Annotated in this window: 84 protein-coding genes (1 of these 84 cut by a window edge); 46 read left to right on the top strand and 38 right to left on the bottom strand. The window is 39.0% G+C overall.

Annotated features, from left to right (window positions below; all coding sequences use genetic code 11):
* Positions 1–326 precede the first annotated feature (326 nt).
* The gene (locus tag AAC026_RS09770; protein ID WP_339697414.1) at positions 327–1,481 is read left to right on the top strand and encodes a sigma-54 dependent transcriptional regulator; all 1,155 of its coding nucleotides are present in this window, start codon (positions 327–329) and stop codon (positions 1,479–1,481) included.
* 3 nt (positions 1,482–1,484) lie between these two features.
* Here the strand turns inward: AAC026_RS09770 and AAC026_RS09765 are convergent, their stop codons facing one another.
* Both AAC026_RS09765 and AAC026_RS09760 read right to left on the bottom strand, forming a co-directional pair.
* Positions 1,485–1,622 carry a hypothetical protein gene (locus AAC026_RS09765; protein ID WP_339697412.1) on the bottom strand — a complete coding sequence of 46 codons (138 nt, stop codon included), beginning with the start codon at positions 1,620–1,622 and terminating at the stop codon, positions 1,485–1,487.
* A gap of 93 nt (positions 1,623–1,715) precedes the next feature.
* Positions 1,716–2,705, bottom strand: a complete 990-nt coding sequence (locus tag AAC026_RS09760; RefSeq protein ID WP_339697410.1) for an acyl transferase — start codon at positions 2,703–2,705, stop codon at positions 1,716–1,718.
* Between the two features lie 72 nt (positions 2,706–2,777).
* Here AAC026_RS09760 and AAC026_RS09755 point away from each other — a divergent pair, with 72 nt between their 5' ends.
* Positions 2,778–3,560 carry a hypothetical protein gene (locus AAC026_RS09755; RefSeq protein ID WP_339697408.1) on the top strand — a complete coding sequence of 261 codons (783 nt, stop codon included), beginning with the start codon at positions 2,778–2,780 and terminating at the stop codon, positions 3,558–3,560.
* Between the two features lie 16 nt (positions 3,561–3,576).
* Here the strand turns inward: AAC026_RS09755 and AAC026_RS09750 are convergent, their stop codons facing one another.
* The gene (locus tag AAC026_RS09750; RefSeq protein WP_339697406.1) at positions 3,577–4,659 is read right to left on the bottom strand and encodes a hypothetical protein; all 1,083 of its coding nucleotides are present in this window, start codon (positions 4,657–4,659) and stop codon (positions 3,577–3,579) included.
* A gap of 146 nt (positions 4,660–4,805) precedes the next feature.
* Entirely contained in the window at positions 4,806–5,678 is an 873-nt protein-coding gene (locus AAC026_RS09745) for an AraC family transcriptional regulator (RefSeq protein WP_339697404.1), read from the bottom strand.
* A 103-nt stretch (positions 5,679–5,781) separates the two neighbouring features.
* Between AAC026_RS09745 and AAC026_RS09740 the strand changes: the two genes are divergently transcribed.
* From AAC026_RS09740 to AAC026_RS09720, 5 genes are all read left to right on the top strand, one after another.
* The gene (locus AAC026_RS09740) at positions 5,782–6,177 is read left to right on the top strand and encodes a DUF983 domain-containing protein (RefSeq protein ID WP_339697402.1); all 396 of its coding nucleotides are present in this window, start codon (positions 5,782–5,784) and stop codon (positions 6,175–6,177) included.
* A gap of 73 nt (positions 6,178–6,250) precedes the next feature.
* Entirely contained in the window at positions 6,251–6,970 is a 720-nt protein-coding gene (locus AAC026_RS09735; RefSeq protein WP_339697400.1) for a pseudouridine synthase, read from the top strand.
* A gap of 97 nt (positions 6,971–7,067) precedes the next feature.
* Entirely contained in the window at positions 7,068–7,775 is a 708-nt protein-coding gene (locus AAC026_RS09730; protein WP_339605855.1) for an HNH endonuclease signature motif containing protein, read from the top strand.
* Between the two features lie 16 nt (positions 7,776–7,791).
* Positions 7,792–8,385 (top strand): hypothetical protein, encoded by a 594-nt coding sequence (locus tag AAC026_RS09725; RefSeq protein ID WP_339697398.1) that lies wholly within the window; start codon positions 7,792–7,794, stop codon positions 8,383–8,385.
* A 688-nt stretch (positions 8,386–9,073) separates the two neighbouring features.
* Positions 9,074–9,829 carry a hypothetical protein gene (locus tag AAC026_RS09720; RefSeq protein WP_339697396.1) on the top strand — a complete coding sequence of 252 codons (756 nt, stop codon included), beginning with the start codon at positions 9,074–9,076 and terminating at the stop codon, positions 9,827–9,829.
* 158 nt (positions 9,830–9,987) lie between these two features.
* Here AAC026_RS09720 and AAC026_RS09715 read toward each other — a convergent pair whose 3' ends face one another.
* Entirely contained in the window at positions 9,988–12,189 is a 2,202-nt protein-coding gene (locus AAC026_RS09715) for a B12-binding domain-containing radical SAM protein (protein ID WP_339697394.1), read from the bottom strand.
* Positions 12,190–12,424: 235 nt separating this feature from the next.
* Between AAC026_RS09715 and AAC026_RS09710 the strand changes: the two genes are divergently transcribed.
* From AAC026_RS09710 to arsB, 5 genes are all read left to right on the top strand, one after another.
* On the top strand, positions 12,425–13,429 hold the full coding sequence (locus AAC026_RS09710) for an NAD-dependent epimerase/dehydratase family protein (protein ID WP_339697392.1): 1,005 nt from the start codon (positions 12,425–12,427) through the stop codon (positions 13,427–13,429).
* Between the two features lie 133 nt (positions 13,430–13,562).
* Complete coding sequence (locus AAC026_RS09705) at positions 13,563–13,895, top strand: metalloregulator ArsR/SmtB family transcription factor (protein ID WP_339697390.1); 333 nt, start codon at positions 13,563–13,565, stop codon at positions 13,893–13,895.
* 42 nt (positions 13,896–13,937) lie between these two features.
* Positions 13,938–14,405, top strand: coding sequence for a DUF6428 family protein (locus tag AAC026_RS09700; protein WP_339697388.1), 468 nt, complete (start codon positions 13,938–13,940; stop codon positions 14,403–14,405).
* 19 nt (positions 14,406–14,424) lie between these two features.
* On the top strand, positions 14,425–15,057 hold the full coding sequence (locus tag AAC026_RS09695) for a protein-tyrosine-phosphatase (protein WP_339697386.1): 633 nt from the start codon (positions 14,425–14,427) through the stop codon (positions 15,055–15,057).
* Positions 15,054–16,103, top strand: a complete 1,050-nt coding sequence (gene arsB / locus AAC026_RS09690) for an ACR3 family arsenite efflux transporter (protein ID WP_339697384.1) — start codon at positions 15,054–15,056, stop codon at positions 16,101–16,103. The genes AAC026_RS09695 and arsB overlap by 4 nt, the downstream gene beginning before the upstream one ends.
* Before the next feature lie 95 nt (positions 16,104–16,198).
* Here the strand turns inward: arsB and AAC026_RS09685 are convergent, their stop codons facing one another.
* From AAC026_RS09685 to AAC026_RS09670, 4 genes are all read right to left on the bottom strand, one after another.
* Positions 16,199–16,627, bottom strand: a complete 429-nt coding sequence (locus tag AAC026_RS09685) for a hypothetical protein (protein ID WP_339697382.1) — start codon at positions 16,625–16,627, stop codon at positions 16,199–16,201.
* 5 nt (positions 16,628–16,632) lie between these two features.
* On the bottom strand, positions 16,633–24,732 hold the full coding sequence (locus tag AAC026_RS09680; RefSeq protein WP_339697380.1) for an Ig-like domain-containing protein: 8,100 nt from the start codon (positions 24,730–24,732) through the stop codon (positions 16,633–16,635).
* Positions 24,733–25,033: 301 nt separating this feature from the next.
* The gene (locus AAC026_RS09675) at positions 25,034–25,807 is read right to left on the bottom strand and encodes a LytTR family transcriptional regulator DNA-binding domain-containing protein (RefSeq protein ID WP_062593426.1); all 774 of its coding nucleotides are present in this window, start codon (positions 25,805–25,807) and stop codon (positions 25,034–25,036) included.
* On the bottom strand, positions 25,807–27,744 hold the full coding sequence (locus AAC026_RS09670) for a histidine kinase dimerization/phosphoacceptor domain -containing protein (RefSeq protein WP_339697376.1): 1,938 nt from the start codon (positions 27,742–27,744) through the stop codon (positions 25,807–25,809). Before AAC026_RS09670 ends, AAC026_RS09675 begins: the two co-directional genes overlap by 1 nt.
* A gap of 302 nt (positions 27,745–28,046) precedes the next feature.
* Here AAC026_RS09670 and AAC026_RS09665 point away from each other — a divergent pair, with 302 nt between their 5' ends.
* On the top strand, positions 28,047–28,676 hold the full coding sequence (locus AAC026_RS09665) for a hypothetical protein (protein WP_339697374.1): 630 nt from the start codon (positions 28,047–28,049) through the stop codon (positions 28,674–28,676).
* A gap of 82 nt (positions 28,677–28,758) precedes the next feature.
* On the opposite strand, the gene AAC026_RS09660 is transcribed toward AAC026_RS09665, so the two are convergent.
* From AAC026_RS09660 to AAC026_RS09645, 4 genes are all read right to left on the bottom strand, one after another.
* Complete coding sequence (locus AAC026_RS09660; RefSeq protein WP_339605842.1) at positions 28,759–29,235, bottom strand: Dps family protein; 477 nt, start codon at positions 29,233–29,235, stop codon at positions 28,759–28,761.
* Positions 29,236–29,256: 21 nt separating this feature from the next.
* Complete coding sequence (locus AAC026_RS09655; RefSeq protein ID WP_339697372.1) at positions 29,257–29,571, bottom strand: rhodanese-like domain-containing protein; 315 nt, start codon at positions 29,569–29,571, stop codon at positions 29,257–29,259.
* A 5-nt stretch (positions 29,572–29,576) separates the two neighbouring features.
* A complete protein-coding gene (locus AAC026_RS09650) occupies positions 29,577–29,861 on the bottom strand; it encodes a rhodanese-like domain-containing protein (RefSeq protein WP_339697370.1) in 285 nt (94 codons plus the stop codon).
* A gap of 156 nt (positions 29,862–30,017) precedes the next feature.
* Positions 30,018–30,647, bottom strand: a complete 630-nt coding sequence (locus AAC026_RS09645; RefSeq protein ID WP_339697369.1) for a Crp/Fnr family transcriptional regulator — start codon at positions 30,645–30,647, stop codon at positions 30,018–30,020.
* Positions 30,648–30,878: 231 nt separating this feature from the next.
* Between AAC026_RS09645 and AAC026_RS09640 the strand changes: the two genes are divergently transcribed.
* On the top strand, positions 30,879–31,346 hold the full coding sequence (locus AAC026_RS09640) for a hypothetical protein (RefSeq protein WP_339697367.1): 468 nt from the start codon (positions 30,879–30,881) through the stop codon (positions 31,344–31,346).
* A gap of 125 nt (positions 31,347–31,471) precedes the next feature.
* Here the strand turns inward: AAC026_RS09640 and AAC026_RS09635 are convergent, their stop codons facing one another.
* From AAC026_RS09635 to AAC026_RS09600, 8 genes are all read right to left on the bottom strand, one after another.
* A complete protein-coding gene (locus AAC026_RS09635) occupies positions 31,472–32,416 on the bottom strand; it encodes a YARHG domain-containing protein (RefSeq protein ID WP_339697365.1) in 945 nt (314 codons plus the stop codon).
* A 56-nt stretch (positions 32,417–32,472) separates the two neighbouring features.
* Positions 32,473–33,582: a serine hydrolase domain-containing protein gene (locus AAC026_RS09630; protein ID WP_339697363.1), complete on the bottom strand. Its 1,110-nt coding sequence runs from the start codon at positions 33,580–33,582 to the stop codon at positions 32,473–32,475.
* A 282-nt stretch (positions 33,583–33,864) separates the two neighbouring features.
* Entirely contained in the window at positions 33,865–35,262 is a 1,398-nt protein-coding gene (locus AAC026_RS09625) for a hypothetical protein (protein WP_339697361.1), read from the bottom strand.
* A 210-nt stretch (positions 35,263–35,472) separates the two neighbouring features.
* A complete protein-coding gene (locus tag AAC026_RS09620; RefSeq protein ID WP_339697359.1) occupies positions 35,473–35,940 on the bottom strand; it encodes a hypothetical protein in 468 nt (155 codons plus the stop codon).
* A 173-nt stretch (positions 35,941–36,113) separates the two neighbouring features.
* Positions 36,114–36,860, bottom strand: a complete 747-nt coding sequence (locus tag AAC026_RS09615; protein WP_339697357.1) for a response regulator — start codon at positions 36,858–36,860, stop codon at positions 36,114–36,116.
* A complete protein-coding gene (locus AAC026_RS09610) occupies positions 36,847–38,745 on the bottom strand; it encodes a histidine kinase dimerization/phosphoacceptor domain -containing protein (RefSeq protein ID WP_339697355.1) in 1,899 nt (632 codons plus the stop codon). Before AAC026_RS09610 ends, AAC026_RS09615 begins: the two co-directional genes overlap by 14 nt.
* Positions 38,746–38,772: 27 nt before the next feature.
* Positions 38,773–39,195, bottom strand: a complete 423-nt coding sequence (locus AAC026_RS09605) for a hypothetical protein (protein WP_339697353.1) — start codon at positions 39,193–39,195, stop codon at positions 38,773–38,775.
* A 567-nt stretch (positions 39,196–39,762) separates the two neighbouring features.
* Complete coding sequence (locus AAC026_RS09600; RefSeq protein WP_339697351.1) at positions 39,763–41,337, bottom strand: D-aminoacylase; 1,575 nt, start codon at positions 41,335–41,337, stop codon at positions 39,763–39,765.
* 293 nt (positions 41,338–41,630) lie between these two features.
* Here AAC026_RS09600 and AAC026_RS09595 point away from each other — a divergent pair, with 293 nt between their 5' ends.
* The 20 genes from AAC026_RS09595 to AAC026_RS09500 all read left to right on the top strand — a co-directional run bounded on the left by AAC026_RS09595 (position 41,631) and on the right by AAC026_RS09500 (position 62,047).
* A complete protein-coding gene (locus tag AAC026_RS09595; RefSeq protein ID WP_339697349.1) occupies positions 41,631–42,626 on the top strand; it encodes an amidohydrolase family protein in 996 nt (331 codons plus the stop codon).
* A gap of 155 nt (positions 42,627–42,781) precedes the next feature.
* Entirely contained in the window at positions 42,782–43,675 is an 894-nt protein-coding gene (locus tag AAC026_RS09590) for a hypothetical protein (RefSeq protein WP_339697347.1), read from the top strand.
* Positions 43,676–43,712: 37 nt separating this feature from the next.
* Positions 43,713–44,084 (top strand): VOC family protein, encoded by a 372-nt coding sequence (locus AAC026_RS09585; RefSeq protein WP_339605828.1) that lies wholly within the window; start codon positions 43,713–43,715, stop codon positions 44,082–44,084.
* 324 nt (positions 44,085–44,408) lie between these two features.
* On the top strand, positions 44,409–44,810 hold the full coding sequence (locus tag AAC026_RS09580; protein ID WP_339605827.1) for a response regulator: 402 nt from the start codon (positions 44,409–44,411) through the stop codon (positions 44,808–44,810).
* A gap of 223 nt (positions 44,811–45,033) precedes the next feature.
* A complete protein-coding gene (locus AAC026_RS09575) occupies positions 45,034–46,359 on the top strand; it encodes an OmpA family protein (protein WP_339697345.1) in 1,326 nt (441 codons plus the stop codon).
* A 137-nt stretch (positions 46,360–46,496) separates the two neighbouring features.
* Entirely contained in the window at positions 46,497–46,916 is a 420-nt protein-coding gene (locus AAC026_RS09570; protein ID WP_339605825.1) for a response regulator, read from the top strand.
* Between the two features lie 2 nt (positions 46,917–46,918).
* Positions 46,919–47,461, top strand: coding sequence for a heme NO-binding domain-containing protein (locus AAC026_RS09565; protein WP_339697343.1), 543 nt, complete (start codon positions 46,919–46,921; stop codon positions 47,459–47,461).
* Entirely contained in the window at positions 47,454–49,427 is a 1,974-nt protein-coding gene (locus AAC026_RS09560; RefSeq protein WP_339697341.1) for a PAS domain S-box protein, read from the top strand. The genes AAC026_RS09565 and AAC026_RS09560 overlap by 8 nt, the downstream gene beginning before the upstream one ends.
* Before the next feature lie 66 nt (positions 49,428–49,493).
* On the top strand, positions 49,494–49,811 hold the full coding sequence (locus AAC026_RS09555; RefSeq protein ID WP_339697339.1) for an Hpt domain-containing protein: 318 nt from the start codon (positions 49,494–49,496) through the stop codon (positions 49,809–49,811).
* Positions 49,812–49,822: 11 nt separating this feature from the next.
* A complete protein-coding gene (locus AAC026_RS09550) occupies positions 49,823–50,551 on the top strand; it encodes a LytTR family DNA-binding domain-containing protein (protein ID WP_339697337.1) in 729 nt (242 codons plus the stop codon).
* Between the two features lie 254 nt (positions 50,552–50,805).
* A complete protein-coding gene (locus AAC026_RS09545; RefSeq protein ID WP_339697335.1) occupies positions 50,806–51,444 on the top strand; it encodes a hypothetical protein in 639 nt (212 codons plus the stop codon).
* Between the two features lie 342 nt (positions 51,445–51,786).
* The gene (locus AAC026_RS09540) at positions 51,787–52,440 is read left to right on the top strand and encodes a hypothetical protein (protein ID WP_339697333.1); all 654 of its coding nucleotides are present in this window, start codon (positions 51,787–51,789) and stop codon (positions 52,438–52,440) included.
* Positions 52,441–52,631: 191 nt separating this feature from the next.
* Positions 52,632–54,272, top strand: a complete 1,641-nt coding sequence (locus AAC026_RS09535; RefSeq protein WP_339697331.1) for a PAS domain-containing protein — start codon at positions 52,632–52,634, stop codon at positions 54,270–54,272.
* 21 nt (positions 54,273–54,293) lie between these two features.
* On the top strand, positions 54,294–54,695 hold the full coding sequence (locus AAC026_RS09530; RefSeq protein WP_339697329.1) for a response regulator: 402 nt from the start codon (positions 54,294–54,296) through the stop codon (positions 54,693–54,695).
* Positions 54,696–54,942: 247 nt separating this feature from the next.
* On the top strand, positions 54,943–55,731 hold the full coding sequence (locus AAC026_RS09525) for a hypothetical protein (protein ID WP_339605814.1): 789 nt from the start codon (positions 54,943–54,945) through the stop codon (positions 55,729–55,731).
* A 69-nt stretch (positions 55,732–55,800) separates the two neighbouring features.
* Positions 55,801–58,557, top strand: a complete 2,757-nt coding sequence (locus AAC026_RS09520; RefSeq protein WP_339697327.1) for a hypothetical protein — start codon at positions 55,801–55,803, stop codon at positions 58,555–58,557.
* 2 nt (positions 58,558–58,559) lie between these two features.
* The gene (locus tag AAC026_RS09515) at positions 58,560–59,126 is read left to right on the top strand and encodes a hypothetical protein (RefSeq protein ID WP_339697325.1); all 567 of its coding nucleotides are present in this window, start codon (positions 58,560–58,562) and stop codon (positions 59,124–59,126) included.
* A gap of 11 nt (positions 59,127–59,137) precedes the next feature.
* Positions 59,138–59,737 carry a hypothetical protein gene (locus AAC026_RS09510; RefSeq protein WP_339697323.1) on the top strand — a complete coding sequence of 200 codons (600 nt, stop codon included), beginning with the start codon at positions 59,138–59,140 and terminating at the stop codon, positions 59,735–59,737.
* Between the two features lie 19 nt (positions 59,738–59,756).
* Positions 59,757–60,053 carry a DNA-directed RNA polymerase subunit alpha C-terminal domain-containing protein gene (locus tag AAC026_RS09505; protein ID WP_339697321.1) on the top strand — a complete coding sequence of 99 codons (297 nt, stop codon included), beginning with the start codon at positions 59,757–59,759 and terminating at the stop codon, positions 60,051–60,053.
* 80 nt (positions 60,054–60,133) lie between these two features.
* A complete protein-coding gene (locus tag AAC026_RS09500; protein ID WP_339697319.1) occupies positions 60,134–62,047 on the top strand; it encodes a M14 family metallopeptidase in 1,914 nt (637 codons plus the stop codon).
* 203 nt (positions 62,048–62,250) lie between these two features.
* On the opposite strand, the gene AAC026_RS09495 is transcribed toward AAC026_RS09500, so the two are convergent.
* Positions 62,251–62,727, bottom strand: coding sequence for a DUF456 domain-containing protein (locus tag AAC026_RS09495; protein ID WP_339605808.1), 477 nt, complete (start codon positions 62,725–62,727; stop codon positions 62,251–62,253).
* A gap of 51 nt (positions 62,728–62,778) precedes the next feature.
* On the opposite strand from AAC026_RS09495, the gene AAC026_RS09490 reads away from it, so the two are divergent.
* Together AAC026_RS09490 and AAC026_RS09485 are read left to right on the top strand one after the other, a co-directional pair.
* Complete coding sequence (locus AAC026_RS09490) at positions 62,779–63,303, top strand: hypothetical protein (protein WP_339697318.1); 525 nt, start codon at positions 62,779–62,781, stop codon at positions 63,301–63,303.
* Positions 63,304–63,806: 503 nt separating this feature from the next.
* Entirely contained in the window at positions 63,807–66,260 is a 2,454-nt protein-coding gene (locus AAC026_RS09485; RefSeq protein ID WP_339697316.1) for an FtsX-like permease family protein, read from the top strand.
* Positions 66,261–66,445: 185 nt separating this feature from the next.
* On the opposite strand, the gene AAC026_RS09480 is transcribed toward AAC026_RS09485, so the two are convergent.
* The 4 genes from AAC026_RS09480 to AAC026_RS09465 all read right to left on the bottom strand — a co-directional run bounded on the left by AAC026_RS09480 (position 66,446) and on the right by AAC026_RS09465 (position 74,229).
* On the bottom strand, positions 66,446–66,724 hold the full coding sequence (locus AAC026_RS09480) for a SemiSWEET family transporter (protein ID WP_339697314.1): 279 nt from the start codon (positions 66,722–66,724) through the stop codon (positions 66,446–66,448).
* A 157-nt stretch (positions 66,725–66,881) separates the two neighbouring features.
* A complete protein-coding gene (locus AAC026_RS09475) occupies positions 66,882–69,323 on the bottom strand; it encodes an ABC transporter permease (RefSeq protein ID WP_339697312.1) in 2,442 nt (813 codons plus the stop codon).
* A gap of 35 nt (positions 69,324–69,358) precedes the next feature.
* Positions 69,359–71,809 carry an FtsX-like permease family protein gene (locus AAC026_RS09470; RefSeq protein ID WP_339697310.1) on the bottom strand — a complete coding sequence of 817 codons (2,451 nt, stop codon included), beginning with the start codon at positions 71,807–71,809 and terminating at the stop codon, positions 69,359–69,361.
* Between the two features lie 11 nt (positions 71,810–71,820).
* On the bottom strand, positions 71,821–74,229 hold the full coding sequence (locus AAC026_RS09465) for an FtsX-like permease family protein (RefSeq protein ID WP_339697308.1): 2,409 nt from the start codon (positions 74,227–74,229) through the stop codon (positions 71,821–71,823).
* A gap of 220 nt (positions 74,230–74,449) precedes the next feature.
* Here AAC026_RS09465 and AAC026_RS09460 point away from each other — a divergent pair, with 220 nt between their 5' ends.
* From AAC026_RS09460 to AAC026_RS09450, 3 genes are all read left to right on the top strand, one after another.
* Positions 74,450–75,823, top strand: a complete 1,374-nt coding sequence (locus AAC026_RS09460) for a sigma-54 dependent transcriptional regulator (protein ID WP_339697306.1) — start codon at positions 74,450–74,452, stop codon at positions 75,821–75,823.
* A 165-nt stretch (positions 75,824–75,988) separates the two neighbouring features.
* Positions 75,989–76,459, top strand: a complete 471-nt coding sequence (locus AAC026_RS09455) for a hypothetical protein (protein WP_339697304.1) — start codon at positions 75,989–75,991, stop codon at positions 76,457–76,459.
* Positions 76,456–77,787, top strand: a complete 1,332-nt coding sequence (locus AAC026_RS09450; RefSeq protein WP_339697302.1) for an ATP-binding protein — start codon at positions 76,456–76,458, stop codon at positions 77,785–77,787. Before AAC026_RS09455 ends, AAC026_RS09450 begins: the two co-directional genes overlap by 4 nt.
* A gap of 223 nt (positions 77,788–78,010) precedes the next feature.
* Here AAC026_RS09450 and AAC026_RS09445 read toward each other — a convergent pair whose 3' ends face one another.
* Positions 78,011–79,324, bottom strand: coding sequence for a dipeptidase (locus tag AAC026_RS09445; RefSeq protein WP_339697300.1), 1,314 nt, complete (start codon positions 79,322–79,324; stop codon positions 78,011–78,013).
* 282 nt (positions 79,325–79,606) lie between these two features.
* Here AAC026_RS09445 and AAC026_RS09440 point away from each other — a divergent pair, with 282 nt between their 5' ends.
* Both AAC026_RS09440 and AAC026_RS09435 read left to right on the top strand, forming a co-directional pair.
* Positions 79,607–80,002, top strand: coding sequence for a hypothetical protein (locus AAC026_RS09440; protein ID WP_339697298.1), 396 nt, complete (start codon positions 79,607–79,609; stop codon positions 80,000–80,002).
* Between the two features lie 41 nt (positions 80,003–80,043).
* A complete protein-coding gene (locus tag AAC026_RS09435) occupies positions 80,044–80,460 on the top strand; it encodes an energy transducer TonB (RefSeq protein WP_339697296.1) in 417 nt (138 codons plus the stop codon).
* Between the two features lie 7 nt (positions 80,461–80,467).
* Here AAC026_RS09435 and AAC026_RS09430 read toward each other — a convergent pair whose 3' ends face one another.
* The 7 genes from AAC026_RS09430 to alaS form a co-directional block, all read right to left on the bottom strand.
* The gene (locus tag AAC026_RS09430; protein ID WP_339697294.1) at positions 80,468–80,608 is read right to left on the bottom strand and encodes a hypothetical protein; all 141 of its coding nucleotides are present in this window, start codon (positions 80,606–80,608) and stop codon (positions 80,468–80,470) included.
* A 6-nt stretch (positions 80,609–80,614) separates the two neighbouring features.
* The gene (locus AAC026_RS09425; RefSeq protein ID WP_339697292.1) at positions 80,615–80,959 is read right to left on the bottom strand and encodes a type II toxin-antitoxin system RelE/ParE family toxin; all 345 of its coding nucleotides are present in this window, start codon (positions 80,957–80,959) and stop codon (positions 80,615–80,617) included.
* The gene (locus AAC026_RS09420) at positions 80,926–81,153 is read right to left on the bottom strand and encodes a hypothetical protein (protein WP_339697290.1); all 228 of its coding nucleotides are present in this window, start codon (positions 81,151–81,153) and stop codon (positions 80,926–80,928) included. The genes AAC026_RS09425 and AAC026_RS09420 overlap by 34 nt, the downstream gene beginning before the upstream one ends.
* 85 nt (positions 81,154–81,238) lie before the next feature.
* Positions 81,239–81,442: a hypothetical protein gene (locus tag AAC026_RS09415; protein ID WP_339697288.1), complete on the bottom strand. Its 204-nt coding sequence runs from the start codon at positions 81,440–81,442 to the stop codon at positions 81,239–81,241.
* A 173-nt stretch (positions 81,443–81,615) separates the two neighbouring features.
* The gene (locus AAC026_RS09410; RefSeq protein WP_339697286.1) at positions 81,616–82,734 is read right to left on the bottom strand and encodes a TlpA disulfide reductase family protein; all 1,119 of its coding nucleotides are present in this window, start codon (positions 82,732–82,734) and stop codon (positions 81,616–81,618) included.
* A 2-nt stretch (positions 82,735–82,736) separates the two neighbouring features.
* A complete protein-coding gene (gatB, locus tag AAC026_RS09405; protein WP_339697284.1) occupies positions 82,737–84,197 on the bottom strand; it encodes an Asp-tRNA(Asn)/Glu-tRNA(Gln) amidotransferase subunit GatB in 1,461 nt (486 codons plus the stop codon).
* Positions 84,190–86,823, bottom strand: coding sequence for an alanine--tRNA ligase (gene alaS / locus AAC026_RS09400; RefSeq protein ID WP_339697282.1), 2,634 nt, complete (start codon positions 86,821–86,823; stop codon positions 84,190–84,192). Before alaS ends, gatB begins: the two co-directional genes overlap by 8 nt.
* A gap of 114 nt (positions 86,824–86,937) precedes the next feature.
* Between alaS and AAC026_RS09395 the strand changes: the two genes are divergently transcribed.
* The 3 genes from AAC026_RS09395 to dprA all read left to right on the top strand — a co-directional run bounded on the left by AAC026_RS09395 (position 86,938) and on the right by dprA (position 89,495).
* A complete protein-coding gene (locus tag AAC026_RS09395; protein WP_339609363.1) occupies positions 86,938–87,930 on the top strand; it encodes a M23 family metallopeptidase in 993 nt (330 codons plus the stop codon).
* Positions 87,931–88,053: 123 nt separating this feature from the next.
* Positions 88,054–88,392: a MerR family transcriptional regulator gene (locus AAC026_RS09390; protein ID WP_339609361.1), complete on the top strand. Its 339-nt coding sequence runs from the start codon at positions 88,054–88,056 to the stop codon at positions 88,390–88,392.
* Positions 88,389–89,495 (top strand): DNA-processing protein DprA, encoded by a 1,107-nt coding sequence (gene dprA / locus AAC026_RS09385; RefSeq protein WP_339697280.1) that lies wholly within the window; start codon positions 88,389–88,391, stop codon positions 89,493–89,495. The genes AAC026_RS09390 and dprA overlap by 4 nt, the downstream gene beginning before the upstream one ends.
* A gap of 571 nt (positions 89,496–90,066) precedes the next feature.
* On the opposite strand, the gene AAC026_RS09380 is transcribed toward dprA, so the two are convergent.
* The 3 genes from AAC026_RS09380 to AAC026_RS09370 all read right to left on the bottom strand — a co-directional run bounded on the left by AAC026_RS09380 (position 90,067) and on the right by AAC026_RS09370 (position 93,246).
* Positions 90,067–91,434, bottom strand: coding sequence for a serine hydrolase (locus tag AAC026_RS09380; RefSeq protein ID WP_339697278.1), 1,368 nt, complete (start codon positions 91,432–91,434; stop codon positions 90,067–90,069).
* 51 nt (positions 91,435–91,485) lie between these two features.
* Positions 91,486–92,334, bottom strand: a complete 849-nt coding sequence (locus AAC026_RS09375; protein ID WP_339697276.1) for a hydroxymethylglutaryl-CoA lyase — start codon at positions 92,332–92,334, stop codon at positions 91,486–91,488.
* A gap of 111 nt (positions 92,335–92,445) precedes the next feature.
* On the bottom strand, positions 92,446–93,246 hold the full coding sequence (locus tag AAC026_RS09370; protein WP_339697274.1) for an anti-sigma factor: 801 nt from the start codon (positions 93,244–93,246) through the stop codon (positions 92,446–92,448).
* A gap of 185 nt (positions 93,247–93,431) precedes the next feature.
* Here AAC026_RS09370 and AAC026_RS09365 point away from each other — a divergent pair, with 185 nt between their 5' ends.
* Entirely contained in the window at positions 93,432–96,335 is a 2,904-nt protein-coding gene (locus AAC026_RS09365) for an FAD-linked oxidase C-terminal domain-containing protein (RefSeq protein WP_339697272.1), read from the top strand.
* A gap of 424 nt (positions 96,336–96,759) precedes the next feature.
* Entirely contained in the window at positions 96,760–97,326 is a 567-nt protein-coding gene (locus AAC026_RS09360; protein WP_339697270.1) for a DsrE family protein, read from the top strand.
* Positions 97,327–97,384: 58 nt separating this feature from the next.
* On the opposite strand, the gene AAC026_RS09355 is transcribed toward AAC026_RS09360, so the two are convergent.
* Positions 97,385–97,814, bottom strand: partial view of a hypothetical protein gene (locus AAC026_RS09355; protein ID WP_339697268.1) — the final stretch only. The gene runs 494 nt beyond the window's last position; 430 of the gene's 924 nt are visible here — the last part of the coding sequence; its start codon lies off the right edge, out of view — the gene reads right to left on this strand; its stop codon occupies positions 97,385–97,387.

Below are 97,814 nucleotides of genomic sequence, written 5' to 3'. Positions count from 1 at the left end.
ATGTACAGGTAATGCTGTAGTGAAACCAGGTAAACTCTATGCGGTGAAATGTCACATATACCTGCTTTTGAGGGTTCCCGCCCAATGCAGGAGGGTAGGCAGATTGACCCCGCCAGTAATGACGGGGCTAGATAAATGATAAGGGCCTTGACCTAGTTGAGGAACAGAACCCGGCTTATCGGCTTGTATCTTTTTTCTTCTTTGAGTTTATATCAGCAATCCGCGTATAATTCCATTTGAGTTCTAAGCAGAAACATTAATTTCGCTTATTGTTGGCACAAAGGAAGTCCAATGACTATTTTTCCAAAACACTAATCCATCAGAAAATGGCAAAGATTCTAATCATCGATGACGAACAAAGTATCCGCAGCACACTGCGCGAAATTCTTGAATACGAAAAATACACCATTGATGAAGCCAAAGACGGCCAAGAGGGTTTAGAAAAGCTGATTGCCGACAAATACGACATTGCGCTTTGCGATGTTAAAATGCCAAAAATGGACGGAATTGAGCTTTTGGAGCGTGTTCAAATGGCAGGTATCGACACTCAATTCATTATGATTTCGGCACATGGCACTATTGAAACGGCCGTGGACGCTACCAAAATGGGTGCATTTGACTTTGTACCAAAGCCGCCAGATTTGAACCGACTTTTGCTTACGGTGAAAAATGCGTTAGAGAAATCATCTTTGGTAACGGAAACCAAAACCCTCAAAAAGCGACTTTCTAAAAAGTATGAAATGGTGGGTGAGTCTGCCGCTCTGAAAGACATTATTGAAATGATGGACAAGGTAGGCCCTACCGATGCCCGCGTTTTGATTACTGGTCCAAATGGAACAGGTAAAGAATTGGTTGCTCATGGAGTTCATGAAAGAAGTAACCGTGCAAAAGCACCTTTTGTGGAAGTTAACTGCGCTGCCATTCCTTCTGAACTTATTGAAAGTGAATTATTTGGCCACGAAAAAGGGTCATTTACTTCTGCCATCAAACAGCGCATTGGTAAATTTGAACAGGCCAATGACGGAACACTTTTCTTGGATGAAATTGGGGATATGAGCCTTTCGGCACAAGCCAAAGTATTGCGTGCCTTGCAAGAACACAAGATCAACCGTGTGGGTGGCGACAAAGACATCAACGTGAATGTTCGTGTATTGGCTGCCACCAATAAAGACTTAAAAAAGGAAATTGCAGAAAACCGCTTTCGAGAAGATTTATACCACAGACTTGGAGTAATTTTGATTCAAGTACCTGCCTTGAAAGACAGAAAGGAAGATATTCCCTTATTGGTAGATAAATTTCTGCAAGACATTGCCAATGAATATGGCAACAAAAAGAAAGCGATTGATGACAAGGCGATTGAAGAACTTCAAAAATACGACTGGTCAGGAAACATTAGAGAATTACGAAATGTAACCGAGCGATTGGTAATTATGTCGGGAGAGAGTATAACAAAAGAGGATGTGAATAAATATCTGGTCTAACGATCAGAAACGTCCTTTTTTGACGTCTTTTTTGTACTCCATATCAGCTTTGGTATAAGCAGGGCATGGACGTTGAGCACAAGAGGAAATTCCTAAAATAAAGACGGCCAACAGAAGGGCTAATAACTTGAATCTTTTCATCACACTATTTTGAAAAACAAATTTATAAATTTTCAAGGCTTTCAATAGAAAAACCTCAACTTTCAATCAAAACGGGTTGAGATAGATATTATTTCAACCCACCATCAAGTTACAACCTCTTACATCTGAGTTATCGATTCGCCCCAGTACTTCAAAAGTTCCGTCTGAATATACTTTACCCAAATCTTTGGTTTCAATAAAAGCGCAGCTATGAACATTGGCCAAATCAATGATATTAATCCCACCGTTGCGCACTTGATTTGTCACTGTAAGTGGGTCGTTAATATCTCTTGTAAGTACTTTCATTGTGTAACCGCAACGAAAAATTCCATTTCCTTGAGAATAACCCTGTGATAATAATTCTGTCATTCCATACTCTGAATGAATATTCTTAACTCCAAATCCTCTTTTCAAAATCTCATGCACTTCCTCCCTTATCAGCTCTTCCCTCCTGCCTTTCATTCCTCCAGTTTCCATCACAATGAGATCTGGGAAGTCTATTTGAAATTCATCAACAAAATCGAGCAAGCCAAAAGTAACTCCCAATAGAATCGTCTTCTTCTCTTCTTTCTTGCACTGCAACAGTGTATTGTAAAGTTGCTTTGCATTATTAAGAAAAAAGCCTGAAGATGGATCTTCTGAAACTTGAGTAAAGCGGTTGGTCATAGCCACAAGGCTAGAATTGCTCCTTTCTAAATAAGAAGGAAGTAAAGCCAAAACTGTATAATCCTTTACTTCACCATAAACATTAGTGAAAATCTGCTCTGCTATTTTCAAATAGAAATCCTCATCCTTCACCCAATGTTTGCTTGTAATTTGGCCAGTAGTTCCACTACTTTCGTAACAAAGGTTTGCGCCCCAGTCTCCTGATTTAATAATGTGGGTTTTGAAAAGCTCAATGGGCAAAAACGGAATCTGCTCCATCTTTCTTATAGATTCAACGGCAACTCCTAAATGGTTAACAAAATCACGATATACAGGGTTGTTTTGATGTTGATATCTAAAAACATCTAAGGCCAGCGCCTCAAATGAACTTTCATCAACAGAAAAAACTCGCTCGTATAAACTTTTCACAAAATCCATTCGTTAATCAATCGGCCCTTCATAGAGCATTAGGGCAAATATGCCTATAATTGTATTGAGTTATAAAAGCTGATGGAGTTAAGTTTTCAAAAACATTCTAAAATCATTTTTTCAATTGCGCTTTTTAGCCTTGTAATGGCGTGCAATCGACCACCAGATTTACCCATTGAGCCTAATATTGGCTTTAATAAGGTTGAATTTAAGGAGGAAGTTGAAGTGATAGGTTCAACAGGTGTTGAAATTAGGACTGGTGTACTCAGTTTGTCTTTCAATATTTCTGATGGCGATGGAGACATTGGTATTGACGGAGGAGATACTGGGGCCGATTATGACTTTATCACCTACCCTAATGGAGAAATCGTAAAGTTTGGAGAAAGACCTGAAGACCCTCCTTTTACTTGTGTAGACTACATTAGAGAGGCTAACGAAGGGGATAATGGTATTGATTTAAACGGTAATGGAAACGCTACCGATACTTTAAGGATTGAGTTGAATGAAGATCGTTTCAATTTCTTTATCGACTTTTTTGTGAAGAAAAACGGCACATTTCAAGAGTTAGATTTTCGAAGAATTCCTGAATCGGCAAATGGCATTACTTTATGCGGTGAAATTCCTTTTGATAGTCGAATCCCCTGTCTTTCAAATGAAAACGACCCATGCTCGGCTATATCTAAAAACCCCGGGCCTATTGAGGGAGTGATTAAATACGATATGAAATCAGGGCTTTTTCTCCCTGTTTTTAGAACCGATACTATTAAAGTGGTTTTCCAAATTCAAGATCGAGCAAGACACCGCAGTAATATTGTGGAAAGTCCAGAGTTTACATTACAGAGTGCAGGCGTTGACCAACCTTAACTAACTCAGGGGAACTTTACTTTACACCTTCAATAGAGGTAGCAACAGTTACTTTGCCCAATTTATCTTGTTTCAATTCGGTGAAGTAAATGTTTCCGTCTTTCCCCTCTTTTATTCTGTGCATTACCGTTTTACTTGTAGGCACTTTATAATAAGTAATTTCAACATTGGTCAAATCACCAGCTGGTGCTCTCAAAATAGCTTTATCAAATTTGATGATATAGTCATTTCCTTCTGGATTTGGGTTGTTCTGATCTACATAGCTTTGTACCCATAGATTACCTTGGCTATCAAAAGTTAAACCTGCGAGAATTTGATTCTTTTGTGTGGCTGGTACTGAAAACTCATCAATGTTTCCTTTCATATCAATACGCCCCACCTTATTTCCCGCTTCTTCGGTAAACCACATATAATCACCCACAGGGTCGGGTTTAATGGCAATTGGCCTACTGTTGCTTGTTGGAATAATGAACTCCACAACTTCGCCTTTGGGATTAACTTGCAATATCTTACTTGATAATAACTCCGTTCCCCATACATTTCCGTCAAGGCCAGCATGAAGATATATTGGAACTGCTCCTAATGCAGGCAATTCAAAATGCTCTACCGAACGATCAGGGTTAATTTTGCCTACAGTGCTAGTTCGTTTTCCTGTAAACCAAATCGTTTCACCATCTGCATCTAAGCCAATTCCATGTGGGCTTGTGTTTATTGGTGTAGAAATTCCCTTTCCAGAAATATGACAATCAATTTCTTCAACAATCTCCCCCTTCTCATTTAGCCTTACCACCACTCCTTTGAATTCCAAAGAAACCCAAAGTTGGTCATGCTTATCAAAGAGAATTCCATGGGGACCACTGCCATCTGGCATTTTATAGTATTCAATTTTACCATCATATCCCATCTTTGCAACACGGTCCATATTCTGTCCGGTAATGTAGATATAGTCGCCATTCATGGCCAATTCATGTGTAGACCCTTTTATATCACTAGGCCAATTTAAACTGGTATCGCTAATGGTATTTTGGGCCATCATTGCGCATGAAGAAAAAAACAGAAAACAGATTACAAAAAGGGTGATTGTTGAAGCTTTGGTCATGGTTCATTGAGGTTAATACCGAAACAGATCAATTGATCATTTCAAATTATTCAGAATAAATATATTACTTAAATGCGATACAGTATATTTATTTAGTCTATATTTTAGTAAATCTGAGAAGTCAGCTCAAAACCACACCCTCTAACTTAAACCATATACCCTTTCCTAAATTCATGAGGAGTTTGGCATGTATGCTTTTTGAATAATCTAGAAAAATAAGAATAGTCGGTATAACCGAGTTCATTTGCGATCTCTGCTATGCTCAAATCCTTACTCATCAATAAGCGTTTCGACTCTAGCAATACGCGACCAGTGATCACATTACTTACTGAAACACCTAAAACTTGGTTGCAAATCCGGTTCAAGTGTTTCAAAGAAACATTGAGTAATTCAGCATATTCTGCTGGTGACTTACGATAATGAAACTGAGCTTCAACCAATTGTTCAAAAGTCTTGATTGTGCTGCCATATCTAGAAATCCCTTCTACCTTATTGCTAGAAGGACTATAAGCACGTGTTAAAGCCACATAAACTAATGTAATCAATGCATGAATCCTCAACGATTTGTGGTCTTTCTCATCATGATACTCTTCTAACATACTTTGGCAAATTTTGACCAAATAGGTGAGTGTTTCGGCTTCTAACTTAACTTCAGGTGTATTCTGATTTGAATAGAAAAAGGGAAATCTGTCCAACTCAAATTGGTTATCCCTAAGCAAATAAAATTCCTTTGAATGGGAAAAAACGTATCCTTGAACATCATCGGAAAGTTTCCAATGGTGCATTTGGCCTGGCGTTAATACGAAAAAGCTACCTGGCCCCACGCTATAACTATTAAAGTCAATTTCATGTATTCCCGACCCTTTTGTAAATAATACATTCAAATAAAAATCGTGTTTGTGTGGAAGGGAAATCATATTATGATGATCATGCAGGTGTTGCCTCAAGTCATTTACATAAACCCCGTTACCCTTACTGAGCAAAAACTGATCGAGGTGTAGTACTGGTATGTTTTCCATAGTGCAATTAGTCAAAAATGTCTTGATTGTCCTATCAATAGCGTGCTTTGTAACAGGCAATTTGAATGGTTAATAATACCTTTGTGGTATAACAGATGAACCTATGAGGAGATTCAACTCATTACGTAAAGGCAAATGTCCGAAATGTGAAACGGGTAAAATATTTGCATCCAACGGAAACATTTTGAAGCTAAAGGGGCCAGTAATGCACGACAACTGTCCTCACTGTAACTACAAGTTTGAACGTGAGCCAGGTTATTTTTATGGCGCTATGTTTATGAGTTATGGAATTACTATGGCCGAAGCGATCGCGGCTTTTGTAGCTATAAGAGTGCTAAATTTAGATTTATCAGTAGATGCTATAATGGCAATAATTACAGCTGTAATGCTCATTTTTCTCTTTCCAAATTTTAAGTTTTCCAGAATACTTTGGCTATACACCTTCACAAAAAAAGAAGGGACTGAACCTGCTGACAAAATTGAAAGACTCAAAATTTGAATTTAAATAGGCTTTAGAATACCTTTCCGTAATTCAGCTTGAAACCAATTTACTATCTAATTCAAGCTTCTGTATGGAAGAAATTACTCAAGACCCTCGTTATTCAATACCACTTGAAATCCTTTATCAAGATGAAGTGATGGTGGCCATTAATAAGCCTAATGGTTTACTGGTACATCGGTCACCCATTGCTACCAATACCAACATTTATGCTGTGCAGGAGCTTCGAAACCAGATTGGACAAAAGGTTTCTCCTGCTCATAGACTCGATAGAAAAACGTCAGGTATTCTTCTATTTGGGCTGAACCTTGAGAGCCTCTCCCACTTACAATCTCAGTTTGAAAACAGAACGGTTCACAAAACATACTACGCCATTGTTCGGGGTTATACCGAAGATGAAGGGCTTATTGATTACCCACTGACCAACGATAAAGGCAAAACGCAAGAGGCCATTACGCGCTACAAAACCCTAGAGCACACGGAGATACCAGTACCTTTTGGAAAGCATGCCACCTCACGTTATTCTTTGGTAGAGGTATATCCAGAAACAGGCCGAATGCACCAAATCAGAAAGCATTTTGCGCACATCCTTCACCCAATTATTGGCGACCGCCCTCACGGCTGCAACAAGCAAAACAAGCTTTTCCTAGAAAAATGGGGATTAACCGAAATGCTGCTTCATGCTATTGAAATAGAGTTTGAACACCCAGTTTCTGGCGAAAAAATTAAACTCAAAGCCGATTATCAAAGTGAGTTTAAAAGGATGTTGGGGATTTTAGGGTTTTATGCTTAAGCCGGTTTTCTCTATCCTACTATTTGAGTAGGTTATTATCAAAGTTTTGGGCAATTTTCTGGTATAGTAGAGTGTTTTCCATTAAAAACAAACAGTATTGGATAAGTTAAACCAAAGAGCGATAAAGGATGTTTTAGAGACTGAGCCAAAAATCAGAGCGGAAGTTTTATTCAAGTTTTTGGTTGAAGGAAAGAGCCATAGGAAAATAGAAAAAGAGAAGTCTGAATTAGTAACAAATGACGGTTGGAGTTCTTGGAAAATCATTTACTTTTTTGGCTTCAGTAATAACGACAAAGGACAGTTTTCAAGTTTAGATTTTAAAAGTCTTTATACTCAGATTGAAGGAGCTCAACTAGCAGATTTAGTTGAATATCATACTGAAAACAAAACCGAAATAAAATATAATTATAATAACTCAGGTAAAGATATTCTCAGGAATATAAAGGTACGAGTCGGCCAGTCTAAATTAAAAAAGAGGTTGCTTAATAATTATCAGAGTCAATGCGCTCTATGCTCAATCACTTCACCGGACTTACTAATTGCCAGCCACATTAAACCTTGGTCTGAATCAAACGATGCAGAAAAGGTGAATCCAGAAAATTCAATTTTACTTTGTAGTCTTCATGATGGGCTTTTTGATAAAGGCTACATATCGATAAGCGATGATTACAAGGTTATTTTCCGAGACAAAGCCAATTTGGAAAAGCAAAACATTAAAACTGATTTAATATTTAGACAGCCAAATAAGGAAGCTCCAAAAACCGATTATTTAAATTACCATCAAACAAAACATAAACTGAAATAATGAAGAATACTGCTCTATGAATCATAAAAAACGCATACGAAGCTCATTGTTCATTTGTATACTACTGTTAGTATTAATCTTCAATACTTATTATTTACAGCAGATTCATGAATTAGCATCCCCCATTCTTTTGTTAACGGGCCTAATACTTTTGGTACTTATATTGATCAAGTTTATTTCAACTTCTATTACAGCATTCAGGAACAGAAAAGCGCTTGATCGTGACCTGATGTTACCAAGCATTATATATTTCTTCACGCTTTCCTTAGTTGCTGTTAATCCAGTTTTTCTGAATGCCGAATTCTTTCAGAGTAAAGTCAAGTACCGTGGTTGTTATGAAGGCACTATGAACACTGGAATTATCTTGTTTCGTGAATCAGGTAAATTCGAATATCGACATACAGGTTTTTTCGGTATTACATCATTCTATAATGGTACCTGGGCACAGAGCGGAGACACTTTAACTATCGATTATAGAAGTGAAGTACCTGAGTTTGTAGGAGAAAAGATGCTTCTAACTGAAGACTGGTTTGTTAAAATGGCCCCCGATAATCCTTCCGATATCGACAGATTGTTTTTTTATCGCGGATTCTGTAGAGGAGCTAACTAACCTCATTCGCAGGATCTCCGATTTATCTGTCCTTTGGCAGGACCTGTGACAACCTATTAATCAAGGACTCTGTCAGCCAAAATGGTTAAAACTATTGTACAAATAAATTTACACAACTAACCCACGGTTTAAACCTTGGGCTATAAAACCACTTCTTTGCGTTGCTCCGTGCTCTTTGCGGTTAAAAGAATATGTTACACAAATCAATGCCCACTGTGTTACTGAAAAACCCCGAACTTCTCGGGGCCTACAGGGGTGACTGAGAAGCAAGCTATTCAAACTCTCCTTATCCTGAACACAGCGAAAGAACTAACTCTATACAACTAGCCAAAGTAAAGCCTTCTCACTTTTTCAAAGCAGGGCGCATAAAAATATTAAGTCCTTTAGGTCTTTCACACTTCAAGGGAATGTGATTTCTTGATATTAGATTAATAATTACATTATTTATTATACAAATTAAATGCATGAGTATTTTACAATTTGATTTATTACATACTCATTGTATAACAATATATGATATAGAAAATAATTTAATCAACACAAAATAGGTAGACACACTATACCTCTTTTGTAGGATTAAATGATACAGATATTAACCCACTTTTGAAGTATAGTACACTAGATCGATCACGCACTATTAATAATCAAGAGTATTAATTCAATTAAGTATAAACTAAAATCAAAAAAAATGAAAGTTACAATCAATAAAATCTCAGGAAATGTCAGTGGCGGCTTTGTTTGTCTCACAAATCAGAATGACATTAAGTATGTTGACAATTTCAGCACAGGTTACATTAAGGATTTACCAACAGCCCCGTTTAAAAATGTACAAGGAATAGCTGGAAACACACAAAATGGCCCACTTATTTATAGTGACAAGAGTGTAGCCTACCTCGATGACTTTAGTAAGCCAAAATGGCTAACAATTTCAAAAGAAGCACCATTTACCATTCAGGGTATAGCTGGAGATAACGCTCATGGAGCCATAGTGTATAATGGCCGAACAGTAGCTTATTTGAATAATTATAGCTCACCAGAGTGGGTTACTATTTCTAAAGAAGCGCCATTCGACATTGAGGGTATTGCAGGAAATAACGCAAATGGCCCTGTTATCTACAATGGCGACCAAGTGGCTTATTTAAATAACTACGATGCTCCAGAATGGACGGTGATTAAAAATAATTGTCCTTACAGCATTCAAGGAATGGCGGGGGATAATAGTAACGGCTGTCTTGTTTTTAATAAAATTCAATTTTCTTACTTACAGAATTACGCCAACCCAACTTGGTATGACAAACAAAGTACTCCAAACAACATAACATCAATAGCAGGTAATATTCAAACTGGGGCTATTGCATTGTTGTCAAACAACGATGTCTATATTATGGATAATTACAATAATAATAATTGGGTAAAGCTAGATTTGTTTGTGCCTAATTCTTAGTTATTGATAACTCAGTTTCAATCATTAAATTAATTTCCTGGAGGCTGTACATGAGACTGCCTTCAGGAATTAATCCGTTTTTATGCCTTAGTTCCCTAAGAAAATAGGCTATTACGAATTTGCATCCCTGCAGGATTTCATGCCTTTATGAGTTAAAACTACAACATTAACAAACCCTGTTCTCTTAACGTGTTGATAGGTTTTGAAATCCAAAAGAGTTCAAAATCTTCGAAATGAGTTTCGTAATCGGCTTTGATTTGAGCGTAAGTAAGCAGAGGTTCTACCCCAATTTTCAGCTGCTCTAGGATGTGAATAAGCCATTCTGCCTTTTCACCCTCTGTGGTGATATCGAAACTTTCGCGTTTGGTGTAAAAAGTCAGTTGTGCCCTTTCTCGAGTTACTCCTTTTTTCGTTTTGGCCTGAAAAGAAACCAAAGGCGTTCCGCCTAACCATACAATTTTGGCTGTTGGACGGGTCACTATCATGGGTTCGTTTTCCAAACTATTGATGATGAAGTCCCGTTTGATTTTCGTTTTTGGAATTTTAAATTCAAACCACTCTTGTAGCGGCATATCGAAACCAATGCCATGCATAAAGTTAAACAGCGACTTCTTTAAGCCAAAGCTAAATTGCTCATGGTCTATTCCTGTTTTATCCACGAACATCACATCATTATTCGCAAAAGAAATCGATTTATAGTTGGGTGTAATTCCATACTCCGAAGGATTAAGCCCAACAGGACTATGGGCAGTCAGCGCAAACTGATGCCAAAAACCCGACTGAATAATCCCTAATTCAAACATCTGACGCACCATTTCAAGACTATCGATGGTTTCTTGCACAGTTTGACTTGGGTAACCATACATTAAATAGGAATGCACCATAATGCCTGATTCTGTGAAATTTCGGGTAACGGCCGCTACTTGTTCCACCGTAACCCCTTTATCAATCAGCGCTAAAAGTCGGTCGGAAGCGACTTCTAAACCACCAGAAACAGCAATGCACCCCGAAGCTTTGAGCAAAGCGCAAAGATCGGCTGTAAAGCTCTTTTCGAAGCGGATGTTCGTCCACCAAGTAATGGTAAGCTTACGTCTTATGATTTCAATGGCCATTTCGCGCATTAGCGCAGGTGGTGCTGCTTCATCTACAAAATGAAATCCCCTCTCTCCTGTTTGCGCTATCAATTCTTCTACCCTGTTCACCAAAAGCTTAGCGGTAAGTGGTTCATAACGCTTTATATAATCGAGGGAGATATCGCAGAAAGTGCATTTCCCCCAATAGCAACCATGCGCCATGGTGAGCTTATTCCATCTACCATCGCTCCACAAGCTGTGCATTGGGTTGGCAATTTCAATTACCGAAATGTACTGATCGAGCAAAAGGTCTGAATAATCTGGCGTACCCAATTGACTCTGCGGAAAATCATTTTGAAGTGAGTTGTTAACATAAACTACTTCTCCATTTTCCTTCAGAAAAGTTCTTTTAAAGATATTTAAATCAGGATTTTCAGGCTTCGGATTTAATACATTCGATGCCAAAAGTAAAATTGGTAGTTCGCCATCGTCTAGCGTAATGTAATCGAAGAAGTCAAAAACGCGCACATCCTTCACCGTTCTTAATTCGGTATTGGGAAAACCACCACCCATCGACACTTTAATGCCTGAATAATTGGCTTTGATGAACTGCGCACAGCGGAAAGCACTGTACAGGTTACCAGGAAAAGGAACAGATATACAAACCAATTTAGGTTGATGTTTCTTCAGTCTTTCTTCGAGAATTCTGATCGTGATTTCATCGATATAAGTGAGCGGAGCCTGCAATTGCGCATAAAGTTCATCAAAGGCATTCGCGCTTTGCCCCAGCCTTTCCGCATATCGACTGAACCCAAAATTTTCATCAATACATTCGATAATGAAGTCAGATAAATCTTCGAGGTACAAGGTTGCTAAATGCTTGGCGCGGTCCTGCATCCCCATGGCGCCAAAGGCCCAATCCAGATCGTCTACTTGCTCGAACCTAGCCGCTTCTGGCAAAAAGGATTCAGAGCAAATCTGACGAGCAAAAGTTTGATTCTTCCCTTGCAGAAAGGATATTACACCTTCTATTGTATTCAGGTACTCTTCACGTAAAGCGTAAATTCGTTCCGAGTTTTCAGTATTGATTCGGTCGTTCTCTTCCGCAAAAGAGAATAAATATTGAAGGCTTTCTTCTGAGAATAACTCCAAAATCACTTCAATTCCTAAGTCCATTTGAAAAGAAGAAATCGACTTGGTGTTTAGAAAACCCTTGAGGTAAGCCGTTGCCGGATAAGGCGTATTCAGCTGGGTAAATGGAGGCGTAAGAAGTAGAAGATCTTTCAAGCAATTGACTTAATGCATGCCATCAACCTGAAAGCATTGTGCAAAACTCGATAAAAATATTGAGACTAGAAGCGCTTTATAGTACAGAAAGCATGAGGCCTTGGTTAAAATGCATAGTTTTGCAGCCAGTTGGAAAACAGTTTTTCGACCTAAACAATTGATCTATTTTTTCGCTTTAGGTGGCTATGGTTGAAGAACAGCTTATTTCATTTCTAACTTTTCCAGACAGTAATTCATGAACAACGAACTTTCTCTCGTTACGGGAGCCAACGGTCATTTAGGATATAACTTAACCCGTCTTCTACTTTCGAAAGGGCATACCGTTCGGGCTACGCTGAGAAACCTAAAAAAAGCAGAAGCATTAAATCAACTGGGCTGCGAAGTGCAGCATGCGGATTTAATGGATAAAGCCTCATTAGTGAAAGCGTTTGAAGGCGTCACTCATCTTTATGCGGTAGGTGCCACTTTCGAAATGTGGTCGAAAAGCCCGCAAAAGGAAGTGTATGAAAACAACGTCACCGGTACTAGAAACCTATTTGAAGCAGCCGCTGAAGCAGGTATAAAGAATATTCTATACATCAGTTCAATTGCGGCATTGAACCATTCCATTCTTCCGGCACAAGAGAAAAACGGCTACAATGACGACCGCAATAGTTGGTACTACAAATCAAAAAACGACTCTGACCAACTGGCGCTTTCATTGGGAAAAGAATTTGGAATTAGAACGGTGTTGGTGCTTCCTTCTGCCATGATTGGTAGTGTGGCGCATCGACTGAATTACAGCAACCGCTTGGTCTGGCAAATTCTTCAAGGGGAAGTTCCGGTAGAAACCAATATTTCGCTCAATTGGATTGATGTGAAAGATGTAGCGCTCGGCAGCTACAATGCCATGCAAAAAGGCAGAGATGGCGAGCGTTATACGCTGGCCAATGAGAAGCATACTACCGTGAAGGAATCGGTGCAAATAGCAGCAAATCTATACCCCGAACTGAAACTCAGAACCCCCATAAAAGTACCGAAGTCCTTATTATACATGGTGGCAGGCGGAATGGAATTAGTCAGTAAAATCACTGGAAAAGAACCCTTGTTGCAACGTCACTACTTAGATATGTTCTACGGCTTAAAATTGGATTACGATGTTAGCAAAGCCAGAAATGAATTGGGCTTTGAGCCTACTCCAGCCAAAGAAGCTTTGGAAAATGCCTTTAGGTATTTGAAAGAGGAATGGGACGGTAGGTAGTTATTGGTTAAGAGTTAATGGGGATTTAGTCTATAGACCATGGACTACCGTAATTAAAATCACAAAAATAAAGCGAGAACCTATTGTATAATCAAAACTCTATCGTAATATTGCAATGAATAAATAATTAAGCATGGGCGTTACTAAGTCTGAAATATTTACGGAAGAGCAAAACAAGATTTCCATGATTGCGAAAGCCTTTGGTCATCCAGCCAGAGTCGCTATTCTTCAACACCTTTTTAAAATGAACACTTGCGTTTGTGGTGATTTGGTAGAAGAAATTGGTTTGGCACAACCTACCATTTCCCAACATTTGAAAGAGCTCAAAAATTTGGGTTTGATCAAAGGAAATGTAGAAGGAACTAGCGTTTGCTATTGTATCGATCAGGAAACTTGGGCAAACATGCAAGAGTTATTCAGTCAGTTTTTGAATCCAAACTTCAGTACTCCAGATGGGTGTTGTTAAAAAAATATCTTTTATTAATCGTAACATTGCAATAATAAAATTATGAAAATCTCAGAAATCAAAAATCATCTTAGCGGATTAAATCAAATCGCTTTTGAATTGCCTGAGGGCAGCTTAGTTCCGAGTCACTTTCACGTAACAGAAGTCGGACAAGTCCACAAACACTTTATCGATTGCGGTGGCATCGTAAGGACCGAAGTTGTAGCCAATTTTCAGCTTTGGGAAGCCAATGATTATGACCACAGACTTCATCCTGAAAAACTAGTTCACATTATTGAGCTATCGGAGAGAATTCTTGGTTTGAAGGATTTAGAAATTGAAGTAGAGTACCAAGGATCAACGATTGGCAAATATGGCTTAGACTTTAATGGTACTAACTTCCTTTTAACCTCAAAGCAAACTGCATGCTTGGCTATGGACAAATGTGGTATTCCTGCTGAAAAGCCAAAAGTCAAACTAAACGAAGTTCAAACTGCAGGAGCTTGCACGCCAGGCGGAGGATGCTGCTAAACCACAAATCAACCTAATCATGACAATGAATCTCATCACACAACTTCTACCGAATATTGAAGAATTCGTTTCTTCAATTTCGGTAGAATCCATTTCGAAGGAGCGCAAAGCTGTACTTCAGCCCCTGATTAACTACATTCAAAGTAAGCAAGACCAAGATGAAGTAACACAACTCAACTTCATTTGCACCCACAACTCACGCAGAAGTCAACTCACGCAAGCTTGGGCGAAGGTTCTGGCGGTTCACTTTGGAATTCAAATCGAAAGTTTCTCTGGTGGTGTAGAGGTAACTGCCTTTAATCAAAGTGCTATTAATGCACTAATCAATAATGGTTTTAAAGCCGAACTGGAAGGAGAAACCAACCCTAAAGTGAGTCTTACTTTCTCGGAAAACCATGCGCCATTAGTAATGTTCTCTAAAAGATTTGATGATGCTATTAATCCAGTTGAAGACTTCGCAGCGATTATGACTTGCTCAGATGCCGATACCAATTGCCCGTTTATTGCTGGAGCAGAAAGGCGCATTCCGGTGAAGTATGACGACCCAAAATTATTTGATGGCACTTCGGAAGAAGCCTCCAAATACGCACAACGCAGTCTTCAAATCGCTACTGAGATGTTCTATGTTTTCTCGCAAATCAAAAAATCATGAGTCAACCAAAAAAACTAGGCTTTCTGGATAGTTACCTTACGCTTTGGATTTTCATTGCGATGGGAATAGGCGTAGCACTGGGTTATTTCGTTCCTTCAATTCCCGAAGTTATCAATTCTTACAGCAGCGGGTCAACCAATATCCCAATTGCTATTGGACTGATTTTGATGATGTATCCGCCATTGGCGAAGGTGAATTACGGATTACTACCCAAGGTTTTTAAGAATGTAAAAATTCTTTCTATTTCCTTGATTTTGAACTGGATTATCGGGCCAGTCTTGATGTTCATTTTGGCCATTACCTTCCTTCAGGATTACCCTGAATACATGGTTGGTTTGATTTTGATTGGCTTGGCCAGATGTATTGCTATGGTATTGGTTTGGAACGATTTGGCCGAAGGAAGCAGCGAATATGGTGCTGGCTTGGTGGCTTTGAATAGTATCTTTCAAGTGTTTGGTTATAGCTTTTACGCATGGCTATTCATTACTGTACTTCCACCCTATTTCGGTTTTGAAGGCGCCATTGTGGATATTTCTATAGTTACCATTGCAGAAAGTGTTGCCATTTATTTGGGTATTCCCTTTTTAGCTGGAATGCTAAGCCGATTTATCTTGGTGAAGCTAAAAGGTGAGCATTGGTACACTACCAAGTTCATCCCAACCATTTCACCCATGACCTTAATCGCCTTGCTTTTCACCATTATGGTGATGTTCTCACTCAAAGGTGAATTGATTGTTGAGATTCCGATGGATGTTTTGGTGATTGCCGTTCCGTTACTAATCTACTTCGCACTTATGTTCATTATAGGCTTCTTTTTCAGTAAGGCTATGGGGGCAGAATATGATAAAAATGCGGCCATTTCATTTACGGCAGCTGGAAACAATTTCGAGTTGGCCATTGCAGTAGCTATTGCCGTCTTCGGACTTAATTCAGGACAAGCATTTGCGGGTGTTGTGGGGCCATTGGTAGAAGTACCTGCACTGATACTATTGGTTCGCGTAGCCTTTTGGTTAAAAAAGAAATACTACCCTGTTCAAGTTAAATAGCACAAAAAAAGAGAGCCCCGTTTGGGCTCTCTTAAATTAAGGTTTGTAAAAACGTCCTCTCCCACTACAAATAAGCATTTACCACTCACCTCAAATTATTTTTCTACGCTCACTACGTAATTACCCGAAGTACCCGCTGCAACCCCTCCACCTGTATGGGTGAAGCTAAACTTAAAACTCCCTGGCCCAAGTTCAAGAATATTCACTTCTTCGCCAGTGTCTAGGGTTATACTTCCTGCATTTTGATTGGCCCAAGTCCATGTTCCCGTAGCCCTAAAAAGGTCGCCACCATTGGTAGTAGCATATGTACCATCGGTAAAGGACAGGGCAAATCCCGGGTAATTCTGACTGACATCTTGGTTGTCTAACATTATCCCTCCATTTGTTCCGAAGGTCCAATCGCCTGCCAAAAGCTCAAAAGCTTCTTCTTGGGCTGTTGGCCCCGCAGGGTCATCGGACTTACAGCCGATGACCAATGCTACAAACATTATCAATACTCCGATTTTTAATTTATTGCTATTCATCTCTCTTATCTTTTGATCATTACTTTTTTCCTTACTACCGAAATTCCATCCGTAAACTGAACTATGTAAAGGCCATTGGTATAGTCCGAAACATTCAGTCTTAGGGATTTTTCGGTAACCTTAATCTTAGTGAAAACTGAAGTACCAGAAGCATTTATGATACTGATATCTAGCGCTCTACTTCCCAGTTCTGAAAGGTCGATATTCAGAATATCCTGTGCTGGATTTGGGAAAAGGTTGATTTCTTCGGCATCAATAAATCCATCATCTACGCCAGTAATAATCGCACCTTCCCCACTTACAGTCATTGAAACCGTTCCTGCATTGGTTATAAATGAGATAGTTCCAGTATAGACTTTTGCTTCTGTTGGCATAAAGCCAAGTGTCACCACTTTACTTTCTCCAGGGTTGATAAATAAACCTGTTACCAAGCCCACAAACCCATTAGGATAAAGTACACTGTTCACCATTAGGAGCGCATCACCGTCATTATGGATTGTTATGTCAAAATTAGAAGTAAGGCCAAGCGCAGTGGCTGGAATTTCATAATCTGATTCAATACGAACTTCTGGTTCTTCAATATTGGTGATAGAAATCGTGAATTGTTTCTCATAAGTCCCTCCTCTTCCATCGTCTGTTTTAATACGAATACTATAGCTCGTCTTTATTTCGAAGTCAAAAATCTCAGCTGCCTGAAGTTTATTTCCAACAACAGTAAAGCTAGCATTATCTGTTCCTCCAGTTCCTGACACTAGACTATAAGTATGTGTGTCGGTCGCATCTGCATCGGTGGTTGAAAGGTTACCGATCAATTGGCCGATGCTGTTATTCTCGCTAACCGAAGTGTTACTTAACATCAAATTGTTTGGTGCTAAATTAAATACTAGGCTTAAGCTATTTGAGGCCGTGTTATAATTACCAACCACATCAATTGCCACACCTTCCTCAATATTTACGGTTGCAGAGCTGTTTGTCGAAGTAACCGAGAACGTATAAGTATCTGCGTCAACAACCACGAAACTAGAAGCTGTTCCTCCCACCACAATAATGTCATCCAAACTAAATCCGATTACCCCTTCGCTAAACTGAGCGGTGATTGAATATAAACCTGCAACTGGATTTGAACTCCCTGCCGTTAGGCTTACACTTGGTTTAGTTTGGTCGTTTATAATACTGAATTGAGTAGCGGCCGTGTTTGTATTCGAAGCGGCATCTTGTGCAACTCCTGCAGCAACATTCAACGTTACAGCACCATCAGCTGAAGGTGTAATTGTAGCAGTATAAGTAGTTCCTGAACCAGTGAAATTAGAAGCTATTCCATTATCCACGGTCAAATCCCCATTCACGAAGCCAGTAACCGACTCACTAAAAGTAATAGTCACATTAAAGGCTCCGCTTGTTGGACTGGTTGAAGTACTTGTTATCGTTACCGATGGCTTTGTTTCATCATTTGTAATGCTGAATTGAGTAGCTGCGGTATTGGTATTCGAAGCGGCATCTTGTGCTACGCCTGCAGCAACATTCACAGTTACAGCACCATCAGCTGAAGGTGTAATTGTAGCAGTATAAGTAGTTCCTGTTCCAGTGAAATTAGAAGCTATTCCATTATCCACGGTCAAATCCCCAATCACGAAGCCAGTAACCGACTCACTAAAAGTAATAGTCACATTAAAGGCTCCGCTTGTTGGACTGGTTGAAGTACTTGTTATCGTTACCGATGGCTTTGTTTCATCATTTGTAATGCTGAACTGTGTTGCTGCGGTATTGGTATTCGAAGCAGCATCTTGTGCAACTCCTGCTGCAACATCTACTGTTACTACTCCATCAGCAGATGGTGTAATTGTAGCAGTATAAGTAGTTCCAGAGCCAGCAAAATTAGAAGCTGTTCCGTTGGCTACCGTCAAGTCGCCAATTACAAAACCTGTTACTGACTCACTAAAAGTTACTGTGATGTCAAAAGCACCTGAGTGAGGACTAGTTGAAGCACTTGTAATTGTTACTGTTGGCTTCGTTTCATCATTCGTGATGCTGAGCTGAGTAGCTGCGGTATTGGTATTCGAAGCAGCATCTTGCGCAACTCCTGCGGCAACATTCACAGTTACGAGTCCATCAGTTGAAGGTGTAATCGTTGCAGTATAAGTAGTTCCAGAACCAGCAAAATTAGAAGCTGTTCCGTTCGCTACTGTCAAGTCACCCACAACAAAACCTGTAACAGACTCACTGAAGGTTACAGTGATATCGAAAGCACCTGAGTGAGGACTAGTTGAAGCCGATGTAACCGTTACCGTTGGCTTTGTTTCATCATTCGTGATGCTGAACTGAGTAGCTGCGATATTCGTATTTGCAGCAGCATCTTGCGCAACTCCTGCGGCAACATTCACGGTTACGACTCCATCAGCAGATGGTGTAATCGTAGCGGTATAAGTAGTTCCTGAACCAGCAAAGTTAGAAGCTGTTCCATTGCCTACTGTCAAGTCACCCACAACAAAACCTGTAACAGATTCACTGAAAGTTACTGTGATGTCAAAAGCACCAGAATTTGGACTTGTTGATGCACTTGTTATCGTTACTGTTGGCTTCGTTTCATCATTCGTGATGCTGAACTGTGTTGCTGCGGTATTGGTATTCGAAGCAGCATCTTGCGCTACGCCTGCTGCAACATCTACTGTTACGAGTCCATCAGTTGAAGGTGTAATCGTAGCGGTGTAAGTAGTTCTTGAACCAGCAAAATTAGAAGCTGTTCCGTTGGCTACCGTCAAATCGCTTATCACAAAACCTGTAACAGACTCACTGAAGGTTACTGTGATGTCAAAAGCACCTGAGTGAGGGCTAGTTGAAGCCGATGTAACCGTTACTGTTGGTTTAATCTCATCAATATCTGTGACTGTGATAGTCACATTCTGGTTTACAGCATTTTTACCATCGCTCGCAATAACATTGATTACATAAGTATTATTGGCATCACCATCGGTTGGGTTCTCAAAATCTGGAGCAGATTTGAAGGTCACTACACCTGTGCTTCCAATAATGTTGAATAATGCTTCATCATTCGCATTACCTAAACTATAAGTAATGGTATTGGCATCTGTTGCCGTAACCGTATAAACAGTCCCAGTCCCATTTTCCTCAAAATTGGCCGTGGTCAAAGAAGTCAATACTGGATTTATGATATCATGGTATTCGTAAACGCCCAAGTCAATATTATCAGTGGCTGAGGGACCATCATAAAGGCGCGGATTGCCAGCAAAATCAACATCATTGGCAATGTCGCCACCAGCACTAGTATATAGGGCATTACTTCCCGCATCTACTGCAGGACTATTGTGCTTAAGGCTGTAATCTCCATTGGCATAGTCAGTAAAAATACTTGCATTCGTAACCCCTGTTGCATCGAGGTTTCCATAGTCAGTATCCGTCCGGCCTTTAATTAGACTATTTTGAGCTGTATAAATTCCGTGAACAACATCCCAAATAATACTATTATAAAGGGCTGAGATGGCATGGTTTGAATTATAGATTCCATCACCTCCGCCAGTATCTGTATTACCTACCACAGTAATATTTACAAATGTTGGGGTCGAACTGTCTACATTATAAATGGCACCACCATCGGCAGTCGCTTGATTTTGAATAAAGATGACATTGGTCAATATTGGTGATGAATTATCCTGATTGGCCATGGCGCCACCATCTTTCGCCTTATTGTTTCTAAAGATAGAATTGCGAACTTTTGGTGACGACTGGTAGCTGAACATACCTCCACCTGACTCCGTGTTATGATTGCCGTACAGTAAGAGATTTTCATATGTTGGAGATGATTTGGCGTTATAAATACCAGCACCTGAGCATTGATAAACCGGATTGCCATTTACTGTTATGTTGTTGTTATTTTCTCCATTAGCTCCCGTGATTGTAAAACCGTTTAATAAAGCTTTACCTACATCGCCACTACTGACGATTACTCTAATAGAGTTCTCGCTATTGTTAGCGAAATCACTTCCATCGTCATCGTTTACATCACCACTTAATATGGTACCTGTACTGCCTGTGCTTGGTAAAATTCTGCTGTCAGTAAGGTCATCGATACCATTATCTGGATCAAAACCTCCATAAATCTGAACGTTATTGACCATCAAGAAGGAGTTGTCACGGCCTTGGTCAGTACCAAACTTCACTCCATCTTCTGGGCTGTACAATGGTTTGTAAGTACCTTTAGCTACAAATATCTTTAAAGGTGTGGTTGCCCAGGCATTATCATAATTTTCTTTTGCCCAAACTAGTGCATCTGCAAGTTCGGTAACAGCATTTGCCCAAGAACCACCCCTGTTATTACCTCCACTTACATTTTTATTCACATACAAAATGTTGTTTGCATCAGGGGTTAATACACGCGACACATCCACTACATAAGACTGAATAGCGGTAGCACCATTTCCATCACTGGCAGAAAGTATAACATTATGCTTGCCAGCATGGCCTTCAGCCGAGCCAGAAAGAAGGTAATTGTTACTGATTTTTTTAATTCTATTCCTGCCGGTTGACGCATACATTACACCAGATGCATCCACGGCTATTCCTGTAGCATCAGCCACAAAAGCAACTGTTGTTACTTCACCATTTGGTGCTATCTTTCTGATTTTATTGTTACTCTTATCAGCCACATACACATTACCAGATGCATCCACGGTTATTCCAGAGGGGTAATTAAAACTGGCACTTAAGCCAGGGCCATCAGCACTACCTGAGACACCAGTACCAGCCAGTGTAGTCACAACACCATTAGAAGCAATTTTATGAACTAAATTATTATCTCTATCCGTCACATACAGATTACTCGCTGCATCAATGGCTATTCCAAACGGATTAGCCACACTAGCAAATGAACTCACATTGCCATTGGTATCAATTTTTCGAATCAGATTGTTATTACCATCAGTTACAAACAAGTTACCTGAGGCATCGACCGCCACACCATTAGGAGAATTGAAACGGGCATTACCGCTAGCGCCATTTGTGCTGCCCCAAGCTCCTGAGCCAGCGTAGGTAGTTACATCTCCACTAGGTGTTATTTTTCGTATTACATTGTTATCCCGATCGGCTACAAAGACATTACCTGTAGCATCTATAGCTAATCCTCTTGGGTGATTGAAACTAGCATTGAGACCATTGCCATTTGCGCTTCCGGTTACCCCTGAACCAGCTAAGGTAGTTACTACACCAATGGGGGTTATCTTTCGTATTTTATTGCTACCAAAGTCAGACACATACATATTACCCGAGGCATCTAAAACAATGTCATCAGGCATATAAAAGTTAGCGCCTAATCCTGTCCCATCAACACTGGCGTAATTATTAGTACCAGCCAAATTACTCACCTCGTTTTCAATAAGTTTCAATGTCAGCCAGTTTGGTTTTGTTGTTGCCGACACCGTTACCACATCATTGTCTAAATCACTAGTAGCTATTTTATAGCTATAAGTTTCATTGTCATTTACCGCAGTAACTGCTGTTGAGGTGATTGAAGGAGCTTCATTTACATTGGTGACAGTAATTGTCACGTCTTGGTTGACAGAGTTTCTACCATCACTAGCAATTACATTGATGATATAAGTATTGTTCGCGTCAGCATCTTTTGGGCTTTCAAAATTTGGAGAACTTTTGAAAGTAACTACTCCCGTTGCTCCAACGATATTGAATAGTGCTTCATCTTTTGCATTGCCTAAACTATAGGTAATTGTATTCGCATCAGTGGCAACTGCAGTATAAGCCGTACCTGTTCCGTTTTCTGCAAAGTTGGCTGTGGTAGCCGAAGTAAATACTGGATTAATTTCATCAATATCTGTAACAGTAATAGTTACATTTTGATTGACAGAGTTTCTGCCATCACTAGCAATCACATTGATCACATAGGCATTGTCAGTATTTCCATCTGCTGGGTTTTCATAGTCAGGAGCGTTCTTGAAGGTAACTACTCCTGTTGTCCCAACAATATTGAACAATGCTTCATCTTTTGCATTGCCTAAACTATATGTAACTGTATTCGCATCAGTGGCAACTACAGTATAAGCTGTGCCTGTTCCGTTTTCTGCAAAGTTGGCCGTGGTAACAGAAGTGAATACTGGGTTAATTTCATCAATATCTGTAACAGTAATAGTTACATTTTGATTGACAGAGTTTCTGCCATCACTAGCAATCACATTGATCACATAGGCATTGTCAGTATTTCCATCTGCTGGGTTTTCATAGTCAGGAGCGTTCTTGAAGGTAACTACTCCTGTTGTCCCAACAATATTGAACAATGCTTCATCTTTTGCATTGCCTAAACTATATGTAACAGTGTTGGCATCTGTAGCTACCACTGTATAAGCAGTACCTGTTCCGTTTTCTGCAAAGTTGGCTGTGGTAGCCGAAATAAATACTGGGTTAATTTCATCAATGTCTGTAACAGTAATAGTTACATTTTGATTGACAGAGTTTCTACCATCACTAGCAATCACATTGATCACATAGGCATTGTCAGTATTTCCATCTGCTGGGTTTTCATAGTCAGGAGCGTTCTTGAAGGTAACTACTCCTGTTGTCCCAACAATATTGAACAATGCTTCATCTTTTGCATTGCCTAAACTATATGTAACAGTGTTGGCATCTGTAGCTACAACTGTATAAGCAGTTCCTGTTCCGTTTTCTGCAAAGTTGGCCGTGGTAGCCGAAGTAAATACCGGATTAATTTCATCAATATCTGTAACGGTAATGGTTACATCCTGATTAACCGAATGGGTTCCGTCATTGGCAATAACATTGATCACATAAGCATTGTCGGTATTACCATCCGTTGGATTTTCAAAGTCCGGTGCATTTTTGAAGGTAACTACTCCCGTTGCTCCAACGATATTGAATAGTGCTTCATCTTTTGCATTGCCTAAACTATAAGTAACTGTATTGGCATCTGTAGCTACTGCGGTATAAGCAGTACCTGATCCATTTTCAGCGAAATTAGCTGTGGCAGCAGATGTGAAGACTGGATTAGTAAAGTCGGTGGTATGAGTTACCCCCCCAGTATAGGCTTGTACATATCCATTGTTGTTATTTCCGTTTCCAAGATCATCTATAATGTTGGTATTGCTTTTTAAGTCTAATCTTAAAGTACCATCTCCTGAAACTGAATTGACGATTACAATAACTGAAGTTCCTGATGAAGCACTTAGAGAGCTAACTATACCTTGCGCTGTTCCCGTTTTTGTTAACTGAAAATCATCGATACTTAAATTGTTAGCATTTTCATAAAAACTGACAGTATAGATGATAGATGTAGCACTGCCTGAAGGGGTGCCAGCTACCAAAATCTTCTTCACATCTGGAGGAGCCTGATCAGTTGGAGGAGCAAAGTTAAATGTATCCAAAATACCATTTGGGTTGCTCACCACCACGCTATCTACATTCGCAAAGCCTCCATCCAAAGCGCTAGGCGAAATTCTAGCACCATAAATGCTCGTTGCCGCTGAGGTGGTTGCTACAGACTTTGTGTTTCTATAACCTGAAATGCTAACCGTCTGATCATCAACCCCTACTGCATACAGACTCTGAAAATCAAACTCACTTCCGTCAGTCTTTTTGATTACTAGATACGCCTTATCAATACGGAGAGACCAATCTGGGTTAGTAAATGGAAAACCCTCACCGAATATGCTGGCATATATGGCAGCTGGAACCAAAGAAGAATTGTAATGACTAAATACAAAATCGGATCTTGTCAGCGATGCACCCAAGTTTTGACTATTTGACCATCCTTCACCAGTAAAATCAATCACTGTGACAGGCACTGGTACAGCATAGGGTGTAAAACTAGATATGTAGATATTCTCATCGACCTTTGGTGCACTATCATCCATTCCCGAATAGAAAAACGGAGTAGTTGATGCGTCTGAATTGCTAGTGCGCTTAATAATTAGAGAACCATCATTATCGGAATCAGAAAGGCTATTCGCAAGAGCGATTTGAGCTTCTGCCTTGCTAAAAATAAAAACTGACAGAAGGAGTACGAAAAACAGCTGAACTCCTCTGAGAGGAAATTTAAGGCTTAAGGATGGGTTACTTTCGGTATTCATAATCTAGTGGGTTGGTTCTAAATACGTTCTTTACTTGACCCAATTATCAGAAAGAGTCTATCGAATGTATTGCGAGATCATGGCTACATAAAAAATGATTGACCAAGCCACAGAGTTGGTGGGTGAAACTAGAAAAGTTGGGGATGAAAATTTTCGAGAATTAGGGAGCAGGAAGTCAGTTGATCAGGGAATCAGGACAACAGTATATCAGTGATCGGTGAATCAGAAATCAGGAGAACAGTTGATCAGGAAATCAGTGGCTAGAAAACAGGTATAGAAATGGAGGTAATCAACTGAATTTTCACCCTGGTAAATAGGCCAAGAGTGCATCCCTTCTTTCTTTCACAATTGGCAGTTCTTCATTATTGACTTTAATGCTATTGCCACCAATACTTTCAATCTTTTCTACATTTACCAAATACGACCGGTGGGTCTGAAAGAAGATATCAGCAGGTAATTTTGTCTCCATATTTTTAAGGGTTTCCTTGAGAACTTTCTTCTTCCCTTGGCTGTGGATTTCAATGTAATTCCCGTCTGATTTTATGTAGTCAATTTCGGAAAGAATAATTTTCACATACTGATATTCATCTTTGATAAAGAGTGCATCCTTAATGAGCAAGGATGGCTTTTCTTCCTCTTTTTCATCAAATGATTTACTCACAGAAAGTGTCGCTTCCTTTTGGGCTGGCGTTTTGTTTTCTTGGCTGAACCTTGCCAAGGCTGTTTCAATAGCAGCATACACGCTTTGCTGAGCCACAGGCTTTAATAAATACCCATAAGGCATGGTTGATGTAGCTTCTTCAATGGTCTTTTTATCGCCCAAAGAGGTTAAAAATACATAAGGAATATTGAGTTCTCTTTTCAACTCACCAGCCAGCCATATGCCCGTTTCTTCTCCTTTTAGATTAATATCTAACAATGCAATATCGGGCTTTAATGTTTTCGCTAGTTCTAGTCCTTTAGTAGCACGAATGGCTGTTCCTACACATTCATAGCCCATTTTCTCAATCATGCTGATGATGGACTGTGCGATGATTACTTCGTCTTCAACTACTAATACTCTTACCTTCTCCATTAAACTGCAAACTTGAGGTCAAAGGTAGTTCCATTACTATTGTCGAAGTTGTATTCTCCTTCCAACTGATCGCTCAACATTCGGGTGAGTTTCAAGCCTAAAGAAGATGACTGAGTCGCGTTCAATACTTCATCAGGAATTCCATGACCATTGTCTGAAACAGTCATACGGTATTCGCCTCCCTCTTTTTTTAACACCACTTTAAATACCCCGCCTCCCACTCGTTTTGCATAAGCATATTTGAAGGCATTGGTGCTCAACTCATTAATAATAAGCCCAAGCGGAACGGCTGTATCCACATCGAAGAATACATCTTTGGCTTCCACTTCTAACTCAATATTTTTAGCCATATCACCAAACGACAGCTTTATTTCTCCAATCAATTCTTTTAAATAATCATCGAAGGGAATATGCTTTAGATCATCATTCTCATAGAGCTTCTGATGAATAAGTGCCATTGAACGTACTCTGCCCTGCCCTTCTTCCAACAACCTTCTAACATCTTGATTTTCTGATTTATCTGATTGTAAATAGAGCAAACTTGCTATGATTTGAAGGTTGTTTTTTACCCTGTGATGAATCTCCTTCAACAGCGCTTCTCTCTCGGATAGAGATTTACTCAAAAGCTCATTTTTAGAAGTAATTTCCTTATTACTCTTTGTTTTGATTCGATAGATAAGGAAAGCAACAATACCTAACAAGGCAGCACCAGTTATGGCTCCATTTCTTAGTAAATGCTGTTGCTCTAACTCTAGTTGCTTTTCCGTTAGTTGTGCTGATTGAAGAGCGAGATCTTGATCCTTTTTTTCTGTTTCATACTTGGTTTGCATCTCACTTATGGCCCTAGTTGTTTCTTCGGTATATAGAGAATCATCCAAGTTTTTGTGTCGTCTAAGATAACTGTAAGCTTCTGCATATCTCCCTAAATGCTCAAGCGATAACGCAACATCATTAGCTCTAGCTGAAATATCACTTTTATAGCCAAGCTCCTCGAATAAGTCAAGTGCCTTAAGCGCAAGGTCTAAGGATTTTTCATATTTTTTTTCAACAAAGTTAATTGTGGACAAATTAGTATATGATCTTGCTATACCATCTTTATCGCCTATTTCACTTGCTATGGACAAACTCTTGTTTAAGTATACTAAGGCAGAATCATATGAAAAATGGGCATCTCTGGTGTAAAAGGTACCTACATTCATAAGAGTGGCCGCCATTACAATCTTATTACCCAACTGTTCGGCTATTCTATATGATTTTTTGGAATAGTACAAAGCAGAATCCGCATCATCTAATTTGGTAAATGCAGCGCCTAGGTTTTGATAGGATGTCATGATCCCATTGGTATCATCTGCTTGCAGTTTAAGTTTAAGCGACTTATGGTGGTACACAATGGCTTGATCGTATTGTTCCAGCCTATCGTAAACACTGGCCATATTGTTATACACGGTTTGCTCAGCTGCAGGATTAGGGTATCTTTTTAACATTTCCAGTCTGGCCAAAAATGACTCTAAGGCCATTTCATAATTACCGAGCAGTATATTCAAAGCACCTACACTTCCCAAGGATTGATTTGCCTGTATAGTATCTTGGGCGGCCAAAGCATCATCATAAGACTTCTGAAAGTAATATAAGGCCGAGTCTTTCACATTTTTCCTGAAATAAGAAACCCCTTTTGAATAGTAGGCTTTGTATTCCCCTACTACATAGTTGATTTTTTTCGAAAGCTTTATCTGTTTATCCGCAAAGTAAAGTGACGAATCCTGATTAACCCTATCGTATTTAATGGTCAATTCTCTGTAGATCTGCGCCTTTTCAATGTTATCCTGGTGATCTATTAACAATTGTTTAAGACTATCTACTTGGCTTTGCTGGGCATTTAGCGGTACAGAATAAACAAAGAGGAAAATCAAGAGGTTACGAAGAAGCATCCATTTCATGTTGCTCTAGTTATTTAGGTTGAAGCAATTTTGCACCAATACTGATCCTCTCACGAAAAGCAGTCAAAAGTAAGACTTGAATTAAGCACCTTTCGCACCTCTTTCCTAATTCACTTTTCCTTTTATTCGTTCTTTATCAATAGGGTTATTCAGAAGGTTATAAATCTTATACACGAACCCTTAAAAGGACAAAAAGGGTAAATATTTATGATTTGCTAATTTCCCTCTTCTCGTAAAATTTTGTTTTTAGATAAAACAAATGTAGATTCAACTATTAAAATAGTTAATCAACTAAACTTACCATGAAAAAGACACTTCCTCATCTCCTGCTCGTTGCCCTTCTGGTATTCCTAGTAGCTCAAAAATCAATTCCTTTAACTTTTAAACTAAATGATGTTTATAAGGAGAAATCAGTTGATGTATCTAAGGTTATCCAAAACTTTTCAGCTCAATTGGTGCAGAAGGGAATTCTAACAACAACTGATTTATCAAATCCTGATCTGATTTATGACAAGCTATCTGCTTTGGACAACGTTAACCCCAAAGATTTTGGAATTGATAGGTATGTGGATGGGAAAACAATGAAAGATTGGAAGGCACAGCAAAAAATACTGGATGCCTCCGTAGACGACCAAGCCAACATTGCCTTATTCACTTATTATCAAATTTTTTCTGAAGAGTACACCAAAATTAAGCTTCATGTAAAGGCAAACCGAACCATAGACTTTAAAGGAGAGCACTTACCTATGGCAAGCTTTGATGCGGTATTATTTGATGAGATCAATCAATTGAAAGACAAAGGTGTTGAGCGAAACCAAGTAACAATGGAGCTACAAGTTGACAAGGCAACTCAATTTGAATTTATGACTTTTATTCAGGATAAGTTGAGAAGGCTTGAAATCAGAAAGGTGACTTTTCTCGACAACAAGTAACACAACCTTTACAACACAAAAGAGGCTCCCTGAAAACATATGATTTCAGAGAGCCTCTTCATTTATCTACTCTAAATTTTACTTATCTATTCAAGAACGAAGAATACATCCAAACCAGTTTTTCTTGCTCGCGAATGTAATCGCTCATCAGAGCATTTGTTCCTTCATCTTCTGCATCAGCAGCCAAATCAAGGATTTCGCGCTGAAGGGTAATTACCGTTTTAAATGACTTCAAAATATTTTCAACCGCTTTAACCCCATTGGTTACTTCGCTACTTTCTTTAATGGAAGAGGTGGCAGCATATTTAGAGTAATTGTGCTCGGGAGTGTGTCCTAATGTTAAAATCCGTTCTGCTAACTCATCAATCTTCAGCACTAGATCATTATATAGTTCTTCAAACTTCACATGAAGTTCAAAGAACTTTTCGCCTTTAATATTCCAGTGAGCCCCACGCGTGTTTTGATAAAAAAATGAATAATTGGCCAAAAGCTCATTTAGCTTTGTAGCTAACTTTTCAACTTTGCCATTATCCAAACCTATTGCATTTGTGTTGTCCATAATTTATTGGTTTAATATCTGTTAAATTCTACGCTTAAGATTCGGCCAATCTCCTCCATTATACACTTGTGTATAACCATTTGCTTTCAAGATTCTTCTGGCCGAAGCACTCCTCATTCCCGAAGCACAACAGGTAATAATGGGTTTATCTTTATTCCTCAACTTATTTAAGTTCGAACCTAAAGTATCGACCGAAATATTCATTGCCCCATTAATATGCCCGCCTGCAAATTCGCTTTTGGAACGTACATCAAGAATAACAGCTCCCTGCCGAACAAGTTCCTTAAAATCGACTTTTGCCCCTAAACCAAGCATTCTTTTTAAGCTCTCTAACATATGACCTAAACGCTTTTAGACTGAACAGAATTTACATCGATCCAACTGCCACCATTATAACAAGCTATACCATAACTGGAAAGGAATTGCTCAGCCTGTCCGCTACGATTACCCGAAGCGCAACACAACACCAATGGCTCTTTCATGGCTTTAAGTTCTTCAATCCGCTGAGGAATTTCTGGCAATGGAATATTTACCGAATTGGCTGCATGGCCTCCCCTGAATTCTTCTGGTGAGCGCACATCTACTATACTCGCCTCACCTTGGTTTATTAGTTCTTCTATGTTCATTTTGATGTTTTTCTGGTTATCCAAATTAAGTATGGGCAAAGATAGAGCAGTTAATAATCACGCTCGGTTACATTTGTTACATTGAGTTTACCCAATAATCAACCATGCCAAACTGAACCTTGCTTCCTTTCAACAACACTAAGAAGTACCTGTTGTTTATAGAATTTCGATGCAATTTCTGTGGAGCTCAATTTTATCTTCTACTTCCAAAGCTTTCAGCAACCTTGAAATTACAACCCTAGATGTATTCAGTTCTTTGGCAATTTCTTGATGGGTTTTATGGATTTGAAATGAACCTGTTGCCTGTTGCGTATCCAATAAATACTTGAGCAATCGCTCACCCATATTCTGAAAAACTACGCTGTCGATAGCCATAAGTAGTTCATCAAATCGGGTTTGGTACGAACCAAAAACAAACTTTCTAAAACTTGAATACTTAGCCAACCAAGTATCGAGATGGGTAACAGGAACCATCCAGATGATTGAATCTTCTTCAGCCATCACTCTAAAGCTTGTCGCTCGTCCTTCCAAACAGCAGGTGATTGACATTGCGCAAGTCTCACCACCTTCTAAATAGTACAGGAAAACCTCATTCTGCTGATCACCATCACGCATTACTTTGAGCAACCCCTTCAATACGAAGGGCATTTCTCCAGCGCGCTCTTCAGGGTTCACAACCAGTTCTCCTGCCGTTACCTTTTTTAACCTGCCAACCTGTTCAATTTCATTAGCCAGTTCAGGCTCAATGCCAGAATTGGCCAACATTTTATCTAAAAGTTCATTCATTCAATACTATACTTAGTCGGCTTATAATCGATACCTAAATTAAGAAAGCCAACCATGTCTTCGTTAGAATTAGATAAAGGTTTTCTAAACTTGGTGACTTTTGTTACACAACCTTCTTCCAGTGAACTTACCAACAGATGCTAGGTTGTAAAAATTCATCTTGAAAAATTCAGCAGAATGAATTGATCAGATTATTGAATAAATTCATGGTCAAAATCAGAAAATTGACAAATGAGAGACGAAAAGCATATTGACCCAGCAAGTTTGCCGCTTTACAGAAAAGGAAAGGAAATTTTTGAGCTAGTGATGAAAATCGCTGACTTAATTCCTGATGAAGACCCAAGACTTCAGAACACCAAGCAGTTTATGATTCAAGATGCAATGATGCTCAGTGTAAAAGTAGCGGGCTCGTCTTCTGGAGTGGGACTTTACGATTTAAAAATGGAAGCCGCAACCATTATCCGTAAATCGGCCAGAGACTTAATGGTTCAAAACCATGCTTTGGAAATGTTCAATTTTAAGGAGGCTCACTATTTTGATATGGTGAGAAATTTGATCGAAGAGTATCGCCTACTATTTATAGATTGGGTAGCCGCCTTCGATCCTTGGGACTATATCATTGACCGATGGGGTTTATTCAACCCACCGGGCGTTGGCCCACACGACCATGACCCTGATGATGATATTCCGAGGGAATGATTCAGAAAGGATTATCGTATGGTTATTACGAATCAGCTAAATCAGCAGCCTTTGCCTTTGTTTATATCATTAAAAACATTTTTTGTCAAAAGCTATTTGTAAGTACCTCTTCTACCTACGGATTTTTATCGCTGATTAGATGCATTTAGTAATCTTTTCCTTTCCTCAACATTTAGAATCAGTTGTACATTAAGCTTTTCCAATTCAGTCAGTTTGTTTGTTACATCATCTGAATTTGGAATATACCAGTCTTTTAATTTAAAGAATGTTTGCAGGTCTTCACTCTTAAATTTATAACCGTACCGTGCAAATATCTCATTTCTGATCAGTCTGAGTTCTTCCAAATTATAAAGAAATAGAATATTGTCAATTAATGGAATTGTTGAGGCAAATGTATAGTCTCCTTTAAGTTCAGTGGCGACAACAGGATAATTTTCAAGTAAGGTCAGTTTCATTACTTCTTCACCTTTTTCAAATTCACCATACTCGGTCTTTTCTACTTTAAAAAGTCCTAAAGTTCGGTTTCCATTCTCATACCAGTAGGATACTGACTCCAAAGCAATAACATCAAGTGGAAAATCATATTCTGTTTCAAACTCGTAGTTTGTCCCCCCTTTCAACCCTGATACTGTCGGCTTATTCACGGTAAAGGATACAACTTCATCGCTGCCAATATGCCTGTATTTCCCAGAGAGTTGATGATTAATTTTATTGTTAACTACGATATCTCTGAACGATCCAGAATATTTTTGAAGAATGCTTTTGATCTTTCCGTTGGAATCGCTGAGAATTAGAAGCTCATAAATGCCAATCTTTTTATATTCAAGTTGATCATTCACATTGCCGTAACTTGGAGAATAACTATCTTCAGGTGTTCTACCTAAAATTCTAATTGTATTATCTGACACAATTTGACCATAGAACATCGAACCTCCCTCATGCAATGTTCCTCCTTCAAATTGAATCAAGCCATTTTCTGGTAAGAAGGGTCTAAAGTTTTGACCTCCATCAGTCCATAATCCATCAAAATTTGACTGACTAAATGCACTAAATAGACAATTAGATAACATGAATATTAGTAGAAACTTCATCGTTCTGTATTGTATCTAACTTAATATATAAACGTTTACTTCCCCTCTACAAACATTTCCATCAGTTCGAACTGTAAACCGTTGTAGTTAAGCGGATCCATATTGCCTGTAATGGCCAAAACGGTTTGGCTTTCCTTGTGAATCATAAAAAAGGTAATTCCACCTACTGAACCTCCACTGTGTCCATAGAATGTATTGCCGCTGTTACGTGCATAAGTTGACCAGCCAATTCCGTAATTAGTTAGCTTTCCATCGGAAGTTTTCTGCGAAGTCATAAACTCGTCAAGCACTTCTTGTTTTAAAAATCCATCTGTCATATGTGCCTGACCAAAAACACAAAGGTCTTCTGTTGTACCCACGAAACCTCCACCAGCCCATTTGTAGCTATTGTCTACATAAGGCGCGACCACAACCTTTCCATCTTTAAATTGATAAAATTTGGTAAGGTTGGCGGTTTTACGATCGGCATATTCAGCCACAGTATTGTCCATACCCAGTTTATCAAACACTTGCTGCTGCATAAACTGTAGAAAGTCAGAAGTTTGAAAAGAGAATTCGCCCGCATTGGCGGTTTCCATAGCAGCCGAAATCAAGTTCCATCCATAACTTGAATAGGAATAGGCAGTTCCTGGTTTGTTGATCAGTGGATCATTCATGAAAATAGCTAAGCCATCGGTAACGGAAGGGTAATTTTTTGCACTCAAAAATTCACTGCCTTTATAATGTCTAATTCCAGCCATATGGCCACCCAATTGCCTTAAGGTAATTTCATATTTCTTCTCTGGCCAAACAGGAACATACTTTTGAATGGGTACATCTAAATCTACTTTCCCTTCTTGATAGAGCAAAGCTAAACCAGCGGCTGTCAACGTTTTAGAAACACTCCCAATTCGGAACTTGGTTTTGGAAGGATCTACAGGGGTTTTATTCTCAAGATCGGAATAGCCATAGCCTTTCGAAAATACCAATTGGCCTTTTTGAGAAATGGAAATACTCAAGCCGGGAACTTGAGTTGCTTCCACAAAAGCCTTGAGTTTCTGGTCGGCTTTTTCTTGAAGGCTTTGGGCAGAAACACTTACCCAAAGAAAGAGCGATAAGAGCATCCAAGCTGATTTACGCCATACGGAAGTTTGAATTCGTTTCATAGGTTATAGGTTTTTTCTGAGTACTCGCCTGATCCTTTTTAGTCAGCTTGAGTTGTAATGATTTATTCTAAAGCTTATATATCAAAATAAAATTAGGCATAAGGTTTTCCCCAACTAAGCTAACGAATATCTACTCATGAGCAAACCAACAATAGACACGATTTCAATCAATCTACTGGTTTTAAAGGCATTGGAAAGAAGTGAAATGTAATGGAGATTGATTTTACAACATTAAAGGAGCCATAAGCTAGCTCCTTTAATGTTAGAATTGATATTTAATACTTACAGCACTTTACTATTTGCATGTGGACCATAAATAGCTACATAACTCGCTACATCTTTGACGAGCTCCACTACGATTTCCTTTACCTCGGCCATGGCTTCAGGTGAAAGGGTGAAAAGGTTTACATACTGTTGTAAAGCTTCAGCAAGTGGCCCTGGTATATTGAAACAATCTTGCCCATATACAGACGTATGTTGTACACCTGCTTCCATCATATAAGCCAGAAAATCCGCAACTGTTTCTTTAAGGTGATACTTTAATTTGAAACCTTCCATTCCAAAAGAGATGGAAGTGAAAGCTGCCTTGATATCGACATTCTTCAGCAATTCTTCTGCTGTAGATAAAAGGCTTTCTCGATCTTGAACATAGATACTCCCTTTGAATGGGATATCTCCTTGGATTCGGTTATATACATTTTTGCCTCGCTTACCCTTGGCCCAGAATATAAAACCATTAATGATTGTTGAAGCGGGAATGCCAATTACGGAGCTATTGTTTTCTTTCTGAACTTTCAAGTCGCTATATAAGTTAGGCAATTCGTCCATTGTACTCTCCTGCCAGCCATGAGGAACAACATCGTAATCGTTAATCCTAGAAACGTAATTACCATTTAATGTTGAGTAAACGTGCTTGGCAAAATCAGCATCTCCTGAAGTTGGTCCAGCAGTTGGGTATGCGGAAATAACTACATTTTTCTTATTGGCCACTGGCTGCAAATCTGCCAAAGCAGTTGCCACCAAAGGAGACAAAGCTCCACCTAGACTATGACCGCAGACCGCTACCTCAGCAGGTGAAGTTCCTGAAATTACACTCTCCAAAAATCCATACAAGGTCTGATTTGTATCAGGATCTTGTACAGTCCAAAGTAACTCAAGTCCATCGTTGCTACCTTGAGCAATTGCACCTACATTAGTAAGACCATTAATTTCAAGGTATTGTGGAGGCCAGGAAACGGGCGTGCCTTTAACATCAAAATCTTCTTGAAACCAACCTGCCTGTGACACTGGGTTTGTTCCAGAGACGGCTACCACATAAAGATCTCTTCCGGTTTGAGGATCTTTCCCTTTTGTTACATACATAGCATTGGTAGTGGTATAGCCCGTTACTTTAATTTTGCCTCCTGTTGGAAACTGATCGGCCAATTCTTTGGGAATAGCTTTGTAAACATCAATAGTTACTTCTCGTTGCTGATTAATTAAGGCGGGCCCCCAAACCACATTAAACTCATTTTTAAAGAAGTTTGAAATTTCGTTTTGTGTCGAAAAAATCTCCTTTAACTGCTGCGCATTCTCTTTCAAAAGGCGCTCTTCCTTTGCAAACAAACCTGCATTGAGGTTTGATAGATCAGATAATACCCATATCATCTGTTCTTTTAATGAAGGTGTACTTGTGTTCATTGCATATGTGTTTTAATGAAAAATGATTTCTATGCTTTGAAAATGCTTATAAGGACTTAAGTAGAGAAAAGAGCTGGACGAATAGCCAGTATTAATGAGCGAACGGATAAGACCATTGATCAAACAGAAATGTTGTATAGAGAAAGACCAAAAATAAAAAAGGCACCCTTTCAGGTACCTTCAAATCGCAAAGAGGTTAGCTCAATAGAATTATTCTGCTAGTACTTCGATGATAATCTCAACAATCTCTTTGTATTGATTAGCTCGATCCAGAATTTGCGCTGGAGTTAACAATGTTCCTGAGGCACTGCCATCAGAATCAGTGTAGTTAGAATTTTCAAAAGTGTCGATTCTTACTGTACCTCCACTTCCAGCCCCTAGTACATGAAGAGAAGCGGCTCCGTTGGCGGGTGTTTCACATTCTTTGAAAGGGAAAAGATCATTGGCCAGTATATACTGGTTATCATCTCCCTCGAACTGGATTAGCATAGTATACCAATCTGCTTCCCAAGTTTCTTGCTGAGCAAACTTGTTTTGGGACACAGCCCCAGGTTGCAAATTTGTAGCTACAAGTACTTCTTGCAGAGAGTCTGGACCCATATTACTCGCAGAGTGCCCTAAGGCAGCTCTTGTAATTACTTTTCCAGTGTTGTTCACGATTTGACAATTACATTCCATGATTTAAAAAATTAAGGTTTAACATATGATTTTGGTTAATCAGCTTCCTGTTTTGCTGATTGATGGAATGAAGGTGAAATATTAGAGTAGAAACCTGAAAACACTTGGACGAATCGCCCTCAAAAATGAGCCAGTGTATGGTAAGATTGATCGAATGAAATTTCGATTTACCTTTAAAGAGTTTGAAAACGGTTGAACACCATTTCTCGGTAATTTTTACTTACAGGCACCTCAAGGTCGTTATAAAAAATACGGTTACCCTCAAAAGCAGTAATGTGCAGTAAATTGAGCAAGTAGGAACGATGGCTCTGCACAAAATAAGGTTGAGTAAGCTTTTCAACAATCACCTTCAAAGTCTGACTCAAAAGATAGCTGTCCTTTTCTGTTTTAATTAAAGTATAATTGCGCTGAGCCTCTGCAAAAAGAATATCCTCTACCCTCACCTTTTCATACTTGAATTTCTTCTTGATGAAAAAGCTATCATTAATCATAAATGTAGCTGGAGCAGTTTTCCCTTCTGTGTCATTATTAGTAATAGCATCTCCATAATTCTGAATTGCTAGGTCAATAGCAATCTGAATTTCCTTTTCTCGAAACGGTTTTATCAAATAAGCGGAAGGCCCCGTTTGCTTGGCCCTTTCCACCACATCATTTTTAGAATGAGAAGTGAGAAAGATAAATGGGAAATTGTGATGTGATTTTATCTCTTGAGCAAGATCAATCCCTTTAAACTCACCATTCAACTCTATATCAATAATAAACAGGTCAATTGATGCAGCAGAGGTCTGAACAAAAGCTAGCGCCTCATCATAAGTTTGAAAATTACCTATTATATCATACCCCATATTTATTAAGCGATGACTCAAATCTCTAGCCACCAGAATTTCATCTTCCACTATCGCCAACTTAACCTTCGACATTAGATTCTTCTTCAATAAGTGGAAAATCAACACTGAACTTAGCCCCAGCTTGGCTGTCTATAGAAAGGGTTCCTTTTATTTGCTTTACCAAATCTCGAATCAATTCCATACCGAAGGAAGATTTACTGATATGAGATGAATCAGGTATGCCAGGTCCATTGTCAAATACCACTATACTGACTGTTCCTTTCTCTTCATTAATCTTTATAGAAACGGACAGCATTGGTCGGCTAACAGTTTCGAAAGCATGCTTGAATGAATTAGTGACTAATTCATTCACAATAATGCCTAAAGGAATAGCATATTTAACACTCAAGGGCTTATTATCCACCTCTACCAACACATCAATCTGTTCAGATTCATATTGAAAAGAGTAAGCTGTGTTTTCGATCATATGCTTTACATAGTCGCCCATTTCGATGGAGGTAATGTTTTCACTTTGATACAGTTCTCGATGAATCATAGACATTGCTTCTACCCTTGCCTGCCCAGATTTTATAGCTTGCGCGGCCTTAAGGTCTTCAGTATCATAATATTGAAGGTTCAACAAAGAAGACACAATTTGAAAGTTGTTCTTGACCCTATGATGCAACTCTCGGAGTAACAAAGCTTTTTCCTTTTCCCTTTTCTCCACCAGATATTTCTGCTCAGTCAGCAGTCGGTTAGATCTTTTCTTTCGGGCCAAAGCTCTATATATAATTAAGGAAATAATGATAAGGCCCGAAATGCCAGCAATGAGCAAATTGCGTTGAGCCGAACCTTTGACCAAGGCTATGTTTTGCAGAGCAATTTCTTTGTCCTTTTTCTCCGTTTCATATTGCACTTGCAACTCGGCAAGCTGAGCATTCTTCTCCTTGTTGGTCAACTCATAATCTATACTATCTGAAAGCTTGTAGTAGTAGAAGGATTTTTCAAAATCCTTTAACGCTTTATAGTTGCCGGAGAGATTATAGTAAAGGGAAGAAAGAAGCTTTTTTGCATCAATTTCCTTTGCTAAACCAATAACAGCCAAAGTAGTAGTAATCGCGCCCTTATAATCTCCCTGTTCATTTCTTAAAGCAGCTATATTATTATGAACAGCTATTTTACTGTAGACATCACCGCTCTTCTCATATTCCTTAACAGCTAGATCATAGAATAACATTGCTGAATCAAGATTCTGCTCCTGGAAATAAACTGCACCAAGGTTAGAATAAACTGCGCCTAAATTTGGAGATCGAACATCGGAGTTAATAAAATTTAGACTTTCTATATAATTCTGCTTTGCCTTATCGTACAAATTAACTGATGAATATAACGTCCCAAATAGGACATACGAATTAAACAAACCCATTGAGTCCTTTTGGTCCTTTCTAATATTGAGCGCATGATTATAATACATTTCTGTCTTTTCAATATCTCCAGTTTTACGGTAATGTGTGCCTAGACTACTATGTATTTTCGCTAGCGTATTAATGTCTTTAGTATCTTCTATGAATGATAATGCTTTAAAAAGGTATTCCAAAGTCAATACATCATCTCCTTGTCTCTGGGTCACCTCCGACAAATAATAATAAGCCTTACCAATCCATAAGTTGTTATTACTTTCAAGGGCTATATCTAGATTTTGTGTATACGAAACTTTGGCCTCTTCAAGCTTTCCATTTAGTAAATACATGAGGGCTAAATACCGATGAGACCTAGCTTCTTCTTCCTTTAAAAATTCTCTTTGAGCTATTCTGATTATCACATGAGCCAACGAATCTGCACTTTCTGTATCAGAGTAGATAAGTTTAGCTAGCTCTTGGTTTAAATCAGAAACTTGTTTTTCCCCAAAGCTTTGTGATTGTACCAAGTATGGTGACATCAAAACCACAATCAAAACATGAAATGTCGTCAGTTTCATCTTTTATACTCTTAGACACTAAAATACTCAATGTGGTGGTCTCTGATCAGGTTCTATGTCTATAGGGTCAATATAAACTATCTTAGGTTTTGGATCCGTATCCATATGGTTCACAGTAAACTCCAATACTCTTAATGAGGGCACATATTTGGTAATTTCAAATTGGTAGGCTACCCAATTCAAACTTCCTCCATTGCTGGCTCCCCCAATGGTAATATTGATGGATTGAATGATCTTAGTATGGTCTTCCTTTTTGTCACCATTGATAATGGGATAGGCAACCTCTTTTACTTCTTCGCCTTCCCGTAAACAAATAAAGAAATCTACCAGATAAGTAGGAAACTCTACTTCATGTTCCCCTTCCTTAATGTGGACTTCTCCGACCACATCATAAAGTGTCGTTTTAAGTCTTTTGACTACAGATTTGCCGGTTCTTAATTTTGTTGTCATGTTTAAATATTTTAAAAAGTCAATTCATATTTTATTAAACATTAATTAATTTTTTTTTAGTTAAAATAATCATTATGAAAAAGATCGTTTTCTGTTTATTGGTTGTGAGTTTGTGCTTCTAATGTACTCCGGATGAAGACTCCACTCCCGATTTATCGTTGAATAGCCCCAAAAATGATCCCAAACCAAAATTAATATATGAAGACCCTATTGAAATCGAACCTGGTTAATTCTCTCACTACTTAAGACTCACAATAAAACCTCCTCACAAAAGTAAATAAGATCAAAATCTCAATTCATTTTTTATAACACTCAGGTAAAATGGCCTTATTAATAGTGAAGTTAATCCTTTCATTTTAATTTGAGTATAATCAACTCACTAAAATATGAGCATCATTATTTAACAAAATTAATAGAAGAAATATTAACAATATTCAACCTAAATTCGATTTCATCAATAGATAAAGCAATGCAATAGCATCAATTAAACAACTATATGTCAACACTATACACTGTCGTATCTCTTATTGACCGTTGAGTAATTCAATAGAGACGAGCTAACTTAAACTATTTATTTTTTCTTAACACCTGACCTGCACGCTCTTTGGTCAGTTCGCCTTGATCAATCGTAAGTTTTCCGTTCACTATTACGTAGTCAATCCCTTCGGGGTAATGGTGCGGATCTTCAAAAGTACCCTTGTCGATTACCGTTTCAGGATTGAAAACAGTGATATCGGCTTTCATTCCCTCTTTGATATAACCGCGATCTGTTAGACCTAATCTATCGGCAGGCATTGAAGTCATTTTACGCAAAGCGGTTTGCAAGTCAATCACGCCTTCTTCTCGAACATAGTAGCCCAAAACACGTGGAAAGGTTCCATAACCTCTTGGGTGAGGATGGCCAACTCCGGGCTCTAACAAGGCACCATCTGAAGCTACCATTACCATAGGATGCTGCATAATTCGTTTTACATCTTCTTCATTAATGGCGTGGAAAACACAAGAGGCGCCACCGTTCAATTGTGCTTCAATTACCAGTTCGGCACCGTTCCTAAAAGAAGGTTCCAATCCTCGCTCAATCGCCCAATCCTTTAAGGTTTTACCATTGAGTTCTGGTTTGTAACCAAAAGAGGCAAACTGCACCACATCCAGTTGAGCTCCTCCTCTATCGAACTCAATATTGAACATAATCTCTTCAATGATTTTCTCTCGTAGCTTTTTGTCTTCCAGTCTTTTCTTAAGTTCCGAAGTTCCTCCTGCCATTGCCCAAGTAGGAATAAGCACGGAAATACCTGTTGAACTAGCTGTGTACGGATACTGATCGGCCATTATATCCAGCCCCAAGTTCCTGGCGGAATCAATCATGGCCAAGGTCTTTATGCTACCGCCCCACATTGGTCGGCCAATGGCTTTGTGATGGGTAAGAATCACAGGAATATCGGCTTCTCTGCTAATCATAATCGCTTCTTGCACTGCATCAAGCAGGCCCAAACCTTCTTCCCTCAAATGCGAAGTATAGATTCCTCCAGCTTCGCCTGCTACTTTAGACAGTGCTATTACTTCATCTACTTTAGAAAAAGAGCCTGGTACATATTTAAGTCCTGTGGAAATTCCAAAAGCCCCATTGTCCATTGCCTCCTGTACTTTAGCCTTCATTTCTTCCAATTCTTCTTGAGTTGGCTCACGGTTTTCGGTTTGCATCACCGCTCTTCGGATGGAATTATGTCCTACTAAATAAGCGGCATTTACCCCCAAATCATATCCTTCTAAACTATCTAAATAATCCTTCATGGGCGAAGGGCCTCGACCATCGGGGCCTCCCAAAACGGTAGTTACCCCTTGTTTGATGGCGCTTTCGGCTGTTGGCAAACGCATTATAGCTTCTACATGGGCATGCATATCGATAAAGCCAGGAGAAACTACCAATCCCGTTGCATCAATGCGTTTGGCGGCTTTGGCTTTGCTCAAATCACCAATCATCACGATTTGATCTCCATTAATACCCACATCCACCATTTGAGCTTGATTGGTGGTTCCGTCATAGACGGTTCCATTTTCAATAATGATATCATAAGAGGCTGATGAACCACAGGATACGACAAAGCAAAAAGTGAGTGCTGCAAAAAGTAGTTTTTTGATCATAGAGTTAAAGTTGAAAAAGGAAGATAGTCAACTTATGCGATATATGTCTAGCCCTTATATGTTGTATGGTGATTGAGAAGTTTGCTACCCAAATTCTTGGGAAAAATTGAACTCCTTTTTTGGAACAACGGCAAAGCCTTAGACGGTCTCTGTCCGAATATTGACTATATTTACAATGCTTATTAAAAGCCAACCATAAGTTGTATATGGTTGATTATCAATTTTTTCAGTAAAATTCAAAACGCATACAGGTGATAAACGCCTAACATTATGGAATATTAAAAATCACGGATATGAACAGATTATTTATCATTCTAAGTATCATACTTACATCCTGTGTAAATAAAAAAAACGACAGTTCGGTAACGCAAGGGTTTCTACCAACATTACACGATAATCACGTCCATATTATGAGCCCACAGTTAATCTCTTTATGGAAGAATATGGGTATCAAATTTTCTAAAATAGATTATTTCTATTCGGACATTGACTCAATTATTACAACTACTAAAGCACAGTCTCTATCCTTGGTTTCTATGGCTTATGTCTACTCGTCAAACGAATTTGGCGGCAATGCAAAAAACATAGAAGAAAAGGTCAGAAGCGAAAACAATTATCTGGCTGCAGCAAAGTCAAAATACCCAAAAACGATCAAGGCATTCTTCGGAATTGATCCACTCCAAAAATTTGCTCTTACAGAAATTAAAAGATGTCACGAAGAACTGAAATTGGATGGCCTAAAACTTCACTTTAATGCGTCTCAAGTTTATTTAACAGAGCCAGAACATTTAAAAAAGGTTAAAACTGTATTTGAGTATGCATCAGACAATCAACTGCCAATATTAATGCACTTTGATAATTCACACCCAAAATTCGGAAAGGCTGATGTAAAAAACCTTGCTGATTCGATCCTTTACGATCTGAAATATGTAAATCTACAAATCGCACATTTAGGTACTTCGGGTGGCTTCAATCAAAAAACAAAAGAAGTGCTTGAGACTTTTATTGAGCTGTTTGAATCAAATCATCCCATTTCAGAGCACAAGATCACTTTTGACATTTCAGCCGTTTGTCTTGACAAGGATGCAGAAGGAATTCCTAAACTAACCAACAGTGACTTTGATGAGCTGGCAAGCTATTCAAGAAAACTTGGTTTTGAACGAATAGTATTCGGGACAGACTATCCATTATATCAAAGTAAAGAATACCTCAATTTATTAGCAGCTAAACTAAGGCTAACAGAGAATGAAATTGCCAGTTTATTAAAGGATCAAAACAGGTATAAATAATTTTTTTGGACGCTTCTATTTTTAGCTGAATGTAACAACAAGAAAGTTATTATTTTCTTCACTTTATTTTCATACACTATTCGCTAAATCTATTAAATTTGATTACTAACGTCTTTGTTAACATCACCATTTTTTAACCTACCAATCGAAACAAAATGAAATCAGCTACAAAAATTACAGTCTTCAGCCTTTTGCTTTTCTTTTTTTCTTCAATAGTTGTGGCTCAAAACACTAAACTAACAGAAGAAGCTACAGGTTATGTAAATTTCAGTTTGGGAAAAACCACTCTACCCCATGCTAAAACTCAAAATCTATCACTCTTTGGGTGCAACACAAACATTACCATGGATAGTAAATATTGGAATGGCCCCGATGGCTTTCAATGGGAAAAGGCAAACCAAGTACTTTCAGACATACCCTTTGGGTATAAAAAAGATACAGTTACTGGCGGATTGTATTACGTTTCCAAGTATTACATAGCCTCTCCTCCAGTTTTCAAAGAGGGTGGACAAAATGACTCTACGACCCTTTATGACATAGGTATTGTAACGCCTGATCAGTTTACGCTTGAAGGGAAAAAGCCCGTTCAGATGGTCTATATGGATTATAATGTGCTTGAACCGATGTATATCAAATACATTGATATTGAATTCGATAGCTCATTCGATAAGTTAGGAGTTGATTTTGTACCATTTCAAGTAGAGTGTAGTGACTTCCCTTGGCGAGATATTAGCGGCATTAATGGTGCTCAAGGAGCCTCAGGAATTGGTTCGTTCACCAAGGACTCAACAAATATAGGCCGACTCTTTCTTCCTTACTATTATAACACCGATTCAGAAGGCAAAAAACCCACCGTTATTGTTCCAAAGTATTTAGATTGTGAGGTAACCCTGCTTAATGATATTCTATTCCATTATGAAGTGTTCTTTATGGTAAACGGAAAGCAGTATACCACCATCAACCTGAAAGATCATCAGAATGAAAAAATAAGCTTTCATGCAGTTTATCGTGAAGAACTGCCTTCAGGCTGTACCAAATCAAAAGAATAAAACCACTACCTTAATAGCTTAACAAACTAACCTAACTATGAAACTTGGCGCATTTTCCATCAGTCTTAGTGTAAAAGACCTTAAAGCTTCCAAAGATTTTTACGAGACTCTTGGCTTTACCGCATTTGCGGGAGATATGGAGAAAAATTACCTGATCATGAAAAATGGCAATGCCTTGATTGGGCTTTTTCAAGGCATGTTCCCTAACAATATCCTCACTTTTAACCCAGGCTGGGATGAAAACGCGCAGAAACTAGAGGCTTTCGATGATGTACGCGAAATACAGAAAGAGTTGAAAAGCAAGGGTGTTGAAATACAAAGTGCAGCAGATGAAAACACCTCTGGCCCAGGGAGCATGGTAGTTATTGACCCTGACGGAAATACTGTGTTAATTGATCAACATGTTTAGATTTAACAACAGGCTTTAAAGCTCTCATTATTATTTGCTAGAAACGAAAGTGGAAGTGAGAGCATTTCTCTTTTTAAATTTCTGCATAATCAACAAAACAATTACTCTGACTAGCGGTTTTTTAACTTAGAATAAGAAAAATTAAAAATAAGCAGAGTTAAACACTAAAATAACGTATTTTTGTAGCGTACGAAAGAGAGAATTACTTTCGTTAAGTCAACATCTAGAGCATAAAGACTATAAAAAAGCTCTGCTACCAAAAACACTTTGTGCCGTACTCTAAATTAGAATTTATCCTATTTCTAACATTTAGAAATGTTTACGATGCAGAACAACAACATATTTATCACGGTAGATGATGATCCCATCAACCAATTCCTTTCGAAAGTAATCATCACCAGAAATGTGGAGAACCCTAAAGTGTTTGCTTTTGGCAATGTTCAAGATGCTTTAGAGTTTATCACCAATGAGGATATTAAATCTCAGAAAATCATTCTACTCCTTGACATCAACATGCCTCAACTCGATGGTTGGGATTTTCTGGATAAGTTTGATCAGTTAGACAATGCTCTCAAACAGAGGTTTGACATCTATTTACTATCCTCATCTACCGATAAAAGTGATATTAATAAAGCAAAATTTTATCCTTCAGTAATTGACTTCATTGCAAAGCCTCTTTCGAGCAATTCTCTCGATATCGTTTTCAAACGATTAAAAGCTGCATGAATAACTAACATCAAAAGTAAAGTAGGTAGGTGAAAACGTGTGTGTTTATGTGGCATTCTACCTAAGCCCCGTTCGTAAAAGGCGGGGCTATTTTATACCATTTAACAAAATGGGCTTATCTATTCTTAAATCCCTTTCACCGTAACTTACACGTTACTCACCTTAGTTGAATTTCTGAGCCTTCTATATATCCTAAGTTTGAGAACATTATTATCTCAAAGCTATGAAAAGGATATTGCTTCTATTAACATTTTTATTGACCTCATTAGTAACCAAAGCCCAGTTTGAAAACGATAAAACTTGGCTGATAATTACGGCAGACAATAACCAGTATGGTTCGTTTTTTAACGAGTCATTTAAAAATGCTTCAAAAATCAAGAAACCATCCTTCAGTATTGGTATTGAAAACTACTTTTCAAAAAGCTTCAATTTTACAGGTAGAGTTGTAGTCGGAAAAATCACCGATTACCAAAGCGATTTTATGGATTTAAATAGCAGCAATAATGTACGCGTTAATTTAGCAGTTCTAGAAGCAACCGCCATATTTAAGCTCAATAACGGTTTTATTATTCCAGCTCATTCCCGACTAAGCCCTTACATTGAAGCAGGTTTTGGCGTTGCTAATTTTAATGAGGCAGTGATTGAAAGTGAATCAGGTCCTGGAGTTGTATTCCCTGTAGCTCTAGGCTTAAAATATCGCCTTACAAAAAATATGCAGCTTGCAGTAAAAGTGACCAATGTTGAAAGTAACAACGTAACACACAGGAAGTTTTCAGCTGGGTTTTCCTTCTCTCTAAAAAACAACAGAGATACAGATAAAGATGGCATCATAGATAAAAATGATGCATGCCCTTTTGTTTACGGACCATCAGAAAATCAAGGTTGTCCGTATGAAGACGCTGACAAAGATGGTGTAGAAGATCGCTTTGACGAATGCCCATTAGTTGCAGGTACAGTCAATGGGTGTCCAGACATGGATGGAGATAAGGTTGCCGATAAAGACGACATATGCCCAAACATTGCCGGGCTAGTGGAAATGCAAGGTTGCCCAGATACTGACGGTGATGGTATTAAAGACTCAAATGATCCTTGTCCAAACATTGCTGGCTCTGTAAATGGATGTCCTGATACGGATAAAGACGGAATAATTGACAAATTAGACAAGTGTCCCAATAATGCTGGCTTATTAGCAGAAAACGGCTGCCCAGAAATAAAGCTACCAGTATACCAAGTGTACTTCGACTTTAACCAGGCAGAAATAAACTTACCTACGCAGGCCAAGCTAGATGAACTTGCTGCATTAATGGCTAGATTAAAGATATTTAAAGTAGCTATTCATGGCCATACTGATAACATTGGTCAGGACGATAAAAACTATGCCTTATCTCAGAAAAGAGCCGAAGCGGTACGCGATTATCTCCTATCTAAAGGAGTAGATGTAAGCCGAGCTATTGTGGTTGGTTATGGTGAAGAAAAGGCTTTGGCAAGTAACGCCACTCAAAAAGGTAGGGCACTTAACAGAAGGGTTGAAATCAAAATCAAGAAATAATGCGGTTTCGCTTTTTCCCATTCGTCTATAGTTAAATGTATTTCACCGAAGGAAGACAGCCCATTCAACGGTATATGGCATTTGAATGAGCATTAATTGAAGATATTCGTAGACAGGCCACCAAACCATTTGAAAACATGACAAATAAAAACCCTCTTTCTATTCTCTTTATTGAAGACGACATGATTGAAAGAATGAAATTCAATAGAACAGTTTCTAAACTAGGTTATGAAAACAAAATTATAGAGGCTAATAATGGAGAAGAGGCTTTGAAAATTTTAGAAGGCAACAGCCTCCTTCCTCATGTTATTCTTCTAGACCTGAACATGCCAAGAATAAGTGGGATTGAATTTTTAAAGCGCCTTAAAGGCGATGATAGATTGAGGTACATCCCTACAATTGTGCTTACCACATCTAATAATCAGAAAGATTTATTGGAGTGTTACAAGATTGGTATAGCTGGCTATATTTTAAAACCGTTGAAATACGATGATTATGTAGATAAAATAGGTAAGTTATTGTCTTATTTAGAAATTAATCAATTCATAACTACATAAGAATGAAAGGCATAGTGTTTACAGAGTTTCTTGAAATGGTAGAGAGCAAATTTGGTCTTGAAACCGTGGATAAAATTATAGAAAGAGCTGAATTAAAAACTGGAGGTGCTTACACATCCATTGGTACTTACGAGTTCAATGAAATGCTTCAGCTTATCCTAAATTTGAGCAATGAGGTTAATATTCCTGTAGATGATCTTATCCATGCTTTTGGAATCCATTTTTTCGAACATCTGGAAAAAACTCATCCAAATATTTTCGAATTATATAAAAACCCAATGGATTTTCTCAACTCAGTTGAAGGCCATATCCATGTTCAAGTTCGCAAAATATACCCAGGAGCTGAATTACCCACTTTTGAAGTAACCCAGAGAAGCTCCAACTCTATGGAGATGATTTATACATCTCAGCGCGCCCTTTATAAATTCGCTGAAGCCTTAATGCTCAAAACATTTGAACACTTTCACACAGAATGCACCATTACCTATGAAAAGCTAAACCCAGAAGGAACCAGAGTAAAATTCAATATTATACATAATGACTGATCAGAGAATAGCTTTATTGGAAAGGGCCCTGAAAAGAGAAAAATCAGCAAGAAAAGAAGCTGAAAAAATTCTTGAAGAGAAGTCGCTTGAGCTATATGAACTGAACCAGAAACTTAAAATTGCCAACAACACTTCCTCCTCTGCCTCTCAAGAGCACTTGAAAGCTAATGGGGTATACTCCAGTTTGGCAGATGCCTATTTAAAAATGGATTTGGCTGGAAATGCATTGGAAATGAATGATGCAGCCATTGAGCTATTTGGTTATAACATCCAGAACGAATCTCTGAACATTGTCAATCTTATATATAGAGACGATTTTACCTATGCTATGAACTCCTACAAGGAGCTAGTTAAAAATGGGGCATTCACAGACTATGTTGCAAGAGTATATACTAAGGAAGGCCCATATAAGCTAGTACATATCAATGCAAACCTCATATACAACGATAAACAGGAAGCCATAGCGGCAGAAGGTATTATCAGAGATATTACCGAAGAGCAAAGAGCACGTGTTCTAATTGAAGAGCAGCGAGCCGAGCTTTCCACAATTGTTAATAGCTCGCCATTCGGAATCGTGTTGACAGAAAATGGCATTATTATCAAGTCAAATAAGGCTTTTCAAGACATGATGGGCTTTTCAGCCAATGAGCTACAGCATATCGATCCAATGGAGTTTATACTTCCAAAAGACGTCAACAAAATTCAAGAAATACAAAACCAGATGAACTCTGGAGAGAAAAACCGGATCGATTTTACACAAGACATAAAAACAAAGAAAGGTCAACTCATTAAGGTAAGAGTTAACATTACTACCATTTTCGATGACCTTGGGAAACCAAAATACAGGCTATCAATATTAGAAAACATTACAGAAGAGGCACGTAGAAGTGAACTCATTGAAGAACAAAGAGAACAACTCGAAATAATATTTGAAAACTCGCCATTAGGGATAGTATTGTCTGATAATGGATCGTTAACCAAAGTCAATAGTGCTCTAGTAAGCCTTTTAGGGTATTCGCAAGAAGAGCTACAGGCACTTTCTTTCGAGGACATAACCCATCAAGATGATTTATTCGCATCAAAAGATGTAATGCAAAAAATCCAGAATGGAGAGCAAGATACTGTTATCCTCAAAAAGAGATACATAAAGAAAGACGGCACTGTTATTTCGGCTAAATCAAGCTTAAGTGTTGTAAGAGATCACTCAGGAAGAGTAAAATACCATTTAGTTATAATCGAAGATATTTCGGAACAAGAAAAAGCGGAGCAACAAAAAGAAAACCTTCTTAGAAGGCTAGAAAAAAGCAATCATGAATTACAAGAGTATGCCCATGTAGTTTCTCACGATTTAAAATCGCCCCTACGAAGTATCTCCGCATTAGTAAGCTGGATTAAAGAAGACTGTAGCGATATAATGCACGATAGTGGTCATGAAAATCTCAATTTGATTGAAATGACCGTTGAAAAGATGGAAAACCTAATTAATGGTATTCTCACCTATTCAGCAATTGAGCGAGCAGAGGATGACGAGAAAGTAGTTTCAATAGATGAAACAATCGATAACATACTCGCCTTACTCTACATTCCTGACCATATTAAGGTTAAGGTAAATAAACCCCTACCTAGTATATATGCAGACGCTACTCGAATACAACAGCTCTTTCAAAATTTAATAGGAAACGCTATTAACTATATCGATAAAGAGGTTGGTTTAGTCGAAATTGATTATAAAGATGCTGGCAAATACTGGGTCTACTCAATTAAAGACAATGGTGTGGGGATTGCAGAAGAGTATCATGAAAAGATATTTGGCATATTCCAATCACTTACTACCGACCCTAAAAAAGGATCAACAGGCATTGGTCTATCTATCGTTAAAAAAATAGTAGAGCAGTATGACGGTGAAATATATTTAGAAAGCGAGGAAGGAATTGGGACCACTTTTTTTATAAAACTTAAGAAATAACAAAACCAGATCCCTAACAACAGTATTAATCAATTAGAAAATCAATATTCCATTTTGTAGCAAACCATGCCTAAACCTAACTATAGTTATATCAATCAACTCTCAAATGGCGACAAAGCTTTTGAAGCGAAACTTCTAGGTGTTTTGGCCAAAGAACTCCCCTTAGAGATCCAAGAATTTGAAAGTAACATTGCCTTAGGAAATTTAGCCGAAGCCGCCAATAATGTGCATAAAATAAAGCACAAAATTAGCCTTCTTGGAATGCAAGAGAGTTACTTGATTGCCCAAGACTTTGAAGAAAATCTGAAAAACAATCGCTTAGACTTGTACAAGGTTTTTGTTCAAATTCTAAAAAAAATGACTACTTTTTTAAATCAATTATAGAACCATTGAATATGACTTGTATTATTATTGATGATGAAGAAACATCGAGACTGATTTTAAATCAGCTTTGTTCTGAAGTTCCGGATTTGGATATGATTGAAGAATTCCCAAATGCCATGAGCGCAATCAAGTTTCTAAATAAAAACGATATTGATCTCATTTTCTTAGATATTCATATGCCAGATTTCTCTGGTTTCGATTTCATTCAAACCCTAAAAAACCCACCAAGAATTATTCTTACCACTTCAGATCAAAGTTTGGCACTCACTGCTTTTGAGTACGACAGCGTAATTGACTACTTGGTAAAACCTGTGGAAAGACCTCGCTTCGAAAAGGCCATACTAAAGGCCAAATCATTCGTTGCCTCCACTAAACCCGCTGTTGCACCCAAGGGAGATTCTAAAAATGAAAGTACGGCTGAATCGTCTAACGAAACCCTATACATTAACATCGATAGGACTCTGATTAAAATCGAAACAGACTCAATTAACCTGATCAAGGCCGAAGGAGATTACATCATGATCAAAACTCGTGAGAAGGATTACAAGGTGCATTCAACTTTGAAGAAAATTATAGAGAAACTGCCCAGCGATCCTTTCTTTCATGTACATAGGTCTTACATTATTAACCTTTCACGAATTGTTGATATAGAAGACAATACTATTCTGATTGAAAAAAACGTGATCCCAATCAGTAGATCAAAAAGGCCAGAATTAATGAGAAGGCTGAATTTGCTATAACCTAGGCTTAGTTAAAGAAATACTTAAAGCTTCTGCTCACTTTGTGTTCAGAAGCTTTCTTATTTACACTTAAGCCTAGATAACTAGTACTTAAAATCAGTAAACAGAAGGCTCAAATCTTCCAAAGCTCTTATTCTGCATTTCACCGATACTCACATGCTGTTGGTCTAGAAACAACAAATCGCCCAAGCTCTTTGCCCTAAGTTTGAATCATAATTAATCAAACAAACATTCATTTTTAAAAAACACACATTATGAAAAAGTCAAACTTAGTACTTGCATTTGCATTAACATTATTCTCTCAAGGCCTTATGGCTCAGGACAACAACGACATCAATATTGCTTCACACCAATTGGACGTCAACGTTCCTGAAGTGGCAATCCTTGATATTTTTGATGCCAACACGGGAACAGAAGTAGGTCCAATTATGATGGACATGACGAATGTAACCCTTATTGGAACAAATGCTGAAGCTGGGCTTTATGCTTTCCAAGATATGAGTTACGGAAACATGTTCTTGAACTACACTAGCGTAGTAGGACAAGCAGCTTCTGGTTTCGATGTCACAAGACAAATCGATGTACAGTTCGAAAATGGAAGCACCTTCCCTGGTAGTCTTGATCTTAGAATCACTCCACAAGCTCCAGTAATCATTGCTAATGGTGGTGACGCCAACTCAGCCGGATCTGTTGTAGCTGCTGGCGTTGCTTTGGGTACTTCAACTCCAATTGGAACGGACGCTTTGCTGGTAAGCAGCATTGAAAGTGTTTACACTGGCGACCAGAACTATGGTGTGAAATTAACTTACACTTTAGAGCAAAACGGAAACTTCTCTGGTTACAAAGCTGGCCTTTACCAAGCAACCATCAGATACACACTTTCTGACCTGTAAGAACAACTAACACACCCTTTCAAGGCCTCATGACTTAAAGTTATGAGGCCTTTTTCTGTAAGAAAATACTGGGTTAAAATAATAGAGCCGTGTATTACTTACTTCGTAAACAGCAGTCCACAAAACCTCTCCATCTGATATTAAAGTGCTTTATACAATAAGTATTCGAGTATTAATTCCTAAGCAAAACCATCAAAAACCAATAATACTCCAAAGCCTCTATCTTACATTTCACCGAAGCTCCATAGCAACTGATCTAGAAACAAAGAACTGACTAAGCGCTTTGCCCTAAGTTTGAATCATAATTAATCAAACGAACATTCACTTATAAAAACAAACGTTATGATAAAGTCAAACAAACCATTAATTGCCGCTTTAGTATTATTTGCCTTAACCCTACTCTCTCAAGGCCTTATGGCTCAGGACAACAACGACATCAATATTGCTTCACACCAATTGGACGTCAACGTTCCTGAAGTGGCAATCCTTGATATTTTTGATGCCAACACGGGAACAGAAGTAGGTCCAATTATGATGGACATGACGAATGTAACCCTTATTGGAACAAATGCTGAAGCTGGGCTTTATGCTTTCCAAGATATGAGTTACGGAAACATGTTCTTGAACTACACTAGCGTAGTAGGACAAGCAGCTTCTGGTTTCGATGTCACAAGACAAATCGATGTACAGTTCGAAAATGGAAGCACCTTCCCTGGTAGTCTTGATCTTAGAATCACTCCACAAGCTCCAGTAATCATTGCTAATGGTGGTGACGCCAACTCAGCCGGATCTGTTGTAGCTGCTGGCGTTGCTTTGGGTACTTCAACTCCAATTGGAACGGACGCTTTGCTGGTAAGCAGCATTGAAAGTGTTTACACTGGCGACCAGAACTATGGTGTGAAATTAACTTACACTTTAGAGCAAAACGGAAACTTCTCTGGTTACAAAGCTGGTCTTTACCAAGCAACTATCAGATATACACTTTCTGACCTGTAAGAACAACTAACAACCCCTTTCAAGGCCTCATGACTTAGAGTTATGAGGCCTTTTTATGTTAAAAAGGCTTAAAGAACGCTTAATGCTATTCATCTATAGAAAAGAGTCATTGACCGTCAATACTCAATTATAGTCTCAGTAATATTTCAAATTTGATCATTAATCAATCATTCTAGTGTCAAAAAGAAATCATGGAGAAGCTCTTAGTAAGTACCAACAACAATACAAATGAGTCAAGTTTATTGAATTGTCAACTGCCACTTAATGGATCTACTGAACACCCGATGAATTCATTGAACAGGAACAAGAGTACCGAAGATCTTTCTGCCATTGATCAGCAACTCACTAGTAAAGTATTGGAAAGAATGTCGGCCCTACAGAACATGGCCAAAATGGGTTGTTGGGAGGTAAAGTATGCCCTCAATGGCGAACTCATCAGTGAATCTGTAGAGTGGTCTGATCAAGTATATAAAATTTATGGTTATGAGCCAGGTGAGGTTAACCCAAACGTAGAACTCTTCTATTCACATGTTCACCCCGAAGATTTAGATCAAATGAATACGGCCATCACTGAAAGCTTAGAAGCAAAGCAATGTTTTAACGTTGGCCACAGAGTGATTTGCAAGTCTGGTGAAGTAAAATATGTAAACCAACGTGGCGAATTCATTTATGGCCAAGCAGGTACTCCAATTGGAATGATAGGTATTACCCAAGATTTAAGCGAAAAGAAAGAAAGCTATAAGAAACTACAGGAAGCACAAACCAACTTCAGAAACATACTTGAAAATACCGACACAGGTTATGTGCTTATCAACAACGAGTTCGACATTGTAAGTTTTAACGACCAAGCCAATGAATTCATTTCTTCCGCTTCTGGCAATTCTATTATTATTGGCTCTAGCTATTTTAAGCTCATTCCTGAAGCAAGAATTCCAGTAGTAAAAGAATCAATCAAAGAAATAATAACCACAAAGAAGCCTCTGAGCTACGAAACCAATTTCCCCCTTAAAGACGGTACCGATAGATGGTTAAAACTCAGAATGTTTCCGATCATCAATAGCGAGGAAGTGGTTACCGGAATTACAATAGCAGCTGACGACATTACTCAACAAAGGAAATGGATGCTTGAGAAAGAAGCCATGACTAACAGTCTGATTCAACGAAATAAAGCTTTGGAACAGTTCGCATTTATTGTGTCGCATAACTTAAGAGCTCCATTAACCAACATTATTGGGCTTTCAACCCTAATTCCAGAATTAGACCCTACAATGGATGGTTTTGATCAATACCTAAAAGGCCTAAAGAAATCTGCTGATAATTTAGACAGTGTGGTATTGGATCTTAATTCAATATTGAAAATCAAAACTGATCAAGATGAAGGAAAGGTAGAAATGTCATTCACAAATTTACTAGAAGACACCAAGGCAAACCTTTCTAATGTTGAAGCCAAGCAGGCTGAATTTATAGATGGAGACTTCGCTGAGGTAGATAAAATCACTACCATAAAGCCATACATGGTGAGCATATTCACCAACCTATTGACCAATAGTATTAAGTACAAAAAACCAAGTGAAGCCTTAAAATTATCGATAAGGTCTTCGATAAAAAAAGGAAACATTGTGCTAGAGTTTAAGGACAACGGACGAGGGATAGATATGAAAAAACATGGTCAACATATTTTCAATCTGTATAAAAGATTTCACCACGATGTAGAAGGCAGAGGCATAGGTCTATATATGATTAACGCCCAAATAGAAGCCATGGGAGGCTCTATAGAAGTAGAGAGTGAACCCAATGTAGGAACCACTTTTACCATCAGTTTACCTCAATAATCACTATTAAAATCGACAGTTATGGAAACCAAAAACACATTTATTACTATTGATGATGACCCAGTAAATAACTTACTTTCCAAAATCATCATTTCTAAAATCATAAATGAGCCGATTGTAATAGAATACAATATGGCGCAAAAAGCACTTGATTTCATAGCCAACGAAAAAGAGCACCCAGTTAAAACCACCATTCTATTAGATATAAATATGCCTGAAATGAGCGGCTGGGAATTTCTTGAAGTTTTCAGCAGCTTACATCAAGAAATAAAAAACAGGTTCGAAATTTACATGTTGTCCTCTTCAGTAGATGATAGCGATTTAAACAGATCCAAAGAACACCCAGAGGTAACAGGCTATATAAGCAAGCCTTTAACCACCGATAAACTAGAAATGCTCTTTAAAAAAGCAAACGCGGCCTAACTATTTGCTACCAGCCCTTTGGTAGCAAATAGCTACTTTTACTCAAACTTTACCTTTCAAGTATATTGAAAGGTAAAACGCTTATCCCTACTTCAACTCACCCATTGCCCTTTCTGCCCGATAAAACTTAAAAGATGCATTCTAGCATTTTATCGACACCAATCCCCCATTGACCGACACTTGGCGATTTTTGCTGTTCAGAAGCTGCAAATTTGATACATAATCAATAACGCAAAACAGTAAAAACATGAAAAAGCTTCTCGCAATAATCGCAATAATCATCCTAAGCAGTAAGCTAGCAACAGCCAGTGTAACTGTAATCAATGGTCTTACTCATTTCTATTCTGGAAACTCTGGCGACATTATTTCTGGCGAAGTAATTCTATTCAATTCATCGGTAATTGACCAAAGAGTAACCTTCTCTATAAACGAAGCACTCTTCTCTTGTAATGCCAATAGAAAGTTTACTGAAAAAGCACCTCATGCTCAGTCATCAAGCGATTGGTTTGAAAGTGAAGTAATGGAAAAAGTATTAGCTCCAAACGAAAAATACACCTACCGCTATACCATTAGAATACCAGCCGATCAAAAGCTAAAAGGCTCTTACTGGAGCGTATTGATGGTTTATGTAGAAAACCCAGTAAAAAAAGAACAATTGACCAATAATATTGGCCTAGACACTAAAGTGAGATATGCAATTGGTCTTTTAACTCATGTAAATGGCTTTGACGATGTAAATATTGATTTCACAAACGTGAATTTCAACCAAACCGAAGACACACCTAATAAGCTAGAAATCAATGTAAAAAATGACGGTTCTTTTATTGAAGGAGTACTCTTAACACTTGAAGTTTATGATGCTACCGGAAACAAAATATCAGTTTTTGAAACAGACAGAAACATGGTTTTTCCTGGTGTTTGTAAAACATATGTAGTGGATATCTCTTCACTACCCCCTGGCGATTATCAATGCCTATTATTGGCCGAAGCTCGCGAGGACTTCACAGGCACTAATCTCTCATTAAACCTAAAATAAGCCAGTTCAAAAAAATCACAATCTCTTAAAGACCCAACTGTCATGTTTAACACTCATAACCTATTCGATATGAATTCTTCAGAAGATTTAAAAAACACGTTGAGTGAAGCCTCAAAGCACATGACACGAGTGTTCATTACCATAGCCTTACTAATAAGCTCGCTACAGGCCTTTGCACAATCTAAATTTGAGATAAAGCCTATGCACAAAACTGAAGCTTATACGGCTGGTGTTCGACACACCTTAGCTTTTGAGATCGCCAACCAAACAACTGCTTCTTCAAGTTTAAGCTTAAAGTTAGAATTACCTGCAAACTGGAAAGTAATAACACAACCTGCAGTAATACAGATAAATAGTCAGGAAAAGAGTTTTGTACTGTACAGCTTCTCGATACCAGCAAACGAATTGCCTGGTGTAAAAAAAGCGTACCTAGAATTGTTCAATGAAGATTTATCGGTTTCAGAAAGAAAAGTAGTTGATTTCAACGTAGGTGTAAATCACAACATCGAGGTAAAGAGTTTAACCACCCCGCAATACACTCAAGCAGGCGAACTAATCGAGGTTTCCTTCGAAATAAAGAACAAAGGAAATGTAAACGAAAAGGTAGAGCTCTCTTCTAGAAACACTATAGAGGGAAATGTAACATACGAAATCCCTGCTAACTCATCTATAGTGGTAAAAGTAAATCAAAAAACAAACGCCAAAACCTTTGCTGTTCAGTCATTACTTTCTGAATTAAAAGTATTGAACACAGCCACAAACGTTTCCAAAACAGCTTATGCTACTACAAAAGTGTTTCCTACCAAAATTGCTAAGAAGGATGCATTCTTAAGATACCCAATGGAAGCCAGTTTGTACTACAACAACTATTCAAACAAGAATACAGAATTTAGTAGTGCTTATGTAGAGCTAAGAGGAAACGGTTTTCTGGATCAAAAGCAGAATCACTATTTAAACTTCATTGTACGTGGTCCAAATCAAAATCACTTAAGTCGTTTTGGTATCAACGATCAGTACAGCTTAGTTTACCGTAACCGAAGTAACACCACTGTGTTTATCGGAGACCATGTATTCAACATTAACCAATTGGGTTTATTAGGAAGATATGGTTTCGGTGCGCGTATCGATCAGAGGGTTAAAAACTGGGTTTTAAGCGCTTTTTATACCAAACCAAGGTTAGCCTTTACTACCAAAGAACCAATATTCGGTGGTAAAGCAGTATATAACGCATCGGAGTTCTTAAAACTAGGTTTGTCTTTTTCAAGCTCTAAAGAAGTACCTCAATACTATAATCAGCAAATCGCTAATACCGCTGAAGGTAGTGGTACAATAGCCGTATTCGAAGCAGACTACAAAGACAGTAAAACTCAGGTCCATATGGAGTTGGCAACTAGCATGAACAGCGAAACCACAGATTACGCCAGCGATGTTACCATTTCTCATCAAATGGGAAACCTGTTTTATAACGGAAGTGCCACTATGGCTGGTGAAAACTATTTCGGTACATTGAACAATAGCCTAAGATATGCCAACTCATTAAGCTACAACCTATCAAAATGGAGCTTGGGTGTTGGGCAGGGTTACTCCAAAGTACACGAAAGAGTTGATACTACCCTTTATGGAGTACGCCCTACTTTCGAGAATTACTATGCCTCTATTGGATACCGATTCAACCGCAAACACTTTGTGAATTTGCGAGCTGTGAGAAGAATGCGGAAAGATGAAAGCGTACGCCAAAGCTTCGACTACAGAGAAAGAGGAATTGACTATAGATACAAGTACACTGGAAACTACCTCACGGTAAATTTTAACGGTAGAATAGCAAAAACTCAGAACTTAATCAGTGAGAACATGCAAATCAGAGATACATACGGTGAATTCTTAAATATAAACTATAAGGTTACGCCAAAACTATCATTGCGCTCAAACGCAAGTCATAACCGAACAAACCGATATAACATCAACAATAGCGTATCTGACTATTATCTTTTTGGGGGCGCATTTAGCTTAAGAGTAAATAATGATTTGAGGTTTGGGGCAAGCTATAACAGTGGCTTTAGTCCAGAAGAAAGCTATCGTAAAAGAGATTTTCTTAATGCCAATGTATTGGCCCGTATTGGCAAACACCACCAAATAGAGGCTCGAGTAAATTATTACATGAACCCCAATTCAGAAACACAGAAAGAACTTTTCGCTTTTGTTAAGTACACTTACAGATTTGGAGCACCTTTAAAAAAGACACTTAAGCAAGGAGGAATTAAAGGATTTATTAAGTCTGATGATCCGGGAATTAACCTTAAAGGCATCCAAATTGTAGCTTCTGGCAGTTCAGTAAGATCCAGTTCAAAAGGTGAGTTTGAATTAAACAACCTTCCCGTTGGTCCCAACTATTTATTAATTGATGAGTCTACACTGCCATTGGGAGTAGTAGCGCTAGCTCAAAAACCAATTGAGGTAAATGTTGCTGAAAAAATTTCGACAGCCGTAAATATCACCCTAGTTAAGGCCAAGCAACTGAAAGGAAAGCTGATAGTAAAAAATGCTAATCAAGAATATCAATTAGATGGATACTTAAAACTAGAAAACAACAGCTTCACTTACTATATTGAATCTGACAAAGACGGAAACTTTAAATTTTCAAAAATTGTACCCGGTACATACAAACTATCGCTAGTGAGGTTGACAACTGAAAGCACACTGGAAGCTGTTTCGGATGAGCTAACTATACAAACGACAAACGAAGAGTTGACCACAATAGAATTTGCCTTAAAAGCGAAAGACCGCAACATCAAGTTCAAGAATAGCAACTTTAAAATTGGAAACTAATCATGAAACGCACTATACATATCCTACTCATTCTACTCCTAAGTTCATCAATGGCTTGGGCGCAGCAAACCCTAAACGCCAATGATCCCAATTCATTTATCTTCGGTGGTGACCAGAAATCAAGTGGTGCCTCTATTGAGTTGTTACCTATTGCCATCATTGACATCGAGCCTGAAACCTTAGCGGGTGCTGGAGGTGCTGGTGCAGGTACGGAAGCAGGACTTCCCCCTTCAAGTGGTGGAGCTGCCGACCTATCTAACCTTTGGATCAATTTCACGCACCGTGCTCAAAATTTCCAACCGGCCAGAATTTATGTTTCTACCAACCAACCCATCCCTAAAGGAATGAAGATAGAGGTTCAAATAACAGAAACGGGGACTGGTGGGAATTACCCTAAGAATCCGAACACTAATAATATTAAGCTCAGCCAAACCGAGCAGGTCATTGTGTATGACTTCGCAAATGGCTACACAGGGGATGGTTTAAACAGGGGCTATCATATCACCTATAAGATTAAAAAGCCAAAAACACTCCCTGCAGGATTTGAAGTAATTTATCGCATTCAGTAAACATTACGATCATGAAAAACATATATACAATCATACTTTTACTGTCATTTTCAAGCTTGTCCTTTGGTCAGCTTTTACCTGGCACCTTAGACGTTAGTGGTTTCCCAAATATTATAGAGAACATCAATGACTTGGTGATGGAAGCGGGTGAAGATGCCAATACTGTAGGTTTTGAATCAAGCATAGATGCCAATTTAATTGCTTTCATTTTGGACCCAACTGTAAACCCAATTACCGGCTTCACGACCAGTTCAGAGCAAAACTGTACGGCAAACGTGTTCAGATATACAGTTTATATGCACACTCAGAATGCTCCACAAAACGTTGAAATACAAGCCAAAACAACAATGAACAGTGGCATCCGCTTTCCAGTGAACAGTCCATATGACGATCTTCCCGTTCAGCCCCTTGGCCCTCGTGACTTAACGCCCGACAATGGAGGTGGATATATTACCATTCCAAACAATGGAAGCGCAGCCATTAAGGTATTTGAATTTGTAGGTTGTCGACAGGATATTCCGATCCAATTCAAGGTAAAAGCAAGTGCCATAGCCATCGCAGGCGTTAGCAATTTCAATATTTTCTACACTGTTGTAGGAAGCTTACAGTAACCTCATAAATTTCCATACCATGATTGACGACATTTTCTTTAAACGTTTTACTGTGGAAGAGCTCACTAAGCTGAAAGCCTATATAGAAAGGATAAAAACACAGCGAGAAAGTAAGTTTCCTTCTGAGATCAAAGAGTCAGATATTTCTATACGCTGTAAGGATTTCTTACTCAGCTTAGAGATTGACGCTTGGGTACAATTAGAAGACTTCTCTGAAAATGAGATTAAAAGGGCTAAAAATATCGGGACAAAAATCTTTAGAGAAATCAGTAAAGAGCTTAAAAAAAGAGGATTAAAACTAAAAACCGAAAGGTAAACAATACAGCCACTCCAGTAATAGCATTCCTATCAATTTGGTTTTCTTCCTATCTTCCAATTCAAACAACCATATGGAAAATGAATAGGAAACACATTCTGCTATTTTTGTTGCTCTACTCCCCTATGCTTTTTGCTCAAGAAGTAAGAGTACTCAATCCTGTAACCTGGCCTGAGTCCGATAAAGACACAGCCATGTATACCGTAAAAGGTGAAAGACACGGTGTCAGTTTTTTCAAACAGTTTCAACACCCCGAAGTGCAATATGAGCCAATGAAGCAGCTCACCTTCGACACCTACCACACCGTAAACGTGATGTATTACTGGTATAAATTATGGGCCGAAAAGTATCCAGATATTGTAGACTTGTATCAGGTAGGCACCAGCTTCGAAGGTCGACCAATTTTACAAATGACCTTGACCAATAAAAAAACAGGCAAAGACACCGATAAGCCAGCGGCTTACTTTGAAGGAGGCCGTCATAGCGGAGAAATTACCAGTAGCGAATCCATTCTTTGGCTAACTCAACACCTATTAGAAAACTACGGTAGCGACCCCGCCATTACCAAACTGATTGACACCAAAGCCATTTACCTCAGGCCACAAAATAACCCTGACGGTTCGAACCTGTATTTGAACACTGCACAAAGAAATCGCTCTACTGTAAGACCACACGATAACGACCGAGATGGCTTGCTAGACGAGGATGATGAGGAAGATTTGGACGGTGATGGTATTATGTACCAGATTCGTGTAAAAGCCAAAAAGGGAGAAACAGGCACACACATTATTGACCCAAGAGACCCAAAAGGACGTTTAATGAAACGTTCAGAAAATGGAGATTACTTTGTTTATAGCGAAGGTATTGATAATGACGGTGATGGAAGATATAATGAAGACGGTATTGGCGGATTAGACCTTCATAGAAATTACCCTGAAAACTGGCGACCAGATACAGGTGAAGATGAAACAGGCAGAGGCTATACCCAAAATGGAGCCGGAGCTTTCCCCATGTCCGAACCAGAATCGCGCTCTATTGTAATGTGGATGCTCACCCACCCCAACATTTCAGTAGCCAACTCTATGGACACCCGAGTACCAATGCACTTAAGAGCACCTTCTACTTCCAAAAGTGAAGAAAGAATGTATCCTGAGGATTTGGACATCTACAAAAAATACGATCAAATTGGAATGGACATTACCGGCTACCCTTGGGCTGGCGATGTATTTGAAACTTATGCCACCCGTTATAAAGTGAATCCTTCTACTGGCGATCCATTAAAGCCAAGTCCACTATTCGGCCACGGCCCTGATTTCGGTTACTTCTATTACGGATCAATTTGGTATGGCGATGAGCTATGGAACAATGGCGCTATGAAAGATTATGATAACGATGGCATTTATGACGATTATGATGGGCTGCGCTGGGACGATGAAGAAAACGGAGGTCGTGGTTTTAAAGAATGGGAACCATTTGATCACCCAACCTTAGGCAAAGCTGAAATCGGTGGTTTTCACCCTAAATTCTTTGGTCAAAACGGGCCACCTTGGCAGTTAGAAAACTGGGCCAAAAAGCAGGCACTCTTCAATTTAGCCATGGCCATGGATTTGCCTCAACTCACATTAAATGATGTAAGTGTAGAAAGCAAAGGCAAGGACACTTATATAGTGAAAGTGAAATTCACGAATATAGGCCAATTACCAACTGCACTTAAGCAGGCACAATTGGTAAAGATTGTACGCGAAGACCGTGTTCAATTACAGTTCGATTCGAAACTAACCAAAGGTGGGGACGATGCCCAAGTGCAAATCGTCAGCCCTACTCTATCTGACAAAACTCAGTATATGGACAGAACGCTTCCAGGGCAAACTCAAGAAGCGAGTTTTGAAATTAAGCTGAACAAAATCAAAGGCGCCAAAGCTAAGGTCAAAATCCTATCCACCCGAGGCGGCTATATAGAAACTGAAGTGACCATTGGGACGCCAGAAAAATAGTTAAAACCATTTCCTAAGAAGGAACATGAGTTAATAAGCAGCCTGAAGATCAATTGATTTTCGGGCTGTTTTGTTTCCTACCCTCTTCAAACTAAAAGGCAAAACTAAATACATTAATAAATTACAATAATTTTATATTAACATATTTAATTTTATCTATATATAAATGAAGCTTTAGCTTGACGTACCTGAATAAAAACAGCTTAGAATAAATAGATAATGAAGTAATAGGCCATTACAAAGCAGGCGATAAACTTGAGCAACGTACCTGCCAAAAAGCCTAAAAACGAACCCAGTGCAGAACGCATCGCTTTATTAGTATCTTGTCCAGCACTCATTTCACCTACAAAGGCACCCACCAAAGGGCCTATGATAATACCAAAGGGTGGAAAAAAGAACATACCAATAATCAACCCTATGGTACTCCCCCACACTCCTTTTTTGGTTCCCCCAAACCGCTTTGTTCCATAAATGGGAACAATATAATCGAGCACCGTAACTGCCACGGTAATTAAAGCCAAGGTCCATAAAGTATCCTCTGGAATATCTGTTCGGGCCGTAAAATGCAGAAATAGCAAACCTAAGAAACTAATCGGTGGCCCAGGAAGAATGGGCAAAACACAGCCTGCAATCCCCACAAGCATAAAAACGATACCTAAAACAATAAGTAGTATATCCATGGCTAAAAAAGTGATTGATATTTAAAGATGATTATTTTTGGTGTATAAGTCATGATGGACATTCGAAAACAACTTTTAAAAGAGCACTCCAAAGAGAATACGAACCTGATCGTTTCATATGTTGCAGAACAACAGGAACGGTTTGATGCGCTGATGAATCTCTTTCTGAACGATGAGTATCGCGTAACTCAAAGAGCAGCTTGGGTGGTTGGTGAAATAGGTAAAAAGAAGGTTGAGATGCTCAAGCCTCATTTAAAGTCCATGGTTTTCAACCTTAAGCAACCCAGTTTACATGACTCCATTAAACGCAATACCGTTCGTGTGCTTCAGGAGCTTGAGATTCCAGAAAATCTGTGGGGTGAAGTAGCCGATATTTGTTTTGGCTATTTGGCCTCTAAAAGTGAAGCCATCGCCATTAAATGCTTTTCTATGACAGTGCTTTTGAACATTACTTACAAAGTACCTGAGCTGAAAGGCGAACTTCAAATCCTGATTGAAGACCAAATGCCTTATGGCTCCTCTGGGTTTAAATCTAGAGGAAAACGAACACTGAATGCGCTTGAGAAAATTCAATAAGAGCTGCAAGTGCATATAGAAATGATGAAGATTAAGTGAAGCAATCTCACAGTTTACTAACCGCAAAGGACACGAAGTTTCGCAAAGTTGTTAAGTAATGTTTTCTCTACGAATTAGCTGCAACCTGCAAATAGTCAATTTTAAGATGAGATTGCTTCGTTCCTCGCAATGACCGTGACCGATGGCTCATCACAAAACCCAAACATTTTATACCAAAAACCCACTGTCGCTAGCAGCCAAAATAGTTTAAACTGTGGGTTATTAGAATGCTAAACCAATATCAACCGCTTCAAATCTAGAGGTAAACAAACATTGTTGGCACCGAACAAAATAAATACTCCCACTTAACCCTTGAATTTTAATAAAAGGTGCTCAAAATAGAACACCACCTGTCCGTATCTGACCGTATCCATTTTCTGTAAGCTACTCTCAGTCAATGTATATGAGCTTTCCGTCCATGGCATGTATGTTGTAAACCTGTATGCGAACCTTCAGCTTAAACCATGCTCAAGAATTTCCTTTTGGTTTCATACCGTAATCTTCGCCAGAACAAAGGAGCTTCCTTCCTCAATATTTTGAGCCTTTCTTTAGGCATGGCGGCCTGCTTGTTTATTTTCCAATACCTCTACTTTGAATATACCTTCGACATCTTCTCCAATTCAAGTCATGTATACCGAGTTGAAACAGATACCTACGGATTTAATTCCTTACAAAAGAAAGATGCGCTTACAGCCCCTTTTATCGGACCAGAACTAAAAGAAACCTTTGATGAAATAGAGAACATCACGCGTTTAATGCCTTTTTCTGATAATGGAACGGCCTTCTTCAGCCAAACCCAAGCGGATGGATCTTCCCACCCTTTGTATGTTGAAAAGGTCTATTTTGCCGAAAACTCTCTGCTTGAAATCTTTTCTGTTGAACTGATTGAAGGTGATACAGAAGAAGCACTTTCTACCCCAAACACCATTTTAGTTTCAGAATCTGGAGCGCAAAAGCTCTTTAGGGAAGATTTGGAAAAAGATATTTCCATTTTAGGTAAAACCTTGAAAACTGGGCGTGAAGGAATTGATGAAAACGTATATATTATCACAGGTATTTTTAAAGACTTCCCCATAAAAAGTCATTTACAAGCTAATATGCTTGTCTCTCTTTCTTCACCAGAGTCAGGATTAAGCTTTTCTTCAGGAACACAAAACCAAAGCCTTTACACTTACCTAGTAGAAAAACCAAACAGCAGTTTACAGTCCATTCAAAGCAAAGCCAGCAACCATATTTACCTACCTCTGATTACGGATACATTAGAAAGCCGGCTTTCTTTCCTACCGATTCAAGAAATTCATTTGAACTCTACTAGCTCGAATGAACCATCGCCCAGGGCCAATATTGTATTTCTTACTTTTTTAGGTCTGGTTGGCCTTATCATTCTCATTCTTTCTTGTACCAACTATGTGAATAGCGCTATTATCAACTCCATCGATCGAGCGAAGGAAGTGGGTGTAAGAAAACTACTTGGTATTGCACCCAGACAGTTGATGCTTAGTTTTTTGGGAGAAGCTTTCATGATCAATCTCTTGGCAGGAGTTTTGGCCTTTTTCAATTTTATAATGGGGCTTCGCTTGATGAAACTCTATACCAAGGTAAATTACCCAGTACCAATGGAATGGGAAACACTAAAAACAGGATTGGCCTTTGTGCTTGTTTTAGTCATTGTCAGCACCATTCTTTCAGGAATTTACCCTGCCACTTTTCTTTCTACCCTTAAACCCATCGAAGCCTTAAGGGGAAAGGCTCAGGTGCTCAATTCCAAGCTTTCTTCCAAAGGATCAAAAGTCATTAGGTTTCTGCTGGTTTTCCAAATTGCAATGGGCATTAGCTTTCTTTCGGCCGTTTATATTGTTCATCAACAATTAGAATTTCTAAAATCGCACGACAGTCAATCTATAGAACTGAAAGTGACGGCTAAATTTTCTGGAGCTGGTGGCACTAACCAAGCTTACATTGACAAGTTCAACCGCTTTATTCAAGCCCAATCTAATGACAGAATCAAGGATGTGATCTTGACAAACCTATACAATGGACAGATCAAAAAGACTCAAAGTATCAAGCCTTTCTATTTAGTCGACACCAAGCAAGACACTACCCAAGCCAACTATCAGCTTTATGTGATTGATCATCAATATTGGAAAGATTCCGCTCAAATTTTTCTGGCCGGAAGAAACTTTAAGCCGCAATTTTCTGCAGACTTTGACAAAGTAATTATCAATGAATCGGCAATGCAAGCTCTTGGTTTTACAGAACCAGATAGCCTTTTAGGAAAACAAGTGGGACAGTACAATGGCTATTTAAATGTTTCTGGGGTGATTAAAAATAAGTCAGCATTGGAAGGACCCAAGGCCTATGTTACAGGTATCAACCACCCTACTTTTTTCCAGATGACAGTGAAATCCGAAGGAAGTTCAAGTGAAAAAATAATGGCCACTTTAAACAATCTAGAATATACTTGGGCTTCTCAATTTCCTAATTTCTATTTCTTGGACCGCCAATACAACGACCAATTGGCCATGGAACAAAACATACTTAAGCTGTTCTTTTTCTTTTCGTTGATTGCCATTCTTATTGCCAGTTTGGGCATGTTTGGCCTATCTTCATTTACAGCATATAAACGAACCAAAGAAATTGGGATTCGCAAAGTTTTGGGCGCCCATGCAGGTCAAATATTGGTACTATTGCTATACGATTTTCTAGTGCTCATTTTCTATGCAAGTATATTGACATTACCTGTTGTAATATATGGAGCAAGAGAATGGCTGGCCAATTATGCCGTAAGAATCAACTTGAGCCCCACTTTAGTACTTTTCCCCATCCTTATGATGCTGATGATTTGCATTGTTATCATCGTAAAACAATGTTGGAAAACCGCAGTCAGCAACCCTGTCAATTCATTGGAAATGAATTGAGCTTATTATTCTTTCCGTCTTATAAAGCCTCAAGCGTACTTAAAAAGATAAAGCTTACAATTGGTTGCCAATATTTGATGTCCTAAAGAAGTTTTATACTTTAAATGAAGTATGGCGTCTATATAGCGTGGGCATACACCACAGTAATATCGTCAAACTAGTTGATTGCCTGATTTTGGGAGCTGCTAACTACCCACCTTCGTCTTATTTCTCTTAAAGGTTATTTTAAAATAGATTAATGTAAGGCTGAGGGTAAATATAGCCGTATTCGCAATAATTACAGGAATAAGCCACAAAGCAAAACCATAAATTAACCATACAATAGTGCTGCAAAAAACGATCACGAGCATTCCCATACTCAGATCTTCAGCACTTTTTATTTTCCAAGTTCTAACAACTTGCGGTAGAAAGGTGAGGCTACTTAAAATTGCTCCTAATAAGCCCATTGCTTCATATATATCCATCTTGTTCTATCTAGGCCGAAATTTATTACATTATTTCTGAACATTCCTTGGATAGACAGCCTACTGAAAAAATATAACCTAGGCTTAAAACTAATAAAGCCCAGACTGAGAATAAACTCTCACACTAGGCTTCATCTAATTCCTTTTTTTATTTCAATTACTCATAACGCAATGCCTCAATAGGGTTGCGTCTTGCTACTTTTATAGATTGAAGCACCACAGTTAAGAAGGCAATCCCAATAATTAAAAGTGCTGGCAACACAAAAATATACCAAGCCAAGTCTGTTTGATACGCAAATGTTTGAAGCCATTTTTCCGCACCAAAGTATGCTATTGGAAGGGCGATGGACACAGAAAGAAAAATAAGCTTCATGAAGTTAGTAGAAAGCATTCTGATTATGCTTGAAACGTTAGCCCCCAAAACCTTTCTGATCCCTATCTCTTTAATCTTTTGTTGAACTTCATAAAGCACTAACCCAAACAAACCTAATATGGAAACAAAGACCGTGATGGACGCAAAAACTCCGAAAACAGTACCAAACTGCTGATCGGCCTTATATTGCTCATTAAACTTCTCATCAAGGAAGAAGTAATCGAAATCACTGTTTGGATAAACATTTCGATATGCGCTTTCAATTTTGGTTACCATTTCTTTATATGAATTGCCTGAGTTTTCTGTATTTAATTTTACAGAAGCATAATTACTGGTACCTCCATTTTTATCGAACCAAAAAATAGTAGGGTCAACGCTGGTTTTTAAAGAATGATGATTGTAGTCGTTAAAAACACCTAATATCTGAACCTCGTTGCTCCAAAAGTAAACCTTAGCACCTATCGCCTCTTCGTTTGAGTTGAAGCCTAACATTCTTCTGGCGGTTTCATTTACCATAATCGAAGTAAAATTAACACTGGCTGAAGGGTCTTTTTGATCATCGAAAGTTCGTCCTGACAAAATTTTAAAGTCAAAAGCTCGAACAAACTCGGCATCCACTCTATAGAAAAAGAAAACGCTACTCTTTCCTTCTTCATGACCTTGTGCATAAACGCCAGTGGCTGAATTCATTTCGCTAGTGCCTTGACCAAACAAGGTTTCTGAATAGGCAATAGACGATACTTGAGGTAATTGTTGTAGCTCATTCTTAAAAGCTTGACGCTTTAATAACTGAGTTTCGTCAGAATCAGCAAGTAATGGTGAACGTACTACCACTGTTTGATCAATATTTACTCCTAATTTCTGACTCCGCATTTCTTGTACCTGAGCATAAATCACCATGGTTCCTGCCAAAAGCACCATTGTAATCATAAACTGAAATACTACTAACCCTTTTCTAAGTACTATTCCCTTTTTGGAGCTGCCAAGACTACCTTTCAATACTTCCAATGGCTTATAATTGGCCAGCACCAAAGCGGGGTATGCTCCAGAAACCAATGTTCCTATTAACAGGAATACCAACACAAAGCTCAGAAGTATTGGGTCAGAAAAGACATTGAAGCTAAGGCTAAGCCCAGAAAACTGATTAAAGAAAGGCAGAACACCTTGAATTAAAGTGAGCGTAAGCACCAAGGACAAGAGATTAATCAAAAAAGACTCTGTTAGAAACTGGTTAAGCAATGCCGCTTTGTTAGAACCCAAAACCTTCCTTACCCCTACCTCTTTGCCTCTTTCTAAAGCTTTGGCTGTAGAAAGATTGATATAATTTACCCACGCAATTACAAGAACAAACATTGCTACTAGTAACAAAATATTCACTGTGGCCTGGTTACCGTTTACGTCTGCCTCAAAAGTTCTGTCAGATTTTAAATGAATGTCGGTTAATGGTTGAATAATCAGTTTTTCAGCCCTGTCCTCTTCAGTTTTAGCTATAAAACTCTTATTAAAACGTTCTGCAAAAGCATTATCCAGTTTTGCTCCGTTGGTTTTCAAATACATGAACTCATTATTTCCATTCCAACTATTATAGTCCCACTTTAGGTATTGAACTCCCGTTTGATAAGAAATAAGAATATCGAATTTTAGATGTGCATTTTCTGGAACATCATTAACTACCCCAGTCACCTGCATTGGCACTTCAGCTCCACCAGGCACGGCTGTTAATACTTTGCCCATTGGGTCTTCATCTCCAAAATACTTTTTTGCAATACTTTCTGTAATCACAATCTTAGCCACTCCTTCCAATGCCGATGCCCTATCTCCTTGTGTTATGCCCCAGTCAAAAACAGTTAGCCAGCTCGGATTGGCAAAGTACACTCGGTCTTCATTAAAAGCCTTATCATCATTTTTAAACAAAAAACGGCCTATATGCCTTGCCATAGCAAAGTCTTCTACTTCTGGAAATTCCTCCACTGCCATAGGCCCAACTGCCGGATAACACTGTGCATCTGCAGTTTGAAAAGTACCTTCAGCATATAAATCCACCGTTACTCTATAGATATCTTCTGCATGAGGGTGAAATCTATCATAGCTCATTTCGAACCTAGCATAAGTCAAGATTAGAAAACAGACAGTCATGCCAACGGTAAGACCAAAGATGTTTATGATAGCGAATGACTTTCTCTTCTTTATATTTCTGATGGCAACAATTAGGTTGTTTCTGAACATGGTATTGAATTAGAGTTGTAAATAAAGTTTTGAGTTTATTCGTAACGGAGTGACCTAATGGGGTTCATACGGGCAGTTTTGAGGGTTTGCCCAATGACAATTCCTAATGAAATAACTGCCACTGTTACTACAGGCAATACAAAGAAAAACCAACCAATATGTGTTCTGAAAGCATACCCTTCTAACCAAGATTGGGCAGCAAAATATACCAAAGGCAATCCAATAAAATTGGCCAATAGAATCAGCCATAAAAACTCCCGTGAAAGCATTTGTAAAATATCTGCAATGGAAGCCCCCAACACTTTTCTGATTCCTATTTCCTTTGTTCGCTGAACGGCTGTATACCCTACAAGACCAAAAAGACCAAGACAAGCAATGGCTATCGCCAACAATGAGAACAAGTTGAAAATCTTTCCAAATTGCTCGTCAGACTTATAAAGGTTATTGAATCGAACGTCCATAAAACCATATTCAAAAACATCTTCTGGATAGAACTCATTGTAGGTTTGCTCAATATATGCTATTGTTTGCGACATATTATCGGCACTCACCCTGATTTGATAAGTGTCGCTATAGCCAAAGTAAATAGGTAGAATTAGCATAGGCTCGATGGACTCCTTGAGCGAGCGGTGATGAAAATCATCTGTTATGCCTACAATAGTCCACTCCTGTCCGAAAAACAATAGTTTTTTATTAACAGCCTCTTCCGCAGTTTTAAACCCTAAAACTTTTAATGCCTTCTCATTTATTATTGCGACATCAATTAGTCTAGGATCTTCTTTATGATCTTCTGGTCGGAAAGGTCTTCCCGCTAAAAAATTGATTTGGTAAACATCAAAGAATCCATAGTTCGCTCCTAGCCGATTAAGCATATGTTCTTCCGTTTGCCCCAGCCTTCTCACATCAAAAACTCTTGGCATACGCCCTCCAAAAACATTAGAAGAGGTGCCTGCTTTTATGATATGTGCGTTTTGTTCAAGTTCATTTAGAAAGGCATTCATATGAGATACAATAGTTGTATCAAAATTTACCAATGAAGGCCCTTCCACAGTTATTACCTGCTCCATATTTACTCCCAAATCCTGACTCTTCATGAATTGTGTTTGCTTCATCACCAGATAAGTACCTGCAATCAAGGCTGTGGAAAGAATAAATTGAAAAGTGACTAAGGACTTTCTCAGAATCCGCCCCTGCGTACTTTTTCCATACTCTCCTTTTAGGGTTTCGGATGGCTTAATCCCAGAAAGCACAAAGGCTGGATAAATGCCCGAGCCTAGTGCACCTAGTAATAGAACTAGGATCATCCAAAAAATCATAGAAAGTGATCCAACCTCCATGGTTGCAAACTCCAGCAAAGACAGCCCTTCTCCGATCAAATTATTGAATGGGATTTGAAAGACTTGAATAAGCGTAATGCCCAATACGAAAGCCAATAAATTGAGCATGATGGATTCAGTAAGGTACTGTCTGATGAGTTGAGGTCGACTTGCACCGACTACCTTTCTTACCCCCACTTCCTTCGCTCTTTGCAACGATTTAGAAGTAGTCAAATTCACGTAATTCACCCAAGCCATAATCATAATAAAGCTCGCAATGATGATAAGAATCCACATCATCCTTCCATCGGATGTCTGATGAATTTCATACTCATAATCAGAATACAGGTGGACATCTGACAATGGCTGGAGGTGAAATTTTTCAACCTTTCGGGTTACGTCATCAGCCTTCAAATACTTCTCTGAGAAAGAAACGAACTTTTCTTGAAATCTCCTGTAGTCAACATTCTTGGCCAGTTCTACATAATGGTAATAGTCAGAATTAGTCCAACTAAAACGGGCAGATTCGCCCCAAAGACTGAAAAGTGTTACTCTCGAAAGAAGTGCTTCATATTGAAGACTTGAATTAGCTGGAGGGTCCGCAACAATTCCAGAAAGCTGCCATTTAGACCTCTGTGAACCCATCTCTAAAACAGTACCCAAGTAGCTCGTCCAATTGGCATTCGAAGTTTGAAATATCTTTTCTGCCATCGACTCTGTCAAAATAATCTGGTAATTCTCACTCACCATTGTTTCTGGATTTCCAACCAATACCTCTACATCGAACATTTCGAAAAAAGAGGGCTCAACTAAAAATGATGAAGCTATTTTCGTAGGCTTATTATCATATAGGAATACATTTTCTACAAAGGGGTTTATAGTTGTATGATTCAGAATTTCTGGATAATCTTCTGCCATTTGCGGCCCAACGGCCGAGTAGGTAATCTGACCTCGCTGAAGTAATTGATCGCCTTCAAAACGCTCATTTATTACCCGATAAATTTGGTCAGATTTGCTATGATATTTATCGAAGCTTAGCTGAAAAAAAGCATACTCTAAAATGAATATGGAAGCAGCTAGGCCAATAGAAAGACCTAAAATATTCACTACGGAAAGGGTCTTGTTCTTTCTTAATGACCTTAATGTTGTTTTAAAATAGTTTTTAAACATCGGTTTTGAGTTTATTCATAGCGAAGAGAATCAATTGGGTTTGACAACGTTGATTTGACCGAGTGAAAAGAAACAGTAATGGCAACAACCAAAAGGCATATGCATGTGGAAAGCAAGAAAATATCAGCCGTAATTGAAGTACTGTAGGCAAAGCCCGAAAGCCACTGCTCCATAAAGTAATAGGATATTGGTAGCGATATGGCTGTGCTCAACAGGATCAACCAAATGGTTTGTCGGTTTAAAAGCATGAGCACATCAGAAAAACCAGCGCCTAATACTTTTCTAATGCCAATTTCCTTGGTTCGGTTGGCCATATTAATGCCCGTTAACCCAAAGAGTCCAATACAGGCGATAACTACACCCAGTACTGAAGCCACATTAATAATCTCTTTCCATTTTTGGCTGTCTTTATAACGGCTATTGAGGTAGTCGTTAAGAAAGCTAACCTCAATTTCTTTTTCGGGAACAATCTTTTCTGCGGCAGCCTTAATGGCAGCGATCCCAGCTTCAGTCTTTCCCGCACTGATTTTCACAAACAAGTCTGAAAGGCTATTGCTATTGGCTACATTGAAACGAAAAGGTCCGATAGATTTCTGAAGAGATTCAAAATGAAAATCGTTGACAACACCTTGAATGTCCTTTTGCACAAAATTATACATTGCCGTATCAGACTTATAAAGATCATAGAGTGTTTTGTTCATGATCGTTCGATTTTCCAAGGCCTCTACCCCCATCTCTTCACTAAAATATTCTCCCTCTAAAAGAGGAATGTTAAAGGTTTTAAAGAAGTCGAAATCAACTCGGGCGCTATGCACCCAATATTGTACACTGTTAATCACAATACCACCTCTACTTGTAGATGGAGTGAAAATCCCATTTACACCAGTCACTGATTCAATTTCTGTATTTGAAGCTAACTCCTGCTTCATCAATTGAGTCTTTCCCCAAAGACCTCGAACATAAACTATTTGCTCTTTGTCAAACCCTAGATCTTTGTTGTTTATATAATTGAACTGGCGATTCATTGTTAGCCCCATTGAAATAAAGAACAGACAAAGCACAAATTGAAACACCACCATAGACCTAATTAGGATAGGTTTAATCTTGTAGGTAGTGTTTCCTTTAAGTCCATTCACCACTCTAAATCGAGATAAAATTTGCGCAGGATAAATACCCGCAAGAAAAGCCAACACCAGAGCAAAAAGGAGGCTGAACCCAAGGATTTGAATATTCTCAAATAAGCTTAGTTCTATTGCTTTACCTGCTAGCAAATTGAATTTCGGTAAAAACAATTGCATCAATGTAAAGCCACCAAGAACAGAGAATGCTGAAACAATAAGTGCTTCTAAATAGAATTGTGTCCGTAAATGACCTCCGCTTGCTCCCATTACTTTTCTCACCGAAACTTCCATTTGTCTGCCACCCGAAGAGGCTACATTGATCGAAAGGTAATTAATACAAGCAATCAACAAGATGAGTAGCCCAATGCCAATTAGTATAATAGAATAAAGCGGAGAGGAACTCTTTCCATAACTTATACTTGGGTCGAGGTACAGACCTTGGATGTTCTTTAAGCCATACTGTACAACAGGATTAGAGGCAGAAAGCTTAAGCATTTCTCGCCTACTGGAAATTTCGTCTGCAAACCTTTCAGTATAAATCTTGCTTATTTTTTCACTTACTAATTCAGCATTTTCAGGATTGTTAAGAAAAATAAAGGCTGAAATCGCATTGTAATACCAGTCATCAGGGTGTTCCTTGTAATAATTGGAATTAGCTAGGTTAAGAACAATGTTGAATTCGAGAGATGAGTTTATCGGCTTTTCTACTACTCCTGAGATTTGGTAAACATCACTTTGTTCACTCCCACTTAAAAACGTTTCGCCTACAACATCTACCCTTCCAAAAAGCCTCATGGCCATTTCGTCTGTAATTACTGCGCTTTTGATCTCCTTCAGTGCAGTGCTTGGTTGGCCATATAAAAAAGTAAAGCTGAAGTACTCAAAGAAGTCTGAATCAACATAGTTTACATACTCTGACAATTGTCTTTCATCTTTTTTGATACTTATATAATTTCCTTCAACTCTAATTAACTTCTCTATTTCTGGTACGCTTTCTCTTACCAATTCCAAAAATGGAAGGTTATGAGAAATGCTATTTTCAACTCCTTTGTCGGGCGTGGCGTCAAACCACCCCAATTCCATTTTTGGGTCGTCTGTTTTAAAATCCGTTTTATAGAGAAGAAAGAGGTTGTCTCCATTGGCATGAAATCCATCATAGGTCAACTCGTCTTGCACAAACACAAAAACCAATAAGCCGATCATCACAGCGATGGACAAGCTCACGAAGTTTATAGCACTGTATAATTTTCTCTTCGAAAGGTTTCTGAATGACATTTTAAGGTGGTTTCTGATCATCATTTCTCAGTTGTTTATACCCTAAACATGGTTTTAAAATCTTATTGGTTTACAATACAGCAATAGCCTATAACCATGCCGAAACACTAACTCGTTAAATAACAACACCTTACAAGTCTCAACTTTCCGTTTATCAATTAATTTGTATCAAAATGGAGCAAGTTCATGTGCCATAATGATACATTTCTTACCTTTATCATCCATCACAGAACCATTAAGACCAATGTCAAAAATTGACGCCAAAATTCTAGTACTAGACGATGATCAGGGAGTACTCTACACTGCCAATATGATCTTGAAGCAATACTTTCAAACCGTAATTACAGAAAAAGACCCAGCTAAATTAGACTTTCTGCTTAACCAACATGAATATGATGTCATTGTACTCGACATGAATTTCTCCTATGGTTTAACTGGAGGAAAAGAAGGCATCAAGCTTTTGAAAAGAGTATTAGAGAAAGATCCAAAAGCACATGTATTGATGAATACCGCCTATGGCGATATTGATATTGCGGTAGAAGCCATGAAGGAAGGGGCTGTCGATTTTTTGGTTAAACCTTGGCAAAAAGAAAAGTTACTCGCCACCGTGTTGGCCATTTATGAGCTGAGTAAAAGCAGAAAAGAGGTTCTAGAACTAAAGTCGAGTCAAAAGATTCTGATGAAGGATCAGCAGAAAGAGTTTAGCGACATTATTTCTGTAAGCCCTGTAATGAAGCCCATTTTTCATACCATCGAAAAAGTGGCTCAAACAGATGCCAACGTACTTGTTTTGGGTGAAAACGGAACTGGTAAAGAATTAATCGCCAGAGAGATTCACAACCAATCAAAACGCGCTAATGAAAATTTCATCAAGGTAGATTTGGGCGCAATCTCTTCTTCCCTTTTCGAATCTGAGCTTTTTGGACATGTGAAAGGTGCCTTTACCGATGCAAGAGAAGATCGCCCAGGACGCTTTGAGTTGGCCTCTAACGGAACGCTCTTCTTAGATGAAATAGGCAACCTATCTTTACCCCTACAAGCGAAACTGCTTACAGCGCTTCAATTCAAACAAATTAGTCGTGTAGGTTCCAATAAGGTACTTCCATTGAACATCCGCTTGGTTTGCGCCACCAATATGCCTCTTTACGAAATGGTTAAGGACAATGAGTTTAGACAAGATTTACTTTATCGAATAAATACTGTAGAAATTAAGCTTCCCCCTCTAAGAGAAAGAAAAGAAGACATTGCTCCTTTGGCAAAGCATTTTTTGGCGGTTTACACTAAAAAGTATCATAAGGAAAAAATGAGACTAAATGAGACTACGCTGAATAAACTGCATGGCTATAATTGGCCAGGAAACATACGTGAACTTCAGCATGCCATTGAAAGAGCTGTGATTATGGCCAGTTCTCCCCTTTTAGCCCCAGAGGATTTCCTTTTAAAGGAAGATGGTACTTTAGGCAATAATCAATCAGAATCATTGAATATTGAGGCCATGGAGAAAACTGCTATTCAAAATGCGGTACGTAAGGCAGGTGGCAATTTAACGCAAGCCGCAAAAGAATTGGGTTTTGGGCGGAGTACTTTATATCGGAAAATGACCAAGTACGGACTCTGATAATCAATATAATTAGATTAGATTCACCTCAATTTTAATAAACCAAAACATTAAGTCACCGATTCCATTAACTAGAATTACGTTTAATCAAACCTATTCAACCAACTTATTTATAGATAGTTGTACAGATTAAATAAATTCAATATTTGAGTGACATTAGAAAATATGCGTACTCTTCTAATCTTAATCTGCCTGATTGGGCTTCGCCTCCATGCCAATGCGCAGCGAAGCTTAGAAGAAATACACGATAGAATTAAGGATAGTCAATTGGCGGACGAGAAGTTTAAATGGAAGCATTTCGGTACACTTAACTTTGAGGTAGCGGGTACGCAAAACTCAGGAGACTATAGATTGAACATTGAGGCTGGAACTACAGTAAGAATGTATTTACTGGCAAAAACAGACTGTATTACTTACTTTGATATTCGTGACCCAGAAACAAGATACATTTTTGGTTCGAGTGACAAGAACAGCTTAGAAACTGAGGTTGATGGATTTAAAGCCACAACTGCCGTTTATACTTTTGAAAAAGATGCCACCATGGTCATTCGGTTTGGAGTGAGATGGGGCTGCCCTAAAATGCTTCGAACCAAAGTAAAACTCTTGGTATTTTATCAAGCAAAAGAAACTGAATGAGGTATAAGTACTTTCGATTAAACGTAGTACTGCGTATTTTGGCCCTACTCGTTTTGGGCTATTCAGGCTTCTATGTTCTTACCCAAACTCATTTTTGGCTGGTTTCCTTCTGGCTCTTTCTCGCACTCATAATTGTATTGATTAGCCTTATTCGCTATGTGGAGCGCTCCAGACGAGATTTGACTTACTTTCTTCTGTCCATCAAGCAGAATGATTTCAGTAATTCATTTCCCTATGAAAAAACCGATGAACTGAATTTTGCTTTTCATGAAATCAATCAGGTAATGAAAAGCCTGAGAAATGAAAAGGCATCGAATTACCTCTATTTGCAAACTGTGGTAGAGCATGTTCGTGTAGCAGTGCTTTGCTTTGATGAAAACAACAAAGTGGAGCTTTCAAATAAAGCTGCCAAAGAACTTTTTCAAAAAGACCATATCACTTCGCTCACTGCTTTGGCAAAAGTATCTCAAGAGGTTGCTAGCAAAATAGAAGAGCTTAAATCAGGAGAAAGAGAATTGGTTAAAGTTAAGGTTGGGGGAACACTGCTCAACCTTTCTCTTCAAGTAACCACTTTTAAACTTCAGGATAAAGACTACAAACTCGTGTCCTTCCAAGATATTAAGAGCGAGCTAGAGGAAAAGGAAATAGAATCTTGGCAACGACTAATTCGTGTGCTTACTCACGAAATTAAGAATTCTGTAATCCCAATTTCTACGCTTTCAGAAGTAATTCTTCAGGTATTCAAAAAAGAAGTGCAAGCCAAAAACAGTAGTCAAACCGAAGTAGAAGCCTATCAGGATATTGTGGGCGGACTGGAAACCATTGAAGCTCGAAGCAAGGGTTTGGCACATTTCGTAAAAACTTATGATCAGCTCACCAAAGTATCTAAACCAGAATTAAGTACTGTACAGCTTCTCCCCTTGGTCAAACGGATTGAAAACTTATTTAAACCTGATTTAGAAGCAAACAATATTGATTTTCAGATAGATGTAGATTCGACTATAGAGATCAATGCTGACCCCAATTTGTTGGACCAAGTGCTGATTAACCTCGTGAAAAATGCCATTGAAGCAATTAAGAATCAACCTTATAAATCCATTCAGTTGAGTACTCGGATTGAACAAGACAAAGTAATTCTGTCTATTCGAGATAACGGCCCAGGAATTCCAGATGAAGTTTTGGATAATATTTTTGTTCCCTTTTACACTACAAAGCAAAGCGGTTCAGGCATTGGGCTTTCTCTTTCGCGACAGATTATGGGCTTACATAAGGGCAGTATTGCGGTTAAATCAAGTAGTGAAGGAACTAGCTTTGAATTGATATTTTGAGGCTAGACGCATACTCGTCAACCTGTCAGGACGATACCTAGTTCATCATTAATTTAAAGCATCTACGACCTAACTCAAGCAAACATCCACCAACCATTACAACCGTAAAAGTATTCCCTCCTCGAGGTGGGTCAGGGAGGTAAGTAATCCCAAAATCACTAAGACATAAAAAAAGCAACCGTTTTCACAGTTGCCCTTTACAATTATAAACCAAAAATGATTCTTATTTTCCTTGAATCTGCTTAGCTACGGCTTGAACTTCGTCTAAAACGCGAAGTAAGTTTCCGCTCCAAAGCATTCCGATTTGCTCTTCGGTATAACCTCTGCGCACTAATTCTAAAGTTACATTGAAGGTTTCAGAAGCATCGTTCCAGCCTTCAACTCCTCCTCCTCCATCAAAATCAGAACTGATTCCAACGTGCTCTAAACCAATTTTCTTTACCAAGTAATCAATGTGGTCGGCAAAATCAGAGACATTCACTGGAGGGGCTTCAGCATTTATGGCTTCAGTTATTTCATCACTATGCTTTTCTTGAAAAGCTCTATAAGACTCTAGGTAGTCAGATTGCGCACCTCCAGTCATTGCTCTAAACATACCTCCAGGCTTTATTTCAAAGTTTTCTCTCTCAGCTATTCTTGCATTCACCTCATTAGACTTTTGTCGGTTAGCACTATTTTTCTCTGTGTTTAAGTAGCTTCTAAAGGCTACTGTTTGAACAACACCACCATTTTCTTTCAACATCATCAATTGCTCATCGTCAAGGTTACGGCTCACATCGTTTAATGCCCTCGCAGAAGAATGTGAAGCAATTACAGGCGCTTTTGAAAGCTTCATCATTTCTATATTCGCTGCCTTTGAAGGGTGCGAAATGTCAATCATTATTCCCCATTTATTCATTTCAGCAATTACTTGACGGCCTAAATCGCTCAAACCATTGTGTAACCAAACGCTATCACGCTCCCCTGTATTCGAGTCGCTCAATTGGCTATGGCCATTATGCGCCAAAGACATGTAACGTGCGCCTCTCTCGTAGAATTCTTTCACTCTTGAGATGTCGGTACCTATTGGGTAACCATTCTCAATACCAATCATGGCTACTTTTCTTCCAGAAGCTACAATGCTTCTTACATCGTCAGAAGTAAGGGCCAAACCAATTCTATCTGGTGCAATTTCTTCTGTCAGTCTGTGGATCGCCTTAAACTTATCATCAGCATTCTCATAAGCTTTTGTGTACCCCTCTTCCGTCAATTCTCCTTGGCCAGTGTAAACTATAAACCAAGCTACGTCTAGGCCGCCCTCTTCCATTTTAGGTAGGTTGACTTGAGTAGAAAGTCTTTCTGTATAGTTCCTTTCAGCGGTAAAATTCGAAGTATTGATGTCATCATGCGTATCAAGGGTAATCACACGCTCGTGAATTCCTTTTGCATATTCTGTTAGTTCGGCTTCGGTCATATCTCCTACCTCTTTTTGTTTAGGCTCACACGCAACGAGGACAAAAAATGCTGCGAGGAGTAATGGTTTCCATTGTTTTTTCATAATTGATATTTAAGGTCTAGTACTAAACTAGATGATTTCTTTTGGCCTGTGAAGTAAAATGATTTGAGTGGCAGAAGACTAACAAATTTCGGTGAGATTAGCCTTTCTAAATAGTTTGGAAAATGGGCGAACCACTAATCACTAATAAGTTCGCAGCGAGATGCCACGACCAGTGTCAAAGCACTAAAATTCTATTGGTAGTAGACTCTATCCCCTTAATGGATTTTAGCGTCTTCTTAGCTAAAATCGATTACCTTTATCCGAAACCTAGTAAGTAAGCATATGAACACAAAAATACTCATGATGATCACGGCCCTATTTTTAGGCCTTATAGGAGTCACACTTACTTTTATGCCGCAAGAGGTTGCTGTATTTTTAAATATGGGTTCAGACCAATACACGGAGATTGCCACGCAATTACTGGGTGCACTTTACCTTGGTTTTGCCATGCTGAACTGGATGGCGAAGGATAATTTAATGGGTGGAATTTATGGGAAACCCGTGGCCATGGGCAATCTTATGCACTTTGTAGTAGGCGCCTTTGCCTTGCTCAAAATGCTTTCAAACATTACCATGCATTGGGAATATATGGTAGCATTCACTGTGCTTTATATAATTTTCGCACTGTGCTTTATCTTTCTGTTTGTGAATCATCCGAAGGAGAAGACTGAGAATTAATTAATCATTTGGATGGATATAGACTTTTAATATATTTAATCATGAGAATTCTAGTCGTCCTTTTATTACTAAGTACTCCCCTTTTTCAACTTCGTAGCCAAGATTACAAAAAGGCTGATTTCGAACCAGTAATATCATCGCCTGTCCCTAATATGGTCTTTCCAAAGTTCAAAGGTGGGAAAAAAGCACTTGACCAATACTTGAAAGACAATGTAATTGTCCCTGATTCACTTCAAAACATTAATAATGAGGGTGTAATTGTAATGCGCTATAGGGTCAATACGAATGGCCAAATTACTGAAGTGACCACAGATAAAATCAACAGCACTTTAAGCGAGTCTTTCCACGGATTAGTTCTAGACGTTATGAAAAAAGCTGGTCCTTGGCAGCCAGGATTGAAAAATGGAAAACCTTTTAATGCAAAATTAGAAATTAGCTTCAATTTCGATAAGAAATAAGAACCCCTTACTTGTTAGTCGTTTCGTCTAATTCTTGTTCTGCTCCTATTAAGATATCCTTGATCTTGAGTAAAATCGCTTCATCCTCTAATTCACAGATTGCTTTTATCAACTCTAACTTTAGCTCATTCAATTCCTGCTCTCCCATTATTAATTACGTTTTAGTAGTTGCAGATTGTCCTTTTCGGTTGGAAAAAAGTCCGTTATATAAATCGTAAATGACTGTTGATCTGTAGTAAATCACTTTAATATCTGTACGTGAGGTTCGCTTATACAATATATAGCGGTAGCCTTGTGAACGATTAGCCAATTTACTTTCTAATGTTCCCCGTTCTGGATGGTGATGCAGTTTATAGGCAGCATCTCTTAATTCGTCAGCGATCTGTTCAGCCCTTTTAAGCGGATAGTTATCGTAGAGATAATCAAGAATCTCATAAAACCTTATTTCTGCTTGGTCAGTAATAATTACTTGGAACTTGCTCTCTTCTGTATTTTCCAATTTTCAAAGTTGGTGTTGAACTGATCAAAACTTTTAACCTTTCCAGAAGCAATATCTTGTTCTGAAGTCTCTGCTCGACTATCCATTTCTTCACTGGCTATCATTTCCTTGATGTAGTTCAATACTCTATCCTGCTGGTCTTTTTCCAACCGGAGTAAATGACTAATCAACTCTTTGTCTATAGCTTTCTCCATGACTCTGATTCTTCTGTTTGATATAAAGTTAACGATTTATACAATTATTGTTGTTGCTTTTAAAAAGACTCCAAAGGTAACCCTATCAAGCAAACAGTATTAAACATAAGCCACTAACTATTAATAAAGCAATTCCAGTTTTGTGCTTTATTTCGTTTGTAATATCTAAGTATCTATTTGCGCCCCTACTTCTATGTTCTTTATTTGGCTTATTAATTTCATCTCTTACTTCAATTATTAAAAAGACACTGCCCAAAGCAAAAAATACAAGACCTAAATAAAACTCCATATGACTTTACTGTACAGTTACTACCTTAATCTCTAGTGAGAGACTAATACTTCATTCTTCTGAACTAAATTCAGATCTCCTCACCAAGTTATTCATTCAAACTAAAAAAACCAGCCTTCCCTATATTCGGGAAAACTGGTTTTGATGTTTTCTTCTAACAAGAGAAAGGGTATTTACTCAAATATGCTCGCAAGCTTGTTTTGCAAGGCTCTACCTCTTAGGTTTTTGCCAATTACGCGACCTTCAGGGTCTAAAAGTAATGCAAAAGGAATCGCATTCACTTTGTAAGTCATAGCCGCTTCTGACTGAAAATACTTAAGGTCAGAAACGTGTGAAGGCCAGATTAAACCATCTTCGGCAATGGCAGATACCCATTTGTCTCTGGTTCTGTCTAAGGACACACCAAATACCTCAAATCCATCTTTATTGTACTTGTTATACATGGCCACCACATTTGGGTTTTCCTTACGGCAAGGACCACACCAACCTGCCCAGAAATCGAGCAAAACGTACTTCCCTCTCAAGTCTGAAAGGTTAATCACTTTACCATCGGGAGTGGGTAAAGAAATTTCAGGGGCTATATCCCCCATTTGTACTGCAGGTTTAAAGTAGGCCAAGTTATTTACAAACATTTCTACCTGACTTGAGCCTGGCAATTCCTCTTGTAATTTCTGCCCCAAACTATCTAAAAACTGATATTCTTGAGATTTGTCAGGAAAATAATCAGTTACCATTAAAGGCACAATCGAACCATTCATTTTCCAAGCCATGGTTTTTAGCTTTTTTACTTTACCAGCTTCTAAAGCGGTTCCCTCATCTACAAGCTCCTCCATTTTAAGGTTATCACCCGACTGCTGTGCTTTGCTGTAACGCTCGTTGAAATCACGTACTACATAAGAGTACTGCTCCATATAATCCTGTACTTGAGCTAGATGTTTCAGGTCTTCCGATCCCTTGGCCTCAATCATTTGTCCGCCTTGGCCATCGGCAGTAATGGTAATATCTTCTTTATCCAACACTAGAATTTCAAACTGCTGACCATATACATTGATGCGGTAAAAACCTGGCTCTGTAACTTCGGTTTCTATTTCGAAATTTCCGTCAGTATCTGCATTAACAGTTTTTACAGGCACCACTTGACCAACTTCAAACTTTTCTAAAATGATTTCTCCTTGCGGAATCGGGTTTTTAATCACACCCGATACTTTTACAGTTCCATCATTTTTGGAAGCCGAACAAGCACTAATGATCAATAATACCAATACAATCGCAATGTTTTTCTTCAATGTCATACTTATGAAAGTTCCTTTTCTAACAATTGTTTCAACTTTTTAGGATCTGCTTTGCTCCCACTTTTCTTCATTACTTCGCCCATGAATAACCCAAGTAAACCCTTTTTCCCGCTTTGGTATGCTTTCACCTTGTCGGGCAAAGATAGTAAGACTTCTTTGATCAAGTCTAACAGCTCATCACTATCAGCCACCATCAACAAATCAAGCGACTGCGCTAGTTCCATAGCCGTGGTTTCCTCTTTTAAAAGCCTCGGCAAAATACGCTGAGAGGCAATAGAAAAGCTTACTTGGTTACTTTCTACCAAATTAATCAAGCCGCTAAGTCGCTCAACCGTCAAATGGGTTTGGGAAAGTTCAATACCCTTTTCGTTCAATAGGCCTTTTATTGGGCCATTCATCCAGTTGGCAGCGGCTTTATAAGCTGGATTTCCACTGCATAACGCGTCAAAGTAATAAGCGGTTTCAGCTTCTTCAGTAAGCAGAAGCACATCATAGGCCGCCAACCCATAAACTTCTGTAAACTTCCTTCTAAGTGTCGAAGGAAGCACTGGCATTTCTGAGGTGATTTCATCGAGAATCTCCCTTGTGACAATAGCGGGAGCTAAATCTGGGCAAGGAAAGTAACGATAATCGTTCATGGTTTCCTTAAAGCGCATTCCAGCTGTAGTGCCTGTTACTGGGTCGAAGGTTCTGGTTTCTACTGCAATAGCTTTGCCTTTTAAAGCCATTTCCAATTGTCTTTCAAGCTCATGGTCAATCGCCCGCTTTACGTTACTGATGGAGTTCATGTTTTTGACCTCCACTTTGTTACCGAATTCTTTACCATCGATCGGCATAATGGAAATGTTGGCATCGCAGCGCAATTCGCCATCTTCCATATTTCCAGAACTGATGTTGAGATAACGCACTAAACGTCTGATTTCCTGAAGACAAGCCGCAGCTTCTTCAGAAAGGCTCATATCAGGGTCGGTTACAATTTCAATCAGTGGCGTGCCCGCTCTGTTCAAGTCAATAAGCGTATCTGGACCTTCATCATGAATGGATTTCCCCGCATCATCTTCCAAATGAATGTGGTGCAATTGCACGAATGGTTTGGCTAATGACTCCCCGAACAACTCAATCTTCCCTCCCACGCAAATGGGGGTTTTATCTTGGGTAGTCTGAAAACCCTTTGGGGAATCTGGGTAGAAATAGTGCTTTCGGGCGAAGTGATTCACTTCGGTAATTTGAGATTGACAAGCCAATCCCATCTTAATTGCCTTTTCTAAAACGGCCTCGTTCAACACAGGCAAAGTACCCGGATGCGCCAAAGAAACCACACTTACATGCGTGTTGGGTTCAGCACCAAAGTCGTTTGGGTCGGAAGAAAAAATCTTAGATTCAGTATTCAACTGAACATGAACTTCAAGCCCTATAACCGACTTATAACCTGATTGATATAGTTTTTCTTGGATACTATTCAAGACCGGCAAGTTTTGCTTTGGCTTCGGTAATTACCTGATCCAAACCAGATAAGTCTTTTCCACCAGCAGTCGCAAAGAAAGGCTGACCGCCTCCTCCACCTTTGATGGCTTTGGCCAAATCTCTGATCATTACACCAGCATTCAAGCCTTTTTCATTTACCACATTGTCGGAAAGTACAATCGCAATTTGCGGACTTCCTCCCACATTAGCCGCCAAAACAGCAAATAGGTTATCTACTTCGTTTCTTAGCTCGAAAGAGATTTTTTTCAAGGCATCTGCATTCGGAACCGTGATTTTTTCAATAATCACATTGAGCCCCTTTTCGGCCATTATCTTCTTCACCAACTCCTCTTTCAATTGACCCGATTGCTTGGCATGTAAAGTTTCCAATTCCTTGTTCAGCTTTTGCCTTTCTTCCATGAGAGAAGAAATGGCCTTTGCCACATCTTTAGGGCTTTTCAGCATCTCCTTGATTTCCTTTAGCAACTTATCTTGCTCCTGAACCAAATCGAAAGCTTTAGGACCAGATACCGCTTCAATTCTACGCACACCTGCCGCTACTGCTCCTTCCGAAGTAATTTTAAACATGCCTATTTGGCCTGTTGCTGCCACGTGGGTTCCTCCGCAGAGTTCAACAGAATAACTTGGGTCGAAAGTGATGACACGTACAAACTCACCATATTTCTCACCAAAAAGGGCTGTTGCGCCTAGCTTCTTAGCTTCTTCAATCGGTACATTTCTTTGCTCGTTCAACTTGATATTCTGACGAATATGGTCGTTTACAGTTCTTTCAATCTCTTCGATTTGCTCTTGCTCTACTTTGGCAAAATGCGAGAAATCGAAGCGCAATATCTTATCTGAAACCAAAGATCCTTTTTGCTGCACATGATCGCCAAGTACTTGACGCAAAGCAGAATGCAATAAGTGAGTGGCAGAGTGATTGTTCTTTATCAACTCCCTTCTTGAAGCATCAATAACGGCTTCAAACTCCGCTTGAGGCTGAGTTGGAATACGATCTACAAAGTGAACAATCAGGTCGTTTTCTTTCTGTGTATCTAACACTTTAATGGTTTCGGTCTCATTCTTCAACACTCCCTTGTCTCCAACTTGACCACCGCTTTCACCATAAAAAGGAGTTTGGTCTAGCACCAACTGATAAACTGTTCCTTTCTTTTCTTTGATTTCGCGGTATTTGATGATGCTCGTTTTTACGGCTACTTCATCGTAGCCTACAAACTCAGAAGTTTCTTCTTCCGACACTTGAATCCAATCCCCTTTTACTTGAGCTGCATCTGCTTTTGAACGTTGCTTTTGCACCGCCATCGCTTCTGTAAAGCCTTTCTCGTCAATACTCAAGCCGTTTTCTCTTGCAATCAAGCCTGTTAAATCTACGGGAAACCCGAAAGTATCGTAAAGTTCAAAAACTATTTTGCCGTCAATGACATCAGCACCTTCGGCCTTCATGTTGGCCTGAACTTGATCTAATCGCTTAAGGCCGTTTTCAAGCGTTCTGAGGAACGAGGCCTCTTCTTCTTTAATCACCTTAGCAATAAACTCCTGCTGACTCACGAGTTCATCGAAAACACCAGAAAACTGCTCCGCCAAAATTGGCAGCAGACCGTACAGGAATGGCTCTTTAAAATTGAGGAAAGTGTAACCGTAACGCACAGCCCTTCTCAAGATTCTTCGGATAACATATCCAGCCTTGTTGTTTGAAGGCAACTGACCATCGGCAATGGCGAAAGAAATTGCACGAATATGGTCTACAATTACCCTAATGGCAATGTCAGTTTTTTCAGAGGTGCCATATGCAATTCCAGATTGCTTGGCGATATAGTCAATTGTTGGCGTAAATACGTCTGTATCGTAAGTCGACCCTTTTTTCTGCAAAGCCATTGAAAGGCGCTCAAAGCCCATTCCAGTGTCGATATGCTGAGCAGGGAGGCTTTCTAAATGTCCATCCGCTTTTCTATCGTATTGCATAAAAACCAGGTTCCAAATTTCCACCACTTGTGGGTGGTCATTGTTTACAAGGTCTTTCCCAGGTGTTTTAGCTATTTCTTCTTCTGATCTAAGGTCGATATGAATTTCAGAACAAGGCCCACATGGCCCTGTATCTCCCATTTCCCAGAAGTTATCTTTCTTATTTCCACCCAAAATGCGGGCTTCATCAATGTATTGCTTCCATAAATCGAATGCTTCTTGGTCAAAATCAAGGTCTTCAGACTTGTCGCCTTCAAAAACAGTAACGTAAAGCCTATCCTTTGGCAGGCTGTAAACTTCGGTCAACAATTCCCAAGCCCAAGTAATGGCGTCCTTTTTAAAGTAATCTCCAAACGACCAGTTACCAAGCATTTCGAACATGGTGTGATGGTAGGTGTCAATCCCTACTTCCTCCAAATCGTTGTGTTTTCCTGATACACGCAAACACTTTTGGCTATTGGCCGCACGGTTATAATCGGCCTTTGAGTTGCCCAAGAAAAGGTCTTTGAATTGATTCATCCCCGCGTTGGTAAACATGAGGGTTGGATCATTTTTAATTACCAATGGTGCTGAAGGCACAAATTGATGTGATTTTGACTTAAAAAATTCGATAAATTTCGACCTAATTTCCTTTGATTGCATCTCAGATGAATTAATTGCGTTTAAGCTAAAGCTTAATTTTAGTACCTTTGCGAGAAACTTTGTGTTTCCAACTGTAAGGGCACAAAATTAGGAGAATTTCAAAAAGGATTCTTAATGTCAAAAATAAAATATTACTACGACACCGAGACTTGTAAATACGAGCGCATAAAGGTCAAAAAGCGCGATGTAGTTATAAACGCTCTAGGCTTCTTATCATTAGCGCTTGTGCTCTCTGTGGGCATTATTGTAGTGCTCGGTCAATACTTCGACTCCCCGAAGGAGGCTGCTTTAAAAGAAGAAAATAACGAATTGAAGCTCTATTATGATCTAATGAAAGATCAGGTAGACGGTATGGACGCCATGTTAGGCGTACTTCAAGAGAAAGACGACAACGTTTACCGTGTGGTTTTTGAAGCCGAACCTATTCCTGAAACAGTAAGAGAAGCTGGTTCTGGTGGTGCTTTACGCTACCGAGAGTTGCTAGAAAGCGATATGGAAAACAAAAACCTAGTCGTTAGTGCGTTAGAAAAAATAGACAAAGTAAAAAAGAAGATGTACATCCAAACCAAGTCATATGACGAAGTAATGGCACTTGCACTGGATAAAGAACGTCTCTATGCTTCAATGCCAGCAATTCAACCCGTTTCTAACGAAGACTTGAGAAGATTCTCTTCTGGTTTTGGCTACAGAACAGATCCCATCTTGAAAGTGAAGAAAATGCATTATGGCTCCGATTTCTCGGCAGAGCAAGGCACTCCTATTTATGCTACTGGCGATGGAACAATATCAAAAGTCATCACCAGTCGTATTGGTTATGGCATGCACGTAATCATTGATCATGGTTTTGGTTACGAAACCCTTTACGGACACATGAGTCGTTTTGCTGTGCGCCCTGGGCAAAAAGTAAAGCGTGGTGAAGTTATTGGTTATGTTGGAAATTCAGGAAAGTCTACAGCGCCTCATTTGCATTACGAGGTACATATTAACGGAGTAGCAAAAGACCCTATTAACTATTTCTATAAAGATTTGACCCCAACACAGTACGAAGAGATTTTAAGACTTTCTTCTATAGAAAATCAATCTTTGGGTTCTTATTCTTACCGTTAAGCTGAGGCCGCTATTTCAGATTTAATTGGGTTTAAATATTCTGTTTGAATTCCTTACATTTGAAATAGTGACCTTTTAGTTTACTTAAAGTTATTCTTTTACTTCTTTTCATAACCCATTGATATGCCATACAAAGAGAAACCAATAGAAAAGAAATATTTCACCATTGGTGAAGTAGCCAAAGAGCTTGGCGTGGCTACTTCATTGATAAGATTTTGGGAAAGTCAATTCACTTTTATCAGTCCAAAAAAGAATAAAAAGGGTAACCGAAAATTCACTCAAGAAGATTTAAAAAAGATCAAACTGGTGTATCACCTAGTAAAAGAAAAAGGCTATACACTACAAGGCGCACAAGAGCATATAAAAAGCCACAAAGAAACCATTAGCACCGATGCTGAAATGATTACTTCTTTGAAGAAAATCCGTGGTTTCTTAGAAGAAATGAAAAGCCAATTGCCATGAACCAAGACAAGCTACACCAAGTAGCCTTGTCGCTCATTCCTAAAATTGGCCCTTCCCTATCAAGGCAACTGATTAATCATTTCTCAACACCCCAACAAGTATTCAGTGCCACAAAAGGCAAGCTTTCTAAAGTGCCGGGAGTTGGTTCCAAACTATCTGCATTAATTCCTAACCAAAAGGAGCTTCTGGTGAAAGCAGAAAAAATTATTGAAGACTCCATCAAAAAGGGAATTTCAATTCACTATTATAAAGAAGCGCATTACCCTAAAAGGTTAATGAACATTTCGGATGCACCTATTTTGCTGTACTCTATGGGCAAAGTAGACCTCAACCCTCATCGAACTATTGGAATTGTTGGGACACGCAGGGCAACAAAGTATGGCTTACAAATCACCGAAGACATTGTTGCACAGATAAAACCTCAAGAAGCGACTATCATCTCAGGCTTGGCTTACGGTATTGACGTAAAAGCACATGATTCCGCTTTGAAGCAGCAGCTGCCTACCATTGGCGCCATGGCTTGTGGTTTGGATAAAATCTATCCTTCGGGAAACAGAAACACAGCCCTTAAAATGTTAGAAAATGGTGGCCTCATAAGTGAGTACCCCATTGGTACCGAAGCCGACCCTCGATTGTTCCCTGCCAGAAACAGAGTAATTGCAGGCATGTCGGATGCACTCATAGTGGTGGAAGCTGCCAAAAAAGGAGGTGCTTTAATTTCAGCGAATATTGCCGATAGCTATGATGTACCCGTTTTTGCCGTACCTGGTGAAATTGGAAACACTTATTCTGAAGGTTGTAATTTATTGATCAGAAATATGAAAGCGGCTATTTTCACTTCATTTCAAGATGTGGTGGAAGCCCTTAACTGGGATGTTCAAGAAAGTACGCAAGCCAAGAACCCAGAATTAAAGTATAAGGATTTACAAGGCGATGAAAAGATCATTGTTGAGGTGTTGTTAAAAAACGGGCAACAAATGCACATTGACAAGCTCAGCTGGCAAAGTCAATTGAATATGAGCACATTAGCCTCTCTGCTATTACAAATGGAGTTTGCAGGCTACATTAAGCCCTTGCCAGGGAAAGAGTTTAGGTTGGTTTGAGCTTTTTACTCGACAAACTCAAAAGCTAAATCATTCTATAAGCATCTTCACGATTCACAAGTCCAAACCATCTGTGTTGCTGAAAATTCCGAACCTTCGGAACCTACGGGAAGACTGAATATTTGGCTTATCTGCGTTACATCTATCTTTTACACAAACTCAAAAGCTAAGTCATGCTGTAAGCATCTTTTCACGTCTTATACGTCAAACCCATCCGTATTACTAAACCTAAGAAACTGTGTCTCGTGAAAATCCCGAAGCTTCAGAACCTACGGGATGAACTTATATAGTTGGCTTATCTGCGTTAAGTATATCCTTTGCTCAAAATCAAAAACTAAGTCATGCTGTAAGCATCCTTTTCAGTAGCACAAGAAACAGTTAGTAATGGCTAAGAAGCTGTGCTTCGTGAAAAGACCCTTACAGGGTGACTGTATAGTAAACATATTCAATCAAATCAATCAGAGACACAAACTTCAAAGCTTAGTCATGCTGTAGGCATCTTCTTCAGTAAAGTAAGAAAATGAGATATATCAAACTCTTAATTCGTACATCAAACCTCTAAAATCTAACCTTAATTCTGCCCTAAGCCGTAGCTTCCCTCCTCCAACAGGTTATACACCAAGTTGTGAATATTAGGACGCACATTCAGTTGATAAATCTTGCTGTTGTTTCTTGTAGGATTGACTCTATTGGAAAGAAAGACGAATAAAAGCCCAGTAGCAGGGTCTGCCCAAACGAATGTTCCTGTGTAGCCAGTATGGCCAAAACTTGCCGGGCTGGCGTGTTGGGCTACGCTAGAAGCTGAGAAGCTGTAATCAATCAATGGTTTATCGAAACCTAGGCCTCTGCGGTTTCCTGTTTCGCAAAATTGACATTCGGTAAATTCTTTGATTGTAGCAGCGCTCAAATACTCTCTTCCGTCATATACTCCCCCATTCAAAAGCATTTGGTACACTTTGGCTAAATCTCTGGCATCAGAGAATAAGCCAGCATTGCCCGAAACGCCTAACATCATGGCTGCACCCTCGTCATGAACTACCCCGTGTAAGGTTTCCATTCTGAAAAAGTCATCTACCTCGGTAGGTACAATTCGATCTAAAGAAAACCTTTCCTTGGGCTTAAAACCTAATGTTTCTGCTCCCAAGGGCTTATAGAAGTTATTATTCAAGAATTCGTCAAATGCTTCTTCAGACTCCCTTTCAACCAATTCTGGGAATAAATAAAAGGGCAAACCAGAATAGAGATAACTCTTGTCATCGCTCACTTTTGTGCGCTTGATCATTTTATAAATCTTCTTCTCCTTAAAATCTTTATGTAGAAAAAGGCCTGTTTCAGAAATACGATATGGAAATCTTCTTGAGGAATCCGATTTCACTGTATTCCATTTGTATTTACCATTCTTACGCTGCACTTCAGACCAATAGGGAATCCAAGCTTTTAATCCCGCTTGATGTGCCAAAACATCCCTTATCGGTAAATCAGCCTTTTCGCCCTTTGCTACTTTAGGGAAGTAATGTCCGAAGGTTTCTTCCAAACTGAATTTCCCTTCATCGTGAAGCTTCATAAGCGCCAAAGTGGCTGCGGTAGTTTTGGTTACAGAAGCCAAATCGTAGATATCGCTGTTTTTGACTTCGATGGATCTATCGTAAGTATGGTAGCCAAACGACTTCTCGTAGAACACAATACCATCCTTGGCAATCAATAGCTGACAACCCGGAAATGCTCCAGAATCTAAAGCCTGCTGAATAATGGATTGTATCCCAGCCTCCAAAGCAGCCGAATTGATCCCAACTTCTTCTGGTTTGCCATCAACTAGTTTATTGAAAATACTTTCAATCTTAACAGGAGTTTTCTCCTTTACCTGAAACTCTGTTTGACGAGCCATGGAAGAAAACGAGGCCAGAACTAAACTAGTTAATAAAAAAATATTGCGGATCATTTTCGAATATATCAAGCTTACGGACTGCATCAAAATTATTGAAAATTTAGGCTAAGCTGGAAATACTTCACTGGCCATCAACATGGCTTTTGAGAAAGCCTTTCGGTCTAAGTTCAAAGCTACATTTTGCTCATCAAAATAACGTACCAAAACTTCGGTATCGATGTTGCCTGTTAGTGCATCGGTAGCCATTGGGCAACCGCCAAAGCCTTTCATTGCCGTGTCGAATCTACGGCAGCCCGCTTTATAAGCCGAGCTCACTTTCTCAACAATTTTCTGAGGTGTAGAATGGAAATGCGCGCCTATTTCCGTAGTTGCATAGGCGGTTATGCTATTTTTAAAAATTTCTTTAATCACCTGTGGTTCAGCAACTCCTATTGTATCAGATAAACTTATGATTTCAACTTTTAATTGAACAAGTTTTTCTACAAACTCGGCTACAATTTCAGCATTAAAGGTTTCGCCATAGGGGTTTCCGAAGCCCATAGAAATGTAAGTCACCAGTTTTTTATTGTGTTTGATGCAGAGGTTTTGGATCGCCTCCAACTGCACCAAAGCTTCTGCAATTGACTTGTTTGTGTTCCGCATTTGGAACTGTTCCGAAATAGAAAGCGGGAATCCCAAGTAGGTAATTTCTTCAAAATTGACAGCGTCCTCCGCCCCTCTTGTATTAGCTATAATGGCCAGTAATTTCGACTTGGTATTTGACAAATCTAGCCGACTTAAAACGTCAGCGGTATCACGCAATTGCGGAATGGCTTTAGGCGACACGAAGCTTCCAAAATCAACAGTATCGAAACCAACTTTGAGCAGTTGATTGATGTAAGCTGCTTTGGTTTCTGTGGGTATAAAATCATGGAGGCCTTGCATGGCATCCCTTGGGCATTCAATAATTTTCATGGACTTGCTTTGAGTTACTATTTAAAACAATTGAGGCGAAAAGTAAAATCTCAATTCGCTATCAAGAAATGGAAAGGTCAACTCGATTGATTCAGTAAGAGTTTTTAACCACTAATAGTTCTCTAAATTGCCAATAACATATGTTTGATCTGTACTGGCTACAGCGTTACCTCCTTCTTTCTCCAAAGTAACCGCAAAGGTCTTCACCGCACCCTCAATGGTTTTTAGTTGCTGTATCCACGGGCTATACTCTATGACACCGGCATCGACTGGTGCTTTTCCTTCTTCTATTGCCCAAAGTTGATATTGATGTCCTTTTGGTGGCTTTGGTAGATTATCCGCACTCAAAAAAACAGCTTTGGTGTTTTTATCCCAAAAGACATTTGCGTAAGCAGCTGGAGATAAATCTGAACCTGACATTCGTACATGAAGATTGTTTGTGTTTAAAAAATGAGCCATTTTCGACTTTAGATGATCAATCTCCTCTAACTCCGATTCAATTTTATAAGCCATTTCGGAGTTTTGAGCGCCCACCTCTTTTATCTTCGCTTGGCTAGTTTTCATTCTTCCATAGAAAAATACGTTCATTGCAAGGCTGGTAATTAACAACAGAACAAGTATTAGCGGCCAACGAGAAGTTGTATTCATCCTTTTGATCTGAATGTTTGGTGAATCTTCCACTACACGAATAAAGGCATCGCGTTCACTTTCTTCAATTTTCGATAAAGCTTCCTTCAAGTCCATACCTCCCCTAACTTCGCCTTTGCTCTGCTCATTTAATCTATCTAAATAAGCTTTTAACTCAGGGTATATGGCTACCAAACGTTCTACATCCATCTTTTCCGCTTCACTCAGCTTCCCGAGTGCGTATGCTTCCAAAACTCCCGATGCAATGTATGATTGAGTATTCATTAGCGCCCTTAAATTTTCCTTGTGTCTCTAGAACAAATCTATACTGTTGAAACATGACTACAGATCAATTGTTTGAGTATTTCGCTTTAATAAAAGCGGTGGAGAAATTCACTCTCTCAGGATGCAAATCAAAATTATAATTAGTCAATATTACTCAATCAAATAGAATCGGCTAATTTGCATTCATGAATTGGAATACCCTTCAATCTTCTCTTCAAGGCGACTTATTTACAGACAGTACCACTCGAAAGCTCTACGCTACCGATGCTTCTGCTTACCGTGAACTACCTTTGGCCGTTGTTATTCCCAAAGGAGAAAAAGACCTCATTACCTTGGTCAATTTTGCCAGAGAGAATAAAACAAGCTTGATTCCAAGAACTGCAGGCACTTCCTTGGCTGGACAAGTGGTAGGCAATGGCATTGTAATCGATATGTCTAAGCACTATGGAAAGGTGTTAGAAGTAAATACTGAAGAAGGTTATGTTTGGGTAGAACCCGGAATTGTTCGCGATGACCTCAACAAACACTTAGCGCAATACGGAGTGTTTTTCGCACCAGAAACTTCTACCGCTAATCGCGCTATGATTGGCGGAATGATTGGCAATAATTCATGCGGATCAAATTCAGTAGTATACGGAAGTACAAGAGAGCATTTACTTGAAGTAAGAACCATTTTGGCCGATGGCAGTAAAGCCAGTTTTGGCTCAGTTGGCACCGATCAGTTGTTAAGTATTCAGGACAAAACACTTCAGGGTAACATTTATGCTGAAACTCTTAAAATGCTTCAGCAGCCCATTAATCAAAAAGAAATCGTTGAGGGTTTTCCGAAACCAGATGTACCCAGACGAAACACGGGCTATGCTTTAGATATGCTTTTGCGCCATCAGCCTTTTGTCGAAAATGGTGCCCCATTCAATTTCAGTAGTCTAATTGCAGGCTCTGAGGGCACATTATGCTTGGTTACCCAAGCCAAACTAAAACTCACTCCACTCCCGCCCAATCATAAACGCTTGGTGTGTATTCATTCTGAAACTATTGATGATTCCCTTCGGGCAAATTTGGTTGCGCTGAAATATGCGCCATCGGCTTGTGAGTTGATGGACCACTATATTTTGGAAGCAACCAAGCGAAATGCCATGTACAAGGCCAATCGCTTCTTTGTTCAAGGCGACCCGCAAGCTATTTTGGTGGTTGAGTTGAATGGTGAAACTGAAATTGCTGCAGACAGTAAAGTAAATTCACTTATTGCTGAGCTAAAAGCCTCTAACCATGGTTATGCCTACCCTGTAGTTCAGGGGGATGGAATTAAACTGGTTTGGGATTTACGAAAAGCAGGTTTAGGACTACTGTCCAATATTCCAGGCGATGCCAAGCCTGCTCCTGTGATTGAAGATACCGCAGTAGATGTTAAGGATTTGCCTGCCTACATCCGTGAATTCAACCAAATTCTTGAGAAGTATGGACTGTTTGCTGTGCATTATGCGCATGCGGGTTCGGGAGAATTGCACTTGCGCCCTATTCTTAATTTAAAGACAGAAGAAGGTCAAAGACTCTTCCGCACCATTGCCGAAGAAATTGCCACTTTGGTAAAGAAATACAAAGGGTCGCTTTCTGGAGAACACGGTGACGGACGTTTGCGTGGTGAGTTCTTGCCTCAAATGATTGGTGAGCACAATTACCAACTGGTAAAGCAAATGAAGCGTATTTGGGACCCTAAAAACATTTTCAACCCCAACAAGATTGTGGACACTCCTCCGATGGACACTTTCTTACGCTACGAAAAAAATCAAGTCACGCCTGAGTTCGATACCGCATTTGACTTTTCAGAACATGAAGGGATTCTCCGCTCTGCCGAATTATGCAACGGTTCGGGTGACTGCCGAAAAACAGAACTGAGTGGAGGTACTATGTGTCCGAGTTATATGGCCACCCGTGATGAAAAAGACACGACACGTGCCAGGGCCAATATACTGCGCGAAATCCTTACGCATTCCACAGAGGCCAACCCTTTTGATAATCCAGAGATTAAGGAGGTAATGGATTTATGTCTATCCTGCAAAGGCTGTTCTTCTGAATGTCCTTCTAATGTAGACATAGCCAAACTTAAAGGTGAATGGCAGCATCAATACCACAAAAGCAATGGAATTCCTTTCCGTACTAAACAGATTGCCCACTTTTCTAAAAGCATGAAGTTGGTCAGTAAAGCACCTTGGGCTTATAATTTAGTGTTTGGAAATCGCCTAACCGGAAATATTGCCAAATCGATTGCGGGATTTGCGAAAGAACGAAGCATGCCTGCATTGGCCAAACAACCCTTGGCCCAGTGGTTGATAAAGGAATTTAAACCTCAAACCTCAAATCGTAAGGTCTATTTTTTCTGCGATGAATTCACCAATTACAATGATGCTGAAATTGGTAAAACCACTGTCCTGCTGTTGGATAAACTAGGTTATGAAGTCCTATTTGTTCCTCATGCCGATTCTGGTCGTCCACAGCTATCTAAAGGTTTGTTAGATGAAGCCAAAGTTTTGGCAGAGCAGAATGTTGATCAATTCAGTGCGCTAGTCGATGTCAATGCTCCTTTAATTGGCGTAGAACCATCTGCTATTCTGACTTTTAGAGATGAGTACATCAGCCTAACGCGAGGCGAAATGCAGCAAAAGGCAAAAGTGCTTTCGGCACATGTGTTTACCATTGAAGAGTTTTTGGCCCAAGAAATTGATAAAGGGAATATTACTTCCGAGCAATTCAGTACCGAAACTAAGCTTATTAAAGTACACGGTCATTGCCACCAGAAATCGCTTTCGTCTATGGTACCCACCAAGAAAATGCTTTCGTTGCCCAAGAACTTTACCGTGCATATGATTGCTTCGGGCTGCTGTGGTATGGCTGGATCGTTTGGTTATGAAAAGGAGCATTATGAGGTATCGATGAAAATTGGCGAATTGGTGCTCTTCCCTACGGTGCGCCAACAACCTAAAGAAGTCATTATTGCTGCTGCGGGAACGAGTTGCCGTCACCAAATCAAAGATGGAACGAGTAGAATTGCCAAACATCCAGTTGAGGTGTTGTGGGAGGCTTTGAAGTAAGGAGGCTGGCCAAAATAGACCTTCAACTATTTTTGAATGCGGAAACAAGAACAGAAGGATATTAATATTATCTCGCCCTTTCAGGGCTTAATAAACTCTAATATGTAATAGGAACGGGTTGCACCCGTTCCTATGTTATTTCGCCCCGTTGGGGCTTTTCTAGTGCGAAATGATTAAGTTATAAGCCCTGAAAGGGCTTCATATCAAAACGAAGGGTGTAACCCTTCGAGAAACGAAAACCTCTCCACCAAAGTCCTGCAAGGACAAAGTCAACCCTTCCTTATGTATCTAGCCTTCAAAGCTTTCACAAAACTATAATGAGCGAAACCGAATCGCCAGTCTGATCTTTACAACGAAAGTAATAACCTAACTTAAATCAGGTTATTAGCGCATTTTTTAACAAATATTTCCTAGCTTAAACCTCATGAAAAAATTAAGCGTCACCCTTGTTTGTCTTCTCTTCCCTACTCTTTTGTTAGCGCAATTGCCTAAGCACTTGGAGGGCAAAATGACTTATCCGGTTTTTGATTTCCACCCTATGGTGGGAGTTGTTAAAACAAAAGCTAAAGCACTTAACTATGATAAAGACCTTGAGTACAAAGTAGCAATAGATGTTACGGATAAGGTTTACGACTCCACAAAGGTGATGGGTACACTATTAGAAGTAGCCAGAGCCTATAATTTAAACATTGCCAATGGAGTTCCGAAAAGGAAGTTGAAGGTGGCTGTCGTGATTCATGGAAGCGCCATTCAAGGCATTTTGAATAATGAAGCTTATCAGACAAAGTTTGGGGTACCCAATCCAAACATAGCGGTGATTAAGGAAATGAAGAAAGAGGGAATCGAATTTTACGTTTGTGCGCAAGTCTTGGCTTTCAGGCAAGTACCAGAAGAAAACGTAGTGAAGGATGTCGACCTCGCTATATCGGCTAAAACAGCACTGATTACCCTAGACCAAATGGGCTACACTTATATGAATATGAATAATTGATTAAATAGAATTTCCAGACCTGTCAGGTTTTTGAAACCTGACAGGTCTGGAATTACTCTCACACTTCCAGCGTCAGGTCGCTTACTCTTTTATAGCCTTTGATATGAATGGCTTGATCATCAATTTCTACAACGGCAAAGCTATTGTTCTCCAAACCTTCGTAGTCTACCATACCTAACTGCGTGACATAGTGAATTCCATTGATTTCAGTGTGTTCTTCTGCATGAACATGGCCATGAAATACGGCCAATACTTTGCCTGAGGCTTCAAACAGTTGCTGAAATCTCTGATAATGGTTGACATGAAACTTAGCTCCTTCTTTATTGAATTCATAAAGCGGGTGATGACAGAAAACAATGGTCGGTAAGCTGTTCTCTTCTAAATCTTGCTTGAGCCAATTGAACTCCACTTCGGGAATATTGGCATCCTGCCAATCGGCTCCTTCTTTGTAAAATTGGTCTCTCCCATCAGCATGGTAATTCGCATCC

Origin of the sequence: uncultured Roseivirga sp., from assembly GCF_963973945.1 — a bacterium.
Classification (GTDB): domain Bacteria; phylum Bacteroidota; class Bacteroidia; order Cytophagales; family Cyclobacteriaceae; genus Roseivirga.
Note: the sequence above shows the minus strand (reverse complement) of the source record. Positions and strands in the feature narration are given on the sequence as shown.

Coding starts and splice junctions, on each gene's coding strand:
- AAC026_RS09710 (WP_339697392.1), top strand. CDS start 12,425: ATGAACAACGAACTTTCTCTCGTTACGGGAGCCAACGGTCATTTAGGA.
- AAC026_RS09460 (WP_339697306.1), top strand. CDS start 74,450: ATGTCAAAAATTGACGCCAAAATTCTAGTACTAGACGATGATCAGGGA.
- AAC026_RS09480 (WP_339697314.1), bottom strand. CDS start 66,724: ATGGATATATATGAAGCAATGGGCTTATTAGGAGCAATTTTAAGTAGC.
- AAC026_RS09365 (WP_339697272.1), top strand. CDS start 93,432: ATGAATTGGAATACCCTTCAATCTTCTCTTCAAGGCGACTTATTTACA.
- AAC026_RS09390 (WP_339609361.1), top strand. CDS start 88,054: ATGCCATACAAAGAGAAACCAATAGAAAAGAAATATTTCACCATTGGT.
- AAC026_RS09540 (WP_339697333.1), top strand. CDS start 51,787: ATGATAAAGTCAAACAAACCATTAATTGCCGCTTTAGTATTATTTGCC.
- AAC026_RS09655 (WP_339697372.1), bottom strand. CDS start 29,571: ATGTTAGAGAGCTTAAAAAGAATGCTTGGTTTAGGGGCAAAAGTCGAT.
- AAC026_RS09770 (WP_339697414.1), top strand. CDS start 327: ATGGCAAAGATTCTAATCATCGATGACGAACAAAGTATCCGCAGCACA.
- AAC026_RS09500 (WP_339697319.1), top strand. CDS start 60,134: ATGAATAGGAAACACATTCTGCTATTTTTGTTGCTCTACTCCCCTATG.
- AAC026_RS09525 (WP_339605814.1), top strand. CDS start 54,943: ATGAAAAAGCTTCTCGCAATAATCGCAATAATCATCCTAAGCAGTAAG.
- AAC026_RS09585 (WP_339605828.1), top strand. CDS start 43,713: ATGAAACTTGGCGCATTTTCCATCAGTCTTAGTGTAAAAGACCTTAAA.
- AAC026_RS09700 (WP_339697388.1), top strand. CDS start 13,938: ATGAAAATCTCAGAAATCAAAAATCATCTTAGCGGATTAAATCAAATC.
- AAC026_RS09640 (WP_339697367.1), top strand. CDS start 30,879: ATGAGAGACGAAAAGCATATTGACCCAGCAAGTTTGCCGCTTTACAGA.
- AAC026_RS09520 (WP_339697327.1), top strand. CDS start 55,801: ATGAATTCTTCAGAAGATTTAAAAAACACGTTGAGTGAAGCCTCAAAG.
- AAC026_RS09660 (WP_339605842.1), bottom strand. CDS start 29,235: ATGGACAACACAAATGCAATAGGTTTGGATAATGGCAAAGTTGAAAAG.
- AAC026_RS09555 (WP_339697339.1), top strand. CDS start 49,494: ATGCCTAAACCTAACTATAGTTATATCAATCAACTCTCAAATGGCGAC.
- AAC026_RS09615 (WP_339697357.1), bottom strand. CDS start 36,860: ATGTCGAAGGTTAAGTTGGCGATAGTGGAAGATGAAATTCTGGTGGCT.
- AAC026_RS09510 (WP_339697323.1), top strand. CDS start 59,138: ATGAAAAACATATATACAATCATACTTTTACTGTCATTTTCAAGCTTG.
- AAC026_RS09610 (WP_339697355.1), bottom strand. CDS start 38,745: ATGAAACTGACGACATTTCATGTTTTGATTGTGGTTTTGATGTCACCA.
- AAC026_RS09725 (WP_339697398.1), top strand. CDS start 7,792: ATGAATCATAAAAAACGCATACGAAGCTCATTGTTCATTTGTATACTA.
- AAC026_RS09545 (WP_339697335.1), top strand. CDS start 50,806: ATGAAAAAGTCAAACTTAGTACTTGCATTTGCATTAACATTATTCTCT.
- AAC026_RS09680 (WP_339697380.1), bottom strand. CDS start 24,732: ATGAATACCGAAAGTAACCCATCCTTAAGCCTTAAATTTCCTCTCAGA.
- AAC026_RS09450 (WP_339697302.1), top strand. CDS start 76,456: ATGAGGTATAAGTACTTTCGATTAAACGTAGTACTGCGTATTTTGGCC.
- AAC026_RS09645 (WP_339697369.1), bottom strand. CDS start 30,647: ATGAATGAACTTTTAGATAAAATGTTGGCCAATTCTGGCATTGAGCCT.
- AAC026_RS09475 (WP_339697312.1), bottom strand. CDS start 69,323: ATGTTCAGAAACAACCTAATTGTTGCCATCAGAAATATAAAGAAGAGA.
- AAC026_RS09625 (WP_339697361.1), bottom strand. CDS start 35,262: ATGAACACAAGTACACCTTCATTAAAAGAACAGATGATATGGGTATTA.
- AAC026_RS09415 (WP_339697288.1), bottom strand. CDS start 81,442: ATGGAGTTTTATTTAGGTCTTGTATTTTTTGCTTTGGGCAGTGTCTTT.
- AAC026_RS09515 (WP_339697325.1), top strand. CDS start 58,560: ATGAAACGCACTATACATATCCTACTCATTCTACTCCTAAGTTCATCA.
- AAC026_RS09650 (WP_339697370.1), bottom strand. CDS start 29,861: ATGAACATAGAAGAACTAATAAACCAAGGTGAGGCGAGTATAGTAGAT.
- AAC026_RS09570 (WP_339605825.1), top strand. CDS start 46,497: ATGACAAATAAAAACCCTCTTTCTATTCTCTTTATTGAAGACGACATG.
- AAC026_RS09765 (WP_339697412.1), bottom strand. CDS start 1,622: ATGAAAAGATTCAAGTTATTAGCCCTTCTGTTGGCCGTCTTTATTTTA.
- AAC026_RS09590 (WP_339697347.1), top strand. CDS start 42,782: ATGAAATCAGCTACAAAAATTACAGTCTTCAGCCTTTTGCTTTTCTTT.
- AAC026_RS09485 (WP_339697316.1), top strand. CDS start 63,807: ATGCTCAAGAATTTCCTTTTGGTTTCATACCGTAATCTTCGCCAGAAC.
- AAC026_RS09750 (WP_339697406.1), bottom strand. CDS start 4,659: ATGACCAAAGCTTCAACAATCACCCTTTTTGTAATCTGTTTTCTGTTT.
- AAC026_RS09620 (WP_339697359.1), bottom strand. CDS start 35,940: ATGGAATGTAATTGTCAAATCGTGAACAACACTGGAAAAGTAATTACA.
- AAC026_RS09535 (WP_339697331.1), top strand. CDS start 52,632: ATGGAGAAGCTCTTAGTAAGTACCAACAACAATACAAATGAGTCAAGT.
- AAC026_RS09360 (WP_339697270.1), top strand. CDS start 96,760: ATGAAAAAATTAAGCGTCACCCTTGTTTGTCTTCTCTTCCCTACTCTT.
- AAC026_RS09720 (WP_339697396.1), top strand. CDS start 9,074: ATGAAAGTTACAATCAATAAAATCTCAGGAAATGTCAGTGGCGGCTTT.
- AAC026_RS09630 (WP_339697363.1), bottom strand. CDS start 33,582: ATGAAACGAATTCAAACTTCCGTATGGCGTAAATCAGCTTGGATGCTC.
- AAC026_RS09370 (WP_339697274.1), bottom strand. CDS start 93,246: ATGAATACTCAATCATACATTGCATCGGGAGTTTTGGAAGCATACGCA.
- AAC026_RS09410 (WP_339697286.1), bottom strand. CDS start 82,734: ATGACATTGAAGAAAAACATTGCGATTGTATTGGTATTATTGATCATT.
- AAC026_RS09685 (WP_339697382.1), bottom strand. CDS start 16,627: ATGAATAGCAATAAATTAAAAATCGGAGTATTGATAATGTTTGTAGCA.
- AAC026_RS09495 (WP_339605808.1), bottom strand. CDS start 62,727: ATGGATATACTACTTATTGTTTTAGGTATCGTTTTTATGCTTGTGGGG.
- AAC026_RS09745 (WP_339697404.1), bottom strand. CDS start 5,678: ATGGAAAACATACCAGTACTACACCTCGATCAGTTTTTGCTCAGTAAG.
- AAC026_RS09375 (WP_339697276.1), bottom strand. CDS start 92,334: ATGAAAATTATTGAATGCCCAAGGGATGCCATGCAAGGCCTCCATGAT.
- AAC026_RS09675 (WP_062593426.1), bottom strand. CDS start 25,807: ATGGAGAAGGTAAGAGTATTAGTAGTTGAAGACGAAGTAATCATCGCA.
- AAC026_RS09440 (WP_339697298.1), top strand. CDS start 79,607: ATGAACACAAAAATACTCATGATGATCACGGCCCTATTTTTAGGCCTT.
- arsB (WP_339697384.1), top strand. CDS start 15,054: ATGAGTCAACCAAAAAAACTAGGCTTTCTGGATAGTTACCTTACGCTT.
- AAC026_RS09665 (WP_339697374.1), top strand. CDS start 28,047: ATGAAAAAGACACTTCCTCATCTCCTGCTCGTTGCCCTTCTGGTATTC.
- AAC026_RS09565 (WP_339697343.1), top strand. CDS start 46,919: ATGAAAGGCATAGTGTTTACAGAGTTTCTTGAAATGGTAGAGAGCAAA.
- dprA (WP_339697280.1), top strand. CDS start 88,389: ATGAACCAAGACAAGCTACACCAAGTAGCCTTGTCGCTCATTCCTAAA.
- AAC026_RS09560 (WP_339697341.1), top strand. CDS start 47,454: ATGACTGATCAGAGAATAGCTTTATTGGAAAGGGCCCTGAAAAGAGAA.
- AAC026_RS09530 (WP_339697329.1), top strand. CDS start 54,294: ATGGAAACCAAAAACACATTTATTACTATTGATGATGACCCAGTAAAT.
- AAC026_RS09505 (WP_339697321.1), top strand. CDS start 59,757: ATGATTGACGACATTTTCTTTAAACGTTTTACTGTGGAAGAGCTCACT.
- AAC026_RS09420 (WP_339697290.1), bottom strand. CDS start 81,153: ATGGAGAAAGCTATAGACAAAGAGTTGATTAGTCATTTACTCCGGTTG.
- AAC026_RS09490 (WP_339697318.1), top strand. CDS start 62,779: ATGATGGACATTCGAAAACAACTTTTAAAAGAGCACTCCAAAGAGAAT.
- AAC026_RS09455 (WP_339697304.1), top strand. CDS start 75,989: ATGCGTACTCTTCTAATCTTAATCTGCCTGATTGGGCTTCGCCTCCAT.
- AAC026_RS09395 (WP_339609363.1), top strand. CDS start 86,938: ATGTCAAAAATAAAATATTACTACGACACCGAGACTTGTAAATACGAG.
- AAC026_RS09735 (WP_339697400.1), top strand. CDS start 6,251: ATGGAAGAAATTACTCAAGACCCTCGTTATTCAATACCACTTGAAATC.
- AAC026_RS09755 (WP_339697408.1), top strand. CDS start 2,778: ATGGAGTTAAGTTTTCAAAAACATTCTAAAATCATTTTTTCAATTGCG.
- alaS (WP_339697282.1), bottom strand. CDS start 86,823: ATGCAATCAAAGGAAATTAGGTCGAAATTTATCGAATTTTTTAAGTCA.
- AAC026_RS09695 (WP_339697386.1), top strand. CDS start 14,425: ATGACAATGAATCTCATCACACAACTTCTACCGAATATTGAAGAATTC.
- AAC026_RS09575 (WP_339697345.1), top strand. CDS start 45,034: ATGAAAAGGATATTGCTTCTATTAACATTTTTATTGACCTCATTAGTA.
- AAC026_RS09760 (WP_339697410.1), bottom strand. CDS start 2,705: ATGGATTTTGTGAAAAGTTTATACGAGCGAGTTTTTTCTGTTGATGAA.
- AAC026_RS09430 (WP_339697294.1), bottom strand. CDS start 80,608: ATGGGAGAGCAGGAATTGAATGAGCTAAAGTTAGAGTTGATAAAAGCA.
- AAC026_RS09435 (WP_339697296.1), top strand. CDS start 80,044: ATGAGAATTCTAGTCGTCCTTTTATTACTAAGTACTCCCCTTTTTCAA.
- AAC026_RS09740 (WP_339697402.1), top strand. CDS start 5,782: ATGAGGAGATTCAACTCATTACGTAAAGGCAAATGTCCGAAATGTGAA.
- AAC026_RS09380 (WP_339697278.1), bottom strand. CDS start 91,434: ATGATCCGCAATATTTTTTTATTAACTAGTTTAGTTCTGGCCTCGTTT.
- AAC026_RS09600 (WP_339697351.1), bottom strand. CDS start 41,337: ATGATCAAAAAACTACTTTTTGCAGCACTCACTTTTTGCTTTGTCGTA.
- AAC026_RS09605 (WP_339697353.1), bottom strand. CDS start 39,195: ATGACAACAAAATTAAGAACCGGCAAATCTGTAGTCAAAAGACTTAAA.
- AAC026_RS09705 (WP_339697390.1), top strand. CDS start 13,563: ATGGGCGTTACTAAGTCTGAAATATTTACGGAAGAGCAAAACAAGATT.
- AAC026_RS09445 (WP_339697300.1), bottom strand. CDS start 79,324: ATGAAAAAACAATGGAAACCATTACTCCTCGCAGCATTTTTTGTCCTC.
- AAC026_RS09670 (WP_339697376.1), bottom strand. CDS start 27,744: ATGAAATGGATGCTTCTTCGTAACCTCTTGATTTTCCTCTTTGTTTAT.
- AAC026_RS09595 (WP_339697349.1), top strand. CDS start 41,631: ATGAACAGATTATTTATCATTCTAAGTATCATACTTACATCCTGTGTA.
- AAC026_RS09635 (WP_339697365.1), bottom strand. CDS start 32,416: ATGTTATCTAATTGTCTATTTAGTGCATTTAGTCAGTCAAATTTTGAT.
- AAC026_RS09465 (WP_339697308.1), bottom strand. CDS start 74,229: ATGATGATCAGAAACCACCTTAAAATGTCATTCAGAAACCTTTCGAAG.
- AAC026_RS09470 (WP_339697310.1), bottom strand. CDS start 71,809: ATGTTTAAAAACTATTTTAAAACAACATTAAGGTCATTAAGAAAGAAC.
- AAC026_RS09550 (WP_339697337.1), top strand. CDS start 49,823: ATGACTTGTATTATTATTGATGATGAAGAAACATCGAGACTGATTTTA.
- AAC026_RS09580 (WP_339605827.1), top strand. CDS start 44,409: ATGCAGAACAACAACATATTTATCACGGTAGATGATGATCCCATCAAC.